Source organism: uncultured Formosa sp. (genome assembly GCF_947500765.1).
Lineage (GTDB): Bacteria > Bacteroidota > Bacteroidia > Flavobacteriales > Flavobacteriaceae > Formosa.
On sequence record NZ_CANMTH010000002.1, the window covers coordinates 230,687 to 346,029 of the forward strand.

Consider the following 115,343-nt stretch of genomic DNA (forward strand, 5'->3'; position numbering starts at 1 on the left):
TATGTTAAGGTGCCTGCATTAAAGGTTACTTTGTAAGTTCCTGCGGTAACAACAATATTATCACCACCTTCTTCTAAAGTACCATCTGCTCCCGTATCACCATAATTTAAATCCCAACTGTTGTCTTGTCTTATTTTTATTTCACCATCTGTTAATGTTACATAAGCGTTAAAAATATCGGCTTCGCTAGTAGAATAGAATGGCATATCTGGACCGTCCCAACCATTTTCTGTAGCACTACCAACAAGTCCCCATACAGAAGATAAATCTAGTGTGTCTGCGTAACCAGTAACCGTAATGTTACTAATGTTAGAGGTTGCTGCAATCGTGTAAGTTCCCACTATGCTTTCTACTTTAACATCTATTACAGTTTCTGTACCAGATTCAATTTCTAAAGTTTGTAAAATAGTATTTAATTCTTCAGTTAAAAGGCTGTATTCTAAATCGCTTCCAACATCTTTTTTTACTGCATTTTGGAAGTTATTTCCAGAGATGCCAAAGTAAACCATGTATGTTGGTATGGCATTGTATCCGTAATCAGGCTCTGTCCAATTTAAACTTAAAGCAGTGTTGCCTTCATTCTCTTTTAGTAGTACAATATCTGATGTAGATGTTGTAAGTGCTGTTGTCGCTGTGTCGTTTAACACCGTATCGGTGTCGTCTGTAGTACAGCTGTAAAATGCCAGAGTTACTAACATTATACTTAATAATTTTGAAACTATATTTTTCATATTATAATGTTTTTATATTAGTATCCTGAATTTTGTTCCAAGTTTGGATTAATAGAAATAACGTTAGTAGGTAAAGGGAATATTTTTCTATAAGAATCTACTCCGTTACCATCGTTAGAACCTCCTTTAAACGGCCACACATAAGTATCTGTTGTGAATTGGTTAAAACGAACTAAATCTGTTCTACGTAGACCTTCCCAGTATAACTCTCTTGAACGTTCGTTTAAGATGAAGCTTAAAGATAAGTCAGATATAGAGATGTTTCCAGAGTCATTACCATAAGCACGAGTTCTTAATTGGTTCACTAAGTTTACTGCCGTGTTTAAATCACCACCACCACCACGAAGAGCAGCTTCAGCATAGTTTAAGTAAATTTCTGCTAATCTAATTAAAGGAATATCTGTATCTGCAAATTCTCCTGAGGTATCGTTAGCTTGGCTACCATCACTATTAACATTTGAAAATTTAGTTACAGCATAACCATCAGTAAATGTGTTAGATATTGTTGTAATCTCGTATTCTTGTCCGTCTGTGTAAAACATAGCACGGTGATCTGCCCAAGCTGTAGGGTAACCATCGCTGTCTTTTACAGTAATAGAACTCGCAAATTTATTAACTAATGCTTTTGTGGTTCTAAGACCAGACCAACCTCCGTTAACACCATAAGCAAGAGGATCCATGCTGCCGCCAATTGCAGCGTGAATTAAGAATGTAGTACCACCGTAAGTTGTAGATTGTACACCGTCAAAATTAGCTGTAAAAATGAACTCGTTTTGAGCACCATTGGTATTGTTGTCTGCTAAGAATAATTCATCGTAAGCAGATCCATTTCCATTAACATCGTTGGTGTTTATTGAATATGAAGAATTAATTACTTCGTTAGAATATGTAATACAATCTGCATATCTGTCTTCACCTATCCAAGTTTCAGCATTTAAATATAAACGAGATAATAATGCCCAAGCTGCAACTTTATCTACACGGCCATATTCGTTACTATCTGCTAATAGATCTTGAATTTCTAATAATTCTGTTTCAACAAAACTGAATAACTCAGTTCTATCACTTTGTAAAGGCAGTTCTGTAGACACCACTGTAGTTAAAGGCACATTTGCATATAAATCTATTAAGTTATAGTATGCATATGCTCTTAAAAAACGCGCTTCGGCTATATATGTTTGTGCTTCGGTACCTGATAATGATGTTGCATTAGCAATAAAAGAGTTGCAAAAAGACACTTCTTGACCTAATCTGTAATACATGGCTTCAGAGAAATCGTTACCAGAAGACCAACTTAAGTTGTGTAAATCTGGTAGCCCTGGGTCTCCCCAACCAACAACAGCATTATCTGTTGTAAGTTCGTTTAAATTAAAAAGCATACGTGTGTATTGCGAGAACCCTTCATCAATACCAGAAATATCGGCATCACCTGCAGGGCCTTCTTGTCCGGTTAATGCTAAACTTGCATATAGTTTAGCTAAAGCACCTTTAGCTTCATCTATGTTAGCAAATACATCTTCTTCTGTAAAGCTATCTGGATCGATAGGGGTTTGGTCTAAATCGTCATGACAAGACACTATAGACAACGCTAAAGCGAAACCAACTGTGAATTTATTTATTATATTTTTCATGAATTCTTTTTTTTAAAAATCAATATTTACACCTAAAACATAGGTTCTTGGTCTTGGGTAGAAATTGTTGTCAATTCCACCATACACTTCTGGATCTAAACCATCGTAATCTGTTACAGTTAAAACGTTTTGAACAGATCCGTAAAAACGGAATGTTGTGTTTTTAATAGCTTCAGTTAGTGTGTAACCAAGCGTAATGTTATCTACTTTAAAGAATGATGCATCTTGAACATAATGGTCGCTTAACAATCCATTATCTGTTAAAGATTGAAATCCGGTATCGTAATAATCTGTATGTAAGTTTGTTAATATACCGTTTTCTGTTGCTCTATTTAAAGTTCCTGCTCTTGAAGCAACATTGTTGTAAATGTAGTTGCCTAGGTTAGCTCTTGTTATTACAGAAAAGTCCCATTTTTTATAACTTAAATTAGTGTTTAATCCCATGGTTATATCTGCATACGGATCGTGATCTATGTATTTATCGTCTTCGTTAATAATGTTATCTCCGTTTCGATCTACATAGGCACCTTCAATAGGTTTTCCTGTACTATCATAAACTTGCTCGTAAACTAAAAAACTATAAGGTGCTTCTCCTTCTACGTGAGTTTGTACAGTATTTCCTGTACCTCCGCTAATGCCTCCAACAAATTGTTGGTCAGGAAGGTTTGTAATTTCATTGTCGTTAAAAGCAATGTTGTAACCAATGCTCCACTCAAAATTATCGTTTCTAACAGGAATTACATTTAAGTTAAATTCGACTCCTTTATTTTCCATGTCACCAATATTGGCTTCGATTTGATTTCCGAAATTTGTAAAAGGATCTACAAAAGAATCGCTAATTAAGTCTTTCGTTTTCTTAGAGTATAAATTAATTGATCCTGATATTCTTCGAGAAAATAAAGCGTAGTCTATACCAATGTTAAGTGTTTGTGCAACTTCCCAACGTAAATCTTCGTTTATAGCTTCTGGTCTGTAGGTTTGATAAAACGTATTTCCAAATTGATAGTTTGCTGTAGATTGACTACCCGTATAACTTGTAATAAATTTGTAATCGCCTAAACCATTTACGTTACCAACTTCTCCGTAACCTAATCTTAATTTTAGTTCGTTAAAAGCAGTGTCTTGTAAAAAGTCTTCCTTATTAATGTTCCAAGCTAAAGCAGCAGAAGGGAAATATCCCCAACGATCGTCTGGATTTAATTTAGAAGAAGCATCTGCTCTTAAACTTGCTGTAAGCAGGTATTTTCCATTTAGAGTGTAATTAACACGACCAAAATACGATAGTAATACGTTTTTAGATTTATCTATAAATTCGTAGTCTACACCATCTTCTTCATCCTCACTATCATAATTAAAATTATTGTATTCAAAAGATTGATAAGAGTAACCTGCTACTGCGGTAAAATCGTTATTATCATTGAATTCTTTTTCGTAAGTTAAATAAGCATCAAATAATTTATTTGTAGCTTCTTGAGTATAACTAGTACGTGATCCGTTCCAAGTTTCGTCTGGAGTAGGAATTAAATCAGATGTTACTTTTCGACCATGACTGTTTTGTTGATCTATACCTATATTAACAGTAGCGGTTAAATCTTCAAAAAAGTGTAGGTTATAATCTACCTTAGCATTTGCTACCAAACGGCGTACTTCAGATGTGTCGTCTACCAAGTCCAATAATGCAACTGGATTTGTAGGAGCTAAACTTGGTTTGTTTCCTGTGTTTGGATCAATCCAAGAAAAATATCCACCATATTTTGAATCTGCATCATAAATAGGTTGTGTAGGATCGAAATCGATTGAAGAACCGATTGCGTCTTGATTTGCGAAAGTGTTTTCAGTATACATTCCGCGAGCATTTAAGTCAAATCTTAAGTGATCGTCTAATAAACTAGGTTTCACGTTTAAGGCCGCAGTGGTTCTTGTAAGATTATCATTTTTTAGAATACCATCTTGATCAGAGTATCCAATAGATGCTCTAACAGGTACGCCAAATGCATTTCCTATAGCGCTAAATGAGTGATCTGCTCCGTAAGCATTACCATAAATTTGATCTTGCCAATTTGTGTTTTCAGAGCCTAATAAAGCAATATTTTCTGCGGTTCCAGTTTCTGTAATAAGCGTTCTAAATTGGTCTGCAGACATAACATCTACTTTATTAATAGGAGTCCCTACTGTTGCAGAACTACTTATGTTAAATTTAAAGCCGCTATCTTTTCCTTTTTTAGTTGTAATTAAAATAACACCGTTAGCAGCACGCGATCCGTAGATTGCAGTTGCAGACGCATCTTTTAATACAACCATACTTTCAATATCGTTAGGATTAATAAAGTTTAATGGGTTTCTAGATCCGCCAACACTTCCGTTATCAATAGGAAATCCATCAATTACATAAAGCGGGGTGCTTTCTAATGATAAAGATCCTTGTCCTCTAATAATAATGTTTTGTCCTTCTCCAGGAGCACCACCACTAGAAGTTACAGATACACCGGCAACTTTACCGCTAATTAATTGTTGTGCAGATATAACTGGCCCTTCGTTAAAATCGTCTGAGTTTATCATATCTACGGCTCCAGTTAAGTCTTCTTTCTTAACACTACCATATCCAATAACAACAACCTCGTCTAAGACTGCGGCGTCTTCTTCAAGTTTAATATTTAATGTTGTTTGTCCAGTAAAGGTTACATCCTGTGATTTGTAACCAATAAAAGTAAATTCTAAAACATCCCCTTCGTTTACAGAGAGGGAGTAGTTTCCGTCAAAATCTGTTGCTGTCCCAGTAGTTGTTCCTCTAACAATAATATTTACGCCAGGTATGGGTAAATTTGAACTGTTTTCGGATACGGTTCCTGTTACGGTTTCTTGCGCCAATAATAAAGATGGTGCAAAAAACAATGCCAGTAATACACTGTTAAAAATTGTTTTCATATAACATGAATTAAATTAAATCTGATTTAGTTTGTTTGTTCGTACTTTTACTTCTCGAGATTAAAATTATGTAAATTTTATGTTAACTCGAATTCTAATTTTGCGATATCCTTAACGTAAACGTTTTCGTGTTAGTAACTTTTTTAGAATTAAGGGCTTATTGGTCTTAATTCTGTGAATTATTGAAAATTGATAGGATTGTAATACCTTTACAAGTACAAATTCTTATTTATGAAAAAGAAAGTAACCTTAAAACAGATTGCTAGAGAACTAGATGTATCTATCGCAACAGTATCTAAAGCTTTGCGAAACAGTAAAGAAATTAGTGAAGATACACGCGATAAGGTGAAGGCTTTCGCTAAACTTTATCATTACAGACCAAACAATATTGCATTAAGTTTAAAAAACAGAAAAACTAAAACTATAGGTATTTTAATTCCAGAGATTGTGCATCACTTTTTCTCGAAAGTTATCCAAGGTATTGAAGAGGTTGCTAATAAAAAAGGGTATAATGTTATTATAGGATTATCTAATGAGTCTTTTGATAAGGAGGTTATTAACATGGAAATGTTGGCTAACGGAAGTATAGATGGTTTCATCTTATCTATATCTAAAGAAACATTAATGCAACAAGATTATCATCATTTTAATGAGACTATAAGTCAAGGAATGCCAATCGTGATGTTCGATAGAATTGTAAACGAAATTGCTTGTGATAAAGTTATAGTAGACGATTTAAGAGGCTCTAAAAAAGCAGTAATAAAGCTAATAGAGAATAAGTGTAAAAATATAGCTATAATAACTACTAAAGACTATGTTAGTGTAGGAAGACTGCGTACTCAAGGTTATATTGAAGCTCTAAATGAATATGATATTGAAAGCCAATCGGATTTAATTTTAAAGGTAGATGATAAATTGGTTTCCGAAGATTATATAGATGTTTTAGAGAAAGAGATTATGGATTTATTTTTAAAGAATCCAAACATAGATGGTGTTTTTGCAGTAAATGAATTGTACGCAATAACAGCTATGAAAGTTGCTAGGAAATTAGGAAAACAAATTCCAGAAGAACTTCAGGTTATTGGTTTTACAGACGGTGTATTATCGCGTCACGCTATGCCAAGTTTAACTACAGTAAGTCAGCACGGAAAAAAAATAGGAGCTGTAGCAGCCGAATTATTAATTGAAAAATTAGAGAGTGAGGTTGAAGACGAGCAAGTTAAGACAGTGGTTATTGAAACCGAATTGATAGAGAGGGAGTCTACCAAATAAAATTTAACATCACTAATTTAAAATCTTTTGTATCTTAGCACCAAAATCAAAACTTTTACTTCTCACTAATAAGTTTTGATAAGTTTTTTCGCTTATCAATGGTATTCATTAAAATATACTATGATGAAAAAGCGTGCCCTCAGTTTCTGGGAAATTTGGAACATGAGTTTCGGGTTCTTAGGAATACAATTCGGATTTGCATTACAAGGAGGCTTTATGTCTCGAATATTTCAAACTTTAGGAGCCGACAAGGAAGCTATTCCAATGTTGTGGATTGCTGCACCTTTAACAGGTTTATTAATTCAACCCATAATTGGTTACATGAGTGATCACACTTGGAACCCACGTTGGGGAAGACGTAAACCTTATTTCTTAATTGGTGCTGTTTTAAGCTCTATTGCCTTACTACTTGTCCCACACTCACCTGTATTATGGGTGGCTGCTGGTTTTTTATGGATTTTAGACGCGTCTATTAATGTGTCTATGGAGCCCTTTCGTGCACTTGTAGCCGATAAATTACCCGATTCGCAAAGGTCTTACGGTTTTGTTGTACAAACTTTAATTATTGGTATTGGTACTTGGGTCGCTAGTAATTTACCCTGGATGGTGTCTAAGCTAGGAGTTAGCGATGCCGCACCTATGGGAGTTGTTCCTATGTCTGTAAAAGTTGCTTTTGCTATAGGTGCCGTAGTTTTTATGGCGAGTATTCTGTATACCGTTTTTACAACTTCCGAATATCCTCCGGAAGACATGGAAGCTTTCGAAAAAGAGAAGGCTAAAAAGAATCAATTTATTTCAGATATCACAAATAATATCGGAAATATGCCAACAACAATGAAAAAATTAGGACTGATTCAATTTTTCAGTTGGTTTGCCTTTTTTACCATGTGGAGTTTAGCAAATCCAGCATTAACAGAGCACGTATACCATACGCCAGCACCAATAGAAACTGCATACGATTTTTCAATTCCAGAACAAGCCGCTGCTTTCGATGTAGAAAACACAGCTTTCCAAAAGTCTTCAAATTTAGTAGGGTCTTCAATGGGAGTATACGGATTATCGTCAATGGTTTTTGCTTTAGTGCTAGCATTTTATACTTCTAAAAAACGTATCAACCGTAAATATGTACATATGTTTTCATTATTTATGGGAGGTTTAGGATTTTTATCAATGTATTTTTTCCCTTCACCAGATTTTTTAAAATACTCGTTTATTCTAGTCGGAATAGCTTGGGGTAGTATACTTTCTATGCCTTATGCTATGTTATCCAGTGCAGTAGATCCAAATAAAATGGGGGTTATTATGGGAATTTTTAATATGTTTATAGTAATTCCGCAAATTATTGCAGCTATAGGAGGAATCAATTTTGTGTCCAACCTATTAGGAGACGAAACCATTAATGCCATGTTGGTAGCTGGGTTTAGTTTAATTATAGCAGGACTTTGTAACTTTTTAATAACAGATAAAAACGCTATATCATATCAACCAGAATTAGAAAACTCATGAAAACAAAAGGATTTATATTCGATTTAGACGGTGTTATTGTAGATACTGCAAAATATCATTTTTTGGCTTGGAAAAATCTAGCCAATAGTTTAGGGTTCGATTTTACCGAAATTCAAAACGAACAATTAAAAGGAGTGAGTCGTGTCGAGTCGCTTAAAAAAATATTAGCATGGGGAAACACAACCGTTTCCGATGAGAAGTTTCAAGAATTAATGGCTCTAAAAAATACAGAATATTTAGAGTTTATTAATAAAATGGACGACTCAGAGATTCTTCCAGATGTACCTCGCGTTCTTGATTATTTAATAGAAATTAAGCAAGGGGTGTCTCTAGGTTCTGCAAGTAAAAATGCAAGAACTATACTTGAAAAAGTGCATTTGTTATCAAAATTTAAAACGATAGTCGATGGTAACGACGTTTCTAAAGCAAAACCCGATCCCGAAGTGTTTTTAAATGCTGCAAAATCATTAAACATAAAACCTGAAGATTGTGTGGTTTTTGAAGATTCTGTTGCAGGTATTCAAGCCGCAAATACTGCCCATATGGTCTCTATAGGTATTGGTAGTAAAGATGTGTTACATGAAGCCGATTATATTTTTAACGACTTCACTGAGATTTCAACAGAATTTATAAATAAAATAATTAATAACTAGAATACATATAAACCGTAATGTAAACTGAATTTCATTTTCGGTATACAAATCACGGTATTCTATTATCTTAAATAAAATGAATCAAGATTATATTAAACCAGACAATTGGTCGATAATTGAAGAAGGATTTGATGTAGAACGCGTTAAATCATCAGAGAGTTTATTCAGTATCGGGAACGGTGCTATGGGGCAACGTGCTAATTTTGAAGAGTACTATTCAGGACCTACATTTCAAGGAAGTTATATTGCTGGTGTGTATTATCCAGATAAGACGCGTGTTGGTTGGTGGAAAAATGGATATCCTGAATATTTCGCTAAAGTATTAAATGCACCAAGTTGGATTGGTATTAATGTATTTGTAAACGGAAATCCTTTAGATTTATTTACGTGTAAAACCGTGTCCGACTTTAAGCGTGAATTAAATATGAAAGAAGGTTGGTTATCGCGTTCTTTTAAAGCAACCTTGCCAAATGATGTTCAAGTAGCAGTCAAAACAAAACGTTTTTTAAGTTTAGAGTTAGATGAAATTGGAGCCATTTCTTATAGCATAACGCCTTTAAGTGGTGATGTAGAGATTACCTTCGAACCGTATTTAGATTCTGGAATTACTAATGAAGATACCAATTGGGACGATAAATTTTGGGAAACTACTGCGGTAACTCAAGATGGAAATATGGCGTTTATTGAAGCTTTTACAATGAAAACGGAGTTTAAAACTTGTACGTTTATGGCTTCAGAATATTTCTTAGATAATCAGAAAATAGACGTAAAAGAAGTGGTGTCGCATACAGACAGAACCATTACGTTTAAACAAACCTCTGCAGTAAAACAAAATCAGACATTTTCTATTCATAAATTTGGAGGTTATACTGTAGATCGTAATCACGATGCAGCACATTTGGTTTCTGCCGCAAAAGATGTTTTAACTCAAGCATTACGTTTAGGGTTTCAACATTTATTGGTTCAGCAAGAATTGGCTTGGGCTAAAATTTGGGATATGGCAGATATTACAATCGAAGGCGATGTGAAAGCGCAACAAGGCATCCGATTTAATATTATGCAATTAAATCATACCTATTTAGGAAAAGATGCGCGTTTAAATATTGGTCCGAAAGGATTTACAGGTGAAAAATATGGAGGAAGTACCTATTGGGATACCGAAGCCTATTGTATTCCGTTTTACATGGCAACAAAAGATCAAGAAGTTGCCCGTAATTTATTAGAATATCGTTACAATCATTTAGATCGTGCTATTGAAAATGCAGGAAAATTAGGTTTCACTAATGGTGCAGCTTTATATCCAATGGTAACTATGAATGGTGAAGAATGCCATAATGAATGGGAAATTACATTTGAAGAAATTCATAGAAACGGAGCCATAGCATTTGCCATTTTTAACTATTACCGTTATACAAACGATTATAGTTACATTCCAGAAAAAGGATTAGAAGTATTAATCGGGATTGCTCGTTTTTGGCAACAACGTGCAACCTTATCTACAGCACATAATAAATACGTGATTCTTGGTGTTACAGGACCAAACGAATACGAAAACAACGTAAATAATAATTTTTATACCAATTATCTTGCAAAGTGGTGTATAGATTATGCAATAGAAAATATTAAGAAAGTTGCTAAAGAATACGAAGACGATTTTAGTAGAATTCAAGATAAAGTAAATCTGTCTCCTGAAGAATTAGAACAATGGAAAGCCGTTGCAGGAAATATGTATTTACCATTTTCTGAAGCACATAATGTGTACTTACAACAAGATGGTTTCTTAGATAAAGAATTAATAACTGTAGCAGATTTAGACAAAGCTTCCCGCCCAATAAATCAAAAATGGTCTTGGGACCGCATCTTACGTTCGCCTTATATAAAACAAGCCGATACGTTACAAGGTTTTTACTTTTTTGAAGATCACTTTACTACTGAAGAATTAGAGCGTCACTTCGATTTTTATGAGCCATTTACAGTTCACGAAAGTTCATTGTCGCCTTGTGTACACAGTATTCAGGCTGCAAAATTAAACCGTATGGATCAGGCTTATGAGTTCTATTTACGTACATCTCGTTTAGATTTAGACGACTATAATAGAGAGGTTGAAGAAGGTTTACATATTACCTCTATGGCAGGAACTTGGATGAGTATTGTTGAAGGTTTTGGAGGGATGCGTATTAAAAATAATACATTGTCTTTTGAGCCTAAAATTCCTCACCAATGGGAAGGATATTCATTTAAAGTGAATTTTAGAAATCAAGTTGTAAAAGTGAAAGTGACTCAAAAAGGTGCTGAATTTAAACTTGAGAAGGGTAGCGAATTAGAAATAATCGCTAATAATGAAAAAGTAGTACTTCAGTTAGAAGATTAAAAAATTAAAGATAGTGCGTTTTGATAGTTAGGCTGTTTAATTCTTATTGTGGTGGTTTGTTAATAACAATTTCATTCAGAATTAAATAATTGTCAGAATGCACTTGTCTTTAATATATTAAAGCTTGCTGTTTTGTAATTGAAAATAAAATTGAAATACAGATTAATGAAAAATGTCATGCCTTATTTAATTGTTTTGTTCGCGTCTATTCATTTTACTAATGCTCAAGAGTTAAAATCGCCTAATGGTGACCTAATTATGAGTTTTGAACTTCATGAAAATGGAACTCCAACCTATAAATTAGCTTATAAAAATAAGGAGGTTATAAAAACGAGTCGTTTAGGATTAGAATTGAAAGACGATGAAAAATCTTTATTGAACGATTTTAAAATTACAAATACAGAAACAGCAACTTTTAACGCGTCATGGACTCCAGTTTGGGGCGAAGTGAAAACCATTCAAAACCATTATAATGAATTGGCTGTAACACTAACTCAAAATGAAACAGAACGCATTGTTATTATTCGTTTTCGTTTATTTGATGAAGGTTTAGGGTTTCGTTACGAATTTCCCGAACAAAAAAACTTAGTGTATTTTACAATAAAAGAAGAGCGTACACAGTTTGCTATGGCTGGCGATCATACTGCATTCTGGATTCCTGGAGATTACGATACTCAGGAATACGATTATACCGAATCTAAATTATCTGAAATTCGTGGGTATTCAGAAGGTGCTGTAACTGCAAATTTATCGCAAACATCATTTTCTCCAACAGGTGTGCAAACCGCGTTAATAATGAAAACAGACGATGGTTTATTTATCAATTTACATGAAGCTGCGTTAATTAATTATTCTTGTATGCATCTTAATTTAGATGATGAAAACATGGTATTCGAGTCTTGGTTAACACCAGATTCTAACGGAGATAAAGGCTATATTCAAGCGCCAGCAACATCGCCTTGGAGAACCATTATGGTAAGCGATGATGCACGTGATATTCTGGCTTCAAAAATAACATACAATTTAAACGAACCTTGTGCGATTGAAGATATCTCGTGGATTAAGCCCGTGAAATACGTAGGTGTTTGGTGGGAGATGATCACAGGAAAAGGGTCTTGGCATTATACAGACGATTTACCGTCGGTTCAATTAGGGGTTACAGATTATTCTAAAGTGTCTCCAAATAAAACACACTCTGCAAACACAGAAAATGTAAAAAAATATATTGATTTTGCTGCTGAAAATGGTTTCGATGCTGTTTTAGTAGAAGGCTGGAATGAAGGTTGGGAAGATTGGTTCGGACATTCTAAAGATTATGTTTTCGACTTCGTTACACCATATCCTGATTTTGATGTGGAAGGTATTCATGCTTACGCAAAATCTAAAGGTGTAGAGATGATGATGCATCACGAAACTTCTGCTTCTGTTCGTAATTACGAGCGCCATATGGATGAAGCGTATAAATTTATGAATGCTAACGGGTACAAATCTGTAAAAAGTGGTTATTTAGGAGATATTTTACCTCGCGGTGAGAATCATTACAATCAATGGATTGTAAATCATTATCAGTATGCTGTAGAAAAGGCGGCAGACTACAAAATTATGGTCAATGCACACGAAGCTGTGCGACCAACAGGTGTTGCTAGAACCTATCCTAATTTAATAGGAAACGAATCTGCAAGAGGAACCGAATACCAAGCTTTTGGAGGTTCTAAACCAAATCATGTTACTATTTTACCGTTTACACGATTAATTGGAGGTCCTATGGATTATACGCCTGGGATTTTCGAAATGGATATTAGCAAATTTAGTCCGAATAACAATTCACACGTCAATAGTACAATTGCTAATCAGTTAGCCTTGTATGTTACCATGTACAGTCCGTTGCAAATGGCAGCAGATTTCCCTGAACATTACGAGCAGTTTATGGATGCCTTTCAGTTTATAAAGGATGTTGCTATAGATTGGGATGAAAGTATCTATCTGGAAGCAGAACCAGGACAGTATATTACTGTAGCTAGAAAGGAAAAAGATAGTAGTAATTGGTTTGTAGGGAATGTAAACGGATACACATCTAGAACATCTAAAATCAGTTTAGATTTCTTAGATAACGGTAAAAAGTACGAAGCAATTATTTATGCTGACGCTAAAGATGCCGACTACAAAACGAATCCTCAGGCTTATAAAATTACAAAACAAAAGGTAACTAATAAAACAAAACTATCTCAAGTATCTGTTCCTGGGGGTGGTTATGCTATTAGTATTATGGAAGTGAAGTAGCTAATATGTTTTTTCTGAATAATAATTTTTATACTAAAAATGTATATAGATATGCGTATATTATTTAAAGGATTAGTAAACAATAAACAAACTATTTTTTCTATGGTATTACTATTTTTTAGTCTGAATTTAAGTGCACAGATTACACATGTAGAGCCGCCGAATTGGTGGGTAGGTTTCGAGAATTCAGAATTACAATTATTAGTTAAAGCCCCTGAAATAGGACGTGCCGTTCCTGAAATTAATTATCCGGGTGTCTCGATTTCTGCAATACACCAAGCTAAAAGTCCGAATTATTTATTTATCGATTTATTTATAGATAAATCAACTCCTGTAGGACGTTTCGATATTATATTTAACAGAAATACCGATGAGTCTGCAGTGTATTCTTACGAATTAAAAGCACGTGATAAAAAACCTGAAGATTATATTGGTTTTAATAGTTCTGATGCTATTTATTTAATTACGCCCGATCGTTTTTCTAATGGGAATACCGAGAATAATATAGATACAGATCTGAGAGAGCAAATTATAGATCGTAACAACGATTATGCTAGACATGGTGGCGACATTCGTGGTATTATTAATCATTTAGATTATATAGACGAATTAGGATTTACTGCCATTTGGCCAACACCAATGCTTACTAACGATATGAACTCTTCCTCTTATCATGGGTATGCTATGACAGATTTTTATGAAGTCGATCCTCGTTTTGGAACCCTCGAAGAATATAAAGAATTATCTCATAAAATGGATGAACGCGGTTTGAAGTTAATTATGGATATGGTGGCAAATCATTGCGGAAGCGAACATTGGTGGATGAAAGATTTACCTTTCGACGATTGGGTAAATCAACAAAATGCTTTCGAAACTAAAGGGACGCTTCGAAATTCAAATCATAGACGTACAACTAATCAAGATGTATACGCTTCAGAAATCGATAAAAAGGACATGACCGAAGGTTGGTTTGTTCCTTCTATGCCAGACTTAAATCAGAAAAACCCCTTCATGGCGAAGTATATCATTCAAAATAATATTTGGTGGATAGAAACATTAGAACTTGGAGGTATTCGTCAAGATACTTATCCATATTCCGATAAAAATTTTATTAGTAATTGGGCAGGTGCTATTATGAGAGAATATCCTAATTTTAGTATTGTTGGAGAGGAGTGGAGTGTGAAACCATTACTTGTTAGATATTGGCAAACGGGGACACCAAATAAAGAAGGTTTCGAGTCGCATTTAAGATCGACTATGGATTTTCCGATGCAAGAAAATATTGTCAATGCTTTAAATGAAGACGAAGGCTGGGCTACTGGTTTCGTAAAAATGTACGAAGGTTTAGCTATGGATTTTGCATATACTAAACCAGAAGATATTTTAATTTTTCCAGATAATCACGATATGGATCGTGTGTTTTCACAGTTGAAAGAAAATATACCAAATACTAAAATGGCATTGAGTTATATTTTTCTTATGCCACGAATTGTACAAGTTTATTATGGAACAGAAATTTTAATGCAAAACACTGAAAAACCAGATGATCATGGTGTGATTAGATCAGATTTCCCTGGTGGTTGGGATGGAGATGCAGTAAACGCTTTTACAGGAGTAGGCTTAACGGAAAATCAGGCAAGCATGCAAGATTTTGTACGAAAAGTCTTGAATTATAGAAAACAAAGTGACGCCATTAAGTATGGAAAAACAATGCATTTTGCTCCAATAGATGGCGTTTATGTGTTATGTAGAATAAAAGATGATGAAACAATAGTATTAATTTTAAATAAAAATGAAGCCCCTATAGATATAGATTTAACACATTATCAAGAACTAGGTTTAGAGGGCAAAACACTTAAAAATGTAATTACAGGAGATCCTGTAATATGGAATACTAATTTGCAACTTACCGAGAAAGGCCCTCTGTTATTAACGACAAAGAATTAATTGTTATACAATTTTGTGCCGTGTTTTAAGTTGTGTTTTAGAGGTTAACTCGAATATGCTATAAGATGCTTTTCTTAAAACGATTCCTTTTACATTTTTAATGTCCAAATACCATGAGAAAATTTATATATTTATTTATCATACTATGCATTACTCAAATAAGTTTTGCTCAAAATCCCGATAGAAGTTTCGTGAAATCGGAACCGTCTAACAGCGGTTATAAAGTGATTGTTAATGATGGTTTTTATTTGTTTAAACTTTACAATCAATCTATAGTCGAGACAACTTTTGTACCCAAAGGAGAAGAGTTTAAACCGGAATCTCATGCTGTGGTTTTGAAAGAAAACCAATCTTTTTCAAATATTTCAGAAACACCCAATAATCTTGTTTTAGCATCTTCAGGACTTTCTGTTTTAATTAAAAAATCACCATTTCAAATTCAGTATAACTATAAAGGACACCCCATAATTTCTGAAAAAAAAGGTTATTCTAAAATTGAAGATGGAGAGGCTATTCAGTTTAATTTAGAGGATTCTGAAGTTTTGTATGGTGGCGGAGAACGCGCTTTAGGGATGAATCGCCGAGGATACCGTTTACAATTATACAATCGTGCACATTACGGTTATGAAACGCATAGCGAGTTAATGAATTATACATTACCTATTGTAATGTCTTCAAAAAAATATATGATTCATTTTGATAATGCGCCAATTGGGTATTTAGATTTGGATAGTAAACACGATAATAGTCTGACTTATGAAACCATTTCTGGACGTAAAACATATCAGGTTATTGCGGGCGATTCTTGGGTAGACATTATAGATGCTTACACCGCGTTAACAGGGAAACAACCTATGCCTCCACGTTGGGCTTTAGGAAATTTTTCTAGCCGTTTTGGATATCATTCAGAAGCAGAAACACGAGCGACTGTGTCTAAGTTTAAGGATGATGAGATTCCTGTAGATGCTGTGATTTTAGATTTGTATTGGTTCGGGAAAGATGTTAAAGGTACAATGGGAAATTTAGCTTTTGATACCGATTCGTTTCCTACGCCTGAAAAAATGATTAAAGATTTTGAGAATCAGGGTGTCAATACCGTTTTAATTACAGAGCCTTTTATACTAACATCTTCAAACAGATGGCAAGAAGCTGTAGATAATAATATACTAGCTAAAGATTCTGTAGGTAATCCATATACATACGATTTCTTTTTTGGAAATACAGGCCTTATAGATATATATAGTGAATCTGGTTTTAATTGGTTTTCTAATATTTATAAAGATTTATTTAAAATGGGAGTTTCAGGAATTTGGGGCGATTTAGGGGAGCCAGAAGTACACCCCAAAGCTTTAATCCATGCTACAGGTACGGCAGACGAAGTTCATAATATTTACGGGCACGATTGGGCGCGATTGGTTTACGAAAGTAGTTTAAGCCTGAAACCCAATACACGACCATTTATATTAATGCGTGCCGGGTATTCTGGATCTCAACGTTTCGGATTAATTCCGTGGTCTGGAGATGTTAATCGGTCGTGGGGAGGATTGCAAAGTCAGCCAGAAATCGCCTTACAAATGGGCATGCAAGGTTTAGGATATATGCATAGTGATCTGGGTGGTTTTGCTGGAGATAATCTAGACGATGAGTTGTATGTGCGTTGGTTGCAATATGGCGTTTTTCAACCTATTTACAGACCTCATGCACAGGAAGGGGTGCCTAGTGAACCTGTATTTAGAAGTGAAGAAGCGAAGAATTTAGCCCGAAAAGCAATCCGACTACGTTATGCACTATTGCCTTATAATTACAATTTAGCATTTCAGAATAATCAAAAAGGAACTCCTTTAATGCGTCCGTTATTTTTTAATAACCCTGATGATGTTGCACTCCAAAATATAGCAAATACTTATTATTGGGGAGATCAGTTTTTAGTGTCTCCTATACTTGAAGCAGGAGTAACGTCTCATGATGTTGTGTTTCCGAAGAATCAGGTATGGTTTGATTTTTATACAGATGAAAAAATTGAAGGCGGACAAACTAAATCCGTTTCAGTAGCAAAAAACAAGATTCCAACCTATGTAAAAGCTGGAGCATTTATTCCTATAGCGAAACGCATGCAAAATACAAAAGCGTATACTGGGAATAATTTAGAGTTGCATTATTATAACGATGCTTCAATTCTTAATAGTGAATATGAGTTGTATGATGATGACGGAAAGACAGTTGATGCCTTTGAAAAAGGTAAATACGAAAAGCTTAATTTTTCATATATAAATGATAAGAAGGGAATACGATTTGTCTTTAAAGATCAAATTGGTTCAAATTATTCTATGCAAACAAAACTTATTCAATTTACCATTCATAATTTAGAAACCGAACCAAAGCATATTAAAAATGGAAGAAAAGACATGTCGTTTACTTACGATAAACATAAACATGTTTTAGAAATACCCGTTATATGGGATACAGATTCTGAATTTGAAATTAAAATAATTTATAATGATTAAACATCAAATAGTGTCAATTGCAATGATTTTATTAGTTTTAATCAGTTGTGATTCTAAAAAGAAAGATATTTTGAAAGAAAATGATAAGGTAGAAATTGCCGTCTCACCAAAAAAAGAAGTCGTTTATCAAGTATTTACAAGGTTGTTTGGGAATACAAACCCGACGAATAAACCTTGGGGAACTATTGAAGAAAACGGCGTTGGAAAATTTAACGATTTTACAGATAAAGCTTTAAAAGAAATTAAAGATTTGGGCGTTACCCACATTTGGTACACAGGTGTGCCACATCACGATGTTATTACAGATTATACTGCATATGGTATCTCTAACGACGATCCCGATGTTGTAAAAGGGCGTGCAGGTTCTCCGTACGCTGTCAAAGATTATTATAATGTAAATCCTGATTTAGCAGAAAATCCAGCAGCGCGTTTACAAGAATTTGAAGCTTTAATTGAGCGCTCTCATAAAGCAGGATTAAAAGTGATTATAGATATTGTTCCTAATCACGTAGCGCGAAATTACAAGAGTATTTCAAAACCCGAGGGGGTTACCGATTTTGGAGAAACCGATGATAAAACAGTGGTGTATAATGTTAATAATAATTTTTATTATAACCCAGGAGAACCGTTTATTGTACCCGAACGTCGCGACAGTTATGTGCCTTTAGGAGGTTCTGAAAATGCATTGTTAGATGGTAAGTTTGACGAAAATCCATCGAAATGGACAGGAAATGGATCGCGTTTATCACAACCAGATCCTAATGATTGGTACGAAACAGTTAAAATAAATTATGGTGTAAATCCGGAAGGACATCATGACTTTGATAGTTTGCCAGAAGGATTTGATGCAAAAGATTATAAAGCACATTTCGAATTTTGGAAAGATAAAACAGTGCCAGATTCTTGGGTAAAGTTTAAAGATATTGCATTGTATTGGATTGCAAAAGGTGTAGATGGATTCCGTTACGATATGGCCGAAATGGTTCCAGTAGAGTTCTGGAGTTACATGAATTCGGCTATAAAAATGAAAAATCCAGAGGCGTTTTTGTTAGCAGAAGTATACAATCCAAGTTTATATAGAGATTATATCCGTAAAGGAAAAATGGACTATTTATACGATAAAGTTCAGCTGTATGATACTTTAAAACACGTTATGCAAGGTTGGGGTAAAACCGATGATATTGTACCAATTCAACAAGATTTAAAAGATATTGAACACCATATGTTACACTTCTTAGAAAACCACGACGAGCAACGTATTGCAAGTCCGGAGTTCGCAGGAGATGCACAAAAGGCAAAACCAGCAATGGTTGTATCTGCAACCATAAGCACGTCTCCTACGTTAATTTATTTCGGACAAGAATTTGGAGAGCCAGGAGCAGAAGATTTAGGTTTTGGAGATCCGTCTAGAACATCTATTTTCGATTATGGTAGTGTGCCAACTTTAAGACGTTGGGTGAATGATAAGAAATTTGATGGTGGCCAGTCTTCTCCAGAAGAGTTGGAATTATACGATTTTTATAAACGGTTATTAAACTTCACAATTTCTAACGAAGCCTTAATGGGAGACTATCAAGATCTTCATGATTATAATACTCATAATACCGAGCATTACGGTTTAAAACAATTCTCTTTTGCCCGTTGGAGCACGAATGAAAAACTAATTATAGTCAATAATTTTGATGCTAATTATGGTACAGAATTTTATTTAAAATTACCAAAAGAACTTGTAGATGCTTGGCAATTAAAACCAGGTGAGTATCTGTTAGAAGATCAATTGTATAAGTCTTATCAAACACTTTTACAAGTTTCAGAACATGGAGCAGAAGCAAAAATAACCGTTCAACCTTTACAGTCTTTCATCTTTAAATTGCAATAGATTATGCGTAACTTTATAGTAGTTTTAATTTTAGGAATTATGATTACAGGATGTCAAAATAAAACTGATAAATCCATTGAAAAAAAAGTAGAGGCACCCTTTGAATGGGATGCGGCTACAATTTATTTTATGTTAGTCGATCGTTTTAATAACGGAGACACGTCTAACGATCTTAATTATGGAAGAGATCAGGAAACAGGTGTTTTAAGAGGCTTTGAAGGCGGAGATATTAAAGGTGTAACACAAAAAGTAGAATCTGGTTATTTTACTAATTTAGGTGTAAATGCCATTTGGATGACACCAATTGTAGAACAAATTCATGGCGGAACAGATGAAGGTACAGGACTATCTTATGGTTTTCATGGGTATTGGACTAAAGATTGGACGAATTTAGATCCTGATTTTGGTACAAAAGAAGATTTAAGAAAGCTTATAGAGGTGGCGCACAGTAAAGGCATTCGTATTGTTTTAGATGCCGTTATTAATCATAGAGGCCCGGTAACAGATAAAGATCCTGTTTGGCCACAAAGTTGGGTAAGAACAGGGCCTGCCTGTAATTATCAAGATTTCGATAGCACCGTAAGTTGTACTTTGGTTGAAAATTTACCAGATATTAGAACAGAAAGTAACGAAGAGGTAGAATTACCTCCTCAGCTTATCTCAAAATGGAAAGCGGAAGGCCGATATGAGAAGGAAGTAGCAGAATTAGATGCGTTTTTTAAAAAAACAGGTTATCCTAGAGCACCTCGTTTTTATATCATGAAATGGTTAGCAGATTATATTACCGAATTTGGAATTGATGGTTATCGTGTAGATACAGTAAAACATACAGAACCTTACGTGTGGCGAGAATTTAGAAAAGTTGTAGATGCAGCTTTTGCTCAATTTAAGTTAGAACACCCCGATAAAGTTTTAGATGATAACGGATTTTATCTTGTAGGTGAAGTGTATAATTATGGTATTAGTAATGAAAAAGCATTCGATTTTGGAGATCGTAAAGTGAATTATTTCGACAAAGCATTTAATCAATTAATCAATTTTGAATTTAAATGGAATGCAGAACAAATGGATTACGAATCTATGTTTAAAAAATATGATAGTATACTGCATAACGATTTAAAAGATTATAGTGTTTTAAATTATTTAAGCTCGCATGACGATGGTCAACCCTTCGATCCAATGCGTGAAAAACCATTTGAAACGGCAAATAAATTATTGCTAACTCAGGGTGCTGCTCAGATTTATTATGGAGATGAGTCTGCTAGAGTTTTACATGCAGAAGGCGCTGTAGGAGATGCTAATTTGCGTACGTTTATGAATTGGGACGATATAAAATCGAATCCAACAACACAAGCGATTTTAGCACATTGGCAAATCTTAGGTCGTTTTAGAGCACGTCATCTCGCTGTTGGAGCAGGAAGACATCAAATGATATCTCAATCACCTTATGTGTTTTCTAGAACCTATGTTAATGGCAATTATAAAGATGCGGTTGTTATTGGTTTAAATCTTGAAAAAGGTAAGAAAACAATATCTGTTGGAGGCGTTTTTCCTGAACGCATGAGTGTTCATGATGCATATTCTAATACAGATGTAACTGTTGAAAACGGAAATGTTATTCTAAATAACGAATTTAATATGGTGTTATTAGAAGTAACTATGGCGTCTAAATAATTATTTTTTTATCAGAAACAGAAATTGATTTTTTAAAAGTGAATACATAATTAAAAGCAATTCACTTGTAATTTAATACTAAAACCTATCTTAATCGAGTATATTGATTGAGATAGGTTTTATTCGTTTTTATAGTGTAGTTCTAAATCGTATTTTATTTAAAAATTGTATGATTATTAACAAGCGATATTTTTATCGGCAATAGGAATTAGTCATATTTGTATGTAAGATTGAGTTCGTTAATGAGTCTAATACAGATATCATATAACCATCAGTGTTATTTTTTAATATAAATTTAAAGACAGGAAATAGTATGCTTACATGGAAAAATATAATGGATTTTGCTGTGAATGGCAATCCAAAACCAGATCGTCGTGTAGAAAAATCTGCCGAAGAATGGAAAGAATTATTAACACCAGAACAATTTAGAATTACAAGACTAAAAGGAACCGAAGCACCACATTCTGGAGCGCTTTGTACGGCACATGAAGCAGGAAAATATGGTTGTGTATGTTGCGATACATTATTGTTCGATTCTACAATAAAATTCGATTCTAGTTCGGGATGGCCAAGCTTTACTCAACCTATTCAAGAGAACGCTATTAAGTATGAAAAAGATACTGCTTTCGGGATGGTTCGCGTAGAGGTTATGTGTAACGCTTGCGATGCGCATTTGGGGCATGTTTTTCCCGATGGGCCAGAACCAAGCGGTTTACGTTATTGTGTAAATTCGGAATCAATTACTTTACAGAAAGGAGAGCGTCATGAATAATACAAAGGAAATTATCACACTTGGAGGAGGGTGTTTTTGGTGTGTAGAAGCTGTTTTTCAGCAAATAAAAGGTGTAGAAAAAATAATTTCAGGATATACCGGAGGAACCGTTCCTGGCGTACCTACATATCGTGAAATATGTTCCGGATTAACAGGGCATGCTGAAGTGATTCAAATGACATTCGATACAGATGTGATTTCTTTAGAAGATATTTTAATTATCTTTTTTACAAGTCACGATCCTACAACATTAAATCGTCAAGGTGCCGATCGCGGTACGCAATATCGCTCTGTGATTTATTATGAGAATGAAAAACAAAAAAAGATAGCCGAAACGGTTATAGAAAAGATTAAACCTTATTTTGATGATGAAATTGTAACCGAAGTGAGTGCTTTAGAAACTTTTTTTGAAGCAGAAGATTATCATCAAGATTATTACGAAAACAATAAAACACAAGGCTATTGCACTGCAGTTATTAGTCCAAAACTTGCCAAGTTAAGACAGATGCATGCCGATAAACTAAAATAGATTTTCCGTTTGAAGACATTTAAATTACATATAAAAGACACGTTTACAAGCCAACTTCCTGCAGATCCTATTGAAGGAAGTAAAAGAAGACAAGTAGAAAAGGCTTGTTTCTCCTACGTAAACCCGAAGCAGATTAAAAAACCTGAATTGTTACATGTTTCAAAAAACATGCTAGAGAATTTAGGGATTTCTGAAACAGAAAGTCAGTCTGAAGAATTTTTAAATGTGTTCTCAGGCAATCAAGTGTTACCAAATACTAAGCCGTTTGCTATGTGCTATGGCGGACATCAATTTGGTAATTGGGCCGGACAATTAGGCGATGGTAGAGCTATAAATTTAACAGAAATCGATTATAACAATCAACATTGGGCATTGCAACTTAAAGGCGCTGGCGAAACACCATATTCTAGAACCGCAGATGGTTTGGCGGTTTTACGTTCGTCTATTCGTGAATATTTATGTAGCGAAGCAATGTTTCATTTAGGTGTTCCAACAACACGAGCGTTATCGCTATCTTTAACTGGAGACCAAGTGATGAGGGATGTTATGTATAACGGAAATCCAGAATACGAACCAGGAGCAGTAGTAAGTCGAGTAGCTCCAAGTTTTTTGCGTTTTGGAAGTTTTGAAATTTTCGCGGCTAGAGAAGATTCTAAAACATTAAAACAGCTTACAGATTATACTATAACACAGTTTTATCCAGAATTAGGAGCGCCTTCTAAAGAGACGTATTTAGCCTTTTTTAGAGAAATTTCAGAACGTACTTTAAAAATGATTATCGATTGGCAACGTGTAGGGTTTGTACATGGTGTTATGAATACCGATAATATGTCAATTCTAGGATTAACCATAGATTACGGGCCTTACGGTTGGCTAGAAGGATTTGATTTTGGATGGACACCAAATACTACAGATAGAGAACATAAAAGATACCGTTACGGAAATCAGCCTAATATTGGACTTTGGAATTTGTATCAATTAGCAAATGCATTATATCCTTTAATTGAAGATGTAGATGCGTTACAAGCTATTTTAGATGATTATAAATCGGATTTTGAAAAACAATCTCTGGAGATGATGCGTTCGAAAATAGGACTTTTTCAAGCAGATGAAAATGACTTAAAACTGATTCAAGATTTGGAAGATGTCTTACAAATGACGGAAACTGATATGACGATCTTTTTCAGAAATCTATCAAAAATTGAAAAAGAAAATGTGTCTAACGGATTGGAAATTATTCAAGATGCATTTTATAATCCGAAGGCAATGACTAAAGATCTTGAAGACCTATGGAAACATTGGTTTCAGAAGTATGGTGTGCGTTTACAAAACGAATCTATTTCTGATGCCGAACGTGCAATGAGAATGAATGGTGTTAATCCAAAATATGTACTCCGAAATTATATGGCACAATTAGCTATTGATGCTGCTGAAAAAGGAGATTATGCATTGATTGATGAATTATTCAATTTGCTTAAAAATCCATATTCAGAACAAGAAGATTCTCAAAAATGGTTTGCTAAACGTCCAGAATGGGCACGGAATAAAGTGGGGTGTTCTATGTTATCTTGTAGTTCTTAAATTAATTTTTTTAATCAACAAAAATCAAAGTATGAAAAGTCAGAAACTAGAAATAGAGAACAGTAAAGGCGTAAAATTACAGGCATATTTAGAATTACCTGCAAATCAGAATCCGAATTATTTTGCTGTTTTTGCACATTGTTTTACTTGTACGAGTACGTTGTCTGCGGTTAAAAATATTAGTCGTTCGTTAACTAATCATGATTTTGGTGTGTTGCGTTTCGATTTTACAGGTTTAGGCAGGAGTGAAGGAGAATTTTCTGATAGTCATTTTTCATCTAACGTTTCAGATTTAATGGCGGTAAGTAAATATTTAGAAGAACATTATCAAGCACCGTCCTTATTGGTTGGGCATTCGCTTGGAGGTGCTGCGGTTATTGTAGCAGCATCTCAATTAGAATCGGTAAAAGCAGTGGCTACTGTTGGTGCTCCGGCAACTGCCAATCATGTAACGCATTTGTTTTCGCATGGATTTGATGATGTTAAAGAAAAAGGAGATGTTCAGGTTAATATTGGAGGAAGGCCATTTAATATTAATAAGGAATTTGTAGATGATTTTAGTAAAACAGATTTGCCTGAGATTACTAAAAATTTAAGAAAGCCATTACTTATTATGCATGCGCCTTTTGACACTGTCGTACCTATCGAAAATGCAGAACGGTTGTATAAAATAGCACATCATCCTAAAAGTTTCGTTAGTTTAGATCAAGCCAATCATTTATTGACAGATTCTAGAGATAGTGAATATGTTGGTAATGTAATTGGGACTTGGGTACAGCGTTATTTTGAAGCAAAAGACAGTGATATTCTAGATACTGAAGGAGAACAATTGGTGGCGCATTTAAATCTTTTAGAAGATAATTTTACGACTAATATTCAGACTAAAAAACATACGTTAATTTCCGATGAGCCCGCAAGTATTGGAGGCGATGATTTTGGACCATCACCTTACGATTATTTAAGTGCGAGTTTGGCATCGTGTACAGCAATGACTCTTAAGTTATATGCCCAACGTAAAAAATGGGATTTGCAAGAGGTTTTTGTTTACATTACTTATTCTAAAAAACACAGTCAGGATTTAAACTTAAATACTAAATCGGCTGGGAAAATTGATTATTTGGAAAAGACCTTGAAATTTATTGGAAATTTAGACGACAAACAAAAAGAACGATTAAAAGAAATAGCTTCTAAATGTCCTGTGCATAGAACCTTGCAAAGTGATACAGTTATCGAAACACATATCGAATAAGCACTTTTTTTATGTGATACAGTTAATGAAGTTGGTGGCTATTTTTCATTTTTGTAACCAATAACCACCTCATGACATTAAAAGACCAATTTGCACAAACACGGAAACGTTTTAAAACGATTTGCGCTCCCTTAATTACAGAAGATTATTCTGTGCAACCCGCTATTTTTGTATCGCCTCCCAAATGGCATTTGGCACATTCTACATGGTTTTTTGAACAGTTTGTTTTGCAAAGATTCGATAGCGATTACAAGGTTTTTAGTGAAGATTTTGCCTATTTATTTAATAGTTATTATAACAATGCTGGCGAACGGGTATTGCGCCCCAATCGAGGCTTAATGACGCGACCAAGTGTTGAGTCTGTATATGCTTATCGCGATTATGTAACCAAACATTTACTATCCTTTTTAGAAACAGAAGTTTCTGAAGAAGCCCAAAATATTATAGAGCTAGGAATAAATCATGAGCAGCAACATCAGGAATTGTTTTATTACGATATTAAATATATTTTAGGAAATCAGCCTACTTTTCCATCCATTCAAAACGAATTAGTGTTAGATAAGGTTTCAAATTCAACAGAATATATTAGTATTTCTGAAGGTTTATATACTATTGGATATCAGGGAGAATCGTTTTGTTATGATAACGAATTAGGTGTGCATCAGGTGTATATTCAAGGTTTTCAAATCAGAAAAAATTTAGTTAGTAATTCTGAATACATGGCATTTATAGAGGCGGGAGGTTACCAAGATTTCAATTTATGGCATGCCGAAGGTTGGGATTTTATTCAGCAAGAAGACATCAAAGCACCTTTGTATTGGCATAAAGTGAATGGAGTTTGGCATCATTATTCTTTAAACGGATTTCAAGAAGTTCCAAAAGACGAGCCCGTTATGCATTTAAGTTTTTACGAAGCTTTTGCCTTTGCCGAATGGAAAGGGATGCGTTTACCTACAGAGTTTGAATGGGAAGTGGCTTCAAATGAGTTACAATGGGGGCAACTTTGGGAATGGACCTACAGTGCTTATACACCATATCCTAATTTTACCAAGGCAGAAGGTGCTTTGGGAGAATATAATGGCAAATTTATGGTAAATCAAATGGTGCTTCGTGGTGCATCGATTGCTACGGTTAAAAATCATAGTAGAGCAACATATCGCAATTTTTTTCATGCCAGTATGCGTTGGCAATTTTCAGGACTTAGATTAGTAAAATAATATGAAAACGACAATTATACCAGAGATTGTTCAAGGCTTAAAGGTGGAACAAAAATATATTTCTTCAAAATTTTTTTACGATGATGCAGGCAGTCGGATTTTTCAAGAAATTATGCAAATGCAAGATTATTATTTAACAGATAGTGAGTTTGAAATTTTGTCGCTTCAGGCGGAAAAAATTCATTGTGCTTTGCAATTTTCAGAACCCTTTAATATTATAGAACTAGGGGCTGGAGATGGATTTAAAACGTTCAAATTATTAGAATATTTTGTCTCTAAAAATATTCATTTTAATTATGTGCCTATAGATATCTCTCAAGAAGCCATTAGCATGTTATGCAAAAAATTAAAGGAGCGTTTACCAGGGCTTCATATACAACCGCAAGTAGGCGATTATTTTGAAATTCTAAAAGGCATGTCTACAGAAACAATTCCAAATTTATTGTTGTTTTTGGGTAGTAATATTGGTAATTATTTAAGAGCAGATGCTGCAGATTTACTGCGTTTATTTAATGATAATATGAATGTTGGCGATAAATTATTAATTGGTTTCGATTTAAAGAAAAATCCTTTAACCATTCAAAAAGCGTATTTCGATTCTCATGGTGTGACTAAACGTTTTAATTTGAATTTACTTTTGCGAATGAATCGCGAATTTGATGCCGATTTTAAATTAGATGATTTCGATTTTTATTGTCATTATAACCCTTCCAATGGTCAAGTAAAAAGTTATTTGGTAAGTTTAAAAGTACAAACGGTGTATTTTAAATCTATAAATGAAAGAATTACATTTCAACAAAATGAATTAATTTGGACAGAGCTTTCTAAAAAATATAGTGTGTCTGGTATTGAAACTTTAGCAAAGCTTACTGGTTTTAAAACGAATCAGCATTTTTTAGATTGTAAGCATTACTTTACAGATAGTCTTTGGGAAAAATAGTAGGTTTTAAACAATAAATAATGGAACAATAATTTAAATATAGTTTAGTACCTTCGAATTTAAATTATAATAAAATGCCAAAACAAACCCAAATAGGATTAGGTCTTGCGGCCATTGGTCGTCCAGAATATATCAATATTAAAAAAGAAGATATTAAACAAACCGAAGCTGTATTTAAGGAAAACGCAATGCAGGTTTTAGATGATGCCTATCGGTTTGGAATTCGATATTTTGATGTCGCTCCATCTTATGGGAAAGGAGAACAGTTTTTAATAGATTGGCACAATGCTAGACATTATCCAGATGTTACTTTAAGTACTAAATGGGGGTATACATATATGGCGAATTGGGAGTTGGGATATGCCGGAAAACATGAGGTAAAAGAGCATTCGCTTTCAAAATTATTAGAGCAATGGAAAGTCTCTCAAGCATTATTCCCTAAGTTGAAAATTTACCAAGTACATTCTGCGACTTTAGAAAGTGGGATATTTACAAATACAGAAGTGCTTCAAGAATTACATCGTATAAAGAAAGAAACGGGTATGCAAATTGGTGTATCTACTAGTGGCGCCAATCAGGCCGAAATTATAGAGACAGCTTTAAATATTCAAGTAGAAGGCGAAGATTTATTTAGTAGTTTTCAAGTCACATATAATGTGTTTGAACAATCTACATTTAAAATTTTAAAAACACTTTTAGGTAATAATAAAACCGTAATTATTAAAGAAGCACTGGCAAATGGTCGTGTGTTTCCTAATAAAAATTTCTTAAATTATTCTGCAGCATATTCTTATTTTAATTTGCTTTCTAAGCAATATAATGTAGGTGTAGATGCTATTGCCCTTCGATTTATAATAGATAGTTTGCAACCCGATTATGTGTTAAGTGGAGCATTAACTAGCTCTCAACTTCAAGATAATTTAAAAGCATTGACATTTCAATTAACTTCAGAAGATATACATCAACTTCAAATATTTGCATCGCCATCAAAAGCATATTGGGATGAGCGTAGTGCTCTTGCCTGGCGTTAAATTATTTCAGTGATTTATTCGGTTAATTTTAAAACGATTAGAGTCAATCAGACCTTTACTTCCAACCTAACTTTGTAGTATTAAGTTTAACCATTAAAAAACAAATACTATGAAAAGTTTAGGAAATACAATATTAGGAGTCGTAGCAGGAACCGCTTTAGGAGCAACAATGGGTATTTTGTTTGCGCCAGATAAAGGTAGTAAAACAAGAAAAATGATTGCTAAGGAAGCAGAAGCTACTAAAAGTAAAATTTCAGATCACGCTTCAGAATTAGCAAATACAGTTGCTAAAACAGTTAATGTTAAAAAAGCGACTTTAGAAGAGCAGTTAGAACATGTTGTTACAGATGCAAGTCATAAATCAGATGAAGTAATAGATGCTTTAGAAAAAAAATTAGAAGTGTTAAAAACAAAGCACAGACATTACAAAAATGGTGCTAAGAAATCGACTACAACAGCATAAGTATTAAACTCTTTTAAATTTTTAGACATGACAATTTTTGAAGCCATAAGACACGACCATGATATTCAGCGCGATTTACTAGATAAATTAGTGCAATCCTCTGGTGATACAAAGAACAGAGATGAGCTTTTTAAAGCGGTGAGAAACGAATTGGAAGTACATGCGAATGCAGAAGAACGCCATTTTTATAAGCCATTAATTTCGACCGATATGATGCAAGATCATGCCAGACATGGTATCGCAGAACATCATGAAATTGATGAGTTAATAGAACAGCTAGAAGAGACAGAATATGATTCGTCGGCTTGGCTTAAAATTGCTAAAAATTTAAAACATAAAGTGGAGCATCATCTAGAAGATGAAGAGCATACATTTTTTCAATTGGCAGGGAAAACCTTGTCAGATAAACAAAAATCAGACTTAGCTTCAAAATATGAAGCTTATATGAAAAAGAATAGATAAAAAAGGTTGGTTAGTAGTGAATCTAAGTGCTAAATTGGTGTAATTAATTACACCAGTTTGGCGCTTTTTTTTGTTAAAACAATATTCAATTTCATAAAAACAATTTAATGTGAGGTTCTCAAAAATCATTTTAATAGTTTTGAACATTAATAAGAAATAATTTATGAAATCAGCAAACGAATTATTAGAACTTTTAGATTTAAAATCTATAGATTCAGTACACTTTGAGGGAGTTAGTAAAACCATCGGGAGCCCACATGTTTTTGGAGGTCAAGTTTTAGCTCAGTCTGTAAATGCTGCATATAGAACCATTACAAATAAACGTGTTTTACATTCGCTTCATGCCTATTTTTTAGAAGCAGGAGATTTAAATATTCCTATTGTTTTTAATGTTAACGAGGTGCGTGATGGTGGAAGTTTCTCTACACGTCGTGTGTTAGCTAGCCAGAACGGAAAAGCTATATTTATACTAGCAGCATCTTTCCATAAAGAGGAAGAAGGTTACGATCATCAAATACAGATGAACACGAATTTAAAACAACCTGAAGAGTTGTTAAGTTGGACAGAGATGTTATCCAGATATGGGAGTGTGTTACCTAAAATTACAAAACACTTTTTAGAAATAGAACGCCCAATAGAATTTAAACCCGTAGAGGTAATAAACCCGCTAAAGCAGGAAAATTTGCCACCCTATTCTAATATATGGTTTAAGCTTAAAAATCCGCTTAAAAAAGCCGATCTAGCAACAAAACAACAAATATTAACTTATATATCTGATTACAATATTTTAGCGGCGGCCTTATTGCCACATGCAAGTAAAGCACATTTTGGCAACACACAAATGGCAAGTTTAGATCATTCGATGTGGTTTTTTAGAGATTTCGATTTCGACGACTGGATGTTGTATTCTATAGAAACACCTAACGCTTCTGGTGCACGTGGTTTTGCTAAAGGAAATGTTTTTTCTCGCGATGGTAAATTAATTGCATGTGTAGCTCAAGAAGGTCTAATGCGACCAATAATTAAAAAAACTGAATAATAGATGAAGGCTAATTGCTTGTCTATTGGGCATCGTGGGGCTAAAGCTTATGTTGCAGAAAATACGCTAGAATCCATACAAAAAGCATTAGATTTTAATGTAGATGGGGTAGAGATTGATGTGCATTGCTGTGCTTCTGGAGAGTTGGTGGTGTTTCATGATTTTACTCTCGATCGTATGACTAATGGGAAAGGGGAATTAAAACATTATACTCTTTCACAATTAAAAGCTTTGAAAGTTGATGGTCAGTATTTAATACCAACGTTAGATGAGGTTTTAAGTTTAATTGATAAAAAATGTATCTTAAATATTGAGTTAAAAGGAAAGTTTACAGCGGAACCAACATGTAAAACTATTCAGAATTATATTCAGAATCATGGTTGGAACTATTCAGATTTTTTAGTGTCTAGTTTTCGGTTTTCAGAATTAGAAACTACTTTTAATAGTGATAGAAATATACCTTTAGGCGTGTTAATTGATGCCGATATGAATGATGCAATGGTATTTGCTAAAACCATAAATGCGAAAGCTATTAATCCGGGGTCTACTTTGGTAACTCGGGATAATGTAAATTTAGCGCATAGAAATGGGTATGCGGTAAATGTGTGGACCGTTAACGATGAAGCGACTATAAAACGAATGAAAGATTACGGTGTTGATGCTATAATTTCTGATAAACCAGATTGTGTATGATGGATAAAGATGTGATTATTGTTGGAGGTGGTGCAGCAGGTTTTTTTGCAGCTATTAATATTGCTGAACAAAACCCGCAATTGAAAGTTGCGATTTTAGAACGTGGAAAAGAAGTTCTAGGAAAAGTGAAAGTATCTGGTGGCGGACGTTGTAACGTAACGCATGCTGAATTTATTCCGCAAGAATTAGTAAAATATTACCCAAGAGGAGAAAAAGAATTATTAGGACCATTTCATCAGTTTATGACGGGAGATACTATGGCTTGGTTTGAAGAACGTGGTGTTGCATTAAAAATTGAAGACGACGGACGTATGTTTCCAGTCTCAGATTCATCACAAACAATAATAGATTGTTTTCTGTTTGAAGCAAAAAAGCATAAGGTTGAAATTTTAACTAATCATGCAGTTAAAGTAATTCGTAAATTAGATAATGCTTGGCAAATAGAAACAAATAATGGCAATTTTAAGTCCGAACAACTACTTATTGCTACAGGAAGTAGTCCAAAAATTTGGACAATTTTAGAGTCTTTAGGACATCGTATTTCTCAGCCCGTTCCGTCTTTGTTTACTTTCAATATAAAAGACAAAAGGTTAAAAGATATTCCAGGTGTTGTGGCTCAGAATGTAGAAGTTAAAGTTTTAGGAACAGATTTATATTCCGAAGGGCCTTTATTAGTGACGCATTGGGGCTTGAGTGCACCTGCAATTTTAAAACTATCAGCTTTCGGTGCGTTAGAATTGGCACAACGGGATTATAAATTTGATGTGGAAGTCAATTTTGTAAAACAATCTACCACAAATGTTTTAGATCATTTAAAACAAGTAAAATTAGATTCGGCTAAGAAAACAGTTTTTAAATTTCCACAATTCGAGTTGCCAAAACGTTTATGGCAACAATTGGTTTTAGCTTCAGAAATGACAGAAGATACACGTTGGGGCGACATCAATAAAAATCAGTTAGAAACTTTGGCAGGACAGTTGTCTCGAGCTGTTTTTAAAGTAGATGGTAAAAGTACCTTTAAGGAGGAATTTGTTACAGCTGGAGGTGTCGATTTAAAAGAAATTAATTTTAAAACCTTTGAAAGTAAATTGCTTAAAAACCTCTATTTGGCAGGAGAAGTTATAAATATAGATGCGGTTACAGGTGGTTTTAACTTTCAGAATGCATGGACGGGAGCATTCATTGCAGCTAAAGCTATATCCAGTAAATAATGAATACTTACATTGCTTTACTAAGAGGGATAAATGTTTCGGGGCAGAAAAAAGTATCTATGGCAAATTTACAAGAACTAATGACTGATTTGGGATTTAGTAACGTAAAAACATATATACAAAGCGGAAACATGGTGTTTCAATCTTCAGAAAATAATTCATCAATTCTAGAAGCTAAAATTTCAGAATCTATTTTTAAAACCTTCGGGTTTGAAGTGCCTGTTTTGGTGAAAAATGAAATGCAACTTCAAAAAATATTCAATTTTAATTCCTTTTCGGAAGTAGAAAAACCAGCAAGCTATTTTACGCTTTTAAGTGAAATTCCAAAAGCAGAGTTAGTAAAATCAGTTTCAAAAGAAACGTATAAAGATGAGGTTTTTACGATTACAGATTCTTGCGTGTATTCCTATTCAAAACACGGTTATGGTAAAGCAAAATGTAACAACAATTTTTTCGAACGTAAATTAAAAGTCTCGGCAACCACAAGAAATTTTAAAACAATGCAGAAGTTGTTATCTTTGTGCTCAGATTTATAAAATCATGACCGAACAACAATTTATTCCTCAAGCTTATTCAAATAAAGTAAGTCAAGGCACAGTATCTTGGGAGTCGCCAAGCAATATTGCGCTTATAAAATATTGGGGTAAAAAAAAGGATCAAATTCCTGAAAATCCATCTATCAGTTTTACTTTAAATGCGTGTAAAACAACTACGGTTTTATCGTATACTAAAAAAGAAGAAACTTCAGATTTCGATTTTGAAGTTTATTTAGATGGTAAGCATAAACCTGATTTTCAGCCAAAAATAAAAACGTTTTTTGAACGTGTTTTAGTGTATTTGCCTTTTTTAAAGGAATTTACTTTTAAAATTGAAACCTCAAATACCTTTCCGCATAGTTCTGGAATTGCATCTTCTGCAAGTGGAATGAGTGCGTTGGCGTTGTGTTTAATGAGTTTGGAGAACCAACTTCAGCCAGAAATGACGTCTGAGTTTTTTAATCAAAAAGCATCATTTTTAGCACGCTTAGGATCTGGATCTGCATGCAGAAGTATTGAAGGTGATTTAATTGTTTGGGGAGCCAATACAACCGTAAAAGGAAGTTCAGATCTGTTTGGAGTGAAGTATACTTATGCTGTTCATGAGAATTTTAAAAGCTATCAAGATACTATTCTGTTAGTCGATAAAGGCGAAAAACAAGTGAGTAGTACAGTCGGTCATAACTTAATGCACGGCCATCCGTTTGCAGCACAACGTTTTGCGCAAGCTCATGATAATTTAGCAGCTTTAAAACCCATTTTAGAATCCGGAGATTTAGAGGCTTTTATTGCCTTAATTGAAAGTGAAGCGTTAACGTTACATGCTATGATGATGACGAGTATGCCGTATTTTATATTGATGAAACCAAATACTTTGGAAGTTATTAATAAGATTTGGGCATTTAGAAAAGAAACCGGTTTGCATGTTGGATTTACTTTAGATGCAGGCGCAAATGTGCATGTATTATATCCAAAAGCAGAAGCAGAACCTATTTTAGAGTTTGTAAAATCAGAATTAGCAGTACATTGCCAAAACGGACAATTTATTTGTGACGAAATAGGGTTTGGAGCGAAAGCACTTATCAATAATAAATAAATGAGACGTATTTATCCTTAATATTTAACATTTGAAATTGATTTGTGCCCTTAATTTGTTGTGCGTATTTACTTATTAAAGTCTAATGGTGTTAGTAGTCAGTAGTATAGCGTTAATTGCTGTACAACGATTAATTGTATAAATAAGTATATATAAAGAATTTAATTGTTAATTTTGCAGCAACAATTTTGAATTGTGTATACATGAAAGGACCTTTATTTTATTCTAAAATTTTACTTTTTGGTGAATATGGTATCATAAAAGATAGCAAGGGATTATCTATTCCTTATAGTTTTTATAATGGTGCTTTAAAATTAATGGAAACACCAACTGAAAAAACAATAAAATCTAACGAAAGTCTAAAGCGTTATGCTGCCTATTTAGCTACTATTAATGCAGGTTTAGTTGTTTTTGATGTCGTAAAATTGAATGCAGATATCGATGCAGGTATGTATTTCGATTCTTCTATTCCTCAAGGATATGGCGTAGGAAGTAGTGGTGCATTAGTCGCTGCACTTTACGACGAGTATGCACAAGATAAAATTACAGTTCTAGAAAATTTAACACGTGAAAAACTTTTAAAATTGAAAACCATTTTTTCTGAAATGGAATCGTTCTTTCACGGAAAATCTTCAGGTTTAGATCCTTTAAATAGCTATTTAAGTATTCCTATTTTAATCAATTCTAAAGATAATATTGAAGCTACTGGTATTCCTTCGCAAAAAAGTGATGGTAAAGGTGCTGTGTTTTTAATAGATAGTGGTATTGTTGGAGAAACTGCTCCGATGGTACATATTTTTATGGAAAACATGAAACAAGAGGGATTTAGAAACATGATTAAAAATCAGTTTGTAAAACATACAGATGCTTGTGTAGACGATTTTTTAAAAGGCGATATCAAATCGTTATTTAAAAACACAAAACAATTGTCTAAAGTAGTTTTAAATCATTTTAAACCTATGATTCCTCAGCAATTTCACGATTTATGGAAAAAAGGTTTAGAATCTAACGATTACTATTTAAAACTTTGTGGCTCTGGTGGAGGTGGTTATATTCTTGGATTTGCAGAAGATTTTGAAAAAGCAAAACAAGCGCTTCACGGTCATAAATTAGAAGTAGTTTACAATTTTTAGTAAACCAAACCGTCGTTTTTCATTTCCATCTTTTTAATTTTTAACTATGTTCTCTAGAAAACATAAACATATTTTGTTGAAATTCTTCAGTATGTTTTCTGTGGTTAGAGGGTATAATGTGCTTATGGTTGTTGTGGCGCAATATGTTACAGCTGTCTATATGTTGGCACATGAAAAACCGGTAAGAGAAGTTGTTTTCGATCTTAATTTATTTATGCTAGTTTTGGCGTCTTCGGCAACTATTGCTGGAGGCTACATTATTAATAATTTTTATGATTCAGAAAAAGATTTAATTAATAGGCCACAAAAATCGATGTTAGACCGGTTAATAAGTCAGAATACAAAACTCTCCTTTTACTTTGTTCTTAATTTGCTGGCAGTAATTATGGCAAGTTATGTGTCGTTTAAAGCGGTTATCTTTTTTGCATTTTATGTTTTCGGGATTTGGTTTTATTCACATAAATTAAAAAAGATGCCTTTCGTAGGTAATTTAATCTCTGCAGTATTAACAATCACGCCTTTCTTCGCCATTTTTATGTATTATCAGAATTTCGAACATGTTATTTTTGTACATGCGACTTATCTATTTTTAATTATTTCTATGCGCGAATTAACTAAGGATTTAGAAAATATTCCAGGAGATTTAGTACAAGGTTATAAAACAATTCCCATTGCTTACGGCGAAAAGTATTCAAAAATAATGCTTACCGTTTTAGCTTTATTAACATTAATTCCAGCGTATTTTTTATTAACTAGATACGATATCGGATATATGTATTACTTTTTCTATTTCACAATGTTTTTACTTTCCGCTTTTATGGTGTTGTTGTGGAATTCTGATTCTAAAAAGCATTATTTAATTCTTCATAATATTTTAAAATTTATTATTTTTTCAGGTGTGTTTAGCCTGCTTTTAATTAACGTGGATTTAGTGTTAAACCGACTTTTTTAAAAGGATTTACATAAAAATAAAAAATCGTAAATTATAGTATATCTTTGCATAAAATAAATATATCACAATGAATAAGCAACAAGGCAGCAATAAAAAAGGAAAAGCTTCAGGACGCGGATCAGGAAATTCACGAAATACAAGTTATGCGAGAGGAAATGCGCCTATTAAAAAACAGGTTGTTACGAGTACGCCTAAATCAGAAGTTAAAAAATCAAACCCAGGCGAAATTCGTCTAAATAAATATATTGCCAATTCTGGCATCTGTTCACGTCGCGATGCCGACATGCATATTGCTACAGGTTTGGTTTCGGTAAATGGTAAGATTGTTGTTGAAATGGGATACAAAGTGAAGCTTGACGATGAAGTGCGTTTTGATGGATCTCGTGTTAACCCAGAAAAGAAAGCATACGTATTATTAAACAAACCAAAAGGTTTTGCAACAACAACCAGTGAAGGAAAAGGACGTACTGTAATGGATTTGGTCGCTAATGCAACATCTTCTAAAATTAAGCCAATAGGACGTTTAGGTAGAAATTCTTTAGGGTTAATTTTATTTACGAATGATGAAGATATTGCAAAGAAATTTACAAATTCTAAAAATGGAGTGCCAAGATTATTTCATATCGAATTGAATAAAAATTTAAAGCACGAAGATTTTACAAAAATTAAAGAAGGTTTTAAAGTAGAAGGTAAACTTGTCGCTGTAGAAGAGATAAGTTATATCGATAAAGGATCTAAAAAAGAAATTGGGTTAAAAGTTAAAAATACAGGAAGTACAATTATTCGTACCATTTTTGATTACCTAAAATATGATATTGAAAAGATAGATTGTGTGAGTATCGGACAGCTTACAAAAAAAGATATTCCACGCGGACACTGGAAACACTTAACCGAACAAGAAGTTATTAGTCTTAAAATGCTGTAAGTCAGTTTTTAAAAGTTTTTCAAAAAAATCGAAAAAAAAGTTTTTTTTTCGATTTTTTATAGCACATTTGTATAAGCATTTAGCTGAACATCATGAAAAGTGTTTGTGTGTTCGGGCTTTTGAAATTTAGGAAGTTATATTCAAAAGCAGCTTATCAGATGAGCAACCGAATTTTAGAGCTAACTTCCGCATACTCCATAGTAAAAAGCCAACATGTGTATGGCTTTATTCCTACAACCCATAGTCAAATTCAGATTTGATAGATAGTTAACATATTAAATTACAATATGCAGATTACTCTGCGTATCTTATTTATTTTTAATTATTATATCAAAATCTCATGAATACTAAATACATTGATTTAATTAATCAATCTTTTTATTTCCCACAAGAAGAATTTAAATTAGAAAACAAAACCCTTCAATTTCACAATATAGATTTAATGAAATTGGTAGAAGAATATGGTGTGCCTTTAAAGTTTACCTATTTACCACAAATTTCTAATAATATTTCCCGTGCTAAAGGTTGGTTTGCAAAAGCCATTGAAAAGAACGATTACAAAGGGAAATATAACTATTGTTATTGTACAAAAAGTTCGCATTTTAAACACGTGTTACATGAAGCTTTAAAGAATGATATTCATATTGAAACCTCTTCGGCTTTTGATATTGATATTGTTGAAAGTTTAAAAAAAGAAGGTAAAATTACAGATAACACCTATGTTATTAGTAACGGTTTTAAACGTGCAGAATACATTACTAACATTGCAAGGTTAATTAATAACGGACACAAAAATGCAATTCCAATAATTGATAATTACGAGGAAATTGATTTGTTATCTCAAGAAATTGATGGCAAATTTAATGTTGGTATTAGAATTGCTTCAGAAGAAGAGCCCAAATTTGAATTTTACACCTCTCGTTTAGGAATTGGCTACAAGAATATAGTGCCTTTTTATAACCGTCAGATTAAAGATAATAAACAAGTCGAGCTTAAAATGCTTCACTTCTTTATAAATACAGGAATTCGTGATAATGCGTATTACTGGAACGAATTAGTAAAATGTTTAAAGGTATATACAGCTTTAAAAAAGATATGTCCAACACTAGATAGTTTGAATATTGGAGGCGGATTTCCAATAAAAAACTCTTTAGCTTTTGAATTCGATTACGAATATATGGTAGATGAAATCTTGCATCAAATTAAAATGGTTTGTGAAGAAGAAGAAGTCGATGTACCTAATATTTTTACAGAATTTGGTAGTTTTACAGTTGGTGAAAGTGGAGGTGCTATTTATGAAGTATTATACCAAAAACAACAAAACGATCGTGAAAAGTGGAACATGATAAACTCATCGTTTATTACTACTTTACCAGATACTTGGGCAATTAATAAAAGATTTGTAATGTTACCTATTAATCGCTGGCATGAAAGTTATGAACGTGTATTGTTAGGAGGATTAACTTGCGATAGTGACGATTATTATAACAGTGAACAGCATATGAATGCGATTTACTTACCAAAGTATAATAAAGATAAACCATTGTATATTGGGTTCTTTAACACCGGTGCATATCAAGAAACTATAGGTGGATTTGGAGGTTTACAACACTGTCTAATTCCGACACCAAAACATATTTTAATAGATAAAGACGAGGATGGAAATATCTCGACAAAATTATTTAGTGGACAACAAAAAAGTGAAGACTTACTTAAAATTTTAGGATATCATGAGCAATAAAACGTATGCTGGAATTCCTCAAGAATATGCAAAATTAGAAACCTCTAAAATTGTATTAATTCCAGTGCCTTATGACGGGACAAGTACATGGCAAAAAGGAGCAGATAAAGGGCCGAAAGCTTTTTTAGATGCTTCCGAAAATATGGAAACTTACGATATTGAAACTCAAACAGAAGTTTACCAACAAGGTGTGTTTTTAGCAGATGCTGTTACAGAAAACAGTTCGCCAGAAGCTATGGTTGATGCCGTGCATAAAACCACTAAAAAATACATTAAAAAGAATAAGTTTGTCACGCTTTTTGGTGGCGAACATTCTATTTCTATTGGTAGTATTAGAGCGTTTAATGAATGTTTTAATAATCTAACAGTTCTGCATATAGATGCACATGCCGATTTGCGTAAAACCTATCAAGGATCTGCTTGTAATCATGCTTGTGCAGTTTATGAGGCTAGCCAGACCACGAACCTGATACAAGTAGGTATTCGTTCTATGGATGTTAAAGAAACTACTGTAATGGATACAGAAAAAACGTATTTTGCACACGAATTAGCCTCTAACGAATTTTGGATGGATAGTGCAATAGATCAGATGACGGGAAATGTATTCATCACATTCGATTTGGATGCTTTAGATCCGTCAATACTACCAAGCACAGGGACTCCTGAACCAGGAGGTTTGTTTTGGTATGAGACTTTAGACTTTTTAAAGAAAGTCTTTGCAGAAAAAAACGTGGTTGGATTCGACATTGTAGAGCTGTGTCCGAATAAGAAAGAGAAATCTTCAGATTTTTTAGCCGCAAAATTGTATTATAAAATGTTGAGTTATAAATTTATGGACGAAAACATAGATGATGAATACGACAACACATTCGAGAGTAAAACACAAAAAAATAACACATCTAAATTCATAGAAGACGATGAGTACTAAAGGAGCAATTTCAAATTTTATAGAAAAATATTATTTACACTTTAATTCGGCTGCTTTAGTTGATGCAGCAAAAGGGTATGAAGATCAATTAAACAAAGGGGCTAAAATGCTAGTGTCTTTAGCAGGAGCAATGAGTACTGCTGAATTAGGTAAAATCTTTGCAGAAATGATTCGTCAAGATAAAGTGCAAATTATTTCATGTACAGGAGCCAATTTAGAAGAAGATATCATGAACTTGGTAGCACATTCTCATTACAAACGAGTACCAAACTACCGTGATTTAACTCCTCAAGAAGAATGGGATTTGTTAGAAAAAGGTTTAAATCGTGTTACAGATACTTGTATTCCTGAAGAGGAAGCTTTTAGACGTTTACAAAAACATATTTTTAAAATTTGGCAAGAAGCAGAAGCTAAAGGCGAACGTTACTTACCTCATGAATATATGTATAAAATGTTATTATCTGGCGTTTTAGAAGAATACTACGAGATCGATTTAAAAGACTCTTGGATGTATGCAGCAGCAGAGAAAAATTTACCTATTATTTGCCCAGGTTGGGAAGATAGTACTATGGGTAACATTTTTGCTAGCTATGTGCTTAAAGGTGAGTTAAAGGCTAACACGATGAAATCTGGAATAGAGTATATGACATTTCTTGCAGAATGGTACACAGCAAATTCAGAAAATGGGATTGGTTTCTTCCAAATTGGGGGAGGAATTGCAGGAGATTTCCCAATTTGTGTAGTCCCAATGTTGTATCAAGATATGGAGCGTCCAGAAACACCATTCTGGAGTTATTTCTGCCAGATTTCAGACTCAACAACTAGTTATGGTTCGTATTCAGGAGCAGTTCCTAACGAGAAAATAACTTGGGGAAAATTAGATATTGATACTCCTAAATTTATTATTGAAAGTGATGCAACCATCGTTGCACCATTAATTTTTGCTTATTTATTAGATATGTAAACCCGTTATACAAAAAAATGAAACGAGTAATTGTAGACTACCAAAAATTAAATGAAGATATTTTAGATCTTCTAGTAGAAAAATTTCCTGATGGATATGATGATTCAGATATCATATCTTTTAGAAATGCTAAAAATGAAATAGTTGAGGCTGTTGAAGTTAAAACCGAAGACACCATTTACTTAGTAAAAGTTGGTGTGAGATTGGTTAAAGCTATGGAAAACTATATTGAAGATGACGACGACGATGATGTTGATGCAGATGAAAATGTAGATTTCGATGAAGTAAAAGCCGAAGAAGTTGACGACGACGATAACGATTAATATTAAAAAAATAACTTAAAAAATGAGAGTTGCTGTTTTTCAATCTTACGCCAACGGATTGTACACATTTATGTTTGAAAATGGTGAGGATATGATTTTTGATGAAATTCATCCCCGAGCTTTAAAACAATTCGATTTAAAGCATGATGAAAGCTATATCGAAAAAACCTTTAAAATTACATTTGTTGAAGTGCCAGATGCTAACGACGATGTGATTTATAGAATAGATAGTTTGAAACTCGTTTCGTAAACAGGTTTTAAATGCTATAAATATTTTGAGGTGTGCTTTCCTTATAAAGTAACGCTAAGGTAATCTTGTCTTAAAATTTAAGCTATTAAGTATATATAAAAGGGATAAACAATAAGATGTTGTTTATCCCTTTTTTGTGTCAAAACAGTTGTTTTTTTATCGTTGGAAATAAACGTATTTGTGTTTAGAAAAAGTTCAGTCTTAACTCAATTTGTTAATAGGTGTATTGCTCAATTGTTTTTTTAAAATGACTTCGTAAATAAATGCGCCATACACTAAGATGTATTCTAAACCAATAATCCAGAGGTTTTCTTTATGGTCTGAACTTACATAAGCGAGATAACTAAGTATAATGGTTACACTCCAAATTAAAGGGAATTTGTAACCTGTAAATACGGCTAATATTAGCAATATGCTTACATACCAAGGATGCACTGTGGTAGCCATAAAATAATACACAGAAATAATTAAAAGCATATTAATTAATAGGTTCTTAATATCTTTTAAAGGCGATTTGTAAGTGGTGTATAAAATGTAAAGTATAACTAAAATTGCCATAACAGGACCAATAAGTTTGATTTTGTTTTCTCCCGTGATCTGGTATCCTATAGATTTAGCGATGTTAAAAAGACTCGCATTAAATTCAAAGTTTTTAAACCAAAGTCCAACGGTTTCAGTGTAATTCGTAATAAATTCAGAGCTTATAAAAGGCAGGAATAAAACGATGTTTATAAGGCCTACAATAGAACAAAATAAGAAGCCTTTTTTTAGTTTTAAATGCTTAAAAATTAAGGGTAGAAAAATTAGAGGAATTAGTTTTGTTGCTACAGATAAAGAAAAAGCTACTGCAGCCCATTGCCATTTTAGTTTTTGTAATAGGTATAAGCTCAATACCAGAAAGCAAATCATAACACCTTCAAAATGTAAATTTCCTGTCAGTTCTATAATAATAAACGGATTTAATATATACCAAAAAATGTAATTCGGATTTAAATGAAGTGCTTTTAAAAGTTTTCTTCCGAAGAAAAGCGTTCCGAGATCTGCAATTATAATTAAAATTCGCATAACAATTATAGCACCTAATACCGAATGATTTGCAAATACGGCAGCAAGAAAATAACAAAATTGACTAACGGGCGGATAGTTGGTGAAATGTGAAGCGCTTAACCATCCCATCCCATCGTAAAGTGTTTGTGCTCCAGAAATAGGGAACTCTCCTTTTTCAAAGAAAAAATTAGGTGTGTATAAAAAGGGATTATAACCTTCAAAAATCATACGCCCATCCCAAATAAAACGAAAGAAATCTTGTGACAAGTTTGGTGTTGCAACTAAAAATATAAGTCTCGATACGAATGCAATTCCCATTAATTGACTCGAATTTAGAAGTTTAGATTTTACTATTTTATAGCTTAATATACAGAGTAAAAAATACATAATTATAAGTTTTAGATACTCTGTTCTGACTAAATGATAAGCAAAAATGTAGTTTATTAAAAAAATGAAAATTACAAGAAAAACAGAATGTGTTAACTTTTTTTTAACATATAATATTGTACTCATAATGAAAATATAGGGTTTTTAACTTGTTGTATTTCAGTTTAATGTATAATTTCAATCGTTGTAATTTATACGATGATTCTGTCCGTTTTACATGATAACTATCATAAATTAACTTGCAATCAAAATGTAAATTTGTAAAGTACATTATAAATAATCATAATAAACAATTTTAAAATGAATATTTCACATATAGAACACATCGGAATTGCAGTTGAGAATTTAGAAGAATCAATAAAATACTACGAAGGTGTATTGGGATTAAAATGTTATTCTATTGAAGAGGTTGCAGACCAGAAGGTAAAAACGGCATTCTTCTTAGTAGGACAAACCAAAATTGAATTATTAGAAAGCACTTCACCAGACGGACCCATTGGTAAATTTGTTGCTAAAAAAGGGCAAGGTATGCATCATATCGCATTTGCAGTAAACGACTCTACAGAAGCGTTAAAGCAAGCCGAAGAACGTGGTGTAACATTAATAGATAAAACGTCTAGAAAAGGTGCAGAGGGATTAAATATTGGATTCCTACACCCTAAATCAACTCAAGGTGTACTAACCGAACTTTGTTCAAAAGAAAAACAAGAATAATAATACACAAATAAAACACGTACTAATGGCAAATCAAGAAAAAATTAATGAGCTCATTGAAAAAAGAGCGAAAGCAAAATTAGGTGGTGGTGAAAAGCGTATCGATTCTCAACATGCTAAAGGAAAATTTACGGCACGCGAAAGAATAGATATTCTTTTAGATGACGATAGTTTTGAAGAGTTTGATATGTTTGTTACCCATAGAACAAAGTCTTTTGGGTTAGACAAGGAACTATATTTATCAGATGGTGTTATTACCGGACATGGAACCATTGATGGTAGAATTGTATATGTATTCTCTCAAGATTTTACAGTATTTGGAGGTTCTCTTTCTGAAACGTATGCCTTGAAAATATGTAAAATTATGGATATGGCCATGAAAATTGGTGTACCCGTAATCGGACTTAACGATAGTGGTGGAGCACGTATTCAAGAAGGTGTTAGATCGCTTGCTGGATATGCCGAAATTTTCCAAAGAAATATAATGGCCTCTGGTGTAATTCCTCAAATTTCTTCAATTTTAGGGCCTTGTGCTGGTGGAGCTGTGTACTCTCCAGCATTAACAGATTTTACAATCATGACAGACCAAACCAGTTATATGTTTGTAACCGGTCCAAAAGTAGTGAAGTCAGTCACAGGAGAAGAAGTGACTACAGAACAATTAGGAGGAGCAAAAGTACATTCTACAAAATCTGGAGTATCTCATTTCTTAGCAGAAAACGACGAAGAAAATTTAATGTTAGTTAGAAAGTTACTCAGCTATTTACCTTCAAATAATTTAGAAGAAGCACCTATAGTGACTTGTAATGATCCTATAGATAGATTAGACGATGTTTTAAATGATATTATTCCAGAAAATGCCAATCAACCTTACGACATTATAGATGTTATTTCTGTTCTTACAGATAACGGCGAATTCACAGAAGTACATAGAGATTATGCAAGAAACATAGTTGTTGGTTTTGCACGTTTTAACGGACGTTCAGTAGGGATTGTTGCCAATCAGCCTAAGTTTTATGCAGGTGTTTTAGATTGTGATGCGTCTAGAAAAGCGGCTCGATTTGTGCGTTTCTGTGATGCCTTTAATATTCCAATTGTAACCTTAGTAGATGTTCCCGGATTCTTACCAGGTACAGGACAAGAATATGCGGGTATTATTTTACATGGTGCTAAGTTATTATTCGCTTATGGAGAAGCTACAGTGCCTAAAGTAACTATTACACTACGTAAATCTTATGGAGGAGCACACGATGTAATGAGTTGTAAACAATTACGAGGCGATTTAAATTACGCTTGGCCAACTGCAGAAATTGCTGTAATGGGAGCTAAAGGAGCAGTAGAAGTACTTGAAGGGTCTAACATTAGAAAAATTGAAGATGAAGTAGAAAAACAACACTACATTACAGAAAAAGAACATGAGTACAATACTAAGTTCGCTAATCCATATGTAGCTGCTAAATACGGATTTATTGATGATGTTATCGAACCTAGAAATACCAGATTTAGAATTGTTAGAGCTTTAGAATTGTTAGCTAATAAGAAAGAAGTAAATCCGCCTAAAAAACATTCAAATATCCCATTATAATGACACATATATTTTTATTAACCAATGATCTAAGTGAAGGATACGTTATTTTAGTAACAGGCCTTACCATTGTTTTTGGAGGATTACTGATTTTAACGTTATTTTTTAAATATGCATTACCGATAATGCTCTATATATATAAAATAATTAGCAAGGGAAGAGACAAAAAAATAAAAGAGATATCTCCCAAACTTAATGAGCAATTTACAGGAGAAATTGCTGCGGCTATTTCAGCTGCAATTCATTTGCATTTAAATGAACAGCACGATAACGAAAATGCCATATTAACTATAAAACAAGCTCGGAAAATGTACTCTCCTTGGAGTTCTAAGATTTACGGCGTTTATAATAAACGGTAATTAAGGGTTCGTTTTTTTTCCACATTTAAAGACATACAACATACAATGAAAAATTTCACATTCAATATAAATGAAAATAGTTATAGTGTTAGAGTTGTTTCTCAAGAAGATAGCACGATAAACTTAGAGGTAAACGGAACTGCATATTCGGTTAAGATGAAGGAGGCGTTAAAAACCATTAAAACACCAACCTTGGTACGTAAACCAGCGAGTCCGGTTGTTGAGCCATTAAAAGTAAATAGTGCAAATTCTGGTTCTGGAAGAGTACAAATTGTGGCACCTATTCCAGGTGTTGTCTTATCAATTAATGTAAAAGTTGGAGATTCTATTAAGGAGAATGATTTATTATTAGTTCTTGAAGCCATGAAAATGGAGAATAGTATCGTTTCAGAAAAATCTGGAGTAGTTTCAGCTATAAATGTTAAAGTTGGACAACAAGTTTTACAGAGTGAAGTAATGATAGAACTAGAATAAATAAAATAGTGTTATACGTTTTAATATTTAAAGTGCTAATCTATTAAAGTTAGTAGGTCACAAAAAATTGGAACGACCAAAATTTAAAAAAATGAAAAAAATAATATTAATATTTGGAGTTTTATCGCTGTTAGTTTTTATCAGACCTCTTTTAGGTATGAATGCTAGTTCTGAAACAACAACCATAACAACAGCTACTACTAATCAGTCTGTTGACTCTAACGAAGATAAAACTTTCGTTTCAGAGGCTGTAGGTGGGATAAAACAATTTTACCATTTCACGGGTTTTGCAAATGCACAATCTGGCAATTTAATTATGATACTTATAGGTGTTATATTTATATATTTAGGAATTAAATTTGATTACGAACCACTACTTTTAATTCCTATAGGTTTAGGTGTTCTGATTGGAAACATTCCATTTTTGCCAGGTTATGAAACGGGTATTTACGAGGAGGGTTCAGTTTTAAACTTTTTATATTTTGGTGTTGTAAAAGGTATTTATCCGCCACTAATATTCTTAGGTATCGGTGCGATGACCGATTTCTCATCCCTGATAGCTAATCCAAAATTAATGCTTTTGGGTGCAGCTGCTCAAGTAGGTGTTTTTGTAACTTTTTTAGGAGCGCTTTATTTAGGGTTTAACCTTCCTGAAGCGGGTGCAATAGGTATTATTGGTGGGGCCGATGGGCCAACCGCTATTTTCTTATCCTCAAAATTGGCAAATGGGATAAACATATTACCAGATGGCACAACCGTTAAAAATTTAATAGGGCCAGTTGCTATTGCGGCATATTCTTATATGGCTTTAATACCTGTTATTCAACCCCCAATCATGAGATTGCTTACTACAAAAAAAGAGCGATTAATTAGAATGAAACCGCCGAGAGCAGTTTCACAAAAGGAAAAAATGATTTTCCCTGTGGTTGCGTTATTGTTAACTACATTTATATCACCTAGTGCAATACCTTTATTAGGGATGTTGTTCTTTGGTAATTTACTTAAAGAATCTGGCAAAACAGAACGACTTGCCGATACGGCTCGAACTAAATTAATAGACATAGTAACTATTCTTTTAGGTGTTACCGTAGGAGCATCAACTCAAGCCGATATTTTTCTTACTAAAGATTCTATGTTAATCTTTGGATTGGGAGCTATATCATTTGTAATAGCAACGACAGGAGGTTTGCTTTTTGCAAAATTCATGAATTTATTCTTGAAAGGAGATGAAAAAATAAACCCACTTATCGGTGCAGCAGGGGTTTCTGCAGTACCAAATAGCGCTAGGGTAGTACATGCAGAAGGTTTAAAAGCCGATCCTCATAATTATTTAATAATGCACGCCATGGCACCAAACGTTGCAGGTGTTATTGGTTCTGCAATTGCGGCAGGTATTGTCTTAAGCTTTTTAGGGTAGTAGCGATTTATAAAATCATTTAATCATAATGTAATTTTAAAAAATTAACGTCATGAACATACCAAATAAAATGTCTGCAGCAGATGCAGTAAAATTAATTAAATCAGGAGATAGAGTCTTAATTCAAGGTGGTTCTGCAACTCCTCAGTCTCTTATTAAAGCAATGGTAGCAAGAGCTTCAGAGCTTAGAGGTGTGAATATTGTTCATTTACATACAGAAGGTGAGTGCGGTTATGTCGCACCAGAATTAAAAGAAAGTTTTTATACTAGTGCCTTTTTTATTGGAGGAAATATTAGAAAAATGATTGGTGTTACAGCCGATTATATCCCTGTATTTTTAAGTGATATTCCAAGCCTATTCCGTGAAGGATATATGAAATTAGATGTTGTTTTAGTTAATGTATCTCCTCCAGATAAACATGGTTTTTGTTCATTAGGCGTCTCTGTAGATATTGTGATTTCTGGGATTGAAATGGGAAAAACTATTATTGCACAGATTAATCCTAAAATGCCAAGAACTTTTGGTGATGCTATAGTAAATATTAATCAATTTGCTGCTTGTGTTGAGGTTGATGAAGAACTTTTTGAAATGCAATTTGTAGCACCTTCAGAAGAAGAAAAAGCAATTGGTAAAAATGTGGCAGATATTATTGAAGATGGAGCCACAATACAAATGGGTATTGGAGGGATTCCAAACGCTGTGCTAACGTATTTAAATAATCACAAAAATTTAGGAGTTCATACTGAAATGTTCTCTGAAGGAATCGTAGATTTAGTGGAAAAAGGCATAGTAAATGGCTCTCAGAAAAAAGTAAACCCAAATAAAATTGTATCTGGATTTGCCATGGGAACACGACGTTTGTATGATTTTATGGACGATAATCCAGAAATTGAAATGTTAGACATTGGATATGTAAACGATACATCTGTAATTCGTCAGAATCCTAAAGTAACGGCAATTAATTCAGCAGTAGAAATCGATATTACCGGACAGGTTTGTGCAGATTCTATTGGTACGAGAATGTTATCTGGAGTTGGTGGGCAAATGGACTTTATGAGAGGTGCAGCTTTATCTGAAGGCGGAAAACCTATTATTGCTATAAATTCTAGAACGTTAAAAGGGGTTTCTAAAATTGTTCCAACATTAAGAACTGGTGCAGGTGTTGTTACTACTAGAGCACATGCCCGATATGTAGTTACAGAATATGGAGTTGCTGAATTTTTTGGTAAAACCTTAAGAGAGCGTGCAAATGCGTTAAGAGACATTGCACACCCTGATTATAGAGAAGAATTAGATAAAGCTATTTTTGAAAGATTTGGAAGTAGCATCATGATTTAATCACACTAAATATAAATAGTATGAGTACTAAAAATAATACACTCTTTTCCGAGTTTAGCCCTGTGACTAAAGAAGCATGGTTGGAAAAAGTTAATATAGATTTAAAAGGAGGAGATTTCAATAAAAGATTGGTTTGGAAAAACCTAAATGGTATTGATATTCAACCTTTATATAACACTGAAGACACTATAGATTATCTTAAAAACACTGGAGAAAACGCGCAAGCATTAGTAAACTATAGAAGTGTTGTGGTCACTTCAGCAGAAAACGGAAATGCTTTAGCTCAAAAAGCAGTTGTAGAAGGAATAAACGGATTGGTTTTTCAAATCAAATCAAAGGTGTCTGCTTCAGCTTTATTAAAGGATATTGATTTAAATACAATTACAGTCTCTTTTGTGTTATCTGAAAATGCTTTAGATTTTGTAACAGATTTCTTTTCATATGCTGAAAAAAATGTGTCTAATAAAAGTAACTTAAAAGGTTATTTAGACCTTGGTGTTATTTCAAATTATGTAACTACAGGGAGTTTAGAAGTGAATATGTTTGAAACCTTAGCTAAAGTAATTTCTTTAGGAACCGGATTTTTAAACTTTAAAACAGTTACTATTTCAGGAACTACTTTTTTAGATTCTGGAGCAAATCAAGTTCAAGAAGTTGCGTATACCTTAAATGCTTTGGTTTATGTGATTGAAGAATTAGGAGCTCAAGATATTTCTGCAGAAACCGTTTTTAATAGCTTACATATTCAGCTTGCAATCGGATCAGAGTATTTTGTCGAGATGAGTAAATATAGAGCATTAAACAGTTTAGTGCATAAAGTAGCTGAAACTTACGGCGTGTCTAATTTTAAATTTGCACTTACTGCTAAAACATCGATTTGGACAAAATCTGTAACCGATGCACATGCCAATATGTTGCGTTCTACAACAGAAGCGATGTCGGCTATTTTAGGAAACGTAGATGGTATTCTAGTCGATGCTTACGATAAAGAATTTAATAATCCTTCAGATTTTTCGAGTCGAATTTCTGGAAATATTACAACTATATTAAGAGAAGAATCTTACTTCGGAAAAGTAGCAAATCCTGTAGATGGTTCTTATTATGTTGAAGAAGTGAGTTCTAAAGTGGCGACTAAAGCTTTAGAGTTATTTAAAGCAATTGAAGCTGACGGTGGGTTCTTTACTGCTTTCGAAAACGAAACGATTCAACAACAGATTGCAGAAATTCGCCAGAAAAAAATCAAGCTAATTAGTCAGAGACGTTTGCCAATGGTTGGAGTAAATAAGTATCCAAACCTAATGGAAAAACTAGATCCTAAGGTATTATTTACTGGAGGAGAACCTAATTCTAAAGTGTTAACACCAAGACGTGCGTCTTTAGAAATAGAAGCTTTACGTAAGGTCTCTGAAGATATTGTTGCAGAAGCTGGTAAACGTCCAGTTGTAGAGCTCGCTAGTTTTGGAAATCTTACCATGCGTAAAGCTAGAGCTGCATTTGCTTACGATTTTATTGGAGTAAGCGGTTTCGAAGTTTTACAAGAAAAAAGTTACGAGAGTGCAGAGCAAGCAGCAGAAGCAAGTGCGAAATCAGATTCGAATGTGGTTGTTATTTGTAGTTCAGATCCAGATTACGACGAGCATGCTTTAGCATATGTAAAAACATTTAGAGCGTTAAATAGTGAAAAGGTGCTTTTATTAGCTGGTAATCCTGTATCGATCTTGGACGATCTTATAAAAGCAGGTTTAGATGACTGTATTCATATGAAATCAGATGTGATACACACCATTTCAGGTGTTCAGTCTAAAATTCAGAAACATATTAAAAAGTAGAGGTGTGACATTGATAAACACTTCCACGTTGAGGTTTTTACAATAGCATGTGACCATTGAATAACAAAAAAAGAAACACATGAAACCAAATTTTTCAAATATAACATTAGATACTGCATCAAAACAAGAGGCAGTACCTTCAGATAATAAAGCCATTTGGAATACGCCAGAAGGTATTCCTGTTAAAACACATTTTTCTAAAGATGATCTTGCAGATGCAGAGCATTTACAATTTCTTTCTGGATTGCCTCCGTTTACAAGAGGGCCTTATAGCGCTATGTATGCGTTGCGTCCTTGGACTATTCGTCAGTACGCAGGTTTTTCTACAGCAGAAGAATCTAATGCCTTTTACAGACGTAATCTTGCGGCAGGACAAAAAGGGTTGTCAGTAGCATTCGATTTAGCAACACACCGTGGGTACGATTCCGATCACCCAAGAGTAACTGGTGATGTTGGTAAAGCTGGAGTAGCTATAGATTCTATACTAGATATGGAAATTTTATTCGACCAAATTCCATTAGATAAAATGTCTGTGTCCATGACCATGAATGGTGCAGTACTTCCAATTATGGCATTCTATATTGCAGCAGCTAAAAAACAAGGTGTGGCGCTAGATCATTTAAGTGGAACGATTCAAAACGATATTTTAAAGGAATTTATGGTGCGTAATACGTACATATATCCACCATTGCCATCTATGAAAATTATTGGTGATATTTTTGAATACACAACCAATAACATGCCAAAATTTAATTCAATTTCTATTAGTGGATATCACATGCAAGAAGCAGGCGCCACTGCCGATATTGAGTTAGCTTATACACTGGCCGATGGGATGGAATACATTAGAACCGGTTTAGCTTCTGGATTAAAAATTGATGAATTTGCACCTCGTCTTTCATTTTTCTGGGCTGTTGGAATGAATCATTTTATGGAAATTGCTAAAATGCGTGCAGCACGTATGCTTTGGGCAAAAATCATTAAACAATTCAATCCTAAAAACCCAAAATCTATGGCGTTACGTACCCATAGTCAAACTTCAGGTTGGAGTTTAAGTGAGCAAGATCCTTATAATAACGTGGCTAGAACATGTATAGAAGCGATGGCGGCTACTTTAGGAGGAACACAATCTTTACATACTAATGCATTGGATGAAGCGATTGCATTGCCAACAGATTTCTCTGCTAGAATTGCACGTAACACACAGATTTATATTCAAGATGAAACTCAAATGACTAAGGCTGTAGATCCTTGGGCAGGGTCTTATTATGTTGAATATTTAACTCAAGAAATCGCTAAAAAAGCATGGACACTTATTGAGGAAGTTGAAGAACTTGGAGGTATGGCCAAAGCTATTGAAACCGGAGTACCTAAAATGCGTATTGAAGAGGCTTCGGCAAGAAAACAAGCACGTTTAGACTCTGGACAAGATATTTTAGTAGGTGTGAATAAATTTAGAACAGATGAAAAATCGTCTATCGAAATTTTAGAAGTTGATAACACTGTAGTAAGAGATTCTCAAATTGCACGTTTGAAAAAACTGAGAGCAAATAGAGATCAATCTGTTGTTGATGCCAATATAAAAGCATTAACAAATTGTGCTGCCACTGGTAAAGGTAATTTATTAGAATTAGCAGTAGAAGCAGCAGAAAATTTCGCTACTTTAGGTGAAATATCTGATGCTTTAGAAGTTGTTTTTGGACGTCATAAAGCAGACACTAAACTAATTAGTGGAGTATATAGTAAAGAGGTTAGTAATGATACTACGTTTGCTGAAGCTTTAAAATTAGCAGATCAGTTTGCGGAAATTGAAGGACGTAGACCACGTGTAATGGTCGCCAAAATGGGACAAGACGGACATGATAGAGGCGCGAAAGTTGTTGCTTCTAGTTTTGCCGATTTAGGATTTGATGTAGATATGGGGCCTCTTTTCCAAACACCAGAGGAAGTTGCAAAACAAGCCATTGAGAATGATGTACATTTTGTAGGAGCTTCAAGTTTGGCTGCAGGACATAAAACATTAATTCCACAATTAATAGAAGAACTTGCCAAATTAGGAAGACCAGATATTATGGTATTTGCAGGAGGCGTAATTCCGGAGCAAGATTACCAATTTTTATTAGATCATAAAGTTGCTGCAATATTTGGTCCTGGTACCGTAATTTCAAAATCAGCAATAACGATATTAGAGAAATATTTAGAACATGAAGAGGCTTAGTAATAAGTCTTGATTTGCCGAAAAACCCCAATACTTGATATGCGTCAGTAATGGGGTTTTTTATGTTTTATATAGAGATGGATTTTGTCCTCTAATAAAATTTTGCTTTTAGATATAATAGGTAAACCTTTGTATACAATATAAAAAATAATTATTTTTTGCAATTACTGCAAACTCCCGTAATCCAGAAGTTTACATTCTCAATACTATATCCTAAAGGAGTTTTTACTTCCATTTCATCTTCCATGCATTCTACTTTTCCACATATACTGCACTTAAAGTGATAGTGATGGTGGTAATGAACTTCTTCACATTTTAAACATTTAAAGTAGTAAAACTTACCATTATCAGAAATTACTTTATGAATAATACCATCGTCTATAAAACTTTGTAACACTCTATAAATTGTAACACGATCAAAATTTGGTAATTGACTTTCAATGATATCAGCTCTTAATCCATAATTTCCTGCTTTTTGAAGGCACTCTAATATGGCTTTTTTTGATTTAGTTTGTCTTTTTTTCATCTCTTATTGTAACGATGTTGCAATATTAATAAAATCATTGTATATTTGTACTATAAAGGTACAGGCATTTTATTCTGTATTTACATAAACTACATAACAGTTAAAAAAAATATTAAGGAATTATATAAATAGAAATTACATTTAAAGTTATTGTGTTTTCTATAATTTTTATGAATTTTTTAGCTCCAGCACAGCAATTAAATTTTCTTACACATTAATAATATGTATTGCCTCTAGCAATTGAAAATAATTGTGTTTTCATAGCATATTCAGTTAATAGAAATAAACAATTTAAAATAAAAAAACGTAATGAGTAATTTAAACAAAAGAGTAGCAGTAGTTACAGGTGCAACTAGTGGAATTGGATTTCAAGTTGCAAAAAGATTAGGTCAAGATGGATATGCTGTTGTTTTAAATGGTATTGAAGATGATGAAGGAGTTAAAAAAGTTGAAGAACTTAAGACGGAAGGAATTACAGCGGAGTATGTTAGTTTTGATGTTACCAATGATGCTTCTGTTACTAAAAATATTACTGCAATTGGAGAAAAATATGGTAAAATAGATGTGCTTGTTAATAATGCAGGTGGGTTAGGAGGTAGATCTAGATTTGAAAAAATGACCACTGAATTTTACAGATTTGTAATGGCTTTAAACCTTGATTCAGTATTTTTTGCTTCAAGAGCTGCAATACCTTTCCTTAAAAAAGGAGAAAATTCGTCAATTATTAATTATACATCAAATGCTGCTTGGAATGCTGGTGGTCCAGGTGCTGGAGTTTATGCCACATCTAAAGGAGGAGTTCATGCAATTACAAGAGCATTAGCAAAAGATTTAGCTGAATATGGCATTAGAGTAAATGCGGTGTCTCCTGGTACTATTGATACTCCATTTCACGCACAAATTAAAGCAACAAAACCTGAGGTTTTTGCGTCTTGGGCAAATAGTATTTTATTAAAAAGAATAGGTAAACCAGAAGAAGTTGCTTCAGTTGTTTCTTTCTTAGCAAGTAAAGATGCTTCTTTTATAACTGCAGAAACTATTCAAATTGGTGGAGGGCAAGCCTTAGGTATATAGTTTAATAGTTGAGGTTTATAAAACAATATTACCAATATTTATTAGATTATAAGGGCATTGCAATTTTTGGTCCTAGTACCGTAATTTTAAAATGAGAGATTTCTATATTATAGAAATATTTAGAACATGTAGTGAATTAGTTTTATGTATTGATTTGCCGAAAAACCCCAATACTTGATATGCGTCAGTAATGGGGTTTTTTATGTGTTCATAGAAAGTTTCTCTAAGCGATATTTATTTTAAAATAATTTATACCCAAGTATTATAGATACTGTATTATAATAAGACTCCCAACTTCTGTAATTTGAAAGCATGTCTTTGCCCGTAAGATATCTTAATTCTGCACTATAAATGTTATTGTATTTATATCCTATGCCAACCACATACCTCGATCCTGATTTTAAATCTAAAGAATTATACTCTGTATATTTTATTTCAGAATTAAAGCTAAAATCAAGGGCAAAAGAACCATTTATAAATAATTTAGATGTATCGTTTAAGAAGAGATAGTGTCTTATTCCAATAGGTATTTCAATGGATTTATAGTCTACAGAGATGAGGTCGTCGTATGTGTTTTTCTTTTCAGCATTAAAATATTGATAAGTTGGTTCTATTATTAAAGCCCATTTGTTTTTATTAAACGGCATAATAAACTCAGCTTCTAATCCAAATCTAAAACCTGTTTTATTTTTAAAATCAAGATTTCTACTATTAGATCCTAAATTGTTATTCGTGGAAAATGAGGAAATGTTTAAGCCTGGCCTTATATTTAAATTGAATAAAACTTTTTTGTCGTTTTGTTCAAAATTCACATATTCAGTACCATTGCATTCATTATACTTTTTAAAAATGTTCACTAAATCTGATGCTTTATAGTCAACTTTTTCTATGTAACTACTAGAAATATCTTCACATTTTAAATCAACTAACAATTGTTGTCTAAATCTATAGTAAGTACCAATTGTATTGTTTGATGTTTTATATCTCTTATAAATTAGTGGTTCAATAACAACATTGTCTTTATTGTAAAAATAACGTTTCAAGTTACCGTCTTCATAGCTGTAGAGGTTGGCTTTTCCTTCTATGAGAACTTTTAAAAACAGTTTTTCTTTATTAAAGATTGGGTTTCTTTCATTTGTTAATTCGCTTGTAATATCAATAGACCTATCAAGATTTACAGTTTTTCTAATGTATTTAGATGTGTTGAATATTCCGAATTCTTTTACAGTTTTAAGAGTTAAGTTTTTTTCTTCTGAATTTTCAGATAGCTTATAATCAAATTGAATTGGGTTATTTTTCCAGTCATTATTTTTAATTAAACAATTAATTTTTTTGTTTGAATTATCTATAAAATAACCTTTTTCGAATGAGATTTGCGAATAGGAAAGAGTGCTTAAAATTGTGATAAGTAAACAAAGTAGTTGTTTCTTCATAGGTTTTGGTTAAGTTAATTATTGATATTTAATAGCTGTTAATTAATAAGCAAGTATAGACTTAGGGGGTGTTTTTACAGGCTTTTTTTAAAATCTTCCATAATATATTGTGCCGCTTTAACGGGAGATACCTTTGATGTTATAACCTCGCTTTCTAGAGTAGATAGTTTGCTTTTCATGTGAGGTGTACCATAGAATAAGTGTTTTAGTTCTTCGTTAATGTTATTATACATCCACTTAATTTTTTGATGATTTCTATTTTGATCAAAATACCCATTTTTATGAACTAAGTCTTTGTATTTTAAGACTTGTTCCCAAACGGTTCGTATTCCTGTGTTTTTCGTTGAAGAGGCTTTAGTTACAACTGGTGTCCAGCCTGAATCTGGTTGAGGAAAAATGTGTAAGGCATTTTGATATTGCAATCTAGCCATTTCACTGTTTTTAATATTATCGCCGTCTGCTTTGTTAATAACAACCATATCGGCCATTTCCATAATACCCTTTTTAATACCTTGTAATTCGTCTCCGGCTCCAGCAAGCATTAAGAGTAGGAAGAAATCTGTCATGCCGTGAACCGCAGTTTCCGATTGTCCGACACCTACGGTTTCTACTAAAATGATATCGTAACCAGAAGCTTCGCAAAGGAGCATGGTTTCTCCAGTTTTGTTGGCAACACCACCAAGCGTATCGCCTGTAGAGGATGGACGAATATAAGCGTTTTCGTTATTGCTTAATTCTTCCATTCGAGTTTTGTCTCCAAGAATACTGCCTTTGGAACGTTGACTGCTTGGGTCTATAGATAAAATAGCAACTTTATGATTTAAAGAGGTTAAGTATTTACCAAACGCTTCTATAAAAGTGCTTTTACCAACTCCAGGGACTCCTGTAATACCAATACGAATAGATTTTCCGGAATAGGGTAGAATAGATTGAATAATTTCTTTAGCGAGTATTTTGTCGCTTTCTAAATTACTTTCTATAATGGTTATTGCACGAGAAAGGATAACTCTACTCCCTTGTAATACACCATCTATATATTCTTGAGCTGTTAATCTGTTTTTGCGTTTATATGCTTTCATTTTGTCCCTGTAAATTAATAACTTAATTCGTTGTTACCGTGTTTTACAAAGATACTTATAACCGCAAAAATCACCATAAATACGGCATTGTTTTTTAAGTAAACAAGACTGTATTTATGGTGATTTTTGCGTTAGTGATTGCAGCGTAAATCCTTTTGCTTTTTTGCAAAAGATTGTAGCGAAAAGCGCGACCCTTAGGGTAACGCCCATATTGATTTAAACTTTAGAAGTTATCGATTTAAAAAACACATAACCAAACCCTAAAAATAACATTAGGTGAAACGGAAATAACCCAAAATCGCCACCTTGGTCTCCAACAACAAAAGCGCTGTACATACCGAAAGCGAAATAAAGTGTAAGTATACCTTCGAAAATTACATTTACAGAGATGTTTTTCTTGATGTATTTATTGCCTTTCCAACTGTCTTTAAGAGTGCTTATATTGAATTTTGGTGTACGAACAAATTCACTTCGTTTACCCATATGGCCTTCTAAAACAGCTATAGAATTATGTAGTGAAAAGCCCATCGCTACTGTGAAAAAGGTGAAAAACATACCAATATATTTGATGAAGTTTTTAATACCTCCACCATAAATATTTTTATACATAAACCAATAGCATATAAAGAAAATAACACTACTTACTACAAAGAAACTCATGACGTAGAAGTATGGTTTTAAATGCGCATATTCATTCTTAATATACAACATTGGAATACTTAACACGGCTACAATAAATACATTTAAAAACATGGTACTGTTTAATAAATGGAGTACACCGTGAAGTTTTGTTTTACCAGAAATATTGTCTGATTTTAAAACGCGCCAAAGCATTTTTCTGAAGTTTTCTGCACCACCTTTATTCCAACGAAATTGTTGAGAGCGTGCAGCACTAATTACAACAGGAAGTTCTGCAGGCGTTTCTACGTCTTCTAAATATTTAAATTTCCAGTTTTTAAGTTGTGCTCGGTAGCTTAAATCAAGATCTTCGGTAAGTGTATCGCCTTCCCAGTTTCCAGCATCAATAATACAGTCTTTACGCCAAACACCAGCAGTACCGTTAAAGTTTATAAAATGGCCTTTACTATTTCTACCAACTTGTTCTAGTGTAAAATGTGCATCTAATGCAAAGGCTTGAATTCGTGTTAGTAATGAATATTCACGGTTTATATGCCCCCAACGGGTTTGTACAACACCTATATTTCTGTCTTTAAAATAAGGAAGCGTACGTAATAACCAATCTGATTCTGGTAAGAAATCTGCATCGAAAATGGCAATAAATTCTCCTTTTGCTATTTCTAGTCCTTCTTTTAAGGCTCCAGCTTTAAATCCGCTACGGTCTGTTCTTGTAATATGTACAATGTCTAATCCTGTTGCTTTAAGTCTTTGTACATGCTCGAAAGTGGTTTGGACAGTTTCGTCTGTAGAATCGTCTAAGACTTGAATTTCCAATTTGTGTTTTGGATAATTCATAATTGCTATGTTTTCCAATAAGCGATCCATAACGTACATTTCGTTATAAACAGGTAATTGAATGGTAACATATGGTAGCTCCTTTTCTTTAGAAATGTCTAAAGGAGGCAAATGTGTATCTTTCTTGTGTGCAGAAAGATAATTTAACAATAAGTTTAACTGAGCTAAAGCATACATGAAAATTAATGCTAAAGAAGTTGAGTAAATGGCAATTATAATAATTTCTAAGATCATTTTTTTATACTATATTTAAAAATCCAGTACAAGATTTTTATGCCTGCAAATATAGCACCTTTTATCGTACCTGAAACTTTTGAAACTCCAATTCTGTTGCGATATTTTACAGGGATTTCTCTGTAAGTAAAATGCTTTCTCAGAACTTTAAGTTGCATCTCTACTGTCCAACCATAAGTTTTGTCTAACATGTTTATTTCTAGTAGTTTACTGTATTTTATGGCGCGAAAAGGGCCAAGATCTGTAAAAGTTGACTTAAAAAATAAACGCATTAATGAGGTTGCTAACCAGTTTCCAAATTCTTGAGGAACCGTCATTGAGCCTTTTTCGCGAAGATTTTTCGTACGTGCGCCGACAACAAAATCGACATTTTCTTCTAGAATTGGTGCAATAAGTTTTGTTAATTGTTCTGGGTAATCGCTATAATCTCCATCTAGAAAAACAATGATATCCGGTTTTACATTTAGCTTAGAAATATAGTCCATACCTTTTAAGCAAGCATAACCATATCCTTTATTAGTCTCTGTTAAAACAGTCGCTCCTGCTTGGATTGCATTTTCTACAGTTTTGTCGGTAGAATTGTTACTAACCACAATAACTTCGTTAACAATATCTGGGATATCGTGGATGACTTTTGAAATAGAATCTGCTTCGTTATACGCAGGAATAATAACTTTAATTATGGACATATTAGGATTCAGAATGGGATGGCAAATATAATTAGATATTTGGATTTGCCTTTGTGTTTTTAAATTCTTCTTGTTAATTATAAATAATAATGGTTTGTAAATATAAGACGATGACCATTTTATACCAGAAATGTCTAGTTTAAAATGGTCATCGTGTTACTCCTATAATTCAGTTTCTAATACTGCTTAGTATGCTTACAACATTTATTTAAGTCTATCAAAAATGTAAAACCTTTCAATTCTTTAATTTTCTTCTTCTGTTTCAATACTTTTAAATTCTTTTATTGCTTGATTGGGTTCTATAATATTGTACCCTTTCCAGAATTCGGGATCGTAGGCAGGAAGATATATAGGAGAAACTTCTGCTTTTTCTTTAAATGTATTAAAATCTACTTCGGTTATGGTTTCGTTTTCAAATACAACTAATTCCCTTTTAGAGTAATTGGTTGCTATAAAATTGATATCGGCAGACAGTTCATTTTGTTTTCTTCGTCCTTTAACATGTTTGTTTTTTTCAATAATTTTAAGCGGTCTGTCTATACCTGTTTTATTTGCAGTTTCTATTTCAGCATATTTTAAACTGTAAGTGTTAGTCTTGTTTTTTGCATAAATTAAACTCCCTTGGCGTTTGTATACGTCTAGCGAAACGCCTAAAAGCTTAAATGTTTTTAACGATTTTACATTTTTAAAATCGATTCTTATTACAGCAAAATCGTCTGTGTTTATATATAAAACGCCTTTGTAATCTTCACTTCGTTTAGGTTTAAATGCAATTTTATAAACATATTGATCATTTAAAAATGAATAATCTAATAGTTCGAATTCGTAACGGTTTGATTTATGAATACAGTTTAAACTGGACTTGTCGTTTGTGAAACTGCTTTTTTCAATTCCATAGATTACGTTTTTTCTATATCTTAAAAAATTTTTCTTTTTGTCTTCTTCCTTTTTCTTTTCGGCTTCTAAGAATGCTTCAGTTTTTTTATTGGATTCATCTTGGAAGAATGAAGAATCTATATCTTCTTTTGTGCCAAACCAACCCGATTTAATTTTAAAATAAGAATCGCGTTTAATGTGTTTTTTTACAATATTATTTAGCTTTTTTTCATAAGCTTCAAAGGTCATTTCATTATTTTTATCGTATAGTTCCGAGGCTTTTAAAATTTCTAATTTTATAATGGTATCTTCTACTTTTTCTAATTTGTTTTTATATAATTCACCTAGTATTTCTGTGTATTGATATGATTTTAATGGGATATCGTTTAAAATACTATCTGTTAATTCTTGATTGAATTCTGGAATGGTAGAAGCTTTAATTTTAATCGATTTTCTAAGAATTGTAGATCCGTACGTTTGTCTAAAGAAGAGTTTGCTCTTTTCGAAAGTTCCTGAGTAATTTTTATCTAAATTTTCTTCAACTTTATCAATAATTTCTTCAACAGTATAATTTTTATTAAACAGCATAACTTCTCCTAATTCAATAGATTTAGGTTTTAAATAGATTATACTATCTAGAAATGTTTTAGTTGCAAATTGTTTAGACTCGTAACCTAAACAACTAAAATAAAGCGAATCTTGTTCTGAAATCTTTTTGTTTATCTGAAGTTGAAATTGTCCTACATCATTACTTATTACGCCAGAGGTCTTGTTGAATGAAATCGTTGCAAAAGGGATAGGTGCTTGGCTTGTGGAGTCTAAAATTCTAGCATGAATTTCGGTCTGAGCCATGATTGTTGAAGCACTAAATAAAAAAAATAAGAAGATAAAAAAGTAGAGGTGTTTCATGTTGGTAGTTTTTGTGAAAGTAATTTATTACACTAAACGATGAATACACTTTAGATTTTTATTAAGTAAACTTTATTAATTTTTAACACTTACATGCTTTAAATAGTAATCGTAAAGTGTTTGAGGTGAGTTTCCTAATCTGTATTTTAAATGAATTACTGAGTAATGATATTGCAAAAAGTAAATCCCTTTTATATGATACCGCCTTGCAGAAGTTGTTAGTTTTTGTTGAATAACAGTAAAGTTTGTCGCTTTATAAGTGCTATTTATAAAATGATTGTCTTCATAAATTTTGTACTCTTCATTATAGCCACCTAGGGTTTCGAAAAGTGCTTTAGTAATAAATAAACTTTGGTCACCACCGCGACTTATTTTCCAAGTAAATTGCGTGAGCCAACCTGATAACTTTAGTAGCCAATGCGACGAATTAAACGACATTTTAAAGCAACCCGCTTGTGTTTTGCTGTTCACGGATTTTAAGATGTAATTATCGAAATTTTCAGGCGGATAAGAATCTGCGTGAAGAAAATATAGAATGTTTCCTTTTGCCTGTTTTGCGCCCAAATTCATTTGTTTACCTCTTCCTTTTTCGGAATGTAAAAGAGATACTTCTGTAAAGACGTTAACTACTTCTTGTGTTTGATCTGTACTGCCTCCATCAACAATTATAATTTCTTTAATGTTTATTGAAGATGCATTTTTTAATAAATATGGAATTAATTCCTGAAGGTTTTTGGCTTCATTAAAAGTGGGAATTATTATCGAAATTTTACTCATTTAAGTGTTTAGGATATAGCTTTATGTTTTTACTTATCTTTTTTGTTTAAAGGGTAGAGTTCTTGATCTATAAAATGCTTTGGAAACTTTTCGTCTTCTTCAAAGCCTAATTCTATATCTCTTCCATTATAAGGGATGTAATCTGTTTTAAATAAGTAATCCCAAATACTTAATGTTATTCCGTAATTAGATCCGTAAATAGAGTTTGGAGGTAACTCTTTAGCATGATGCCAAATGTGCATTTTAGGGTTGTTTAGGATATATTTTAACGGGCCGTAATTCCAACCCAAATTAGCATGATTTAAATGCCCAATTGTAATGGCAAAAAAATGAACTAAAACAACGTCTTGGACATTAAACCCACCAATAATAGCAATAGGAAGATACAGTAAAGATTTGTAAAGTACGGGTTCCATCCAGTGATAACGTAAGTGTGCCGCAAAACCCATTTCTTTTATTGAGTGATGTACTTTATGGAAATCCCATAGTAACGGAAAACGGTGTAATAAACGGTGTGTATTCCATTGTATAAAATCACTCACTATAAAAAAGATAAATAAACCAACTGCTTTTGGTAATTTGTTTACATTAAAAAGCTGAATATTTTCTATAGACAATCCAAAAATAGCGAGTATATCGTTAAATATTTCTTCAGCGGTATTTGATAATGCTATGAGGACAATTAAATTCAGAAGAAAAAAATTGAAGAACATATAGAACGTATCTAACCAAAAGTCTTTTCTGAAAATAGGTTGATTTTTTCGCCATGGGAATGTGATTTCTAAGCCCCAAACCATTAATGAAATAACAATTAAACCATAGAAATAATTATCCCAATGGTTTATCGATATTAACTCGTATTTTAAATATCTCCAGTATCCAGAGTACGAATCTTGAATGATGTTAATGTATTTATCCATAAGTAAACATCTTGTTTATAGAGTTGTGAACTTTAAAAACAAGATGTGAATACGTTTTTAAATTCTTTTTTAAAGAGAAATTATAGCGATTTTATAAGATCTTTAAAAAGGGTTATCATTTTAGGTTCAGCTTTTTCTGCCATAGCAATAATGTCTTTTATATCTACAGGGTGTAAGTTATCTGGATCTCCCTTGTCTGTTATAACAGAAACAGCAGCTGCTTTTAAATTTAAGTGATTTGCTACAATAATTTCAGGAACAGTACTCATACCTACAGCATCTACACCTAATAGTTTTAGCATTCTGTATTCTGCACGTGTTTCTAATTGAGGGCCTAACATACTTGCATAAACGCCTTCATGTAAAGTGAAATTGTGAGCTTTCGCGATCTCTTTAAATTTGGTGTTTATTTCTTTATCGTAAGGTGCACTCATGTCTGCAAAACGTTCACCTAGTTTAGATACGCCTTTAAATGCCAAAGGAGAACCACCAAGTAAATTAATATGGTCGTCTATTAGCATTAAATCACCTTTTTCGTAATCTAAATTTACGGCTCCAGATGCATTCGAAACTAATAGTGTATGTATTCCTAATTGGTTCATGATACGAACTGGGTAGGTAATGTCTTGTAAGGTGTAGCCTTCGTATAAATGAAAACGGCCTTGCATAACCACTACTTTTTTGCCTTCTAATTCACCATAAATTAATTTTCCTTTATGAAACTCTACAGTTGCGGTAGGAAAGTATGGAATTTGGTTGTAACTCACTTCGTGAATTATAGAAATGTCTTCTAATAATTTTCCTAATCCTGTACCTAAAATAATTCCGATTTCAGGTTTGTCGAAGCCTTTGTTTTGTAAAAATTCTGTGGTTTCGTTAATGTATTTAATCATGATGTATGGTATATTTTTTAAATTGAGGATAATTTTTTATATCTTCAAATGTATCGATATCATTTAATTCTTCAAGTAAATAAACCGATTTGTTAGTTAAGTTTTTTAAGGATTCTTCAAGCACAGAAGGTGTTCCCCAGGCTTTATTTTGAAACAATTCGCTGTGTAACGTTTTCATTCCTAGTAAATAATATCCGCCATCTTTTGCTGGTCCAATAACAACGTCGTTATGCTCTAATTGATTAAAAGCATCGTTAATATTTTCAGAGGTAAGATCTAAGATATCACTACCAATAATAACGACTTTCTGATAATTATTCTGAAATAAATCTTTGAAAGCATGATTCATACGTTCGCCTAAATCTTCACCTTGTTGTAGTTTTTTTCTAAAATTATTATCGTCCCAAGTATCATTTTTATGAATATGCTCAGAATAAAACACAAAATTATCAGCTGTCACGCTTTCAGAAATTTTAGCCGTATGCTGTAAAAGTGTCCTGTATATTGCTAAAGCATTTTCGTCTCCAATAGTTTTGGCTAAACGGGTTTTGCATTTTCCCAATTCTGGGTTCCTTGCAAAAACAATAAGTGCTTTTTTTGAGGTTGGAAAATGAAATGTAGCAATAGCTTCATCATCATTTTCCATATCATTCGAGGTTAAAAATCCCATGTTTTAAAAGTAATATTAAATAAAATTGAATTTATAAAAATTAAGCGACATTACCTTGGCAACTACTTCCTGCGCCAGCTGTACAGCCATAACAATGTTGTGAAGTTACAATTTGCCTACCGCTTAATACGTTTTCATTGTAATCAGAAATATGTTTTATTTTGCTATTTACAGGTAATTCTAGCATTTGGTTAAAATCGCAATCGTACAAAAATCCATCCCAACTTACAGATAGTGTATTGGTGCACATTACGCTTTTTGCAGCCTGAGGATTGTATGCTTCAACAAGTGCATACATATAATCTTCATAATTTTCTGAAGCAATTAAATAGTCTAAAAATCGACTTATAGGCAGATTTGTAATCGCAAATAATTGATGGAAGTGTATATCAAAATCATCTAATAATGCATGTTTAAAATCTTTTTCCATAGCCGATTGATTTGCGGGTAAAAAGGCACCTGAAGGGTTGTAAACTAAATCTAATCTTAAATCGCTTCCTGGGATACCGTATCCAACAGCATTTAAATCTTTTAAAGCTTGAATAGATTGGCTAAACACTCCTTTTCCGCGTTGCTTGTCTGTTTTTCCTTGCGTCCAATGTGGCATAGAACTGACTACATGAATATTGTGTTTTTTGAAAAAATTAGGTAAATCGTGATACTTTTTATTCGCACGAATAATGGTTAAATTCGAGCGGACAATAAAATCTTTGATTCCTGCTTTGGCAGCTTCCTCTACAAACCATCTAAAATTAGGATTCATTTCTGGGGCGCCACCTGTTAAATCTAAAGTATGTGCTTTGGTGGTTTTTATAACTTCAAGACATTGTTGCATGGTTTCTCGCGTCATGATCTCTTTTCTATCTGGACCGGCATCTACATGGCAATGTTCACAGACCTGGTTACACATATACCCCACGTTAATTTGAAGAATTTCTAGTGTATTAGCGGTTAATTCTTTAATGCCTGTTTCTGCTAATTTTGTTTTAAAAGTTGGTAATTCACCATTTTTAAATATGCCATTTGCTAAAAAGTCTAATTGTTCCCGACTTTGCGCTAATTTGTTGTTGCGTTTATGTAGTGATTTTTGAGTCATGTTATTTTCCTATATGATAAAGTTTTTTGTCCCCTTAAATAGACTTTAAGGTTCCCATATTAGTTCTGAGTTTTTGTCTAAAAAACTACATTTCTAATTTATTTACTTTATTCATCATTTGTACACCGTGTACTAAAGAAGCACCTCCGCGAATGGCAGCAGAGACATGTAGTGCTTCCATCATTTCTTCTTTTGTAATACCACGTTGCAAAGCATCTCCTGTGTATGCATCTATACAATAAGGGCATTGTACCGTGTGAGAAACAGCTAATGCAATTAACGATTTTTCGCGTTCAGATAAAGCCCCTGCTTCAAATACTTTTCCGTAGTAATCAAAGAATTTTTCCCCTAATTCTTCATTCCAATCAGATATTTTACTGAATTTTTTTAAGTCGGCTGGATCGTAATATGTTTTTTGCATGCTTTTAAAATAGTTTATTTACATCTGTTTAAAAATGTAAGCTTTAATTAAGTCGTTTGTTTTAAAATTTATTTACAGCTAATTTACGGATTTCTGAAATTGTATCTAACAAGATCTTGTTAATCTGCTTAATTATGATTTATTTTAATCTTCTTAAAGATTCACCATGGATTATTTTGTAATTATTACCACACTCGTTTTTCTCTCCGCTGTTTTTGGATATATAAATGTGAGATTTTTAAAAATGCCCAATACTATTGGTTTAATGTTTATAACCTTAGTTTTTACATTAGTTGTTTTAGGAATAGCAACAATAGATAAAACACTTTTAGTCGCAGAAAGGACGTTAATTACAGATATAGATTTCGAAACAGTACTGTTAGATATCATGCTTAGTTTTATGCTCTTCGCAGGTGCATTACACACTAATTTTGAACAGTTAAAAGTACAACGTTGGCCTGTTTTTGTATTTGCTACAGTGGGTACTTTGCTGTCTACTTTTTTAATAGGTGGTTTTATGTACGGCGTACTCATGTTATTAGGATTTAATATAGGTTTTATATATTGTTTGCTTTTTGGAGCCTTAATTTCTCCTACCGATCCTATTGCAGTACTCGGTATTTTAAAAAAGGTTGGTGTCCCGAAAGATTTAGAGGCGAAAATTGTTGGAGAATCGTTGTTTAATGATGGTGTAGGTGTTGTGGTGTTTTTAACCATATTTGAAATTGCTAATACTTCTGGAGGAGGTGGTTTTGAAGTGACTGGTGTTCTTGAGTTATTTGGTCGCGAAGTTATTGGAGGTGTTCTTCTTGGACTTCTTTTAGGATACGGAACCTACAGATTAATGCGGTCTATAGATGATTATGATATAGAAGTTATTATCACTCTAGCGACAGTTATGGTTGGAACTGTTATTGCTCAGGAATTTCATTTATCTGCACCTTTAGCCATGGTAACAGCAGGATTGGTTGTGGGGAATGATACGGTAAGAGGATCTGCAATGTCTGAAATTACTGAGAATTATGTAGATAAGTTTTGGGAATTAGTAGACATACTCTTAAATACCATTTTGTTTGTATTAATAGGAATGGAGATGTTGGTTTTAGAATTTCAGTGGACTTATATTTTTGCCGGTTTATTGGCTATTCCTATTGCTTTGATAAGTAGATATATTTCGTTATACGGACCAATAAGTATGTTCGAAAAACGGTTAGATTTTATTCCTAAAACAAATAAAATTATGACATGGGGAGGTTTGCGTGGTGGGATTTCTATTGCGTTGGCTTTAAGTTTAACTAAAGACATGCATAGGGAGTTATTTCTTGTAGTTACTTATATGCTTGTGGTGTTTTCTATTTTAGTACAAGGGCTATCTTTAAGTGCGCTTGTAAAACGACTAATACAGAGGGGTAAGGGTTAAATTATAACAAATGTGTTTTGCATTAGAGATAAAATTAAAAGAGTTAAAGGGATTGGTTATTATTTGTTAACTTTTCATTCGCTTAAATAAGTTTAAAAGATGAACGAAAAATTTTCAAGTGCTTGGACTAAAATGCTAGATAAGCTAGAAACTTGGTTTGATAATATTGTATTGAATTTCCCTAATTTTATAATTGCTTTTGTAGTATTTTTAATTGTGTTGTTAATTTCTAAAAACATAAATAAGGTTACTTTAAGATTTTTAGACAAAAGCAAACTACAACGGTCAATGAAAAACTTGATCTCAAAACTGATTTCTGCGATTATTATCTTATTAGGACTGTTTTTTGTTTTAGGAATTTTAAACCTGAGTAAAACTTTAAATACCATTTTGGCAGGTGCAGGAGTGTTAGGTTTAGCCGTTGGTTTGGCTTTACAAGGCGCTTTGGCTAATTTTTACTCCGGAATAGTACTGTCTTATGTTAATTTTGTGAAGTTTGGAGATTGGGTAGAGAGTAATGGTTTTGAAGGTGAAATTATAGATATTGATTTACGTTCGGTAACCCTTAGGCAAGTCGATAATAATTTGGTTTACATACCCAATAAGATGGTTGTAGACAGTCCTATAAAAAATTATTCAACCACGTCTCAATCTCGTGTAATTTTAGGATGTGGTGTGCATTACGATTCAGACTTAAATTTGGTAAAAGAATTGGTTGTAAATACTATTTTTAAAGAGTTTGAAGCGGTAACCAATAAGCAAGATGTTTTGTTTTTGTATAAAGAGTTTGCCGATAGTTCTATAAATTTTGAAACACGCTTTTGGATCGATTCTACTTCTGCTTTAGAAGTTGCGAAAGCTAAATCTGAAGCAATAATAGCAATAAAAGCGGTGTTTGATGCTAATGATATTAATATTCCGTTCCCAATTAGAACTTTAGATTTTCCAGAAGGATTTTTAAATACAGGTTCACAAAATCCGGGGATTAGTACTAACCCATAAATTAAGTGTTTGTTGAAGGGAATTCTTTCAAAAATAATATTAATTCTAAGTGTAATTTTATTACAATCTCAAGCTATGTCAAGTATTTTAATTTCTAAACATCATACAGTTCCGGAATCTATTAAAAAGGAAGCCAAAGAAGCGCTTTCTTTTTATCCAGAACTTGAAGATGTAGAGATAGATATTCGTTTTAAAAAAGAAATTAAGAAATCTACTATGCAAGCTCAACCTCAATTTTGGAGTTTGTTAAAAGGAAGAAAGGGGAGACGCTATGTGATTTTTATTAGTAAGAAAATTAAAATTACAGACTCCGAATTTTCTACAAAAAATATTCCATCCAATATTATAGTGGGGTGGTTAGGTCATGAGCTGGGGCATGTGTGCGACTATCAGAATAGATCCTCTTTTGGTCTTGTAATATTCGGATTTAAATATCTGTTCTCAGAAAAATTTATAAAAGAAGCAGAGCGTAATGCAGATTCTTTCGCTATTATTCATGGTATGGAAGATTATATAGTCGAGACTAAAAATTTTATTCTAGAGCATGCTAATATTCCTGAAAGTTATAAGAACAGAATTAAACGTTTTTATTTGTCTCCAGAAGAAATTATGTTGTTAATAGACGAGCGTGATAAAAAAATGAAAGTAGAATAATAAATTAGTTATTAACAAAATCTTCCCAAGTTTTAAATTTATCCTCGTTCATGACGCGTTCCATTTTTACTTGTCCGCCTTTCTTTTTATTTTTTGCATTCCAATTGTAGAAGATTTCTGGATTAATTAATTTCACCTTCAATCCTTTTAATGCTTTAGAACGCGCAACGGCATAGTTTTTATTTGCGTCTTTTAAAAAGTTGTCAATTGCTCCAGCAATTGTATTGGTATCTTGTGTGGTATTTTCGGTGCCTAGATACCAGCAGTGGTAAAAACCATCTTCGAACTCTTTTGCGCATATGGTGAATTCAGGAATTTTCATTCCAAATTTTTCTTCTAAATGCATTATTGCGTCATTCATTTTATTAACAGAAAGTTGAGAGCCAACAGTGTTCAAGAAGAATTTTGTGCGTCCTGTAATTTTAATTTCAGCACGTTCAATATCTGTGAACATTATGGTGTCTCCAATAATATAACGCCAAGCTCCAGAAACGGTACTAATAATAAGTACGTAGTCTGTGTCTGGTTTTACATTATCCAAAGTAACACAAGGGGCGTTTGGGGTAATCGATCCATCTTCTAAAATATATTCAGGTTTAAAAGGAACAAATTCAAAATAAATGCCGTTATCGGTAACCAATTGCATAGCTGTGGTTTCTGGTCTGGCTTGAAAAGCTATAAAACCTTCAGAAGCCAAATACGTGTCTATAACAGTTATAGGATGTTCTAAAAGGGCATTAAAACTTTTTTCGTAAGGCTGAAAAGCAACTCCTCCTGTAGTATATACTTGTAGGTTAGGCCAAATCTCATGAATATTCTTTACGTTGTGGAATTCAATTACTTTTTTTAGCATTAGTTCTAGCCAAGAAGGAATACCGCTTAAAGCTCCAATGTCCCATTTTTTTGCATTCTGAGCAATTTTAAGAACGCGTTCGTCCCAATCATCAATTTTAGAAATGTCTTCGCCAGGTTTATAGTATCCACGAAACCAAAACGGAATATTACTTGCGCTAATACCACTAATTTCACCTTCAAAATGATTTTCTTTTTGAACCAAATCTGTCGAACTTCCCAGCATCATAATCTCTTTCTCGAAGAAATCCGGAGGTAAGTCGAATGCATTTAAGGCAAACACTTGTTGGATTCCTGCATTACGAATAGATTCTATCATGGCTTTTGTTACTGGAATACGCTTGCTTGTCTTTCCTGTAGTACCAGAGCTTAAAGCGAAATAATCAGGATTTCCTGGCCAAGTAATATCTTCTTCTTTATTGTGTAAACGGTACCACCATTCGTTATTTATTTTGTTGTAATCGAAATATGGAATAGATTCAGAAAAAACAGAATCAAAATCTTTATGATCTAAAATGGTTTCAAAATTATAATGTTTTCCAAATGCGGTATCTTTTGCAGTTTCTAAAAGTGATTTTAAAACTTCTTTTTGATTTTCTACAGGATTAGATTCTGGAGTTAGTGTGTCCTTAATTTGAATTACACCTTTAATAATATTACCAATAATAGCCATAACGTTTGTATAAAATTCTTAAGTAAAAATAATAAAGCTATACACTAAAGTTGAACTCTATACAGTTAAAAAATAATCTAAACGATAATAAGTATTGAGATTAAATAAGTGATTTGAGGATTTGTTGTAAAAACAAAAACCCCGAAAACATAATGTTTTCAGGGTTTTCTGGTGGTGCCTCCAGGAATCGAACCAGGGACACAAGGATTTTCAGTCCTTTGCTCTACCAACTGAGCTAAGGCACCAGTGCGTAATTGCGAGTGCAAATATACACGCTTTTTTTAGTTCTCCAAAACATTTTTATAAAAAATTACTTTCGTAAATTCGTTTTTTAAATAATTACTATGAATTTAATAATTGATGTAGGGAATTCTTTTGTAAAACTTGCTGTTTTTGAAGGGGATAGGATTTTGGATAAAAAAACAGTTGATGCAGAACATTTTTTTGAAAATCTCAAAAAATTTATTGAAAAGCATCAAAATATAAAAAAAGGCATCATGTCTTCGGTTGGAACTTTAACAGAAATTGATGTTTTTGAATTAAAAAAATCATGCGAATTATTGATTTTAGATCAAGAGACTCCAGTTCCTTTTCTTAATCGTTATGCAACTCCTAAAACATTAGGTATAGATAGAGTTGCTTTGGTTTGCGCAGCAGTGCATCAATTTAAGTATAAAAATGTACTTATAATTGACGCAGGAACATGTATTACTTACGATTTTGTTTCTAGTGAGTCAGAATATTTTGGAGGTGGAATTTCACCTGGATTAAATTTAAGATATAAAGCATTAAATAATTATACTTCTAAGTTGCCGTTATTATTACCAGAACAACCCTCTGAACTTATTGGTAATTCTACGAATGCATCAATTCATTCAGGAATAGTGTATGGAATTTTAAATGAAATTGAAGGGACTATTTCTAGATACCAAGAAAAGTATGGAAATTTAACAATTATTTTAACAGGAGGCGATTCAGATTTCTTGTTCAAGCAATTAAAAAGTAGCATATTTGTTAACTCTAATTTTCTCTTAGAAGGATTAAATTATATTTTACAATTTAACTCAGGCAAGTAACTAATAAGCCTGTTTAGATTTTAATTTTTGCTTAAATCATTAAAAAGATACTTAATATAGAGACCTGTATCTGTTCTATACTTTAACAAATTTAGATTAGAATTTATAATTATGCTTATTAAAAATGATATTTTGAATAACTTTGGCATGTCTTTTGGTGTTAGATTAGCAAATATTGTTTTTTATTCGATTATTTTTGTAGGATTCGAAAAAGAAGAAGAGGAATATTAAACAAGTGCTGAATTAAAGAAAACTTTCTTAACTTTAGCACCGCATTATTTTTAAAAACGAAGGATTATTCGTTGCATGGAATTATGATTAACTTTACTCAAAAAAAAAAATTATGAAAATGAAAGTTACTTTAATAGTAGCAGTATTATGTTTAGGCTTAACAAGCGGTTTTGCCCAAACTCAAGAAGAATGTACTACTAAATTATCTATTTTTCACGAATATGTAAAAGCTAAAAATTACGATGCAGCTTATACGCCTTGGATGGAAGTTAGAAAAGCTTGTCCTAAATTTAATAAAGCAATTATTATTGATGGGGATAAAATCTTAGATTATAAGATTGAAAATTCTACGGGTGCAGAGAAAAAAGCATACATCGAAGATTTAATGAAGTTATGGGAAGAAGAATTAACTAATTTTCCAAGCAGATCTTCTCAAGGAGAGTTGTTGGCTAAAAAAGGACAATTGATGTATGAGCACAAAGCTGAATTGGGGTTAACTGATTTAGAAGTTTATGATACTTTTGATAAAGGTTTTACCACAGATAAAAAGAATTTTAAAAACCCTAAAAGTTTATATACGTACTTTTCTTTAATGGTAGATTTATATGATGCTAAACAAAAAACAGCTCAAGATTTATTTAATAAATATGATGATGTTGTAGAGAAAATAGATGAAGAAGTTGCAAACTTCTCTGCAAATTTAAATAAGATAATCGAAAAGGAAGAGTCAGGTGCTACTTTAACAAGTAAAGAAATAAAACTTAAGAAGCCTTACGAGAGTTACTTAAATGCTTACGATCAAATTTCTGGTAGTATTGATGGTAAGTTAGGTGAACGTGCAAACTGTGAAAACTTAATTCCTTTATACGAGAAAGATTTCGAATCACATAAAACAGATGCTGTTTGGTTACAAAGAGCTGCTGGTAAAATGTCTGATAAAGAATGTACAAGCGATCCTTTATTCTTTAAATTAGTAAACGCATATCATAATTTAAATCCTTCTGCAAACTCTGCTTATTATTTAGGGATCTTAAAAGATAAAGAAAACAAAACAAGCGAAGCTATTAAGTATTACGAACAAGCTTTAAGTTTAGAAACAGACTCTTACAAAAAAGCAAAATTATATAGTAAAATTGCTGATAAATTAAAAAGAAGTCATTCATACTCTAAAGCAAGAAGCTACTATCGCGAAGCTTTAAAATTAAACCCATCTAACGGTCGTCCTCACTTACAAATTGCTTCTATGTATGCTGCAAGTGCAAACAACTGTGGAGACTCTACATTTAATAAACGTGCTGTATTCTGGTTAGCTGCAAACGAAGCTTCTAGTGCTGGTCGTGTAGATCCAACATTAAAATCTCATGCATCACAAGCTGCTGCTAATTATAGAGCTAAAGCACCTCAGAAATCAGATATTTTCTCTGAAGGTAATGCGGGTCAAACTATCAATATTGGATGTTGGATTGGATTAAGTGTAACGGTTCCTAATCTATAAACATGTTTTTAAAACATTATAAAAGTTTATTCATGGTCATAGCTATTGCTATGACCATGTTTGTTTCTTGTAGTAAAAACAGAAGTGAGGTTAACGAATTAACTAGGTCTACAAACGAGCCAATTGGTATTGCAGAACATATTAATCTTAAATATACCGATTCTGGGAAGCTTAAAGCCAATTTGATTAGCCCGAAAATGTTAGATTATTCTAATCGTGAATTTTCTTTTTCAGAATTTACAGAAGGAGTGCACTTGTATTTATACGATAAAGACAAGAATAAAAGTACTGTTATTGCAGATTATGCCATTGTGTACGATAAAACAGGCTTAATAGATATGCAAGGTAATGTTGTGTTAGCAACTTCTACTAATGATACATTGTTTGCTAAACAATTATTTTACGACCAAAATAAACAATGGTTGTCTACAAATTTACCAGTTACTTTTAGAACTAAAGGAGATATTATAAATGGAAATGGTTTCGATTCTGATGTTAATTTTAAAGAAGCAGAAGTACTTGAAATTAACGGAATTATTACACTTGACGAATAATTAGTTACCTTTACATAAAATTAATTTTTATATCAATCATGAATAAATCATTTAAGCTTTTTCAATACGCTTATTTAATATTTGCTGTTGTGTTTTTATACGATGTTATTTCTAAATACATGGCAACAGGAACAATTACTTATGCTTCACTAATACTTTGTGTTGCCGCAATTTTTATGTTTTTCTTTAGACAGAAATTCAATAAAAAATTTGATAATAAAGACTAATTGCTATAGATGACTTCTGCTATCATCATTATTGTTGTTTCTTTAATTCTATCTGCATTTTTTTCAGGTATGGAGATTGCCTACGTGTCGTCTAATAAAATCCATATTGAAATAGAAAAAATGCAAAAAGGGTTCTTAGCAAAAGTATTAACCAAACTAACCGCAAAACCTTCAAAATTTATTGCAACCATGCTTATTGGTAACAATATTGCTTTGGTTATTTATGGTTTTTTTATGGGCGATTTGCTGGTAAATTGGTTTCAATCTATGCTATTAAATTCAAATTCAGCAATTGTAAATTATATGCTGAATGATTTAAGTTTATTAACACAAACAGTAGTTTCTACGCTTATTATTTTAATTACAGCAGAATTCTTACCTAAAGTTTTTTTTCAGATTTACGCAAACTCTTTAATTAAATTTTTTGCAGTTCCGGCGTACTTCTTTTATTGGCTATTCAGTCTGATTTCAGATTTTGTACTATGGGTTTCTAACTTTGTTTTAAGACGTTTTTTTAAAACAGAAGGCGATCAAGTACAACTCGCATTTACTAAAGTAGAACTTGGAAATTATATTTCCGAACAAATGCAATCTGTTGAAGAAAGCGACGAAATAGATTCAGAAATTCAGATTTTTCAAAATGCATTAGAATTTTCAGAAGTTAAGGCTAGAGAAGTTATGGTGCCTAGAACAGAAATAATCGCAGTAGAAATTCTGGAACCTACAAAAAATTTAAACACTTTAATAATAGAGTCTGGATGTTCTAAAATTTTAGTTTATAAAGAAACAATAGACGATATTTTAGGGTATGTGCATTCGTTCGAACTCTTTAAAAAACCAAAATCAATTAAATCTATAATACTTCCTGTAGAGTTGGTGCCGGAAACTATGTTAATTAAAGATGTCTTGAGTGTTTTAATTAAAAAACGAAAGAGTATTGCTGTTGTTTTAGATGAATATGGAGGTACATCTGGAATTATGACTGTTGAAGATATTATTGAAGAACTGTTTGGAGAGATTGAAGATGAGCACGATACGATAGATTTGATTGAAGAAAAAATAGATGATAAAAACTATACTTTTTCAGCAAGAATTGAAGTCGATTATTTAAATGAAAACTACAAATTAAACATTCCTGAAAGCGAAAACTATGAAACTTTAGGTGGTTTTATTGTTAATCATACCGAAGAAATTCCAGAACAAGACGAAGTTGTTGTCATCAATGATTTCGAATTTACAATTCTAGAAGTATCAAATACTAAAATAGACTTAGTCGGACTTACCATAGTTAACCCCGATTAATTTTTTAATTCATACAAATTAAATGAATTATTTGGTGTTTTCTCCTTTTATTATTAAAAGGAAAATGGTATTTTCGCGCCCAATATTTCATATAATTTAAATGACAAATGGCAGTTTTAAATAAAATTAGACAACGTTCACTTTTCTTAATCCTAATTATTGCACTAGCATTATTCTCTTTTGTACTTTCTGGATTATTCCAAAATGGAAGTGCTTTAGCGGGTAAATCCCAAAATGTTGTAGCTACAATTAATGGTAAAGAAATTTCTAGAGAAGATTTTTTACGTAAAGTTGAGTACGCACAAAGACAAATGGGACAAGGAGTAACAAATACGCAAGCAATGAATCGTGTTTGGGAACAAGAAGTTAGACAAGCCGTTATGGAGTCTCAATATGAAAATTTAGGATTCACTGTTGAGCGTGATCAAATGAGAGACTTGTTAAAAACGAACTTAGCAAGTAGCCCAGAATTTCAAAATGAAGTTGGATTATTCGACGAGAATAAACTAAACGAATATATTGCTAACCTAAAAGCAACTTCTCAAGAAGCTTACCAACAATGGATCGATTATGAACAATCTATCGCTTCGGCAGGTATGCAACAAGATTATGTAAACATGGTTAAGGCTGGTGTTACAGGAACTTTGGCTGAAGGAAAAGTAGAGCATGGCTTAGAGAATAATAAAGTAGATATTAGATATGTACAAGTACCATTTTCATCAATTTCTGATAGTACTGTATCTGTTTCTAAATCTGAAATTTCTAGTTATATAAAAGACCACAATAAAGAATTTCAAGTTGAAGCGTCTAGAGATATCAATTATGTAGAGTTTAGAGAAGTTGCTTCTTTAGAAGACGAAAAAGAGATTTCTTCTGCTTTATCTGGTTTATTAAATAATTCTGTAGTTTATAACGACCTTACTAAAACGAACGATACACTATTAGGTTTTGCAAAAGTAAAAGATAACGAAACTTTCGTGAATTCTAATTCAGATATTAAATACGATAACCGTTTTGTTTTTAAATCGGCTTTAGCTAAAAATTTAGCAGATAATTTATATAATGAAAGTGTTGGAAGTGTTTACGGACCATATAAAGATAATGGGTTTTTAAAATTATCTAAATTAGTTGCTGAAACATTTATTCCTGATTCAGCAAAAGCTAGACACATTTTAATTCCATTTATTGGATCTCGTGGAGCAACTGCAGAGACTACACAAACAGAAGTTCAAGCTAAGAAAACTGCAGACAGTGTTATGGCGGTTGTAAAAGCTAATCCAGCTAAATTTGTAGATATGTTAGATTTATCTGCAGATAAAGTGAGTAATGAAAAAGAAGGTGTTTTAGATTGGTTTACATACAATGCTATGGTGCCAGAATTTAGAGACTATACGTTCCAAAATAGTAAAGGTGATATTGGTGTTGTGAAAACAGACTTTGGTTACCATGTTATTGAAATATTAGATCAGACTTCTAAAGAGAGAGCTGTTAAAATTGCAACTATTGCTAGAACTATTGAGCCATCTGACGAAACAGTAGATAAAGTATTTAGAGATGCTTCTAAATTTGAAATCGCAGTAGCAGATAAAGACTTTCAAGCGGTATCTAAAGAAAACAATTATACTGTACGTCCTGTTAAAGGAATTGAGATTCTTCAAGAAAATATTCCTGGTTTAGGTAGTCAGCGTCAAATAGTACGTTGGACTTTTAATGAAGAAACTAAAGTAGGAGATGTAAAACGTTTTAATATTTCTGGCGGATATGCAATCGTACAACTTGCTGCTAAAAACGAAGCGGGTTTAATGTCTGTAGAGAATGCATCTGCAATTGTAGTTCCTAAATTACGTAAAGAGAAAAAAGCGGCCTTAATTAAAGACCGTGTTAAAGCTACAACTTTAGATGCTTTAGCTTCAGATGAAAAACAAACTATTAAAACAGCTTCTTCTATAAATATGAAAAACCCAACCATTTCTGGTGCAGGTAGAGAACCAATTATTGTTGGTGCTGCTTTTGGTTTAAAAGAAGGAGAAACGTCTAAATTAATTGTAGGAGAGAACGGTGTTTATATGGTTGAAGTTACTAAAGTTTCACCAGCAGCAGAATTAGAAAATTACCAAGCTTTTGCTAACCGTGTTGGTCAACAAAAAGCAAACGCAGTAAATACTAAATTATACGAAGCTTTAAAAGATGCTTCAGAAATTGATGATAATAGAGCAGAAACTGTTCAATAAATCACAGTTTAATATATATAAAATCCTCATCGTTAGATGAGGATTTTTTTTTGTTTTATAATGTTTTGTTGAGCTATAAAAAAACAGCTGATTCTTGTGTGCTTAATTAAAAGTGTATTATAGAATCATATCTTGATAGGGTAAAATTGTGTGATATCCCTTTTGATTAAAATATGTTGTAGGGTTGCCTTTAGAGGTTACCATAACAAAATCACCACCCCAAGCACCTAAACTTTTAATACTTCCAGAAAAATCAGGAAACAAGGTGTGTTTTACCGGTTTTAAATTAATAATGTCTGAAATAATAACTTCATGCGCTTCAATTAAGCTGTTGAAAGAATTAAAATCTGTACAGGTAATTAGTGCTTTAGTAATCGCATTAACGGCCGTAATTGCTTTAGATTTATCTGATGTGTTAGATTTATAATGCGCAATACCTTCGCGACTGTTTTGTTTCTGGTTTAAGTGAACAAAATATATATGTTTAGAAAAATCAGGATGAAAAACAATAGGTTTTATTATTGGTAATTTTTTTTCTAATGCATATGTAATAGGCGAGTTGTTTGATGCACAAGCAATATCATATCCGCTACCTCCAAAAGTAAGTTTAAGTAGCTTATATGGGTCTATTTTTGCCCAATTAGCTATATTGTTTATTAGTGTAGACGATGTGCCTAACCCCCAATTTGTAGGAAAATCTAAATGGGTTTTTATGTTGTATCCGATGTTGTGTTTCAAAAACTCTGGATTCAGAACTATAACAGTATTTAATATAGAGGCTAACCTATTTGTTAGCTCGTTATCTGTTTTAGACTGTAGTTTACCATCTTTTAAGACGAATTTTGCTTCCAGCCAAAGCATATTTGTGTTGTCAAAACTCTGCCAGTTTAAATAGTCACTTTGATTCTCTTCTACTGTAAGCGATTGACCGAATTTAGTGGGTAGTGCTAGCGCTTCAGCTCCGTTTAAGACTAAATATTCAGCAGTAATTAATAGTTTGCCATTGCTATAAAATCGGTTCATTATTGGCGTAGTTTTTCTAATGCTTCAACAACAGCACTATGCGATACAGCATGTGTTTTAAAATGATTTACGAGGGTGATTTTTTCTTCGGAGTTAGCTTCAAACTGATTTAAAATATTCATTAAATGCATTTTCATGTGGCCTTCTTGAATACCTGTTGTTGTTAGCGAACGTAAGGCTGCGAAATTTTGCGCTAAACCAGCAACGGCAATAATTTGCATTAATTCTTTAGCCGATGGTTTTCCAAGCATTTCTAAAGCTAATTTTACTAAAGGATGTAAGTTTGTTAATCCGCCAACGGTCCCTAATGCTAAAGGGATTTCCATCCAAAATGTAAATATGCCGTTTTCAATTTTAGCATGCGATAAACTACTGTAAGATCCGTTTCTAGAGGCATAAGCATGTACGCCTGCTTCAACTGCTCTAAAGTCATTACCTGTAGCTAAAACCACAGCATCAATACCATTCATAATACCTTTATTATGTGTAACGGCTCTAAAAGGTTCTATTTCGGCAATAGTTACCGCTTGTATAAATTTATTGGCAAATTCTTGTGCCGAGATGGTTTTATTTTCAGTTAACTCTTCAACTTTACAACTTACCTCTGCACGTACTAAACAATCTGGAACATAGTTAGACAGTATGCTCATTACAATTTCAATCTGTTGTTCTTCTGCTGTAAATTGTTCAAAATTTAATGCTTCTGTTTTAAATGTTTTAGCAAATTGTTCTAGACAAGAATTAATGAAATTTGCCCCCATGGCATCTGCAGTCTCAAAAGAAACATGTAGCTGAAAATAGTTAGGAATATCATCTGTTTTATCGCGTAATTCAATATCTAAAATACCACCACCACGTTTTTCCATGTTTTTAGAAAGTGGTTTTACTGCATTTAAAAGTTGTGGTTTTATATTGTTAAAATAGGTTTTTAGGTGTGTTTTATCACCTTGATACATAAAATGTACCTGGCCAATTTTTGTTGTAGAAATAACAGAAGTTTTAAATCCGCCACGATCTAACCAGAATTTAGCAGCTTTACTAGCAGCAGCAACCACAGAACTTTCTTCTATAGCCATTGGTATGGCATACATGTTGTTGTTAATCAAGAAATTAGGTGCAACACCTAACGGTAAATAGTAATTTGAAATGGTGTTTTCTATAAATTCGTCGTGAAGTTGTTGAAGTTTTTCATCAGAATTCCAATATCGTTCCAGAATTTTTTTAGCATCTTCTTGTTTAGGAAGATACGTATTAATAATCCAATCTATTTTTTTTGATTTTGATAGTTTTGAAAAGCCAGAAATTGTTTTATCGTTCATTCAATTTTAATTTAAACAGAACAAAGATAGTACTTATTAGAGGTAAAATACAGATTAAACCCATTGTATTGTCTATATAAACTGTTAATTGAAGCGGTAATTTCGTTAATTTTTATTAAACTTGGGGGCTTTTTAAAATTCTCCAATTTTAACTAATTTATAAACAATTATTCGTGAAGTATTACACTCCTTTATTACTGTTATTTATTCTAATGACAGGCTCAGTTTCGGCTCAACAAAAACAGATCACTTTAGAAGATATTTGGAATGGTAGTTTCAGAACAAATCGCATGGAATCTTTACATTCTATGACCAATGGGAAAGAATATTCTGTGTTAGATTTTGATAGAGAAACACGAACTACGGCTATAGATATTTACGATTATAAGACGTTAAGTAAAGTAAAAAGTTTAGTAAATTCTGGCGATTTATCAGATATTGAATATTTTACAGATTACACATTTAATAAAGATGAAACCAAGGTCCTTTTAGCTACGCAAGTCGAGTCTATCTTTAGACGTTCAACACTAGGTTATTATTTTGTTTTTGATACTTCTACAAAAAAAACAATATCAGTTTCTGAAGAAAAAATTCAAGAACCAACATTTTCTCCAGATGGTACAAAAGTAGCTTACGGATTAAATAATAATCTTTTTATAAAAAATTTAAAGACGGGGGAAACGACTAAAATCACTTCAGATGGTGTAGATAATAAAATTATTAATGGAATTACAGACTGGGTTTACGAAGAAGAATTTGCTTTTGTTCGTGCTTTTGAGTGGAATGCTGCTAGTAATAAAATTGCCTATATAAGATTTGATGAAACTAAAGTTCCTGAATTTTCAATGGATGTTTATGGAACTAATTTATATCCAGAACAAGATGTTTTTAAATACCCAAAGGCTGGTGAGGCAAATTCAGAGGTTTCTCTTCATATATTCGATTTAACTAAAAATAAAACGTCTGAAGTTACTTTAGATAAAAGCTATACTGATTTTTATATTCCAAGAATTAAATGGACTAACGAAGCAGATGTGTTAAGTGCACAATATACAAACAGGCATCAAAATGAATTGGATTTATGGATGATAGATGCTTCTAGAATGACCTCCAAATTAGTTCTTACAGATAAGGATGATGCTTATGTAGATGTTACAGATAACTTAACGTTTTTAGATGATAATAGTTTTATATGGACTAGCGAAAAAGATGGATATAACCATATATATCACTATAAAAAGGACGGCACACTAATTAATCAAATTACAACTGGTAATTGGGAAGTTACTAACTATTATGGTTATGATAAAAAAACTGAAAAGATATTTTATCAGTCTGTAGAAAACGGTTCTATTAATCGTGATGTGTATAGCATTTCGTTACAAGGGAAAAATAAAACACGTTTATCAGATAAAGAAGGTACAAATTCAGCCTCTTTTAGTGCTAATTTTACATACTTCATTAATACGTATTCTAGCGTATCAACCCCTCCTTTGTATACTTTAAATAGAGCTAAAAACGGAAAAATAATTAAAGTAATTAAAGATAATAAAGAATTAAAAGATCAATTAGCTTCATACAATATCTCTTCTAAAGAATTTAGTACGTTAAATGTAAACGGTAACGATTTAAACATGTGGACGATCAAGCCTTCTAATTTTGATGCTTCTAAAACATATCCATTATTAATGTTTCAATATTCAGGTCCAGGATCTCAAAGCGTAGCCAATACATGGTTAGGAGCAAACGATTTTTGGTACGAAATGCTTGCCCAAAAAGGATATATTATTGCATGTGTAGATGGTCGTGGTACTGGCTTTAAAGGCGCCGCGTTTAAAAAAGTTACACAAAAAGAATTAGGGAAATACGAATTAGAAGATCAAATACAAGCAGCAAAACAATTAGGAGATTTAACTTATATAGATAAAGAACGAATTGGAATTTGGGGATGGAGTTTTGGTGGTTTTATGAGTAGTAATGCTATTTTTAAAGGAAACGATGTCTTTAAAATGGCAATTGCAGTTGCGCCTGTTACAAGCTGGAGATTTTACGATTCTATTTACACAGAACGTTACATGACAACACCTCAAGAAAATCCTTCTGGTTACGATGAGAACTCACCCATTAATCATGTAGATAAACTTAAAGGCGACTTTTTGTTAGTGCACGGAACTGGAGATGATAATGTTCATGTTCAGAATTCAATGCAAATGATTGAAGCCTTAATTCAAGCAAATAAACAGTTTGAATGGATGCTTTACCCTGATAATAATCATGGTATTTATGGTGGTAATACAAGACTGCATTTATATACTAAAATGACAAATTTCTTAGATCAGAAATTAGGAGATAAAATTAAATAATAACTAAACTTATATAAAACTTTAATTACATAAAACTTATGGCAGATACGATTGATGTTAAACAGAAAGAATTATTTGGTCATCCTGTAGGATTGTACGTATTGTTCTTTACCGAGATGTGGGAACGATTTTCTTTTTACGGAATGCGTGCTATTCTAGTATTGTATTTAGTAGCAGAAACTAAAACTACAAATGCTGGATTAGGTTGGACAAATGGAGAAGCATTAGCATTATATGGTTGGTATACTATGTTAGTATATGTGTCTTCAATTCCAGGAGGTTGGTTAGCCGATAAGTTTTTTGGTCAGAAAAGAGCCGTTTTATATGGAGGAATTCTGTTAGTTGCAGGTCATGGTATTCTTGCTGTTGAAGAAATGTGGGCGTTTTATAGCGGATTAGCTTTAATAATTCTAGGTGTTGGTTTATTAAAACCAAACATTTCTACCATGGTTGGTGGTTTATATAAAAAAGGAGATATAAGACGAGATAAAGGATTTACAATATTTTATATAGGAATAAATGTTGGCGCATTCTTGTCTAGTATTATTGTTGGATATGTTGGAGAAGTCTATGGGTGGCATTACGGTTTCGGATTAGCAGGTATCGGGATGGCTTTAGGTTTAATTCAGTATATCGCTGGACAGAAATATTTACATGATGCCTTAAGTCATGAAGAAGGATCTGAAGATTTAGTAGATCAAAACAAATCTTTAACTAAAATTGAAAAAGATAGAATTATTGTGTTGTTTATTTCTTTCTTTTTAGTGATTGTTTTCTGGGGGGCTTTCGAGCAAGCTGGTGGATTAATGAATATTTATGCTTCAGAAAAAACAAATAGATTGATTATGGGGTTTGACTTTCCTGCATCATGGTTCCAATCTTTTAATGCCATGTTTATTATTTTACTAGGAACTACAGTTGCAGGTTTTTGGGCAAAAAGAAAACTACAAGGAAAAGTATCTACTTCACTTTTTAAAATGATTGTTGGGCTTATTATTATGGGAATGGGATTCTTTTTTATGACAGCAGCAGCAGCACAATTTAATGTAAATGGACCAGTTGTCGATGGACAAGGAGGATCTGCAATGTATTGGTTAGTTTTAGCTTATTTATTTCATACGGTAGGAGAACTTTCTTTATCTCCAGTAGCGCTTTCATATATTACTAAACTAGCTCCAGTAAAATATGCCTCACTAATTATGGGAGTATATTTTGCAATGACAGGTATTGGTAATAAAGTGGCAGGTCTTTTAGGTGAAGCTTCAGAAAGTTTAGGTGAATACACTATTTTTACAGGAATAGCTGTTTTTTGTGTTGGTTTTGGATTACTAATGTTGCTTTTTAGAAAGAAATTAGAAGTCTTAACCCACGGTGCAGAAGATGATGAACATGAAATGGCTCATTAAAAGGAGTACTAGTTTAGGGCAAAATATAAATAATTAACAATGAGTGCAACAAATTTTAGATTTGAAGGTTCTGATATGAACCGAAAACTTTTAATGGGACACCCTTCAGGGCTGTTCGTATTATTCTTTACTGAAATGTGGGAGCGTTTTTCTTATTATGGAATGCGTGCCATTTTCGTATTGTTCTTAACCTCTGCCATTATGGATGGCGGTTGGGCTTGGAGTAGAGAAGATGCATTAGGACTTTACGGAACATATACCATGTTGGTTTATTTTTCTCCAATTTTAGGCGGTTTTCTAGCAGATAAGTTTTTTGGTTACAGACGTTCTGTGGCTATTGGGGCTTTAATTATGACCTTAGGTCATGCTGCAATGGCTTTCGATACGCCATGGAGTTTGTATTTAGGTATTGGATTATTAGTTGCAGGAAACGGATTATTTAAGCCGAATATTACATCTATTATAAATGGTGTTTACATAAAAGCACAAGACAAAAAGGATGGGGCATTTACTATATTTTATATGGGTGTTAATGCCGGTGCTTTCTTAGGAATCTTACTTTGTGGTTATGTTGGTGAATCTATTGGATGGCATTTTGGTTTTGGTTTAGCTGGAATATTTATGTTTTTAGGAATGGTTCAGTTTTGGTTGGCTCAGACTATTTTTGGAAGAATAGGATTGTCTCCAAGAGAAACCCTAGATTATGATGAAGGGCATAAGGATGTAGACGAGGATGGCAATGGAGATAATGAAGAAGTTGTTCCTGGATATGTTCAGAGAGATAGATATATTGTAGTCGCGATTCTTGCCTTCTTTACCATATTCTTTTGGGCTGCGTTTGAGCAAGCTGGAGGTTCTATGACCATTTTTGCATCAGATTATACAAACCGTGTTTTAGAAGGAAACTCGGCTATGGTTTTTAGAATAGCAAATACGTTGCTAACTGTAGTGCCTTTAATGATTATTACTTATGTATTATTACAACTTTTCAAAATAACTTTTAGTAAATACAAAATATCAAATTTAGCCTTAGGTTTAAGTTTTGCTATTATTTGGAGTATAGTAATATATATGCTTAAAGTACAATTTGATCAGGAAAGTACTGAAATTCCAGCCTCATGGTTCGGAATTTTAAACTCTTTTTATATTATTGCGTTTGCGCCTTTAGTCTCTAAAATTTGGGAAAGTAAATACAATCCTCCAGCAACAGTAAAATTTGGTATTGGTTTAATTTTGTTAGGGTTAGGCTTCGGAGTCTTAGCTTATGGTTCTGCAAGTATTCCTCAAGGTGCACAAACGGCTTCTGTTAGTGTAGTTTGGTTAATATTAGCTTATTTACTTCATACTTTAGGAGAATTATCTTTATCGCCTGTAGGGTTGTCTTATGTTAGTAAGTTAGTGCCTGCAGCTAAAATAGGGATGATGTTTGGTCTTTGGTATATTGCTGTTGGTTTAGGAAATAAAGTAGCAGGTTATTCGGGTGGACTTATCGATAAGATTACAGCAGCTTATGATATGAGTACATTCTTTTTAATCTTCACAATAATACCAATTTGTGCAGGGTTATTAGTAATGGCTTTAACACCAAAAATGAATAAATTAATGCACGGTGTGCACTAGAAATAATAAGGTTAAAATTATTAAAAAGCATCTTCGTTGTAAGGTGCTTTTTGTATTTTAGACCACATACAATAGATACAAGTGTTTTTATTATTAAATGAAATGTTTACAACTATGAAGAAAGAATTATTACTATTGGTTCTTATGTTTACGGGAGGACTTATAAATGCTCAAGAAATTAATTGGTTAACTTTTAATGAAGCTTTAGAACTTCAGAAAACAACACCTAAAAAAATAATGATGGATGCATATACCAATTGGTGTGGTCCTTGTAAAATGTTAGACAAAAATACATTCCAAAATAAAGATGTTGCGGCATATGTGAATGCTAACTTTTATGCTGTAAAATTTAATGCAGAAGGGAAAGAGTCTATCACGTATCAAGAGAATACTTATGGCAATCCAAATTTTAACCCAGCAAAAGAAAATCAAAGAAATAGTGTACATGAATTTACAAGAGCATTAGGCGTAAATGCCTATCCAACTATTGTCTTTTTAGACGAGGCAGCTCAAGTTATTACGCCAGTTCGTGGTTACCAATCACCACAACAATTAGAACTGTATTTAAAATTATTTTCGACAGACAAGTATAAAGAATTAGATAATCAGGAAGTTGTAAATGCCTATTTTGAAGCGTTTGTTCCAGAGTTTGTAGAGTAAAAAAATTAGTGTTTAAAAATATAAGCTCCCTTTTTACCTGTCTGGTAGAAAGGGATTTTTTTGTGTTTACATGTCTTTTCCCATTGTTTTATATACGATTTATAATTACTACCGTCTGCTATAATTTCTTTAGGGTTTATGGAGTCAATTAAGCGTGTTAAGTTTATTTTAGGAGAATGGCTAAGCAAAACAAAATGTGGCTTAAAAGACTTTACGTTATAGGCTCCTAAACTATCAATTACAAGTAGCGTCTTGTTATTTATACTATAAACTGATTTCAATGGCTCGCATGTGTGCCTCTTTATGTCTTTTGAAATTAAATACCCTTTTAAAGGATATACTTTTGATATGTCTGAAGAATCTGAACCGTATATTTTTAATCGATTTTCATTTTTGTAAGTTATTAGACTTTGTCTGTTTTTATGAAATAAAATCCATTCGTAAGTATGCTGAGACCACTTATTATAAATTAAAGTGGTTTGAAATCCAATACATGCAAATAAAACTATAGCAACCGATTTAAATTTTGGACTCGTATAAACGTAAAGCAAGCAAAATAGTATAGTGTAGATTCCATAAAGTGTGGTAAGTTCAATCGAAATGGAATTAAAAATAAATTGCTCCTGACTAGCAATCCAACCTATAAATCCATTCATAAAGCTAATCGTTTCATTAAAAAGATGAACTAAAATATTTGGTAAAAGCTGAACAGAAGCCAATACGATTATAAGAATACCTAAGCCTAAAATGTACCCTAATACAGGTACAATTATAAGATTTGAAAGGAAGAATAAGCCCGGAAACTGATGAAAATAATAAATACTTAATGGCAAAACTCCTATTTGTGCTGCTGTAGTTACCGTTAGTGTGTTCCAGAATATTTTACTCAGTTTGTTTTTAGGAACCCATAATGTATTCAGTTTCGGTTGAAAGGTTACTATGCTTAATACAGCGGCATAACTTAACTGAAATCCGACATCGAATAACAGCATAGGCTTCCATAGAAGTAATATAAAAATAGAGATTGCTACCGTATTATAAATATTAGATGGTCTGTTAGAATTTAAGCTAATAGAAATTAAAGTAAACATAAGGGTTGCTCTACTTACTGATGGAGACAAACCGGTTAAAATTGCAAAACACCACATTAAAATAATAATGCATATGGTTTTTATTATCCTACCATGTTTAATACGTTCAAATGGAGATAAAATATAATTCAGAATTAATAATAATATTCCTACGTGTAATCCAGACACTGCAAGTATATGAATCACTCCTGCTTTCGTATAATTTGTATATAATGTTTCCGAAATGTCTTCACGTTGCCCGAGTAATAATGCATTAAGTATTGCGAGCTCATCAGTACCAAAAGGATATGCTTCTAACTTGTTATGAATGTTTGTATTTAAGGCATGGGCAACGCCTAAAAGAGATGTGTCAGAATCTTGGTGTCTTAATAATCTATTCCGATTGGTGGTTATCTGATTGTAAATATACTGTCGTTCCAGGTATTGTTTGTAATTAAATTGATTCGGATTTAAGGGAGGTAGAATTTCTTGAAGAACGTCTATGGTCAGAAATGTTTCATTAATTTTAAAACGTTCAACTAAAGTGTCTTTTTCGATGTTTAATAACGATGTGCCTGAAACATTTTTATCGTTAAGCTTTAAGATATTAATTACGTATTTATCGTAATATGCACTGGATTTAAGTACATCTTTTATCTGAAAAGTGATAGATTTTATAGGAAGTTCAGTATGAGAATAATGAGAGTTCCGTAATCGTTGATTATGTACATTAACGCTTAATATTCCGATAGAAATCATTAAAACAAACGCAATAATTCCAAATGAAATAGGTGATTCAAAGCGTTGCTTATTTAATTTTAAAGTCAGAAAAAGAATACCAAGTAATAGCACACATGCAAGAATACTCCATAACATTGTTATGTTTAAGAAATATCCTAAACATATACCAAGTATGAGAAAAAATGTGAGTTTTACTATTATAAAGCGACTTAACTTCATAACAGTAAGATACTAATAATTAGAGTATTCTGCGTGCTTCTTTAAAAGAATAATACCAGTAACGTTCTGCCAGTGAAGATATTATAACACCTTTACTTGTTGAGGCATGTATAAACTCTACACTTCCTGTTCTAGAAGATACAACCAATCCAACATGATTAATAGTATTACGTTTCGGATTAGTGTGGAAGAATAATAAGTCTCCAGCTTTTACGTTTTCAATATCTATTTCAGAACCCTCTTGAGCCATATCTCGAGAGACTCTGGGTAAATTAATATCGTAAGCTTTAAAGGTTTCATAAACTAAACCAGAACAATCCATCCCTTTTGTAGTTGTCCCTCCGTATTTGTATTTAACACCTTCAAATTGCTTTGCATAATTTATTAATTCAATGCTTAGAGGTTTCAGGTCGTCTGTGTTTTCAGGAGTTAATAAATCACTGTTTCTGTTTTTAGTTCTTTCAACAGATTTTGAAGGAATAGATACTTCTGTAGATCTTTTATAAGAGGTGGCTTTTTTTGATGATTTACAGCTGCTTACGCAAATAAGTAAGCAAAATAAAATGGATAATTTATGCATATTAGGCATCTTGTTTTAGGGCATTGTAAATATGTTCGGCAGTTTTTTTGCTCGCACCTTTTCCGCCAAGTTTTTTCTCTAAATCGTAATAATTAATAAAGAATTTTGTGCGTTGGTAAGGGTTTAAAATAAGGTCTAATTCTTTTTTTAAACTAACTGAATTAAATTCATCCTGAATTAGTTCTGTAACTACGGGTTTATCCATAATTAAATTCACCAAAGAAATATATTTTAATGTAATAATACGGCGCCCAATTTGGTAGGATAACCAACTGCCTTTATAACACACTACTTGTGGTACCTTAAATAAGGCCGTTTCTAAAGTTGCTGTTCCAGAAGTGACTAATGCAGCATAAGAGACGCTAAGTAAATCGTATGTTTTATTGGCTATAAAATGGACATCTGTGTTTTTTATAAATTGCTGATAATAGCTGTAATCTTGACTTGGTGCTCCTGCTATTACAAATTGATAATCGGGATATTCATTAATAATACTTAGCATAACAGTAAGCATTTTATTTATTTCTTGCTTTCTGCTGCCTGGTAAAATAGCTATAATTGGTTTGTCGTTTAAAGCATGTTCAGATCTAAATTCAGACTCATCAACTTGAGGTCTGTCTGAAATGGCATCTATTAGAGGGTGTCCAACAAAGGTAACGTCGTAATTGTAAGTATCGTAAAATGATTTCACAAAAGGCAGTATTACATACATAGCATCTATGTCGTGTTTTATCTTTTTAACACGTCCTGCTCTAGAGGCCCAAACCTGTGGAGATATGTAATAATTGGTACGGTAATTTTGTTGCTTAGCCCATTTTGCTATACGTAAATTAAATCCAGAGTTGTCTATAAAAATAATTACATCAGGATTATACTTTGCAATATCTTGTTTGCAGAACGATATAGCTTTTAATATTTTAGATAAATTCATGAAGACTTCAGCAAACCCCATAAAAGCACGCTCTTTATAATGGCTAACTAAAGTACCTCCTACATTTTGCATAAGATCTCCACCCCAGAATCTGAAATCAGCGTTTGTGTCAACTTGTTGTAACGCTTTCATTAGATTTGAGCCGTGTAAATCTCCCGAGGCTTCTCCTGCAATAATGTAATATTTCATTATAAAAATTTAAAAATAAAAGTAAAAATAGCAATACCAACTGTAGCTAGTATTACACCTCTTGCTCTATAGTCTTGTCGTTTTTTTATAAAAATAAAAAATGCTACTAAATTTAAAATAGCACCAATACTTATTAGTTTTCCTAAAAATCCTTCGGTAGCAGCAGCTCTTATTACTGTAGTAACGTTATCGCCACGACCAAGTAATAAAGCAGCTAAAAATAACCCCATTGCATTGGCTATAATACCAACTATTAATCCTATAAAAACTTCTTTTTTAATCATTAAAATGCCAAGTGTTAATTTCTTTTATACTTTGGTAGGCGGTTAAATCGAATTGTACAGGCACAATAGAAACGTAATTATTTTCTAAGGCCCATTCATCGGTGTCTTCGCCTTGATCTAGATTTTCGAATGTTCCAGCTAACCAATAATAATCTTTACCCATTGGGCTTTGTCTTTTATCAAATTTCTCGACCCAATTGGCACGTGCTTGTCTGCACACTCTAATTCCTTTTATATCTTTTTTAGGAACATTAGGGATGTTTACGTTCAAGACCACGCCTAGAGGCAATCCATGTTCCAATGTATTAAGTGTAATGGTTTTTATAAAAGATTCTGTGTGTGCAAAATTTGCACTCCAATTATAATCTAATAATGAGAAACCAATAGCAGGAATGCCTTCAATACCAGCTTCTATAGCAGCACTCATTGTTCCTGAATAAATTACATTTATAGAAGAATTAGAACCATGATTAATTCCAGAAACACATAAATCTGGTTTTCTTTTTAATATTTCACGTACACCTAACTTTACGCAATCTGCGGGCGTACCCGAACAGCTATAATCTTCTTGAGGGCCTTTATCTACTGTAATTTTTTCAACATATAAAGTAGAATCTACTGTTATAGCGTGTCCCATTCCGCTTTGTGGGCTGTCAGGAGCAACTACAACAACATCTCCAATGGTGTTCATTATTTTTATTAAAGTTCTTATTCCTGGGGCAGTTATGCCGTCGTCATTAACAACTAAAATGAGGGGCTTTTTAGACATATTTGTTCTTTTAAATAGCTATGCTAAAATACATAAAATCTCGCTGAAACTTCAAAATTGTTTAGTTTAACAAAAAATTACCTTTAATGGATTTTTATTGGCATAGTTTTTTCTCTACTTTAGTGAAAAATATACGATGCATTTTTATAGGCTTATGAAAAGGAATTACAGATATTTAGTACTATTATTGTTATTGGCTTCGGCTTCTTGCAGCTTTACTACTAAAACGTTTAGCAACCCAGATAAAGATAAATTATTAATTCAAGTGATTACTTATGTACTTGAGCGTGGTCATTTCGATCCTAAAGCTCTAGACGATAATTTTTCTGAAGAAGTATACACAAATTATTTAACGGCAATAGATCCTCTAAAACGATATTTTTACGAATCTGATATTAAGGAATTCGAAAAATACAAGGACAACATAGACGATCAATTAAAAGAGTACGATATTACATTCTTTAACATTACTCATGAACGTTTATTGCAGAGAATGGAAGAGTCTAAAGTGCTTTATAAGTCTATTTTAAACGAACCTTTTGATTATTCTGTAGACGAAGAATTTAATGTAGATTATGAAAAGAAATCTTATGTAAATTCTAAAAAGGAAATGAGAAACCGTTGGAGACAACAACTTAAGTTTTCAACCATTTCTAATTACGACGATTTAAAAGGTGAAGAGAAGCTTAAAAAGGATGAAGATTCTAAATATAAAGTCATGTCTGATAAAGAGATGGAAAAAGAATCTCGAGAAGCTACATTAAAATCTATAGATAATTATTACACAGATTATATAGACGATTTAGAACGTAATGATTGGTTTACCATGTATGTAAATGCTGTGGTAGAAGGTTTCGATCCGCATACATTTTATTTTGCTCCTGAAGATAAAGACAGATTCGATGAACAAATGTCTGGAAAATTAGAAGGTATTGGAGCTCGACTTCAAAAGAAAATGGATAACGTTAAAATTATGGAACTTATTTCAGGAGGTCCTGCCTGGAGAGGAAAAGAGTTGGAAGTTGGAGATGCTATTTTAAAAGTACGCCAAGAAGACGAGAAAGAAGCTGTTAATATAGTAGGTATGCGTTTAGACGATGCTATTAAATTTATTAAAGGCCCAAAAGGAACAACGGTGTTCTTAACCGTTAAAAAAGTAGATGGTACAACTAAGGAAATTTCAATTGTTCGAGATATTGTTGAACTTGAAGAAACGTATGCGAAATCGTCTATTGTTACTAAAGAAAATATAAAATATGGAATAATTAATCTTCCAAAATTTTATGTGGATTTTGAAGATTATAATAGTAGAAATGCAGCTTCAGATATTAAAATAGAAATAGACAGATTAAAAGAAGCAGGCATGGAAGGTCTTGTTCTAGATTTAAGAAATAACGGAGGTGGTTCCTTACAAACCGTTGTAGATATGGCCGGGTTATTTATTAAAGACGGACCTGTAGTGCAAGTACGCTCTACTGGAGAACCAAAAGAAATTTTAAGAGATAAAGACGAATCTATAGAGTGGGACGGACCACTAGTAATTTTAGTGAACGAGTTATCGGCTTCGGCTTCAGAAATTTTGGCAGCCGCTATGCAAGATTATAAACGTGGTATTATAATAGGTAGTAAGCAAACTTACGGTAAAGGAACAGTTCAGAATGTTTTAGATTTAAACCGTATGGTTCGTAATAATAGTAACGGAGATTTAGGAGCACTTAAATTAACAACTCAAAAATTCTATCGTATTAATGGTGGTTCTACACAATTAGAAGGTGTTAAAAGTGATGTTGTTGTTCCGGACCGTTACAGTTTTATTGATATAGGTGAAAAGGATCAAGAAAATCCATTACCATGGGATAAAATTGAAGCAGCAGATTATACGTTATGGAATGGTTATTTCGATTACGATTCTACTATTAATAAAAGTAAAGAGCGTATGAGTAATAATGCTCAGCTTAATCTTATTGCTGAAAATGCAAAATGGATTAAACTTAAAATGGATGAAAATACATTCAATTTAAATTATAAAAAATATAAAGAAAAGTTAACCTTAAACGAAGATGAAGCAAAACGTTTTGAGCAAATTTCAGATTATAAATCTAATTTAACGTATTCCTCTTTACCATACGAAGAAGCACTTTTTGCAAAAGATTCAACGTTAAAAGAAAAGCGTGATCGCTGGCACGAAAATTTAACACAAGATGTTTATGTAGAAGAAGCCGTAAATGTTCTTGAAGATTTAAAAATGTCTTATTCTATGAAAAAAGTAGCTGCGGCAGAAACGCTAAAATCAGATTATAAAACACAATCAACAGCATCTTCATCTTCATCAAATAAATAAATAATTAATGATTGGTAAAACACAGTCGTTAAAACAATTAGCGCTCCAAAAATTTAAACATAATTTCTGGGGCGTTTTTAGCTTTTGTTTCATTATTCTAGTCGGTTTGGTGTCTGTATTCGCGTATGTTTTAGCTCCAGATCATTCGCAGCATGCTAATCAAATGCATTTGTCTGTACACTCTAAAAGACCTGGCTTTACTGTTAAGATGCTTACAGTACCTTCTCAAATTAAAAACAGACAGAACTTTATAGATAAAGTGTTTTTCGGAACTATAAACACAGAAACGGAAATTCCTATTTCAAAATCTAAAATTAAAAACAACACCTTATTATATACAGAATATGCATCTGACGGATTAATAGGTGAAGAAAAACAATTAGATTTAAAAGCGTTTTCAGTATCAGAAATTTCAGAATTGGTATCTCCTAAAACATTTCATTTAGGTACAGATAAATATGGTCGCGATGTATTAAGTCGTGTTTTAGTTGGTGCAAGGATTTCATTTTTTATTGGCTTTGTAGCTGTTTTTATTTCCTTAATTATTGGTTTGTCTTTAGGGAGTATAGCTGGATATTATGGAGGAAAAGTAGACGCTGTAATTATGTGGGTTATAAACGTAACTTGGTCTATTCCTACCTTATTGTTAGTTATAGCAATTACTTTGGCTTTAGGTAAAGGGTTTTGGCAAGTGTTTATAGCGGTAGGTTTAACAATGTGGGTCGAAGTGGCTCGTGTGGTGCGTGGTCAGATTATTAGTGCTAAGGAAATGCAGTATGTTACGGCAGCAAGAGCGTTAGGGTATACAGATTATAGAATTATAACGAAACATATTCTGCCAAATGTTATGGCTCCAGTTATTGTAATTTGTGCAGCTAATTTCGCTTCAGCAATTCTAATAGAAAGCGGGCTTAGTTTTCTGGGTATTGGTGCGCAACCGCCTATGGCAAGTTGGGGAGCCATGATAAAAGATCACTATAATTATATAATCTTAGGAAAACCTTATTTAGCAATTATACCTGGATTTTGTATAATGAGTTTAGTAATGGCATTTATGTTAATAGGAAATGCCTTGCGAGATGCGTTGGATGTAAAAAATTAGTCCGTTTTTAAATTCGCATTCATATCATCTATATATTGTAGTAACTCGTCTTTCCCCATTTCTTTAGAAGAAGAGGTTACAAAATAGTTTGGCATTTCTTCCCAGGTTTCAAGTAAAATATCTCTGTAAGTATTAATATGGTTTTCAATAGCCATAGGCTTTAGTTTATCAGCTTTTGTAAAAATTATTGAAAACGGAATACTGTGTTCGCCTAACCAAGCCATAAATTCTAAATCTACAGGTTGCGGGTTGTGGCGAATATCAACTAATACAAACGCAGATATTAATTGTTCTCGTTTACTAAAATATTGCGTAATAAATTTCTGAAATGTTTTTTTCGCACTTTTAGATACACGTGCATAACCATATCCTGGTAAATCCACTAAAAACCATGTTTTGTTAATTAAAAAATGATTTATAAGTTGTGTTTTTCCAGGTCTTCCAGAGGTTTTGGCAAGACTTTTACGGTTGGAAAGCATGTTTATAAGCGACGATTTTCCTACGTTACTACGTCCAATAAAGGCGTATTCAGGGATTCTGTCTTTCGGACATTTGGAAACATCCGAATTACTCACTACAAACTCAGCCGATTTAATTTGCATAATTCTCTATGGTTATAGTCCTCTAGCTGTTAGCCAAGAGTTTAATATATTATTAAATTCATCAGGGTGTTCCATCATAGCAGCATGCCCACATTTATCTATCCAGAATAAATCTGAATCTGGTAAAAGGTTATGAAACTCTACAGCAACTTCTGGAGGAGTAACAATATCATTTTTACCCCAAATAATACAAGTTGGTACTTGCATTACGGGTAAATCTTTGGCCATATTGTGTCTAATTGCACTTTTAGCAATAGCTAAAGTTTTAATTAGTTTGTTCCGGTCGTTTACAGTTTCGTAAACTTCGTCTACAATTTCTTTGGTAGCTACAGCTGGATCGTAAAAAACATCTTGTGCTTTTTTCTTGATTACTTCGTAGTCACTTCTTTTAGTGTATCCACTTCCCATAGCACTTTCATATAAACCAGAACTACCTGTAATTATAAGTGCTTTTACTTTTTTAGGAAAAAGTTTTGTATGGTATAAACCAATATGTCCTCCAAGGGAATTTCCTAGCAGAATAACATTGTCAAATCCTTTATATTCAATAAAATCATGTAAGTAATTTGCGAAATTTTTCACATTCGTTTTCAGTAAACTCATACTATAAATAGGTAGTACAGGTATTACAACCTTGTAACCTTTAGCACTGAAATAGTTTGAAACTGCGTCGAAGTTGCTCAATCCGCCCATTAACCCATGTAATACAATTATGGGTTGTCCTTCACCCACTTCCATGTAGCTAAAATTCTTCTCTTTTTTTAAGCGATGCGTCATTAATTAGTCATTATCATCAACAAACAAATATAGGTATTTCATTTTTATAATAACCTATTTAATGCGACTCAGCTTAAATACTTTTTCATATTAAATTTTCAAAGGAAAATATAGAGTAATTTTTTTTAGCTAATAGATTTTAAGTCAAGAGCTAAGCTGTTTTTGTACATGCTAAGAGGCTTAGATAGTAAGGTGTGTTCATAAATTTATCAACAAAGTGGTATATTGTGGTAAAAAGTGGTATATTTTTCAATATATTTGACAATTGTAGAATGTAATTCCCAAAAATTGTTTTGAACTCATTAATAGGCACATACGAATGTAAAGTAGACGCGAAAGGCAGATTGATGCTTCCTGTTTCGTTGAAAAAGCAGTTGAGTGTGGTCTTGCAAGATGGGTTTGTAATTAAGCGTTCTGTATTTAATCCGTGCTTGGAATTGTACCCAATGCAGGAGTGGAATGCTTTAATGCAGAAGCTAAATAAGCTAAATAGGTTTAAGAAAAAGAACAACGATTTTATTAGAAAATTTACAGCAGGTGTAAAAATGATAGAGGTAGATGGTACAGGTCGGTTGTTAATTCCGAAGGATTTAGCTGTTTTTGGAGGGATTTCAAAAGAAATAGTTGTGGCTTCGGCTGTAAATATTGTTGAAATTTGGGATAAAGATAAGTATGAATTGAGCATAAGTGGCTCGGCTGATGATTTTGCAGATTTAGCTGAAGAAGTTATGGGACAAGATGATGAAGATTATGGAATATCATAACCCGGTATTATTAAAGGAAACTGTAGACGGTCTTAATATTAAGGAAGACGGTGTATATGTAGATGTGACTTTTGGTGGTGGCGGACATAGTAAAGAGATTTTAAAACGTCTTGGTCCGAATGGAAAGTTATTTGCATTCGATCAGGATCCAGATGCTTTAGAAAATGCTTTAGATGATGAACGTTTTCAGTTAATACATGAAAACTTTAGATATGTGAAACGTTTTTTGCGTTTTTACGGTGTGAAACAAGTAGATGGTGTTTTGGCAGATTTTGGCGTGTCGTCTCATCAATTTGATGTTGCGGAACGAGGGTTTTCTACACGATTTGAATCGGATTTAGATATGCGTATGAATCAGGCTAGTCAACTATCTGCATATCATGTGGTGAATGATTATGATGAAGAGCAGATTCGTGATGTGTTGTGGCAATATGGAGAATTAAGACCGTCGGTAGCGATGGCTAAAGCTATAGTTGAACAGCGCGAAATAGAACCTATTATTACAAGTGCTCAGTTAAAGAAAACATTGCAGCGCTTTTTGCCTCCTAGAAAGGAGAATAAAATTTTGGCTCAAATATATCAAGCGATTCGTATAGAAGTGAATCAGGAAATTGCGGCTTTAAGGGAGTTTTTAGAGCAAACACCAGAAATTTTGAAGCCAGAGGGGCGATTAAGTTTTATTTCTTATCACTCCTTAGAAGATAGATTGGTAAAGCGTTTTGTGAGAAATGGAATGTTTGAAGGCGAACCTGAGCGTGATGTGTATGGAAACTTTGAAGTACCGTTAAAAAAAGTTGGTGGTTTAATAGTGCCGTCGGCAGAAGAAGTGAAATTAAATAATAGGGCTCGAAGCGCTAAGCTTAGAATAGCTGAGAAGATATGAGGAAAAGTACTTATAGTATTTTAAAAGGAACTTTTCTTGTTAGTGATGACTCGTTTAAGAATTGGCGTGTTATTGTGTTTGTATCGTTTTTGGCTTTTATAATGATAGCGAGTTCGCATAGTGCAGATCGGAAAGTTCATGAGATTGCAAAGCTGGGAGATGATGTGAAGGAATTGCGATCGGCTTTTATAGATGGTCGTTCTCGGTTAATGCGGATTAAAATGGAATCGTCAATAGTAGAAAAAATGTTAAAGAAGGGCTTGGTGCCTTCTGAAATTCCACCAAGAAAAATTAAAGTTAATATTAAAAATTAAAGTTAAAACTTGGCAACAAACGGAAAGAACATATTAAACAGATTATATTTTGTGGCAGGATGTATGTTCCTTTTTGCTATAGCTGTGCTGTTTAAGTTGTGTTCTATTCAATTTATTGATGGTGATAAATATCGTAGTCTAGCAGAAAAACGTACTATAAAATCTGTAACTATTCCTGCAAATCGTGGTAATGTTTATGATTCTGAAGGTAGTCTTTTGGCAACTTCGGTGCCTAAGTACGATATTCGTTTCGATGCGGTTACTCCGTCTTCTAAAACTTTCGAAAAATATTTAAAACCGTTATGCGATTCGCTTCATGTCTTTGGAGGGAAACCTTCTAGTTACTATCAAAATGTATTGAGAAGAGCGCGTGCGAATAGAAATAGATATCATTTAATAGCAAGAAATATTGGGTATTCAGATTATATCCGTTTGCGAAATTTTCCTCTTTTAGGGCTTGGTGCTTTTAAAGGAGGTTTAATCGTTGAGCAAAAAACAAAACGAGAACATCCAATGGGTGGCATGGCAGAACGTACTATTGGTTACGAACGAATAGATGAACAGGGAAATGTAACGCGTCCTGGTATCGATGGAGCCTTTGGAGTAAAGTATTTGCGCGGAACAGATGGGAAGCGTTTAAAACAAAATATAGGTAAAGGGCAATGGAAGCCTATTGCGGATTATAATCAGATAGAGCCTAAAGATGGTTATGATGTCTATACAACGATTAATGTTAATATTCAAGATATTGCGCATCATGCATTATTGAAGCAGTTAGAGTATTATGAAGCAGAACATGGTTGTGTTGTTGTAATGGAGGTTGCTACAGGTGAAATTAAAGCAATTTCTAATTTAGGACGCACTAAAAGTGGGGGCTATTACGAGAAGCTAAATTATGCAGTGGGAGAATCTCATGAGCCAGGCTCTACGTTTAAAACAATGGCTTTAGTGGCTGCTTTGGAAGATAAAGTGGTAGATACGGCCACTGTAGTAGATACGGAAAATGGATCGAAACGATTTTATGGACGTTCAATTTCTGATTCTCATCATGGTGGTTTTGGGAAAATTTCTGTAGCGCGTGCCTTGGAGGTGTCGTCTAATATTGGTTTAGCAACAATTATTGATGAGGGATATTCTAAGAATCCAGAGAAATTTATCGAAAAATTAAGGTCTTGGCATTTGGATAAACCTTTAGGGATTCCTATTAAAGGAGAAGGTGTTCCTGTTATTCCTGCGCCAGGAGATGCTAAGTGGAGTAGAAATGCTTTACCATCTATGGCTTATGGATATAATTTAAGTGTAACACCACTGCAAACCTTAACGTTTTATAATGCTATAGCGAATAATGGTGTTATGGTAAAACCGCGTTTTATTTATAGTGTAAAAGAATTAGATACACCGATAGAAACATTTCATAAAGAGGTGATAAATGAAAAAATTTGTTCGGAAGAAACAGTGAAAGAAGTTCAGGCTATTCTTGAAAATGTAGTAAAACACGGAACAGGGAAGTCGTTATATAATCCGTATTTCTCAATGGCGGGAAAAACAGGAACTGCTAGAACAGAATATTGGATGGCAGATTGGAAAAATAATAAGCGTTATGTGTCTTCGTTTGCAGGATATTTTCCTGCAGATCATCCTAAATATTCTTGCATTGTGGTTATTCATAAGCCAAGTACTAAAAAGGGATTTTATGGTGCAGATGTTTCTGGGCCAGTATTTAAAAGTATCGCTCAAAAAATATTTACAGATACGCCAATTATAGATGAGGTTAATTCGCTTCAAGTGGCAGATAAATCGGTTAATGAAGAGTTTGAAGATTTTTATAAAACAGCTCAAACGTATAAAACAATAATGCCAAAAGTAGTCGGGTTGCCTGTAATGGATGCTGTTGCGTTATTAGAAAATTTAGGGTTAAAAGTAGAGATGGATGGCTTAGGGAAAGTGAAGTCTCAGTCAATTCCTAAAGGACAAAAAATAAAAAAGAATCAAAAAGTAGTATTAAAAATATCGTGAGTTTATTAAAAGATATATTATATAAAGTAGCTATTGATACTGTTGTTGGGACAACCAATGTACAGGTTAATAATATCGCTTTCGATTCAAGAAAAATTGAATTGAATGATGTGTTTGTAGCAATTTCTGGAACTGTAGCCGATGGTCATGGTTTTATAGAGGTAGCTGTAAATAATGGAGCTTTAGTTGTGGTTTGCGAATGTATTCCGGAAAAAAGAGTAAATGGAGTGACTTATGTTCAGGTTGCCGATTCTAAAATTGCTTTGGCTATAATGGCTTCTAATTTCTACGGTAATCCTTCAGGAAATTTAAAACTTGTAGGAGTTACAGGAACGAATGGAAAAACTACGATTGCTACACTTTTATATCAGTTATTTAAAAATGCAGGATACAAGGTTGGATTGCTTTCAACAGTAAAAATATTAATAGATAATCACGAATATACAGCGACACATACAACACCAGATTCGTTAACAATTAACTCATATTTGAGTATGATGAATGAAGAAGGTGTCGAGTTTTGTTTTATGGAAGTAAGCTCGCACGGTATTCATCAGAAACGAACTGAAGGACTTCATTTTGTTGGAGGAGTGTTTACAAATTTGTCGCACGATCATTTAGATTATCATAAAACGTTTGCTGAATATCGTGACGTGAAGAAAATATTTTTCGATCAGTTGCCTAAAACAGCTTTTGCTTTGGTAAATGTAGACGATAAAAATGGCGAAGTGATGCTTCAGAATACTAAAGCAGAAAAGCATACTTACGCTTTAAAAAATTATGCAGACTATAGAGCTCAGATTTTAGAAAATCAGTTTACTGGGTTGTTGTTAAAAATTAACGATAATGAAGTTTGGTCTAGATTAATTGGTCGTTTTAATGCATCTAATTTATTGGCTATTTATGGTGTTGCCGAATTGTTAGGATTAAAAAAAGACGAAACATTAAGATTAATAAGCGGATTAGAAAGTGTTAGTGGACGGTTTCAATATGTGATTTCAGAAACTAAAATTACCGCTATTGTAGATTATGCACATACGCCAGATGCATTGCAAAACGTATTGGAAACCATTAATAGTATTAGAACTAAAAATGAAGATTTAATTACAGTTGTGGGCTGTGGCGGAAATAGAGATAAGACCAAACGTCCGGAAATGGGAGATATTGCTTCTACTTTAAGTACTAAGGTGGTGTTTACAAGCGATAATCCTAGAAATGAAGAACCTGGAGTTATTATAGAAGAAATTGAAAAAGGTGTAGAACCTATTCATTTTAAAAAAACAATGTCTATTGTAGATAGAAGGCAAGCAATAAAAACCGCTTGCCAATTGGCAAAGCCAAACGATATTATATTAATTGCTGGTAAAGGTCATGAGACTTACCAAGAAATTAAGGGAGAACGTTTCGATTTTAACGATCTCGAAATTGTAAAAGATTATTTAAAACAGCTAGAGAAATAAAATGCTATACTATTTTTTCGAGTATTTAGAAAAACATTATCAATTCCCCGGAGCGTCGTTGTTTGGGTTTATAACCTTTCGTGCCGCAATGGCAATATTGATGTCGTTAATGATTTCTACGGTTTATGGAAAACGAATTATTAATTTTTTACAGCGTCAGCAAGTAGGAGAAACAATTCGTGATTTAGGACTAGAAGGTCAGACAGAAAAAGCTGGTACGCCAACTATGGGTGGAATTATTATTATTCTAGCTACGCTTATTCCAGTTGTTTTGTTAGCGAAGTTGGATAATGTTTACATCTTATTACTTATTGTAACCACTTTATGGATGGGAACTATTGGTTTTATAGATGATTATATCAAGAAATTTAAAAACGATAAAGAAGGATTAAAAGGAAAGTTTAAGGTGCTTGGCCAAGTTGGATTAGGACTTATTGTTGGGGCGACTCTGTACTTTAATCCTAATGTTGCTATTAAAGAAAAATTACCAGTCGCACAACAACAAGAAATATTAGCAGAAAATCCAAATGCATTGCCAAGTAAGTTTTTTGCAGAAGAAGTGCAATCTACTAAAACAACAATACCTTTTGTAAAAGGAAATGAGTTTGATTACGCCGATTTAATTACTTGGATTAATCCAGATTTTGCGAAATACGCTTGGGTGTTATTTATCCCAATTGTAATTTTTATAATTACGGCGGTGTCTAACGGAGCAAACCTTACCGATGGTATTGACGGATTAGCAGCAGGTACATCTGCAATAATTGTATTCACATTAGGAATTTTCGCTTGGGTTTCAGGGAATATTATTTTCTCAGATTATCTCAATATAATGTATATCCCACGCGTAGAGGAAATTACAATTTATATTGCTGCTTTTGTAGGGGCTTTAGTTGGTTTCTTATGGTATAATACATATCCGGCACAAGTGTTTATGGGAGATACGGGGAGTTTAACTATAGGTGGAATTATAGCAGTGATTGCAATTGCAGTTAGAAAAGAATGGTTAATTCCTGTCTTATGCGGAATCTTTTTAGCAGAGAATTTATCGGTAGTATTACAAGTAGGTTACTTTAAGTATACAAGAAAGAAATATGGTGAAGGTCGGCGCATTTTTAAGATGTCACCTTTACATCATCACTATCAGAAATCAGGATATCACGAAAGTAAAATTGTAACCCGATTCTGGATTGTAGGAATATTATTAGCTATCGTAACAATTGTAACGCTAAAAATTAGATAGATGAAACGACTAGTAATTCTTGGAGGAGGAGAAAGTGGTGTAGGGACAGCGCTTTTAGGAAAAGAAAAAGGATTTGAAGTGTTTGTTTCCGATAAGGGAAAAATAAAAAATAAGTACAAAGACGTTCTAATACATAATGAGATTGAATGGGAAGAAACTCAGCATACTGAGTCTAAAATTCTGAATGCAGATGTGGTTATGAAAAGTCCAGGGATTCCAGATAATGTGCCTTTGGTAAAACAATTGCTTGAAAAAGGAATTTCTGTGATTTCTGAAATTGAATTTGCAGCCCAGTTTACATCAGCAACCATACTTGGCATTACCGGAAGTAATGGGAAAACAACAACAGCGACTTTGGCGTATCATATTTTAAACAAAGAATTAGACGTTGGATTAGCAGGGAATATTGGAGACAGTTTTGCAAAACAGGTTTTAGAAGATAATTTTAAAAACTATGTGCTTGAGATTAGTAGTTTTCAGTTAGATGGGGTTAAAGGTTTTAATCCGCATATCGCTGTAATTACCAATATTACACCAGATCATTTAGATCGGTATAATTATAATTTTGAAGAGTATATCTCTTCAAAATTTAGAATAGCAATGAATCAAACAAAAGATGATTATTTGATTTATGATGCTGATGATGAAGTGCTAGTAGATTGGTTAATGAAACATCCTGTACAATCGCAATTATTGCCGTTTTCTTTAGATAAAAAAATAGAAAATGGCGCGTATTTAGACAACAATAATATTAAAATAACAATAGATAATAATCAGATAATTATGCCTACAAAAGACCTAGCATTAGAAGGTAAACATAATATTAAAAATGCGATGGCTGCATCGACGGTAGCGCACTTATTAAAAATAAGAAAGCAGACTATTCGTGAAAGTTTAGAGAATTTTCAGGGTGTAGAACACCGTTTAGAACAGGTGTTAAAAATTAACAAGGTTCAATATATTAACGATTCAAAAGCCACTAATGTAAATGCTACATATTATGCTTTAGAAAGTGTATCTGCGCCAACTGTTTGGATTGTTGGAGGTGTAGATAAAGGGAATAATTACGAAGCGTTATTTCCGTTTGTAAATACAAAAGTGAAAGCTATTATTTGTTTAGGTGTTAACAACGAGAAATTGTTACAAAACTTTAGCAATATGGTCGATATTATTGTGGAAACACAATCTATGAGTGAAGCTGTTAAAACGGCTTACAAAATAGCAGAAGCAGGTGATAATGTCCTATTGTCTCCAGCATGTGCTAGTTTTGATTTATTTGAAAGTTATGAAGATAGAGGAAGACAATTTAAAGACGCGGTAAGGAATTTATAATGCAAGAGTTTTTAAACAAATTAAAAGGAGATCGTTCCATTTGGGCTATTGCTGCTTTGCTGGCATTATTCTCATTTTTACCGGTGTATAGTGCGGCAAGTAATTTGGCGTACATGCGGGGTAGCGGTAGTACTTTTGCTTTCTTTTTAAAACATTTTATGCATTTAAGTGTCGGTTTTTTTATTACCTATGTGGTTCATCTTATGCCGTATCGCTATTTAAGAGGGCTCTCTATGGTGTTTATTCCTGTAGCTCTAGTGTTGTTAGGTATTACTATGCTGCAAGGAACAACTATAGATGGTGCTAATGCAAGTAGATGGATACAGATTCCTATTGTCGGTATGTCGTTTCAAACATCAACATTTGCGTCGGTAGTTTTAATGGTGTATGTCGCGAGATATATGTCTAAAATGGAAGACAAGCCCATAACGTTAAAAGAATCAATTTTACCGCTTTGGATGCCTGTTTTCTTAATACTTATTTTAATTTTGCCGGCTAATTTTTCGACAGCTGCATTAATATTTTTAACAGTATTAATATTGGTTTTTTTAGGTGGGTATCCTATTAAGTATTTGGCATTAATAATAGGTTTGGGAATCTTGTCGTTGGCTATGTTTATATTGGTAGCTAAGGCTTTTCCAGAAGCGATGCCTAACCGTGTAGATACATGGTTGAGTCGTGTAGAGAATTTCTCTAATGGAGAAGATACAGAGGAAGATTATCAGATTGAAAAAGCGAAGATAGCAATAGCATCAGGAGGTATTCAGGGTGTTGGTCCAGGTAAAAGTGTTCAGAAAAACTTTTTACCACAATCGTCTTCAGATTTTATTTATGCCATCATTATCGAAGAATATGGCTTAATAGGAGGTGTGGTTTTAATGGCAATGTATCTATGGTTTTTAGTGCGTGTTATTATAGTGTCTCATCAGGCAAAGAATATTTTTGGAACACTTGTTGTTCTTGGTGTAGGTTTACCAATAGTAATACAGGCATTAATAAATATGGCAGTTGCTGTAGAGTTGTTTCCTGTAACAGGACAAACGCTTCCGTTAATTAGTAGTGGAGGAACATCGATTTGGATGACATGTTTGGCTGTAGGAATTATATTAAGTGTGAGTGCTAGAAGTGAAGCTTCGGCAAAAGGAGAAAAAATAGATGAAGAAAATCCGTTAGAAATTTTATCGGAAGCAATATAATGAGTAAAACGTATCGTATCATATTATCAGGAGGTGGAACCGGCGGACATATTTATCCGGCGATTGCCATTGCAAACGAATTAAAACAACGTCATCCAGACGCTCAGTTTCTTTTTGTTGGTGCAAAAGATAGAATGGAGATGGAAAAAGTGCCTCAAGCAGGTTACGATATTAAAGGATTGTGGATTTCAGGAATTCAGCGTGAGTTAACGCTTAAGAATTTAATGTTTCCATTTAAGCTAATAAGTAGCCTTTTTGCTGCCAGAAAAATTATAAAACAATTTAAGCCCGATGTCGTTATTGGAACTGGTGGATTTGCCAGCGGACCGTTATTACATATGGCATCAGGAAAAAATATTCCGAGTTTAATACAGGAACAGAATTCTTTTCCGGGAATAACAAACAAGTTATTGTCTAAAAAGGTTCAGAAAATTTGTGTCGCTTACGATGGTTTAGATCGATTTTTTCCAAACCATAAAATTATAAAAACAGGAAATCCTGTGCGCCAAGGATTGTTAGATATTCAATCTAAAAGAGAAGAAGCTAAAGCCTTTTTTAAATTAGTGCCAGAAAAAAAGACGCTATTAATTTTAGGAGGAAGTTTAGGATCTAAGCGTATAAATGAGCTGATAGAAAAAGAGATCGATTATTTGCAAACCCGAAATGTTCAGATTATTTGGCAGTGCGGAAAGTTGTATTACGATGCATATAAAATTAATGGTAATACAAAAAATGTTCAGGTATATGCTTATTTAAATAACATGGATTTTGCTTATGCTGCTGCAGATGTTATTATTTCTAGGGCAGGTGCAAGTTCGGTTTCAGAATTATGTATTGTAGGTAAACCGGTTATTTTTATACCATCTCCTAATGTTGCAGAAGATCATCAAACTAAAAACGCGATGTCTATTGTAAAAGAAAATGCAGCTCTGTTAATTAAGGAAGGTGATTTAGATGTCGATTTTGAAAATAAGTTTTCTCAATTAATTGAATCAAAAGAAAAACAAAACGCTTTAGGCGAAAACATAAAAAAATTAGCATTAGTAAATGCAACAAAAGATATTGCAAACGAAGTAGAAAAATTATTGAATATTTAAATGAACTTAAACAGCATAGATAACGTATATTTTATAGGCATTGGCGGAATAGGTATGAGCGCTTTAGCTCGCTATTTCAAAGCCAATAACAAGCGTGTTGCTGGGTACGATAAAACACCTAGCGACGTGACTCGTGCATTGGAAGCTTTAGGTATCGATGTTCATTTTAACGATTCTATAGCAAATGTAGATGGTGCATTTTTAAATTACGATACTACTTTGGTGGTATATACTCCAGCAATTCCGAAAGATAATATGGAATTGGTGTACTTTAAAAACGAGAAAAGTTTTACTGTTTTAAAACGCTCGGAAGTTTTAGGATTAGTCACTAAAAACACGTTTTGTTTAGCTGTTGCAGGTACGCATGGTAAAACCACCACTACTAGTATACTTGCGCATTTATTATACGAATGTAATGTACCGTTAACAGGGTTTTTAGGTGGGATTAGTGAGAATTATAATTCGAATTATATTTCTAAAGGGGTAGAGGTTTCTGTTGTCGAAGCAGATGAATTTGACCGTTCGTTTTTAACGTTATCACCAGACATTGCTTGTATTACATCTATGGATGCAGATCATTTAGATATATACGGTGAAGCCAAAGCGTTAGAAGACTCTTTTGTTGAGTTTTCTAAAAAGATAAAAGACAATGGCATATTGTTTGTTAAAAACGGATTGCCAATACAAGGAATAACATATGGTATAGAAGATGATTCTGATTATACCGCACAAAATATAAAAATTGAAAATGGGGCTTACGTGTTTGATGTTAAGACACCAACAACCGTTATTAAAGATATACAATTTGACCTACCTGGTAGACATAATTTGTCGAATGCATTAATAGCCTTGGCGATGGCTGTCGAGTATGGTTGCCCTGACCAACAGCTCGCCAAAGCTTTAGCATTATACAAGGGGGTTAAAAGACGTTTTACATACCAAATAAAAACAGATAATTTGGTTTTTGTAGATGATTATGCTCATCATCCAGAAGAGATTAATGCTGTGTATCAGGCCGTTTGTGAGATGTATGCAGGTAAAAAAGTTTTAGCTGTCTTTCAACCACATCTATTTAGTAGAACACGTGATTTTGTAGATGAATTTGCTAAGAGTTTGTCTCAGTTTGATGAGGTGTTGTTGTTAGATATTTATCCAGCAAGAGAATTGCCTATAGAAGGTGTAACGTCTAAATGGTTGTTAGGGAAAATTAAAAATGAAAACAAAGAATTGGTGTCAAAATCAGATCTTATTTCAAAAATATTAGCCAGCGATGCAGATGTCATAATTACTATGGGAGCTGGAGATATTGGAGTCGAAGTTGAATCAATTAAAATCGCATTAGATGGCCGATAAAGTACATTGGGGATATGTGAAACTCATTCTGTTAACAGGATTGGTATCGTTTCTGTTTGCTTTTGCTTCGGTAAGAAATGGGCAAAGAAAAGTGTCTGAACCTGCGATTCATTTTCAAGGCGATAATAATTTATATATAACTCGCGAAAATGTTAGTAACTTGTTAATACAAAAAGAGAAAGGTGTTTTAAACATGAATAAAGAAACTCTAGATTTGAATACTCTAGAATTTGCCCTAAATTCTAACCAGTTTATCAAATCTGCACAAGTTTATGTTGATGTAAACGGCTTGTTAACAGCAGATATTGAACAAAAAAAACCTATCGCTCGCGTACAGGACGACACATCTTTTTATATAGATGATCAAGGGGGCTACATGCCGCTGTCGTCTAACTTTACCGCTAGAGTGCCATTTGTTGTTGGCCATATTGAGAAAAATAACATGAGCAATGTTTTTAAAATTGCTCAGAAAGTTTATAATGATATTTTTTTAAAGACACATGTTGTAGAAATTCATCAAGATGAAAATCTAAAAGTGTCATTAAAGTTAAGACAACACCGTTTCGATGTGTATTTAGGAGATTTAAATCAGCTAGATAAAAAAATAAATAATCTTAAAGTCTTTTATAAAAAGGCTTTAAAAGAGGATACTCTTAACGATTATAAGACTATTAATTTGCAATTCGATAACCAAGTGGTGTGCACCAAAAACTAAACTATGGAACATAATATAGCAGTTGGATTAGATATTGGAACCACAAAAATTGTGGCCATGATTGGTCGTAAGAATGATTACGGAAAATTAGAAATTTTAGGTATAGGACGCTCTAAAAGTTTAGGGGTGCATCGTGGGGTGGTTAGTAATATTACACAAACCATTCAGTCTATACAACAAGCTGTGCAGGAAGCAGAAGCTTCTGCGGGTAATAAAATTGAAGGTGTTACTGTAGGTATTGCTGGTCAGCATATTCGCAGTTTACAACATAGCGATTATATTACAAGACCTAATTCTGAAACCGTTATTGATGAAACCGATATCGATAAATTAATTAATCAAGTGCATAAGTTGGTTATGCTTCCTGGTGAAGAAATTATTCATGTTTTACCACAAGAATACAAAATTGATGGTCAAGCAGAAATTAAAGAACCAATTGGGATGCATGGCGGGCGTTTAGAAGCTAATTTTCATGTTGTTGTTGGTCAAGTATCATCAATTAGAAATATTGGTCGTTGTATTAAAAGTGCCGATTTAGAGCTAGAACGTTTAACATTAGAGCCTCTTGCTTCTGCGAATGCAGTATTAAGTCAAGAAGAAAAAGAAGCTGGTGTAGCACTAATCGATATAGGAGGTGGCACAACAGATTTGGCTGTCTTTAAAGATGGTATTATTCGTCATACAGCAGTTATTCCTTTTGGCGGAAATGTAATCACAGAAGATATTAAAGAAGGCTGTTCAATTATAGAAAAACAAGCCGAATTATTAAAAATAAAATTTGGTTCAGCTTGGCCAGGAGAAAATAAAGATAACGAGATTGTATCTATTCCTGGATTAAGAGGTAGAGAACCAAAAGAGATTACGCTTAAAAATTTATCTAAAATCATTCACGCACGCGTGGTTGAAATCGTAGAACAAGTATTTTTAGAAATTAAAAATTACGGTCACGAAGAACAAAAAAAGAAATTAATTGCAGGAATTGTATTAACTGGTGGTGGGGCCCAATTAAAACATTTAAAGCAATTAGTAGAGTACATTACAGGTATGGATACCAGAATAGGATATCCTAACGAGCATTTGGCAGGCGATAGTAATGAAGATATTACAAGTCCGTTATACGCAACCAGTGTAGGTTTAGTTTTAGATGGATTAAAACATCAAGAGCGTAAGCAAAGAGAATCTAGAATTGAAGAAATAGAGGAGGAAGAAGTTGAGAATCCAGCATCTATTTCAGAAGAAATTTTAGAAGAAAAGGAGGAGTTGAAAGAAACTCGACCAGAAAGAAGGGAGCGCAGAAATTTTTTGGACAAGTTTACAGACAAGATCAAGGATTTTTTGGACAACGCAGAGTAATAGAAAAGTTACGCAATATAATTAAGCAGATATTGCTATATATATAAAAATAAAGACAAAAGTTAAGATTAAACCCAGTAAAAAAGAATTTATGAGCAGCAACAAAGAATTCGCAAGTATCTCATTTGATTTACCAAAGAACCAATCAAATGTAATTAAAGTTATTGGTGTTGGAGGTGGTGGTAGTAATGCTATCAACCACATGTTCCAGCAAGGTATTAAAGGAGTAGATTTTGTAATCTGTAATACAGATGCACAAGCACTTCAAAATAGTGGTGTTCCAAATAAAATTCAGTTAGGATTAGATCTAACCGAAGGATTGGGAGCGGGTGCAAATCCTGAAATAGGCGCCCAATCTGCAATAGAAAGTCATGACGATTTAAAGCGCATGTTGGATACCAATACAAAAATGATTTTTATAACTGCCGGAATGGGTGGTGGTACAGGTACTGGAGCTGCACCAATCATCGCTAAAATGGCAAAAGATTTAGATGTCTTAACTGTTGGTATTGTTACCATGCCTTTCCAATTTGAAGGTAAAATGCGTAACGAACAAGCGCAAAAAGGAATTGAAAAATTACGTAATGTAGTCGATTCTTTAATTGTAATTAATAACAATAAACTTCGTGAGGTTTACGGTAATCTTGGTTTTAAAGCAGGGTTCTCTAAGGCAGATGAAGTGTTAGCCACTGCTGCTCGTGGTATAGCTGAAGTTATTACACATCACTACACTCAAAACATAGATTTACGTGATGCCAAAACGGTATTAAGTAATAGTGGTTCTGCTATAATGGGATCTTCGATTTCTTCTGGACAAAACAGAGCGAAAGATGCTATTATGAAAGCTTTAGATTCTCCGTTATTAAATGATAATAAAATTCAAGGTGCCAAAAATGTATTGTTGCTAATCGTTTCTGGTGCACAAGAAATTACTATTGATGAGATTGGAGAAATCAATGATCATATCCAAAGTGAAGCTGGACATGGTGCAAACATTATTATGGGTGTTGGTGAAGACGAATCTTTAGACGAATCTATTGCTGTAACTATTATTGCTACAGGTTTTAATTTAGATCAGCAAGACGAGATCTCTAATACCGAAGCTAAAAAAGTTGTTCACTCTTTAGAAGAAGAACAAAGTTTAGATAAGCAAGAATCTAATAAAGTAGATCGTGAACCTGCTATTATTACACCAAATATTGAATTAAAAATTGAAAAAGCTCCTGAAGTTGTAAGACATACTTTAGATATAAATGATTTAGAAGATTTTGATGCTCCTATAAAAAAGGAAACACCAAAACCTTCAAATAACATGGATTTAGTGCCAACAACTGAAGCTATAAAAAATATTGAAGTTAATCTTGATCAGTTTCCCGACTTAAATATAGATGCAAATGATTTTGTTTTTACAGAAATAAAAAATGATAAAGTTCAGCCAACAACACCTATAGAAGACGAGGAAAAACAAATTACATTAACTTTCGATATGCCATTACAACATGGTCAGCATACGAATACACCTCAAGAAGAATCTAAAACGGTTATTAAGCATGCTTTAGAAGATACAGATGCAGTTAAAAATGCTCCAGTAAAAGAATATGTAGAAATAGTAAACGTAACAGAGTCTAGTAATAAGGGAGAAGTTAGGTATGTACTTGATGATTACGAAGAACAAGACAAGAAAATAGCGGTTAAAAAAGATAGAAATGTTGTTGAAGATGATACCTTAAATAACTTTAATCAGGATGTTAGTTTTATTAAAAAAGATATGCCTTCAGAACCTGTAAAATCTGTTCCGCGTACTCCTTCAGAACCAATTGATCCGATGAATACGCCTATTTCTGAAATGCTTAAAGAGCGTGCAGCAGAACGTCGTAGAAAAATGAAAGATTTTAACTATAAATTCAATACTTCAAAAATTGAAGAAATAGAGAAAGTTCCTGCTTACAAACGTCAAGGTGTTCACTTAGATGAAACACAACATTCTTCAGAAAATAACATGTCTGGAACAAGTTTAAGTGTAGACGATAATAACGATATTCAGTTAAGAAGTAACAACTCGTTTTTACATGATAATGTAGATTAATTTAATAGAAAAAATAAGCCACAATTTAGTTTAAACCCAAAAACTCTAAGAGCTTTTTGGGTTTTTCTTTTTATCTTAGCAAGAAATTTAAATAATGGGTTTACAACAAGATATCATGACTGCTATGAAGGTGGCTATGAAAGCAAAAGACCAGACAGCATTATCTGCTTTAAGAGCAGTAAAAGCTGAGTTATTATTAGCACAAACAGAAACTGGTTCTAAAGAAGAAATTACTGAAGAACATGAGATACAAATATTATCTAAACTAGTCAAGCAGCGAAAAGATAGTGCAGCTATTTATACCGAACAAAATCGATCTGATTTAGCCGAGCCAGAATTAGCTCAAGCAGAAGTTATTAGCCAGTTTTTGCCAGAGCAATTGAGTGAAGAAGCTATAGAAAAAGTGGTTGTATATACAATTTCTAAAGTTGGGGCTGCGGGTATGAAAGATATGGGGAAAGTTATGGGTATTGTTAATAAAGAATTAGCAGGAAAAGCCGATGGAAAAACCATTTCAACTTTGGTAAAAAAGAACCTAGTTTAAGTTTAAATATATTATAAAAGCATTCTTGTTTTTATAGGGATAATGGCTGCGTAGTTCAACTGGATAGAATATCAGATTTCGGCTCTGAGGGTTGGGGGTTCGAATCCCTTCGTGGTCACATTGTTAATACCTTAATTATTTGTTATTTCAAATGATTAAGGTTTTTTTTGTTTAGACTTTAATGCATGGGTGTAATTAAGATAAATATAATTGGGAGTAGTAATTATGCTTCATTCTAAATAAAGTCTATAGTATAAAAAAATTTATAAAAAAGCAGAAATAGTATTCTGTATTTCTTATTTTGTAATCTTTATTTAAGTCTTCAAAATTAGCTATTTAAAAGTGTTTGATTATGCGTAAATTTTACTTTACTTTTTTTTTATTTATAGTAGTATCTCAACTGTTATTGTCTCAAAAAAGGTATGAGTATGTGTCTGCGCCAAAAGATGCAACGCAAAATGTCTATTTTGGTACAGTAGTCAGTGATCCGTATCAATGGATGGAAAATCCTGAAGATCTTAGATTAAAAGTTTGGTTAGAAGATCAAGAAAAAATTACAAGCAAAATTAAAAGTAAATATTTAAAGACTTTAGATTTAAAGGATCAACTATATGCAATGTATTATGGTGTTAAGAAAGAACAAATTGAGGAGAATATAATAAAAGACTCTGTAGGTTTAGATAAATATCAGTTTAAATATAAAACACAAAACTCAAGTCGCTTTCCTAATTTATTATATCGTTTGTACGATAAAGGTAATTACCTCACTCTAGTCGATATAAAAAAGCTGATGGGTAATTCAGGAGATAATATAGCTGTTGCTAGCTATAGTGTTAATGAAGATTACGATTTAGCAGCAGTATCAATCTCTCGTAACGGAAGTGATTGGCATGAGTTACTCTTTTATAATCTAAAAAACGGACAACAATTTCATAATACCTTAAAACATGTAAGAACAGGAACAACAATTGTTTGGGATAAAATGAATTTGTATTATGATAGATATGATAAGCCAACAGAAGGTCGGGAATTATTAGATAAAGCTCAAGGACAAAAAATGTATTATCATAAATTTGGAAATGAGCAAGAACAAGATAAACTACTATACATAAATACAGCTGGATCTGATGACGGATTTAGTTTTTTTGAGTTGAATGAGAAACTGTATTTTTATAGCACATTTAACCACAAAAACACGTTATATAAAACATTATCGGTAGCCAATAAAGATTCTACAACATTACATATTAAGAAGTTTCTTGTGTACCCTAATAATTCAAAAGACAAAATATCTATAAAAGCTGCTTTTGAAAATAAAGTGTTATTGCAAACTAATTGGGGAGCACCTAACGGTCGTGTACTTTTAGCAGATGTTAATGAACCCAATAAACCCATTGAGATTGTTCCTGAGTATGATGTGCCTTTACGAGATGTTAATAGGTTAGGAAAAGATATGTTTGTTTGTGTTTATAAAAACGGAAATAAAGATTTAGCCTTGTTTTTTAATTTAGAAGGAAAATTACTTAATAAAATAGATTTCCCTGAAGGAAAGAAAGTAAACTATTTATACGAAACAAATGAAGACGCTAAATACACAAGTTTTTGTGTGTCATCTTTTTACCATCCCAATCTTTGGTATCAATTAAGTTTAGAAAAACTAACATTCGAACCGATTAGGTCTGTCTCTGTACCTTATGAGCCAGAATCTTTAGAAACACGATATGTAACTTATAAGTCTAAAGATGGTACAGAAATCCCAATGTATATTACATGCCTTAAAAAAACGAAATTAAATGGAGAAAACCCTACTATGCTTTATGGTTATGGTGGTTATGGTACAACTGTAGAACCAAATTTTGATGAATCTAAAGTGTTGTGGCTGTTACATGGAGGTGTTCTTGCTGTACCAAATATTAGAGGAGGCGGTGCTGGAGGATCTGAATGGAGCGAACAGGGACGTCGTTTAAAAAAACAGAATGGGATAGACGATTTTATTGCAGCAGGAGAATATCTTATCGATCAGAATTATACAAGTAAAGAGCATTTAGGAAGTAACGGTAGATCTCATGGAGGATTACTTGTTAGTGCAGCAGCTATACAGAGACCAGATTTGTTTAAAGTAGTTATTGCAGAGGCTGGTCCTTATGATATGTTACGGTTTGGGAAATTTACTGTAGGATCTGCAATAGCTAATATTGATGAGTTTGGAGATGTTTCAAATTTAGAAGATTTTAATAATCTTAAATCATACTCACCTATTCATAATATTAAAGCAGGAGAAAAATATCCTAATTTTTTATTAATGACAGGAGAAAGTGATGATAGAGTGCCGTCTTTACATTCTTATAAATTTTTAGCGTCACTTCAGGAGAAAGCAAATCCAGAATCACTCTCTATTATGTATGTTACTCCTGGTGCAGGTCATGGTGGAGCATTAAGCTTTCAAGATTGGCTAGATGCTACTTTGTATAAGTATGCTTTTTTATATGATTTTTTAAATTAAAAAGAGTCCATCGTTAATAAACAGAGTAATTTCTTATACTTCAGATAAATTAACGGTTATTTAATACGTTTTATTTCATTTAAAAAATGAATTAGTTTTCTTCAAATTTACTTTTAGTTAAAAAAATAATTTTTTGACGCTACGAAGTGATTATAATTATTCAATTATCAATTTTTGATTTGTCTTACAAGTTATAGTTGAAAAAATACTTAGTTATATATGTCTATTTTATGAAATCACTCTGTTTTGTGAAAAAAAGAAAAATATACAAAAGACTATTATTGTAAGTAAAAATTGTTGAAAAATATTTTTTTTGAGCTTCGGCTTTTCTATGAAATATCATTTTTATTCGGTTACTACAAGGTTTTCGTAAAATCCAGTTTTCTATATTTTATGTAAAATCCTACATAAATTTGTAGTCCTTAAGATTGTGTTTATGTAAATATTTAAACTGTATTTTGTTAAATTGTGAGTTTTTTGGGGGCAAATTTGTATTTCTTACAAAATACCTATGGTTTTAACGTAATAATAACATATATTAGCAACACCAAATTGGTAAACCAATCTAGATAACCAATCTAGGCCACCAATTTTGGTTAATCATTATTGATTATATAAAGAAGTATTTTTTAACCAAAACAAATTACAAATGAATTTAAAAACTAAACTAACTTTAATGCTAGTATTGATATTCAATATATCATTATTTGCACAAGACGGGTATCAATTATCCGGGACAGTAACAGATGAGGGCAACATGCCCATTCCTGGTGTTAATGTACTTGTGGTAGGGACCACAACAGGTGCGGCGACAGATTTTAACGGGGACTTCCAATTAGAAGTATCATCTGGCGATGTGCTTCAATTTTCTTATGTAGGTTATATTAAACAATCCGTAACAATAACAGATCAAAAAACACTTAA

The 115,343-nt window shown here is 33.0% G+C and carries 97 protein-coding genes and 2 tRNA genes (2 of these 99 running past the window's edge); 72 read left to right on the forward strand and 27 right to left on the reverse strand.

All coding sequences use genetic code 11. The features are described from left to right. The 3 genes in view from Q1B05_RS04095 to Q1B05_RS04105 are tightly spaced (at most 17 nt apart) and all read right to left on the reverse strand, a layout consistent with a single transcriptional unit that may run on beyond the window. Positions 1-731 carry the 5' portion of a SusE domain-containing protein gene (locus Q1B05_RS04095; RefSeq protein WP_299777862.1) on the reverse strand. 583 nt of this gene lie to the left of the window's left edge, so 731 of the gene's 1,314 nt are visible here — the first part of the coding sequence; its start codon is at positions 729-731; its stop codon lies beyond the left edge, outside the window. A gap of 17 nt (positions 732-748) precedes the next feature. Continuing rightward, positions 749-2,362: a RagB/SusD family nutrient uptake outer membrane protein gene (locus tag Q1B05_RS04100; RefSeq protein WP_299777864.1), complete on the reverse strand. Its 1,614-nt coding sequence runs from the start codon at positions 2,360-2,362 to the stop codon at positions 749-751. A gap of 12 nt (positions 2,363-2,374) precedes the next feature. Beyond that, the gene (locus Q1B05_RS04105; RefSeq protein ID WP_299777866.1) at positions 2,375-5,287 is read right to left on the reverse strand and encodes a TonB-dependent receptor; all 2,913 of its coding nucleotides are present in this window, start codon (positions 5,285-5,287) and stop codon (positions 2,375-2,377) included. A gap of 231 nt (positions 5,288-5,518) precedes the next feature. On the opposite strand from Q1B05_RS04105, the gene Q1B05_RS04110 reads away from it, so the two are divergent. The 31 genes from Q1B05_RS04110 to Q1B05_RS04260 all read left to right on the forward strand — a co-directional run bounded on the left by Q1B05_RS04110 (position 5,519) and on the right by Q1B05_RS04260 (position 41,408). Beyond that, positions 5,519-6,559, forward strand: a complete 1,041-nt coding sequence (locus Q1B05_RS04110; RefSeq protein ID WP_299777869.1) for a LacI family DNA-binding transcriptional regulator — start codon at positions 5,519-5,521, stop codon at positions 6,557-6,559. A 123-nt stretch (positions 6,560-6,682) separates the two neighbouring features. After that, positions 6,683-8,065, forward strand: coding sequence for an MFS transporter (locus Q1B05_RS04115; protein ID WP_299778721.1), 1,383 nt, complete (start codon positions 6,683-6,685; stop codon positions 8,063-8,065). After that, complete coding sequence (pgmB, locus tag Q1B05_RS04120) at positions 8,062-8,718, forward strand: beta-phosphoglucomutase (RefSeq protein WP_299777871.1); 657 nt, start codon at positions 8,062-8,064, stop codon at positions 8,716-8,718. The genes Q1B05_RS04115 and pgmB overlap by 4 nt, the downstream gene beginning before the upstream one ends. A 76-nt stretch (positions 8,719-8,794) precedes the next feature. After that, entirely contained in the window at positions 8,795-11,089 is a 2,295-nt protein-coding gene (locus tag Q1B05_RS04125) for a glycoside hydrolase family 65 protein (protein ID WP_299777873.1), read from the forward strand. Between the two features lie 165 nt (positions 11,090-11,254). Beyond that, entirely contained in the window at positions 11,255-13,369 is a 2,115-nt protein-coding gene (locus Q1B05_RS04130) for a glycoside hydrolase family 97 protein (RefSeq protein ID WP_299777875.1), read from the forward strand. 102 nt (positions 13,370-13,471) lie between these two features. Continuing rightward, positions 13,472-15,316 carry a glycoside hydrolase family 13 protein gene (locus tag Q1B05_RS04135; RefSeq protein WP_299778723.1) on the forward strand — a complete coding sequence of 615 codons (1,845 nt, stop codon included), beginning with the start codon at positions 13,472-13,474 and terminating at the stop codon, positions 15,314-15,316. 113 nt (positions 15,317-15,429) lie between these two features. Further along, a complete protein-coding gene (locus tag Q1B05_RS04140; protein WP_299777877.1) occupies positions 15,430-17,820 on the forward strand; it encodes a TIM-barrel domain-containing protein in 2,391 nt (796 codons plus the stop codon). Then, positions 17,813-19,699 carry an alpha-amylase family protein gene (locus tag Q1B05_RS04145; protein WP_299777879.1) on the forward strand — a complete coding sequence of 629 codons (1,887 nt, stop codon included), beginning with the start codon at positions 17,813-17,815 and terminating at the stop codon, positions 19,697-19,699. Before Q1B05_RS04140 ends, Q1B05_RS04145 begins: the two co-directional genes overlap by 8 nt. Positions 19,700-19,702: 3 nt before the next feature. After that, entirely contained in the window at positions 19,703-21,373 is a 1,671-nt protein-coding gene (locus Q1B05_RS04150) for an alpha-amylase family glycosyl hydrolase (protein ID WP_299777881.1), read from the forward strand. Between the two features lie 313 nt (positions 21,374-21,686). Further along, positions 21,687-22,145: a peptide-methionine (R)-S-oxide reductase MsrB gene (gene msrB / locus Q1B05_RS04155; RefSeq protein ID WP_299777883.1), complete on the forward strand. Its 459-nt coding sequence runs from the start codon at positions 21,687-21,689 to the stop codon at positions 22,143-22,145. Next, positions 22,138-22,674, forward strand: coding sequence for a peptide-methionine (S)-S-oxide reductase MsrA (msrA, locus tag Q1B05_RS04160; protein ID WP_299777886.1), 537 nt, complete (start codon positions 22,138-22,140; stop codon positions 22,672-22,674). The genes msrB and msrA overlap by 8 nt, the downstream gene beginning before the upstream one ends. A gap of 9 nt (positions 22,675-22,683) precedes the next feature. After that, positions 22,684-24,255, forward strand: coding sequence for a YdiU family protein (locus Q1B05_RS04165; protein WP_299777888.1), 1,572 nt, complete (start codon positions 22,684-22,686; stop codon positions 24,253-24,255). Between the two features lie 31 nt (positions 24,256-24,286). Next, positions 24,287-25,504, forward strand: a complete 1,218-nt coding sequence (locus Q1B05_RS04170; protein WP_299777890.1) for a bifunctional alpha/beta hydrolase/OsmC family protein — start codon at positions 24,287-24,289, stop codon at positions 25,502-25,504. Positions 25,505-25,575: 71 nt separating this feature from the next. Next, the gene (gene egtB, locus Q1B05_RS04175; protein WP_299777892.1) at positions 25,576-26,721 is read left to right on the forward strand and encodes an ergothioneine biosynthesis protein EgtB; all 1,146 of its coding nucleotides are present in this window, start codon (positions 25,576-25,578) and stop codon (positions 26,719-26,721) included. A gap of 1 nt (position 26,722) precedes the next feature. After that, positions 26,723-27,661, forward strand: a complete 939-nt coding sequence (locus Q1B05_RS04180) for an L-histidine N(alpha)-methyltransferase (RefSeq protein WP_299777894.1) — start codon at positions 26,723-26,725, stop codon at positions 27,659-27,661. A gap of 74 nt (positions 27,662-27,735) precedes the next feature. Further along, positions 27,736-28,692 (forward strand): aldo/keto reductase, encoded by a 957-nt coding sequence (locus Q1B05_RS04185; protein WP_299777896.1) that lies wholly within the window; start codon positions 27,736-27,738, stop codon positions 28,690-28,692. A gap of 109 nt (positions 28,693-28,801) precedes the next feature. Further along, positions 28,802-29,155, forward strand: coding sequence for a YtxH domain-containing protein (locus tag Q1B05_RS04190; RefSeq protein ID WP_299777898.1), 354 nt, complete (start codon positions 28,802-28,804; stop codon positions 29,153-29,155). A gap of 27 nt (positions 29,156-29,182) precedes the next feature. Next, positions 29,183-29,617, forward strand: a complete 435-nt coding sequence (locus Q1B05_RS04195; protein ID WP_299777900.1) for a hemerythrin domain-containing protein — start codon at positions 29,183-29,185, stop codon at positions 29,615-29,617. Between the two features lie 163 nt (positions 29,618-29,780). Next, positions 29,781-30,656: an acyl-CoA thioesterase II gene (locus Q1B05_RS04200; RefSeq protein WP_299777902.1), complete on the forward strand. Its 876-nt coding sequence runs from the start codon at positions 29,781-29,783 to the stop codon at positions 30,654-30,656. A 3-nt stretch (positions 30,657-30,659) separates the two neighbouring features. Further along, on the forward strand, positions 30,660-31,349 hold the full coding sequence (locus Q1B05_RS04205) for a glycerophosphodiester phosphodiesterase family protein (RefSeq protein WP_299777904.1): 690 nt from the start codon (positions 30,660-30,662) through the stop codon (positions 31,347-31,349). Beyond that, positions 31,346-32,560, forward strand: a complete 1,215-nt coding sequence (locus Q1B05_RS04210) for an NAD(P)/FAD-dependent oxidoreductase (protein WP_299777906.1) — start codon at positions 31,346-31,348, stop codon at positions 32,558-32,560. The genes Q1B05_RS04205 and Q1B05_RS04210 overlap by 4 nt, the downstream gene beginning before the upstream one ends. Next, complete coding sequence (locus Q1B05_RS04215) at positions 32,560-33,096, forward strand: DUF1697 domain-containing protein (RefSeq protein ID WP_299777908.1); 537 nt, start codon at positions 32,560-32,562, stop codon at positions 33,094-33,096. Before Q1B05_RS04210 ends, Q1B05_RS04215 begins: the two co-directional genes overlap by 1 nt. Positions 33,097-33,100: 4 nt before the next feature. Continuing rightward, positions 33,101-34,192, forward strand: coding sequence for a diphosphomevalonate decarboxylase (locus Q1B05_RS04220; RefSeq protein WP_299777910.1), 1,092 nt, complete (start codon positions 33,101-33,103; stop codon positions 34,190-34,192). 203 nt (positions 34,193-34,395) lie between these two features. After that, positions 34,396-35,325 (forward strand): mevalonate kinase, encoded by a 930-nt coding sequence (locus Q1B05_RS04225; RefSeq protein ID WP_299777912.1) that lies wholly within the window; start codon positions 34,396-34,398, stop codon positions 35,323-35,325. A gap of 46 nt (positions 35,326-35,371) precedes the next feature. After that, on the forward strand, positions 35,372-36,277 hold the full coding sequence (locus Q1B05_RS04230) for a geranylgeranylglycerol-phosphate geranylgeranyltransferase (protein WP_299777914.1): 906 nt from the start codon (positions 35,372-35,374) through the stop codon (positions 36,275-36,277). 67 nt (positions 36,278-36,344) lie between these two features. Beyond that, positions 36,345-37,202: a pseudouridine synthase gene (locus tag Q1B05_RS04235; protein WP_299777916.1), complete on the forward strand. Its 858-nt coding sequence runs from the start codon at positions 36,345-36,347 to the stop codon at positions 37,200-37,202. Positions 37,203-37,542: 340 nt separating this feature from the next. Next, the gene (locus Q1B05_RS04240; protein ID WP_299777918.1) at positions 37,543-38,943 is read left to right on the forward strand and encodes an arginine decarboxylase; all 1,401 of its coding nucleotides are present in this window, start codon (positions 37,543-37,545) and stop codon (positions 38,941-38,943) included. Then, positions 38,933-39,871: an agmatinase gene (speB, locus tag Q1B05_RS04245; protein ID WP_299777920.1), complete on the forward strand. Its 939-nt coding sequence runs from the start codon at positions 38,933-38,935 to the stop codon at positions 39,869-39,871. The genes Q1B05_RS04240 and speB overlap by 11 nt, the downstream gene beginning before the upstream one ends. Next, positions 39,861-40,835 carry a deoxyhypusine synthase family protein gene (locus tag Q1B05_RS04250; RefSeq protein ID WP_159022541.1) on the forward strand — a complete coding sequence of 325 codons (975 nt, stop codon included), beginning with the start codon at positions 39,861-39,863 and terminating at the stop codon, positions 40,833-40,835. The genes speB and Q1B05_RS04250 overlap by 11 nt, the downstream gene beginning before the upstream one ends. A gap of 17 nt (positions 40,836-40,852) precedes the next feature. After that, a complete protein-coding gene (locus Q1B05_RS04255; RefSeq protein WP_299777928.1) occupies positions 40,853-41,158 on the forward strand; it encodes a hypothetical protein in 306 nt (101 codons plus the stop codon). Positions 41,159-41,180: 22 nt separating this feature from the next. Further along, positions 41,181-41,408 carry a hypothetical protein gene (locus Q1B05_RS04260; RefSeq protein WP_159022543.1) on the forward strand — a complete coding sequence of 76 codons (228 nt, stop codon included), beginning with the start codon at positions 41,181-41,183 and terminating at the stop codon, positions 41,406-41,408. Between the two features lie 201 nt (positions 41,409-41,609). On the opposite strand, the gene Q1B05_RS04265 is transcribed toward Q1B05_RS04260, so the two are convergent. Next, positions 41,610-42,842 (reverse strand): mannosyltransferase, encoded by a 1,233-nt coding sequence (locus Q1B05_RS04265; RefSeq protein ID WP_299777930.1) that lies wholly within the window; start codon positions 42,840-42,842, stop codon positions 41,610-41,612. Between the two features lie 300 nt (positions 42,843-43,142). Between Q1B05_RS04265 and mce the strand changes: the two genes are divergently transcribed. The 8 genes from mce to scpA all read left to right on the forward strand — a co-directional run bounded on the left by mce (position 43,143) and on the right by scpA (position 52,777). Continuing rightward, the gene (mce, locus tag Q1B05_RS04270; protein ID WP_159022545.1) at positions 43,143-43,556 is read left to right on the forward strand and encodes a methylmalonyl-CoA epimerase; all 414 of its coding nucleotides are present in this window, start codon (positions 43,143-43,145) and stop codon (positions 43,554-43,556) included. A 25-nt stretch (positions 43,557-43,581) separates the two neighbouring features. After that, a complete protein-coding gene (locus tag Q1B05_RS04275; RefSeq protein ID WP_299777933.1) occupies positions 43,582-45,141 on the forward strand; it encodes an acyl-CoA carboxylase subunit beta in 1,560 nt (519 codons plus the stop codon). Then, positions 45,141-45,500, forward strand: a complete 360-nt coding sequence (locus Q1B05_RS04280) for an OadG family protein (protein ID WP_299777935.1) — start codon at positions 45,141-45,143, stop codon at positions 45,498-45,500. The genes Q1B05_RS04275 and Q1B05_RS04280 overlap by 1 nt, the downstream gene beginning before the upstream one ends. A gap of 45 nt (positions 45,501-45,545) precedes the next feature. After that, the gene (locus Q1B05_RS04285) at positions 45,546-45,974 is read left to right on the forward strand and encodes a biotin/lipoyl-containing protein (RefSeq protein WP_299777936.1); all 429 of its coding nucleotides are present in this window, start codon (positions 45,546-45,548) and stop codon (positions 45,972-45,974) included. Positions 45,975-46,065: 91 nt separating this feature from the next. Then, on the forward strand, positions 46,066-47,391 hold the full coding sequence (locus Q1B05_RS04290; protein ID WP_299777938.1) for a sodium ion-translocating decarboxylase subunit beta: 1,326 nt from the start codon (positions 46,066-46,068) through the stop codon (positions 47,389-47,391). Between the two features lie 52 nt (positions 47,392-47,443). Beyond that, entirely contained in the window at positions 47,444-48,730 is a 1,287-nt protein-coding gene (locus tag Q1B05_RS04295) for an acetyl-CoA hydrolase/transferase C-terminal domain-containing protein (RefSeq protein WP_299777940.1), read from the forward strand. 20 nt (positions 48,731-48,750) lie between these two features. Further along, complete coding sequence (locus Q1B05_RS04300; RefSeq protein WP_299777942.1) at positions 48,751-50,559, forward strand: methylmalonyl-CoA mutase family protein; 1,809 nt, start codon at positions 48,751-48,753, stop codon at positions 50,557-50,559. Positions 50,560-50,638: 79 nt separating this feature from the next. After that, positions 50,639-52,777, forward strand: coding sequence for a methylmalonyl-CoA mutase (gene scpA / locus Q1B05_RS04305; RefSeq protein ID WP_299777944.1), 2,139 nt, complete (start codon positions 50,639-50,641; stop codon positions 52,775-52,777). Between the two features lie 151 nt (positions 52,778-52,928). Here the strand turns inward: scpA and Q1B05_RS04310 are convergent, their stop codons facing one another. Continuing rightward, positions 52,929-53,303: a transcriptional repressor gene (locus Q1B05_RS04310; RefSeq protein WP_299777946.1), complete on the reverse strand. Its 375-nt coding sequence runs from the start codon at positions 53,301-53,303 to the stop codon at positions 52,929-52,931. Positions 53,304-53,612: 309 nt separating this feature from the next. Here Q1B05_RS04310 and Q1B05_RS04315 point away from each other — a divergent pair, with 309 nt between their 5' ends. Further along, positions 53,613-54,377: an SDR family NAD(P)-dependent oxidoreductase gene (locus Q1B05_RS04315; RefSeq protein ID WP_299777948.1), complete on the forward strand. Its 765-nt coding sequence runs from the start codon at positions 53,613-53,615 to the stop codon at positions 54,375-54,377. Positions 54,378-54,616: 239 nt separating this feature from the next. On the opposite strand, the gene Q1B05_RS04320 is transcribed toward Q1B05_RS04315, so the two are convergent. The 11 genes from Q1B05_RS04320 to Q1B05_RS04370 all read right to left on the reverse strand — a co-directional run bounded on the left by Q1B05_RS04320 (position 54,617) and on the right by Q1B05_RS04370 (position 65,847). Further along, a complete protein-coding gene (locus Q1B05_RS04320; protein WP_299777950.1) occupies positions 54,617-55,810 on the reverse strand; it encodes a tRNA modification GTPase in 1,194 nt (397 codons plus the stop codon). A gap of 74 nt (positions 55,811-55,884) precedes the next feature. Continuing rightward, on the reverse strand, positions 55,885-56,889 hold the full coding sequence (gene meaB, locus Q1B05_RS04325) for a methylmalonyl Co-A mutase-associated GTPase MeaB (RefSeq protein WP_299777952.1): 1,005 nt from the start codon (positions 56,887-56,889) through the stop codon (positions 55,885-55,887). A 216-nt stretch (positions 56,890-57,105) separates the two neighbouring features. Beyond that, on the reverse strand, positions 57,106-58,596 hold the full coding sequence (locus Q1B05_RS04330) for a cellulose synthase family protein (protein WP_299777954.1): 1,491 nt from the start codon (positions 58,594-58,596) through the stop codon (positions 57,106-57,108). Beyond that, a complete protein-coding gene (locus Q1B05_RS04335) occupies positions 58,593-59,285 on the reverse strand; it encodes a glycosyltransferase family 2 protein (protein ID WP_299777956.1) in 693 nt (230 codons plus the stop codon). The genes Q1B05_RS04330 and Q1B05_RS04335 overlap by 4 nt, the downstream gene beginning before the upstream one ends. A gap of 243 nt (positions 59,286-59,528) precedes the next feature. After that, positions 59,529-61,070: a carboxypeptidase-like regulatory domain-containing protein gene (locus Q1B05_RS04340; RefSeq protein ID WP_299777958.1), complete on the reverse strand. Its 1,542-nt coding sequence runs from the start codon at positions 61,068-61,070 to the stop codon at positions 59,529-59,531. Positions 61,071-61,145: 75 nt separating this feature from the next. Further along, positions 61,146-61,847, reverse strand: a complete 702-nt coding sequence (locus Q1B05_RS04345) for a TIGR04283 family arsenosugar biosynthesis glycosyltransferase (RefSeq protein WP_299777960.1) — start codon at positions 61,845-61,847, stop codon at positions 61,146-61,148. A gap of 29 nt (positions 61,848-61,876) precedes the next feature. Next, entirely contained in the window at positions 61,877-62,767 is an 891-nt protein-coding gene (locus tag Q1B05_RS04350) for a sterol desaturase family protein (RefSeq protein ID WP_299777962.1), read from the reverse strand. A gap of 80 nt (positions 62,768-62,847) precedes the next feature. Continuing rightward, the gene (locus Q1B05_RS04355) at positions 62,848-63,660 is read right to left on the reverse strand and encodes a purine-nucleoside phosphorylase (protein ID WP_299777964.1); all 813 of its coding nucleotides are present in this window, start codon (positions 63,658-63,660) and stop codon (positions 62,848-62,850) included. Then, on the reverse strand, positions 63,653-64,330 hold the full coding sequence (locus Q1B05_RS04360) for a TIGR04282 family arsenosugar biosynthesis glycosyltransferase (RefSeq protein WP_299777966.1): 678 nt from the start codon (positions 64,328-64,330) through the stop codon (positions 63,653-63,655). Before Q1B05_RS04360 ends, Q1B05_RS04355 begins: the two co-directional genes overlap by 8 nt. Before the next feature lie 40 nt (positions 64,331-64,370). After that, positions 64,371-65,426, reverse strand: a complete 1,056-nt coding sequence (arsS, locus tag Q1B05_RS04365) for an arsenosugar biosynthesis radical SAM (seleno)protein ArsS (RefSeq protein WP_299777968.1) — start codon at positions 65,424-65,426, stop codon at positions 64,371-64,373. A gap of 85 nt (positions 65,427-65,511) precedes the next feature. Then, positions 65,512-65,847, reverse strand: coding sequence for an arsenosugar biosynthesis-associated peroxidase-like protein (locus Q1B05_RS04370; RefSeq protein WP_159022563.1), 336 nt, complete (start codon positions 65,845-65,847; stop codon positions 65,512-65,514). A 166-nt stretch (positions 65,848-66,013) separates the two neighbouring features. Between Q1B05_RS04370 and Q1B05_RS04375 the strand changes: the two genes are divergently transcribed. The 3 genes from Q1B05_RS04375 (at position 66,014) to Q1B05_RS04385 (ending at position 68,923) form a co-directional block, all read left to right on the forward strand. After that, positions 66,014-67,267: a sodium:proton antiporter gene (locus Q1B05_RS04375; RefSeq protein ID WP_299777973.1), complete on the forward strand. Its 1,254-nt coding sequence runs from the start codon at positions 66,014-66,016 to the stop codon at positions 67,265-67,267. Between the two features lie 99 nt (positions 67,268-67,366). Next, positions 67,367-68,269, forward strand: a complete 903-nt coding sequence (locus Q1B05_RS04380) for a mechanosensitive ion channel family protein (protein WP_299777975.1) — start codon at positions 67,367-67,369, stop codon at positions 68,267-68,269. Between the two features lie 75 nt (positions 68,270-68,344). Continuing rightward, positions 68,345-68,923, forward strand: coding sequence for a hypothetical protein (locus Q1B05_RS04385; RefSeq protein ID WP_299777977.1), 579 nt, complete (start codon positions 68,345-68,347; stop codon positions 68,921-68,923). Between the two features lie 4 nt (positions 68,924-68,927). Here the strand turns inward: Q1B05_RS04385 and Q1B05_RS04390 are convergent, their stop codons facing one another. Together Q1B05_RS04390 and Q1B05_RS04395 are read right to left on the reverse strand one after the other, a co-directional pair. Beyond that, entirely contained in the window at positions 68,928-70,448 is a 1,521-nt protein-coding gene (locus tag Q1B05_RS04390) for a GH3 auxin-responsive promoter family protein (protein ID WP_299777979.1), read from the reverse strand. A 169-nt stretch (positions 70,449-70,617) separates the two neighbouring features. Further along, positions 70,618-70,693: transfer RNA gene (locus Q1B05_RS04395), tRNA-Phe, on the reverse strand. Between the two features lie 99 nt (positions 70,694-70,792). Between Q1B05_RS04395 and Q1B05_RS04400 the strand changes: the two genes are divergently transcribed. The 6 genes from Q1B05_RS04400 (at position 70,793) to Q1B05_RS04425 (ending at position 77,564) form a co-directional block, all read left to right on the forward strand. Continuing rightward, positions 70,793-71,524: a type III pantothenate kinase gene (locus Q1B05_RS04400; RefSeq protein ID WP_299777982.1), complete on the forward strand. Its 732-nt coding sequence runs from the start codon at positions 70,793-70,795 to the stop codon at positions 71,522-71,524. Between the two features lie 343 nt (positions 71,525-71,867). After that, the gene (locus Q1B05_RS04405; RefSeq protein WP_299777984.1) at positions 71,868-73,250 is read left to right on the forward strand and encodes a hypothetical protein; all 1,383 of its coding nucleotides are present in this window, start codon (positions 71,868-71,870) and stop codon (positions 73,248-73,250) included. A gap of 32 nt (positions 73,251-73,282) precedes the next feature. Further along, positions 73,283-73,804, forward strand: a complete 522-nt coding sequence (gene lptC / locus Q1B05_RS04410) for an LPS export ABC transporter periplasmic protein LptC (protein WP_299777986.1) — start codon at positions 73,283-73,285, stop codon at positions 73,802-73,804. Between the two features lie 38 nt (positions 73,805-73,842). Further along, on the forward strand, positions 73,843-74,031 hold the full coding sequence (locus tag Q1B05_RS04415) for a hypothetical protein (protein WP_299777988.1): 189 nt from the start codon (positions 73,843-73,845) through the stop codon (positions 74,029-74,031). Between the two features lie 9 nt (positions 74,032-74,040). After that, entirely contained in the window at positions 74,041-75,333 is a 1,293-nt protein-coding gene (locus Q1B05_RS04420; protein WP_299777989.1) for a hemolysin family protein, read from the forward strand. A gap of 107 nt (positions 75,334-75,440) precedes the next feature. Next, positions 75,441-77,564: a SurA N-terminal domain-containing protein gene (locus Q1B05_RS04425; RefSeq protein WP_299777990.1), complete on the forward strand. Its 2,124-nt coding sequence runs from the start codon at positions 75,441-75,443 to the stop codon at positions 77,562-77,564. Between the two features lie 117 nt (positions 77,565-77,681). Here Q1B05_RS04425 and Q1B05_RS04430 read toward each other — a convergent pair whose 3' ends face one another. Together Q1B05_RS04430 and Q1B05_RS04435 are read right to left on the reverse strand one after the other, a co-directional pair. Continuing rightward, positions 77,682-78,587 (reverse strand): GYDIA family GHMP kinase, encoded by a 906-nt coding sequence (locus Q1B05_RS04430; protein WP_299778013.1) that lies wholly within the window; start codon positions 78,585-78,587, stop codon positions 77,682-77,684. Further along, the gene (locus Q1B05_RS04435) at positions 78,587-79,906 is read right to left on the reverse strand and encodes a hydroxymethylglutaryl-CoA reductase, degradative (protein ID WP_299778015.1); all 1,320 of its coding nucleotides are present in this window, start codon (positions 79,904-79,906) and stop codon (positions 78,587-78,589) included. The genes Q1B05_RS04430 and Q1B05_RS04435 overlap by 1 nt, the downstream gene beginning before the upstream one ends. A 212-nt stretch (positions 79,907-80,118) precedes the next feature. Between Q1B05_RS04435 and Q1B05_RS04440 the strand changes: the two genes are divergently transcribed. The 4 genes from Q1B05_RS04440 to Q1B05_RS04455 all read left to right on the forward strand — a co-directional run bounded on the left by Q1B05_RS04440 (position 80,119) and on the right by Q1B05_RS04455 (position 85,955). Continuing rightward, positions 80,119-82,269, forward strand: a complete 2,151-nt coding sequence (locus tag Q1B05_RS04440) for a S9 family peptidase (RefSeq protein WP_299778018.1) — start codon at positions 80,119-80,121, stop codon at positions 82,267-82,269. Positions 82,270-82,307: 38 nt separating this feature from the next. Next, positions 82,308-83,675, forward strand: coding sequence for a peptide MFS transporter (locus Q1B05_RS04445; RefSeq protein WP_299778020.1), 1,368 nt, complete (start codon positions 82,308-82,310; stop codon positions 83,673-83,675). Positions 83,676-83,714: 39 nt separating this feature from the next. Beyond that, complete coding sequence (locus tag Q1B05_RS04450; protein WP_299778022.1) at positions 83,715-85,295, forward strand: peptide MFS transporter; 1,581 nt, start codon at positions 83,715-83,717, stop codon at positions 85,293-85,295. Positions 85,296-85,409: 114 nt separating this feature from the next. Beyond that, positions 85,410-85,955 (forward strand): thioredoxin fold domain-containing protein, encoded by a 546-nt coding sequence (locus Q1B05_RS04455; RefSeq protein WP_299778024.1) that lies wholly within the window; start codon positions 85,410-85,412, stop codon positions 85,953-85,955. A 5-nt stretch (positions 85,956-85,960) separates the two neighbouring features. Here the strand turns inward: Q1B05_RS04455 and Q1B05_RS04460 are convergent, their stop codons facing one another. The 5 genes from Q1B05_RS04460 to surE all read right to left on the reverse strand — a co-directional run bounded on the left by Q1B05_RS04460 (position 85,961) and on the right by surE (position 90,738). After that, complete coding sequence (locus Q1B05_RS04460) at positions 85,961-87,901, reverse strand: ComEC/Rec2 family competence protein (protein WP_299778026.1); 1,941 nt, start codon at positions 87,899-87,901, stop codon at positions 85,961-85,963. Between the two features lie 103 nt (positions 87,902-88,004). Next, a complete protein-coding gene (locus tag Q1B05_RS04465; protein WP_299778028.1) occupies positions 88,005-88,565 on the reverse strand; it encodes a C40 family peptidase in 561 nt (186 codons plus the stop codon). Between the two features lies 1 nt (position 88,566). Continuing rightward, on the reverse strand, positions 88,567-89,685 hold the full coding sequence (gene lpxB / locus Q1B05_RS04470) for a lipid-A-disaccharide synthase (RefSeq protein WP_299778031.1): 1,119 nt from the start codon (positions 89,683-89,685) through the stop codon (positions 88,567-88,569). Beyond that, the gene (locus Q1B05_RS04475) at positions 89,685-89,969 is read right to left on the reverse strand and encodes a hypothetical protein (RefSeq protein WP_299778033.1); all 285 of its coding nucleotides are present in this window, start codon (positions 89,967-89,969) and stop codon (positions 89,685-89,687) included. Before Q1B05_RS04475 ends, lpxB begins: the two co-directional genes overlap by 1 nt. Further along, positions 89,962-90,738, reverse strand: a complete 777-nt coding sequence (gene surE / locus Q1B05_RS04480; RefSeq protein ID WP_299778035.1) for a 5'/3'-nucleotidase SurE — start codon at positions 90,736-90,738, stop codon at positions 89,962-89,964. Before surE ends, Q1B05_RS04475 begins: the two co-directional genes overlap by 8 nt. Positions 90,739-90,892: 154 nt before the next feature. Here surE and Q1B05_RS04485 point away from each other — a divergent pair, with 154 nt between their 5' ends. After that, positions 90,893-93,079: a carboxy terminal-processing peptidase gene (locus Q1B05_RS04485; RefSeq protein WP_299778037.1), complete on the forward strand. Its 2,187-nt coding sequence runs from the start codon at positions 90,893-90,895 to the stop codon at positions 93,077-93,079. Positions 93,080-93,086: 7 nt separating this feature from the next. Then, positions 93,087-94,181, forward strand: coding sequence for an ABC transporter permease (locus tag Q1B05_RS04490; protein WP_299778039.1), 1,095 nt, complete (start codon positions 93,087-93,089; stop codon positions 94,179-94,181). Here the strand turns inward: Q1B05_RS04490 and yihA are convergent. Further along, positions 94,178-94,783 carry a ribosome biogenesis GTP-binding protein YihA/YsxC gene (gene yihA / locus Q1B05_RS04495; RefSeq protein WP_299778041.1) on the reverse strand — a complete coding sequence of 202 codons (606 nt, stop codon included), beginning with the start codon at positions 94,781-94,783 and terminating at the stop codon, positions 94,178-94,180. The two genes, Q1B05_RS04490 and yihA, sit on opposite strands and share 4 nt — an antisense overlap. Positions 94,784-94,795: 12 nt before the next feature. Continuing rightward, positions 94,796-95,560 carry an alpha/beta hydrolase gene (locus Q1B05_RS04500; protein WP_299778043.1) on the reverse strand — a complete coding sequence of 255 codons (765 nt, stop codon included), beginning with the start codon at positions 95,558-95,560 and terminating at the stop codon, positions 94,796-94,798. A 293-nt stretch (positions 95,561-95,853) separates the two neighbouring features. On the opposite strand from Q1B05_RS04500, the gene mraZ reads away from it, so the two are divergent. From mraZ to Q1B05_RS04585, 17 genes are all read left to right on the forward strand, one after another. Further along, a complete protein-coding gene (gene mraZ, locus Q1B05_RS04505) occupies positions 95,854-96,324 on the forward strand; it encodes a division/cell wall cluster transcriptional repressor MraZ (RefSeq protein WP_299778045.1) in 471 nt (156 codons plus the stop codon). Further along, a complete protein-coding gene (rsmH, locus tag Q1B05_RS04510) occupies positions 96,311-97,207 on the forward strand; it encodes a 16S rRNA (cytosine(1402)-N(4))-methyltransferase RsmH (protein WP_299778047.1) in 897 nt (298 codons plus the stop codon). The genes mraZ and rsmH overlap by 14 nt, the downstream gene beginning before the upstream one ends. Beyond that, on the forward strand, positions 97,204-97,521 hold the full coding sequence (locus tag Q1B05_RS04515; protein ID WP_299778049.1) for an FtsL-like putative cell division protein: 318 nt from the start codon (positions 97,204-97,206) through the stop codon (positions 97,519-97,521). Before rsmH ends, Q1B05_RS04515 begins: the two co-directional genes overlap by 4 nt. 63 nt (positions 97,522-97,584) lie before the next feature. After that, positions 97,585-99,537: a penicillin-binding protein gene (locus Q1B05_RS04520; protein ID WP_299778725.1), complete on the forward strand. Its 1,953-nt coding sequence runs from the start codon at positions 97,585-97,587 to the stop codon at positions 99,535-99,537. Further along, positions 99,534-100,997: a UDP-N-acetylmuramoyl-L-alanyl-D-glutamate--2,6-diaminopimelate ligase gene (locus Q1B05_RS04525; RefSeq protein ID WP_299778052.1), complete on the forward strand. Its 1,464-nt coding sequence runs from the start codon at positions 99,534-99,536 to the stop codon at positions 100,995-100,997. The genes Q1B05_RS04520 and Q1B05_RS04525 overlap by 4 nt, the downstream gene beginning before the upstream one ends. 1 nt (position 100,998) lies before the next feature. Further along, positions 100,999-102,240, forward strand: a complete 1,242-nt coding sequence (mraY, locus tag Q1B05_RS04530) for a phospho-N-acetylmuramoyl-pentapeptide-transferase (protein WP_299778054.1) — start codon at positions 100,999-101,001, stop codon at positions 102,238-102,240. Beyond that, positions 102,241-103,572 (forward strand): UDP-N-acetylmuramoyl-L-alanine--D-glutamate ligase, encoded by a 1,332-nt coding sequence (gene murD, locus Q1B05_RS04535; RefSeq protein ID WP_299778056.1) that lies wholly within the window; start codon positions 102,241-102,243, stop codon positions 103,570-103,572. After that, a complete protein-coding gene (locus Q1B05_RS04540) occupies positions 103,572-104,768 on the forward strand; it encodes an FtsW/RodA/SpoVE family cell cycle protein (RefSeq protein ID WP_299778058.1) in 1,197 nt (398 codons plus the stop codon). The genes murD and Q1B05_RS04540 overlap by 1 nt, the downstream gene beginning before the upstream one ends. Continuing rightward, positions 104,768-105,865: an undecaprenyldiphospho-muramoylpentapeptide beta-N-acetylglucosaminyltransferase gene (murG, locus tag Q1B05_RS04545; RefSeq protein ID WP_299778060.1), complete on the forward strand. Its 1,098-nt coding sequence runs from the start codon at positions 104,768-104,770 to the stop codon at positions 105,863-105,865. Before Q1B05_RS04540 ends, murG begins: the two co-directional genes overlap by 1 nt. After that, positions 105,866-107,218, forward strand: coding sequence for a UDP-N-acetylmuramate--L-alanine ligase (gene murC, locus Q1B05_RS04550; RefSeq protein ID WP_299778062.1), 1,353 nt, complete (start codon positions 105,866-105,868; stop codon positions 107,216-107,218). Beyond that, positions 107,208-107,933, forward strand: a complete 726-nt coding sequence (locus tag Q1B05_RS04555) for a cell division protein FtsQ/DivIB (RefSeq protein ID WP_299778064.1) — start codon at positions 107,208-107,210, stop codon at positions 107,931-107,933. The genes murC and Q1B05_RS04555 overlap by 11 nt, the downstream gene beginning before the upstream one ends. Positions 107,934-107,936: 3 nt before the next feature. Further along, positions 107,937-109,286: a cell division protein FtsA gene (ftsA, locus tag Q1B05_RS04560; protein WP_299778065.1), complete on the forward strand. Its 1,350-nt coding sequence runs from the start codon at positions 107,937-107,939 to the stop codon at positions 109,284-109,286. 91 nt (positions 109,287-109,377) lie between these two features. After that, positions 109,378-111,372, forward strand: coding sequence for a cell division protein FtsZ (gene ftsZ, locus Q1B05_RS04565; RefSeq protein WP_299778067.1), 1,995 nt, complete (start codon positions 109,378-109,380; stop codon positions 111,370-111,372). 94 nt (positions 111,373-111,466) lie between these two features. After that, positions 111,467-111,916: a GatB/YqeY domain-containing protein gene (locus Q1B05_RS04570; protein ID WP_299778069.1), complete on the forward strand. Its 450-nt coding sequence runs from the start codon at positions 111,467-111,469 to the stop codon at positions 111,914-111,916. Between the two features lie 44 nt (positions 111,917-111,960). Continuing rightward, positions 111,961-112,034: transfer RNA gene (locus Q1B05_RS04575), tRNA-Arg, on the forward strand. A 234-nt stretch (positions 112,035-112,268) separates the two neighbouring features. Beyond that, positions 112,269-114,419: a prolyl oligopeptidase family serine peptidase gene (locus Q1B05_RS04580; protein ID WP_299778071.1), complete on the forward strand. Its 2,151-nt coding sequence runs from the start codon at positions 112,269-112,271 to the stop codon at positions 114,417-114,419. Positions 114,420-115,068: 649 nt separating this feature from the next. Then, positions 115,069-115,343 carry the 5' portion of a TonB-dependent receptor gene (locus Q1B05_RS04585; RefSeq protein WP_299778073.1) on the forward strand. The gene runs 2,761 nt beyond the window's last position, so only the first 275 of its 3,036 coding nucleotides appear in the window; its start codon is at positions 115,069-115,071; the stop codon falls past the right edge of the window.

Coding starts and splice junctions, on each gene's coding strand:
- Q1B05_RS04100 (WP_299777864.1), bottom strand. CDS start 2,362: ATGAAAAATATAATAAATAAATTCACAGTTGGTTTCGCTTTAGCGTTG.
- Q1B05_RS04105 (WP_299777866.1), bottom strand. CDS start 5,287: ATGAAAACAATTTTTAACAGTGTATTACTGGCATTGTTTTTTGCACCA.
- Q1B05_RS04110 (WP_299777869.1), top strand. CDS start 5,519: ATGAAAAAGAAAGTAACCTTAAAACAGATTGCTAGAGAACTAGATGTA.
- Q1B05_RS04115 (WP_299778721.1), top strand. CDS start 6,683: ATGAAAAAGCGTGCCCTCAGTTTCTGGGAAATTTGGAACATGAGTTTC.
- pgmB (WP_299777871.1), top strand. CDS start 8,062: ATGAAAACAAAAGGATTTATATTCGATTTAGACGGTGTTATTGTAGAT.
- Q1B05_RS04125 (WP_299777873.1), top strand. CDS start 8,795: ATGAATCAAGATTATATTAAACCAGACAATTGGTCGATAATTGAAGAA.
- Q1B05_RS04130 (WP_299777875.1), top strand. CDS start 11,255: ATGAAAAATGTCATGCCTTATTTAATTGTTTTGTTCGCGTCTATTCAT.
- Q1B05_RS04135 (WP_299778723.1), top strand. CDS start 13,472: ATGGTATTACTATTTTTTAGTCTGAATTTAAGTGCACAGATTACACAT.
- Q1B05_RS04140 (WP_299777877.1), top strand. CDS start 15,430: ATGAGAAAATTTATATATTTATTTATCATACTATGCATTACTCAAATA.
- Q1B05_RS04145 (WP_299777879.1), top strand. CDS start 17,813: ATGATTAAACATCAAATAGTGTCAATTGCAATGATTTTATTAGTTTTA.
- Q1B05_RS04150 (WP_299777881.1), top strand. CDS start 19,703: ATGCGTAACTTTATAGTAGTTTTAATTTTAGGAATTATGATTACAGGA.
- msrB (WP_299777883.1), top strand. CDS start 21,687: ATGCTTACATGGAAAAATATAATGGATTTTGCTGTGAATGGCAATCCA.
- msrA (WP_299777886.1), top strand. CDS start 22,138: ATGAATAATACAAAGGAAATTATCACACTTGGAGGAGGGTGTTTTTGG.
- Q1B05_RS04170 (WP_299777890.1), top strand. CDS start 24,287: ATGAAAAGTCAGAAACTAGAAATAGAGAACAGTAAAGGCGTAAAATTA.
- egtB (WP_299777892.1), top strand. CDS start 25,576: ATGACATTAAAAGACCAATTTGCACAAACACGGAAACGTTTTAAAACG.
- Q1B05_RS04180 (WP_299777894.1), top strand. CDS start 26,723: ATGAAAACGACAATTATACCAGAGATTGTTCAAGGCTTAAAGGTGGAA.
- Q1B05_RS04185 (WP_299777896.1), top strand. CDS start 27,736: ATGCCAAAACAAACCCAAATAGGATTAGGTCTTGCGGCCATTGGTCGT.
- Q1B05_RS04190 (WP_299777898.1), top strand. CDS start 28,802: ATGAAAAGTTTAGGAAATACAATATTAGGAGTCGTAGCAGGAACCGCT.
- Q1B05_RS04195 (WP_299777900.1), top strand. CDS start 29,183: ATGACAATTTTTGAAGCCATAAGACACGACCATGATATTCAGCGCGAT.
- Q1B05_RS04200 (WP_299777902.1), top strand. CDS start 29,781: ATGAAATCAGCAAACGAATTATTAGAACTTTTAGATTTAAAATCTATA.
- Q1B05_RS04205 (WP_299777904.1), top strand. CDS start 30,660: ATGAAGGCTAATTGCTTGTCTATTGGGCATCGTGGGGCTAAAGCTTAT.
- Q1B05_RS04210 (WP_299777906.1), top strand. CDS start 31,346: ATGATGGATAAAGATGTGATTATTGTTGGAGGTGGTGCAGCAGGTTTT.
- Q1B05_RS04215 (WP_299777908.1), top strand. CDS start 32,560: ATGAATACTTACATTGCTTTACTAAGAGGGATAAATGTTTCGGGGCAG.
- Q1B05_RS04220 (WP_299777910.1), top strand. CDS start 33,101: ATGACCGAACAACAATTTATTCCTCAAGCTTATTCAAATAAAGTAAGT.
- Q1B05_RS04225 (WP_299777912.1), top strand. CDS start 34,396: ATGAAAGGACCTTTATTTTATTCTAAAATTTTACTTTTTGGTGAATAT.
- Q1B05_RS04230 (WP_299777914.1), top strand. CDS start 35,372: ATGTTCTCTAGAAAACATAAACATATTTTGTTGAAATTCTTCAGTATG.
- Q1B05_RS04235 (WP_299777916.1), top strand. CDS start 36,345: ATGAATAAGCAACAAGGCAGCAATAAAAAAGGAAAAGCTTCAGGACGC.
- Q1B05_RS04240 (WP_299777918.1), top strand. CDS start 37,543: ATGAATACTAAATACATTGATTTAATTAATCAATCTTTTTATTTCCCA.
- speB (WP_299777920.1), top strand. CDS start 38,933: ATGAGCAATAAAACGTATGCTGGAATTCCTCAAGAATATGCAAAATTA.
- Q1B05_RS04250 (WP_159022541.1), top strand. CDS start 39,861: ATGAGTACTAAAGGAGCAATTTCAAATTTTATAGAAAAATATTATTTA.
- Q1B05_RS04255 (WP_299777928.1), top strand. CDS start 40,853: ATGAAACGAGTAATTGTAGACTACCAAAAATTAAATGAAGATATTTTA.
- Q1B05_RS04260 (WP_159022543.1), top strand. CDS start 41,181: ATGAGAGTTGCTGTTTTTCAATCTTACGCCAACGGATTGTACACATTT.
- Q1B05_RS04265 (WP_299777930.1), bottom strand. CDS start 42,842: ATGTATTTTTTACTCTGTATATTAAGCTATAAAATAGTAAAATCTAAA.
- mce (WP_159022545.1), top strand. CDS start 43,143: ATGAATATTTCACATATAGAACACATCGGAATTGCAGTTGAGAATTTA.
- Q1B05_RS04275 (WP_299777933.1), top strand. CDS start 43,582: ATGGCAAATCAAGAAAAAATTAATGAGCTCATTGAAAAAAGAGCGAAA.
- Q1B05_RS04280 (WP_299777935.1), top strand. CDS start 45,141: ATGACACATATATTTTTATTAACCAATGATCTAAGTGAAGGATACGTT.
- Q1B05_RS04285 (WP_299777936.1), top strand. CDS start 45,546: ATGAAAAATTTCACATTCAATATAAATGAAAATAGTTATAGTGTTAGA.
- Q1B05_RS04290 (WP_299777938.1), top strand. CDS start 46,066: ATGAAAAAAATAATATTAATATTTGGAGTTTTATCGCTGTTAGTTTTT.
- Q1B05_RS04295 (WP_299777940.1), top strand. CDS start 47,444: ATGAACATACCAAATAAAATGTCTGCAGCAGATGCAGTAAAATTAATT.
- Q1B05_RS04300 (WP_299777942.1), top strand. CDS start 48,751: ATGAGTACTAAAAATAATACACTCTTTTCCGAGTTTAGCCCTGTGACT.
- scpA (WP_299777944.1), top strand. CDS start 50,639: ATGAAACCAAATTTTTCAAATATAACATTAGATACTGCATCAAAACAA.
- Q1B05_RS04310 (WP_299777946.1), bottom strand. CDS start 53,303: ATGAAAAAAAGACAAACTAAATCAAAAAAAGCCATATTAGAGTGCCTT.
- Q1B05_RS04315 (WP_299777948.1), top strand. CDS start 53,613: ATGAGTAATTTAAACAAAAGAGTAGCAGTAGTTACAGGTGCAACTAGT.
- Q1B05_RS04320 (WP_299777950.1), bottom strand. CDS start 55,810: ATGAAGAAACAACTACTTTGTTTACTTATCACAATTTTAAGCACTCTT.
- meaB (WP_299777952.1), bottom strand. CDS start 56,889: ATGAAAGCATATAAACGCAAAAACAGATTAACAGCTCAAGAATATATA.
- Q1B05_RS04330 (WP_299777954.1), bottom strand. CDS start 58,596: ATGATCTTAGAAATTATTATAATTGCCATTTACTCAACTTCTTTAGCA.
- Q1B05_RS04335 (WP_299777956.1), bottom strand. CDS start 59,285: ATGTCCATAATTAAAGTTATTATTCCTGCGTATAACGAAGCAGATTCT.
- Q1B05_RS04340 (WP_299777958.1), bottom strand. CDS start 61,070: ATGAAACACCTCTACTTTTTTATCTTCTTATTTTTTTTATTTAGTGCT.
- Q1B05_RS04345 (WP_299777960.1), bottom strand. CDS start 61,847: ATGAGTAAAATTTCGATAATAATTCCCACTTTTAATGAAGCCAAAAAC.
- Q1B05_RS04350 (WP_299777962.1), bottom strand. CDS start 62,767: ATGGATAAATACATTAACATCATTCAAGATTCGTACTCTGGATACTGG.
- Q1B05_RS04355 (WP_299777964.1), bottom strand. CDS start 63,660: ATGATTAAATACATTAACGAAACCACAGAATTTTTACAAAACAAAGGC.
- Q1B05_RS04360 (WP_299777966.1), bottom strand. CDS start 64,330: ATGGGATTTTTAACCTCGAATGATATGGAAAATGATGATGAAGCTATT.
- arsS (WP_299777968.1), bottom strand. CDS start 65,426: ATGACTCAAAAATCACTACATAAACGCAACAACAAATTAGCGCAAAGT.
- Q1B05_RS04370 (WP_159022563.1), bottom strand. CDS start 65,847: ATGCAAAAAACATATTACGATCCAGCCGACTTAAAAAAATTCAGTAAA.
- Q1B05_RS04375 (WP_299777973.1), top strand. CDS start 66,014: ATGGATTATTTTGTAATTATTACCACACTCGTTTTTCTCTCCGCTGTT.
- Q1B05_RS04380 (WP_299777975.1), top strand. CDS start 67,367: ATGAACGAAAAATTTTCAAGTGCTTGGACTAAAATGCTAGATAAGCTA.
- Q1B05_RS04385 (WP_299777977.1), top strand. CDS start 68,345: ATGTCAAGTATTTTAATTTCTAAACATCATACAGTTCCGGAATCTATT.
- Q1B05_RS04390 (WP_299777979.1), bottom strand. CDS start 70,448: ATGGCTATTATTGGTAATATTATTAAAGGTGTAATTCAAATTAAGGAC.
- Q1B05_RS04400 (WP_299777982.1), top strand. CDS start 70,793: ATGAATTTAATAATTGATGTAGGGAATTCTTTTGTAAAACTTGCTGTT.
- Q1B05_RS04405 (WP_299777984.1), top strand. CDS start 71,868: ATGAAAATGAAAGTTACTTTAATAGTAGCAGTATTATGTTTAGGCTTA.
- lptC (WP_299777986.1), top strand. CDS start 73,283: ATGGTCATAGCTATTGCTATGACCATGTTTGTTTCTTGTAGTAAAAAC.
- Q1B05_RS04415 (WP_299777988.1), top strand. CDS start 73,843: ATGAATAAATCATTTAAGCTTTTTCAATACGCTTATTTAATATTTGCT.
- Q1B05_RS04420 (WP_299777989.1), top strand. CDS start 74,041: ATGACTTCTGCTATCATCATTATTGTTGTTTCTTTAATTCTATCTGCA.
- Q1B05_RS04425 (WP_299777990.1), top strand. CDS start 75,441: ATGGCAGTTTTAAATAAAATTAGACAACGTTCACTTTTCTTAATCCTA.
- Q1B05_RS04430 (WP_299778013.1), bottom strand. CDS start 78,587: ATGAACCGATTTTATAGCAATGGCAAACTATTAATTACTGCTGAATAT.
- Q1B05_RS04435 (WP_299778015.1), bottom strand. CDS start 79,906: ATGAACGATAAAACAATTTCTGGCTTTTCAAAACTATCAAAATCAAAA.
- Q1B05_RS04440 (WP_299778018.1), top strand. CDS start 80,119: ATGACAGGCTCAGTTTCGGCTCAACAAAAACAGATCACTTTAGAAGAT.
- Q1B05_RS04445 (WP_299778020.1), top strand. CDS start 82,308: ATGGCAGATACGATTGATGTTAAACAGAAAGAATTATTTGGTCATCCT.
- Q1B05_RS04450 (WP_299778022.1), top strand. CDS start 83,715: ATGAGTGCAACAAATTTTAGATTTGAAGGTTCTGATATGAACCGAAAA.
- Q1B05_RS04455 (WP_299778024.1), top strand. CDS start 85,410: ATGAAGAAAGAATTATTACTATTGGTTCTTATGTTTACGGGAGGACTT.
- Q1B05_RS04460 (WP_299778026.1), bottom strand. CDS start 87,901: ATGTTATGGAGTATTCTTGCATGTGTGCTATTACTTGGTATTCTTTTT.
- Q1B05_RS04465 (WP_299778028.1), bottom strand. CDS start 88,565: ATGCATAAATTATCCATTTTATTTTGCTTACTTATTTGCGTAAGCAGC.
- lpxB (WP_299778031.1), bottom strand. CDS start 89,685: ATGAAATATTACATTATTGCAGGAGAAGCCTCGGGAGATTTACACGGC.
- Q1B05_RS04475 (WP_299778033.1), bottom strand. CDS start 89,969: ATGATTAAAAAAGAAGTTTTTATAGGATTAATAGTTGGTATTATAGCC.
- surE (WP_299778035.1), bottom strand. CDS start 90,738: ATGTCTAAAAAGCCCCTCATTTTAGTTGTTAATGACGACGGCATAACT.
- Q1B05_RS04485 (WP_299778037.1), top strand. CDS start 90,893: ATGAAAAGGAATTACAGATATTTAGTACTATTATTGTTATTGGCTTCG.
- Q1B05_RS04490 (WP_299778039.1), top strand. CDS start 93,087: ATGATTGGTAAAACACAGTCGTTAAAACAATTAGCGCTCCAAAAATTT.
- yihA (WP_299778041.1), bottom strand. CDS start 94,783: ATGCAAATTAAATCGGCTGAGTTTGTAGTGAGTAATTCGGATGTTTCC.
- Q1B05_RS04500 (WP_299778043.1), bottom strand. CDS start 95,560: ATGACGCATCGCTTAAAAAAAGAGAAGAATTTTAGCTACATGGAAGTG.
- rsmH (WP_299778047.1), top strand. CDS start 96,311: ATGGAATATCATAACCCGGTATTATTAAAGGAAACTGTAGACGGTCTT.
- Q1B05_RS04515 (WP_299778049.1), top strand. CDS start 97,204: ATGAGGAAAAGTACTTATAGTATTTTAAAAGGAACTTTTCTTGTTAGT.
- Q1B05_RS04520 (WP_299778725.1), top strand. CDS start 97,585: ATGTTCCTTTTTGCTATAGCTGTGCTGTTTAAGTTGTGTTCTATTCAA.
- mraY (WP_299778054.1), top strand. CDS start 100,999: ATGCTATACTATTTTTTCGAGTATTTAGAAAAACATTATCAATTCCCC.
- murD (WP_299778056.1), top strand. CDS start 102,241: ATGAAACGACTAGTAATTCTTGGAGGAGGAGAAAGTGGTGTAGGGACA.
- Q1B05_RS04540 (WP_299778058.1), top strand. CDS start 103,572: ATGCAAGAGTTTTTAAACAAATTAAAAGGAGATCGTTCCATTTGGGCT.
- murG (WP_299778060.1), top strand. CDS start 104,768: ATGAGTAAAACGTATCGTATCATATTATCAGGAGGTGGAACCGGCGGA.
- murC (WP_299778062.1), top strand. CDS start 105,866: ATGAACTTAAACAGCATAGATAACGTATATTTTATAGGCATTGGCGGA.
- Q1B05_RS04555 (WP_299778064.1), top strand. CDS start 107,208: ATGGCCGATAAAGTACATTGGGGATATGTGAAACTCATTCTGTTAACA.
- ftsA (WP_299778065.1), top strand. CDS start 107,937: ATGGAACATAATATAGCAGTTGGATTAGATATTGGAACCACAAAAATT.
- ftsZ (WP_299778067.1), top strand. CDS start 109,378: ATGAGCAGCAACAAAGAATTCGCAAGTATCTCATTTGATTTACCAAAG.
- Q1B05_RS04570 (WP_299778069.1), top strand. CDS start 111,467: ATGGGTTTACAACAAGATATCATGACTGCTATGAAGGTGGCTATGAAA.
- Q1B05_RS04580 (WP_299778071.1), top strand. CDS start 112,269: ATGCGTAAATTTTACTTTACTTTTTTTTTATTTATAGTAGTATCTCAA.